We start from the raw sequence: 88,209 nt of genomic DNA, 5'->3' as shown, positions 1-88,209 counted from the left end.
ACTAGTTCCGGTGGGGCTTTCACGGTCCGTCGGCCCCGGGCCCCGGCGTCTTGAGGTGGGGGTGCCGGCCGCGTCGGACCGACGGCACGGGCACCCCCGGAGTGTCAGGCCTTGCCCAGCAACTCGCGTACGTGCTGGACGATTTCGTCGTTGGTGTAGGCGCGCCCCCCGATGCCCCAGCCGCCCGGAACCGCCTCGGTCAGGGCGACCCAGGTGCGCTCGGCGAGGGAGGGGTCGCCCGCGGCGGCGGCCACCAGTTCCGAGAGCTCCTTGACCAGGCCGAGCTGCTGCTCCCTGTCGAGCGCGCCCGCGTTGGTGGTGACGGTGACGCGCACGTGGTCGTTGCCGCCGCCCGCGGTGGAGAACCCGTCGGCGTCCAGCTCGTGGACGAACGCCGCGGTGTTGTCCGAGAAGAACGGGATGGCCGGAACCTTCTCCCAGCGCATGATCGCCTGAGCGAGATCCTGGGCGAGAGCCTTGCGGTCCTTGATGAGCCCCTTGGCGGCGTACACGTCGATCATGGGCATGCGATGGATCCTCGCTTTGTCTCGCGTCGAACTCTTCACCTCGATCGTGTCCGGCACGGGAGCGCGGGAGATCCCGTGATGTGCGTAGTCCGGGCGCGTGGGACGCGTAGGCCCGGGGTGCCTGGGCGGCCCGTCAGAGGTTGATCATGTGTCCGGCGAGCCCGTGCAGGGCGTCCTGGACCGCCTCGCTCAGCGTCGGGTGGGCGTGCACGTTCCGGGCGAGCTCGTGCACCGTGAGGTCCCATTTCTGGGCGAGCGTCAGCTCGGGCAGGAGCTCGGTCACGTCCGGTCCGATCAGGTGGCCGCCGATGAGTTCGCCGTACCGGGCGTCGCTCACGAGTTTCACGAACCCGGCCGTGTCACCGAGGCCGTGCGCCTTCGCGTTGGCCGTGAAGGGGAACTTCGCCACCCGCACGTCGAAGCCCTGGGCGCGGGCCTCGGCCTCGGTCCAGCCGAAACTGGCGATCTGGGGCTGGCAGAACGTCGCGCGCGGGATCATGCGGTAGTCCAGTTCCATGGTCTCCGCGCCGGCGATGCTCTCCGCGGCGACGATGCCCATCGCCTCGGCGGTGTGCGCGAGCATCAGCTTCGCCGTGACGTCACCGATGGCGTAGATGTGCGGCTGGCTGGTGCGGCAGTACCCGTCGACGTCGATCGCGCCGCGCTCGGTGAGCCGTACCCCGGTGCTGTTCAGCCCGTAGCCGGCCGTCCGCGGCTGGAAGCCGGTGGCCTGCAGGACCTTCTCCGCCTCCAGAACCTGCTCCGAGTCGCCGGACCTGACCGTCACGCGGACGTTGTCCGCCGTCTCCTCGATGGACTGCACGGCGGTGGAGGTCAGGACCCGGATGCCCTGCCGCTTGAAGCGCCTGGTCAGCTCGGCCGAGACCTCCTCGTCCTCCAGCGGGGCGATCCGGTCCAGGAACTCCACCAGGGTGACCTCGACGCCGTACGACCGCAGCAGATAGGCGAACTCGACGCCGATGGCCCCGGCACCCGCGATGACCATGCTCGACGGAAGGCTGTCGGAGAGGATCTGCTCCTCGTAGGTGACGACGCGCCTGCCCAGCGACGTACCGGGCAGCAGCTTCACGGTCGAGCCGGTGGCGATGATGCAGGAGCGGAAGGAGAGCCTCGTCTCGCCGTCCGTCAGGCGGACCTGCAGGGTGTGGGGGTCGAGGAAGGTGCTCTGCCCCTCGAACTGCTCGATCTTGTTCTTGCGCATGAGGTAGCCGACGCCCTTGACGCGGCCGTCGGCCACCACCCGGCTGCGCTCGTAGGCGGCGCGGTAGTCCAGGCCCACCTCCCCGCTGATCTTCACGCCGAACTTGTCCGCGTCGTGCAGGATCAGCTGGGCGACCTCGGCGTTGCGCAGCAGCGCCTTCGCCGGGATGCAGCCGATGTTCAGACAGACGCCACCCCAGAAGCGGCCTTCCACGATGGCCGTGCGCAGGCCCAGCTGGGCGGCGCGGATCGCGGCCACGTAGCCGCCGGGCCCGGCTCCCAGGACGACGACGTCGAAGTCGGTCTGCATGGCTCCACCTCACCGTTGTGTCAGTCGATCTGCTGACTCCACCGTCGCACGATCAGGCGGTCGGGTAGAGGAGATCGAGCGGGCCGGACAAGGCTGCGCGCACCCGGCGGGCCGTCTCGTCCACCAGGACCTCGGGCTCGTCGCGGGCGATCGCGTCCATCGTCTGCGCGGCCACCTCGGCCGCATCCGTCTTCGGCTCGTCGACCGCCACCGTGGCGTCGGTGTCCACCCAGCCGACGTGCACGCCGACGACCAGTGTCCCCTGCTCCCGCAGGGCGACCCGCAGCGCGTTGGTCACCGACCACTGCGCGGCCTTCGACGCGGCGTAGCTGGGGAACCGCTTGGTCGAGCGCCACGACGCCACCGACAGCATGTTCACCAGGGCGCCGCCGCCGTTGGCTGCGAGCACCGGCGCGAAGGCCCGCGAGACGGCCCAGGTGCCCAGATAGTTCACCTCAAGCTCCTGCCGGGCGCCGTCCAGGGAGCCCTCCAGCAGGCCCGGTCCGGCCTGGATGCCCGCATTGTTGATCACGATGGTCGCGTCGGACGCCGTCCGCGCGGCGGCCGCGATCTGCTCGGGGTCGGTGACGTCGAGGCGGAGAGGTTCGATACCCGGTCCGGTGAAGTCCTCCGGCCGTCGTACACCCGCGTACACCTTCGCCGCGCCCCGGGCCAGCAGGGCGCGGCAGAAGGCCAGCCCGATCCCCCGGTTCGCTCCGGTCACCAGCGCGACCGATCCCTCGATCTTCATGGTCGGACACCTCGATTCACGGTTCACGGCCACCCGGCGGACGGCCCGCCCCCCGCTTCATGCTGCGGCCTGCGCGGGCCGCTCACATCCCGTGGGGTTCGTGGTGCGGGCGGGCCGATGACTACGCGCCGGAACCACGCCCAGTCGTTCACTCCCCGCAAAACGCAACAGTCAGCTGGGTTTCGTCATGAGACTCGCTATCGTGGAGGCATGAAACGGACGTCGTTCGCCAAGTGGCCGTGCTCCATCGCGCGGACCGCCGATCTGCTGGGAGACCGCTGGACGCCGCTGGTGGTGCGGGAGGCGTTCTACGGGATCCGCCGCTTCGACGAGTTCCAGCAGGAACTGGGCATCGCCCGCAACACGTTGACCGACCGGCTGCGTCACCTGGTGGACGAGCGGATCCTGGAGAAGCGGCTGTACGAGGCCGAGCCGCCGCGCTACGACTACGTCCTCACGGAGAAGGGGCGCGACCTGTTCGCGGTGCTCGCGGCGATGTCCGCGTGGGGCGACCGGTGGCTGGCCGGGGAGCGGGGCGTGCCCGTGGTCTTCCACCACGAGGCCTGCGACCACGACACCACCGCCGAGGTCGTCTGCTCCCAGTGCCGTACGCCGCTCAGGTCCGAGGAGACCTCGATGCGGATGGGGCCCGGCTATCCCGAGCGGCTCAGGCAGCGGCCGGACATCCGACGGCGGTTCGGCACCGGCTGAGCTCCGCACGGCCCCGAGAGCGCGCCACCTCTTGACATGGAGAGTCTCATCTAGCAACCCTGGAGGTCAGACCCCTGGACGGCAAGGAGGCCGACGGTCTTGGAGTGGACGGGCGCGCGCTACGCGGACAGACCCACGATCGAGGTGCGGACCTGGATCGACGCCCCGCCGGCCACGGTGTGGGCCCTGGTCAGCGACATCGAGCTGATGCCGGACATGAGCGAGGAGCTCCGGTCCGTCACCTGGCTGGACGGGGCCGCCGCTCCGGCGGTGGGGGCCAGGTTCGTCGGCCGCAGTGAGCACGAGGCGCTCGGGAAATGGGAGACCACCTCCCATGTGATCGAGTGCGAGCCGGAGTCGGTGTTCGCCTGGGCGGTGCAGGATCCCGCCGACCCCTCGGCGGTCTGGCGGTTCCGGCTCAGCCCGAAGGACGGCGGGACCGAACTGTCGCAGTGGATGCAGCTGGGTCCGGGGCGTTCCGGGCTGTCCATCGCCATCGACCGGATGCCGGACAAGGAGCAGAAGATCGTGTTCGTACGGCTGCGGGAGTTCGAGCGTGGCATCACCGCCACCCTCGCGCAGATCAAGAAGCGGGCGGAGGCGTGATGCGGACGGCCACCACGATCGAGGCCTCGGGCGGCGAACACTGGTCACAGCAGAGCGACTTCGTCGTCGAGGCCGAGAAGCTGGGCCTGGATGTCTGCTGGGTCGCCGAGGCCTGGGGCTCCGACGCGCCCTCCGCGCTCGGCTACTACGCGGCGCTCACCGACCGGATGCTGCTCGGCTCCGGCGTCATGCAGCTCGGCACCCGGACCCCGACGGCCGTGGCCCAGACGGCCATCACCCTCTCCAACCTGTCCGGCGGGCGTTTCCTGCTCGGCCTCGGCGCCTCCGGCCCGCAGGTGATCGAGGGACTGCACGGCGTTTCCTTCGCCCGGCCGCTGCGGCGGATGCGCGAGACGGTGGAGATCGTACGGGCGGTGGTCGGCGGCGGCCGGCTCTCCTACTCCGGCACGGAGTTCACACTGCCGCTGCCGGGCGGCGAGGCCGTCCCGATGCGGCTCTCGATGCGCGCCGAGCACGAGATCCCGGTCTACCTCGCGGCCCTCTCCCCGGCCATGCTGCGGCTGACCGGCGAGGCCGCCGACGGCTGGCTGGGCACCAGCTTCGTGCCCGAGGGCGCCGCCGACGCCTACTTCGCCCACCTCGACGAGGGCCTGGCCCGCAGCGGCCGTACCCGCGCGGACCTGGACGTCTGCCAGGGCGCCGAGGTCGCCTTCGCGTCCGACGAGGAGGCACTGGTCGCGATGGTCGCAGGGCGCAAGAAGGAACTGGCCTTCAGCCTCGGCGGGATGGGCTCGTCGTCCACCAACTTCTACAACAGCGCCTACAGCCGCCAGGGCTGGGCCGAGGTCGCCGCCGAGGTACGCGAACGCTGGCAGGCCGGCGACCGGGAGGGCGCGGCCGGTCTGGTGACCGACGAGATGGTGCTCGGTACGACGCTGATCGGCACAACGGCCATGGTGCGCGAGCGTCTGGCGGTCTGGCGCGACGCCGGCGTCGACACCGTCCGTCTCTACCCGGCCGGCGAGACCCTGGAGGACCGGCTCACCACGCTGGGGCGGGCGATCGAGCTGGTCCACGAGGTCGACCGGGCCGGCTGAACCCGGGTGACCGGGTGTCGGGTCACTTGAGGGCGTCGCTTCGCACCGGCTCCTGACGCTGCTGTGCGTGCCGCTCGTTCCAGAGGTCGGCGAGCTCGCCCAGTGCGCTGCTGACGCGGCCCAGCTCCCAGAGCAGGTAGCCGCCGGCCACGGCGAACGGAATCCACTCACCCCAGTGGAAGACCAGAACCGGCATGTACACCAGGCCGACCAGGACGAGGAACTTCACCAGGATCTCGGCCGCGTACGCCTGCTTGCGTGCGACGACGGCGTGCTCCCCGCGGCCGTGGATCCACTGGAGGCGCGATCTCATGACTGCTCCCTCGGGCTCTGGGCGCACACGCTGCTCGAACAGGCCGCCACCGACTGACAGTTGACAGTTTCGGGGTGCCTGGAGCCCGAAGCCAGGTTCGCCCGAGGACTTCGGCATATCTCCATATGATCATCGCGAACGGTGGGCGTGATTCCGGGGCTACGCCGAGGTGAGCCGGTCGCGGTGAACGGCCAGCTCCCGGCGGGAGTGGACGTCGAGTTTCCGGAACACCTTGCGCAGGTGGTAGTCGACCGTGTGCACGCTCAGGAAGAGCTGGGCGGCGATCTCCCCGTTGGTGGCACCGCCCGCCGCGAGCCGGGCGACCCGGGCCTCCTGCGGGGTGAGTTCGCCGCCGCTCGGTGTGTGCGCACCGGCCGGGAGGGAGTCGCCGGCCGCGGAGAGCTCCTGTGCCGTCCTGGCGGCGAAGCCCTGGGCGCCCATGGCGTCGAAGAGCTCGTGGGCGGTGCGCAGTTGGTGCCGGGCGTCCCTGGTCCGGCGCTCCCGGCGCAGCCACTCGCCGTAGAGCTGGTGGCTCCGGGCCCGGCGCAGGGGGCCGCGGACGTCCTCGTGGTGCCGGATGGCCTGGACGTACAGTTTCTCGGCCGCCGACGGGTCCGCGGTGGTCAGGGCCCGGGCGCGGGCGAGGTCGCCGAGCAGTCCCGGGACGGGGGTGCGCTCGGCGAGCCGGGTCAGGAGTTCCAGCAGGCCCAGCGCCTCGTCCTGCCGGCCGCTGCGGGTCGCCGCCTCGACCATGTCGACGAGGGCGAACTTCGCCTGGCAGAGTTCCCCGATCTGGCCCGCCAGGCTCAGGTACGCCTCCTCGTACCGGCTCTGGCTCAGCTCGACCACGCACCGGGCGTAGTCGAGGAAGACCAGCTGGTACCCCTGCCCGGTGCGCGCGGCGTGCTCGCGTACCGCCTCGAACAGCCCGCGGGCTTCCTCGCACCGTCCGCGCCAGGCGGCGATCAGCAGGGCGCCGAGATACAGCTGGGAGCCACGGGCCTCCTCCAGCGCCGCCCGTTGGTCGAAGAGGCGCTCGGACTCGTCGAGGCGGCCGGCGATCAGCTCCGAGAGGGCGGTGTGGCTCAGGGCCAGGGCCATCGGGATGGCGGCGCCCTGCCGGCCGGCTTCGGCGTGCAGCCGCCAGGCGAGTTCGTGCAGGGTGATGTCGTCGCCGAGGACGGTGGCGTGCGAGCAGGCCGCGGCCAGCAGCTGGAACAGCTCCGGGGCGGTCGACTCCTCCTGCCGTACCGCCGCCACGGCCTGGCGGAGCCGCGGGCTCGCACCGGCCAGTCCTTCGAGGTGTACGGCGGTGTCGGCCTCCAGCACGACGTCGCCCGTGGTGGCCCGCATCCCGGCGGGCAGCGGCAGCGAGCGGACCGTCTCGGCGACGCTCCGGCGCGTCGCCCCCTGTGGTGCCAGTGAGCCGCTGATCTGCGCCTGGACGAGCGCCTCCACGAGGATGTCGCGGGCGAGCCTGATGTCGACGGGGCCCAGTTCCCGGGCGGCGGTCAGCAGGGCGTACGTCGCGGCCGCCGGTGCGCCCGTGAGCCGGTGGATCCGTGCCTGGACGCGCTGGACCAGGCCGTTGTAGCGCCGGTCGGCTCGGTAGGCGGCCGCTTCGTCGAGCAGCGCCTGTGCCCGGCCCGGGGAGCCAGCCACGGCACTCGCCTCGGCCGCCGCCAGCAGGCGCCGGGCCCGGGCGGGCGGGTCCGAGGTCAGGGCCGCGGAGCGGGCAAGCAACGACGAGCTGCCGGTCCAGTCACCGCGGTCGCGGGTGCGTACGGCGGCGCGGTCGAGCTCCGCCGCGACGACGTCGTCGGGATCGGTGGCGGCCGCCGCGAGGTGCCAGGCACGCAGGTCGACCTCGCCGAGATCCGCCGCGACCTCGGCGAGGGCGGCGTGCACCCGGGCGCGCTGGGCGAGGGGGGCGCCGTAGTAGACGGCCGAACGGATCAGCGGGTGACGGAATCTGACGGTCTCGCGGATGGAGAGGAGGTTGCGCTCCTCGGCAGCCGCAGCGGCGCCGGCGTCGAAGCCGAGCTCGGGGCCGGCCCGCCACAGCACGTTCGGGTCGCTGGTGGGGTCGGCGGCCGAGGTGAGCAGGAGGGTGCGGGTCTGCGGCGGCAGCGCCAGCGCCTCGCGCAGGTAGACGCGTTCCAGGGCGCTGCCGAGCGGGATCGGTTCGGGCAGCGGTGTCTCGCCGCTGAGCTGGTCGGCGCTCAGTTCCCGGGCCGCTTCGATGAGGGCGAGGGGGTTGCCGCCGGTCGAGGTGACGACCCGGTCGCGGACGCCGGGATCGAGGGCGCCGGGGACCATCGATTCCAGCAGCCGTCCGGCCGCGTCCGTGTCGAGGCCGGTCACGGCCAGCTCGGGGAGCCCGGCCAGGTGGTCGACCCGGTCGGGGCGGCTACGGGCGGCGAAGACCATGGTGATCGCGTCGGCGTGCAGCCGCCGGGCCACGAAGGCGAGCACCGCGGCGGACTCCTCGTCCAGCCAGTGGGCGTCGTCCACCAGGCACAGCAGGGGCCGGTCGTCGGCGCGGGCGTCGAGCAGCCCCAGCGACGCGAGGGCGACCAGGAACCGGTCCGGCGGGCTGGTCCGCTCCGCGAGTCCGAAGACCTGGCCGAGGGCGGCGCGTTGCGGGTCGGGCAGCTTGGGCAGCTGGGAGAGATGCGGCCTGAGCAGCTGGTGCAGGGCGGCGAAGCCCAGTTCTGCCTCGGACTCCACGGCGTCGAAACGCATGATCTCGAAGTCGGCGGCCGCGCCTGCCTGGAGGTGGTCGAGCAGCGTGCTCTTACCGCTCCCGGGTCCGCCCTTCAGGACCAGGACGCCGCTCATCCCGCGCCGGGCGTCGTCGAGCGCCGCCGTCAGCCGGCCGCGTTCCTCGTCCCGCCCGAACAGCTCGTCCAATGGTCAACCCCGGGATGCTCGAAAGGGGCGGCTTCCGCTGCTCTCTGCCACGGATGGGTCCAGTCACCGGATCCGTGTGGCCCATACTGGCCAGCGCCTGGGCCCTTTGTCCAGTTGCCCCCACAGCCCGTAGCGCCGGGATCACCGTACGGCTCCGGCCACGTGATGCCGCCTCCGCGGTCCGGTGTCAGGCTGGAAGGCGATGTCGCCCGCCCGGCCTCGCCGCCGACGCACCCGCGGTGTCCCGCTCAACAGGTGTGACCTGCGGAGACGAGCGGCCGGCCGAACCCCACCGCCGCGGCATCGGCACTGTCTGGAGGTTCGTCATGAAGGATCTGCCCCCGCCGCCCACCCCCTACCTGGAGCCCGCGGCCCGCGAACTCGCCGACGCCACCGCACCCCACCCGCGGATCTACGAGGTACCGCCCCCGCAGGGGCGTGACATCCTCGCCGGTCTGCAGACGGGCAAGGGCGTGGCCAAGCCGCCCGCCGACGAGAGCCGGATCGACGTCGACGCCGGCGAGTGGGGCACCGTACGCGCCCACGTCATCAAGCCCGAGGGCATCAACGGGCAGCTTCCGGTGATCTTCTACATCCATGGCGCCGGGTGGGTCTTCGGTGACGAGAACACCCACGACCGTCTCGTCCGGGAGCTGGCCGCCGGGGCGCAGGCGGCGGTCGTGTTCCCCGTGTACGACCGGGCGCCCGAGGCCAAGTACCCGACCCAGATCGAGCAGAACTACGCCGTCGCCCGGTGGGTCGTGGCGCACGGCGCCGAGTACGGCCTCGACCCGTCGCGGATGGTCGTCTGCGGTGACTCCGTCGGGGGCAACATGTCGGCGGTCCTCGCCCAGATGGCCAAGGACCGCGGCGACATCGATCTCGCCGCGCAGATCCTGCTCTACCCGGTCACGAACGCCGACTTCGACACGCCGTCCTACCGGCAGTTCGCCGACGGCTACTACCTCACCCGGGACGGCATGATCTGGTTCTGGGACCAGTACACGACCGACGAGGCCCAACGCCACGAGCGATACGCGGCCCCGCTGCAGGCCTCCGTCGAGGATCTCAGGGGGCTGCCGCCGGCCCTGGTGATCACCGACGAGGCCGATGTGCTGCGCGACGAGGGCGAGGCCTACGCGTCGCATCTGCGGGAGGCCGACGTCCCGGTCACCGCCGTGCGGGTCCAGGGCATGGTGCACGACTTCATGATGCTCGACAGCCTGCGCGACACGAACGCCACGAACGTCGCACGGCACCTCGCCGTCGACTCCATCAGGGAGGCCCTGCACACCGGTTGAGGCTCCGCAGCCGAGGGCCGGCGGGCTCTTCCACGAGTCCGCCGGCCCGGTGGCGGGGCCTTTCGTCACTGCATGTCGGTGTGGCGGGCCCGCATCTCCTCGTGGGTGTCGCCGCGCTCGGCGGCCAGGGCCATGACGACGGCGTCCAGGTTTGAGCAGGGCGCCCTGTTCGAAGAGGCTGCCGCCGCAACCACCGGGCCGCCGGGCCCGCTCCGGGTCACGGCGGAACCGGAGCAGGCCCTTCGATCGCGTGCCTCAGTGGTGGTGCGGTGACGTCAGATAGTGCTGGCGGAGCAGTTCCCTGCCGTAGTCGTTGCCGTTGGGGGTGCGGATGACGGAGTGGATGTGCAGCTGGGTGGGGCCGTCACCGCGGGTCTTGCCGTACGCGCCGCCCAGCGGGCCCGCCGCCTGGCAGTCGACCTCGATCCAGACGACCGGGCTGTGTACGCGCATGTAGAAGGGGTCGTCGTCGCCGGTACCGCCCATCCAGGCCGCGTAGGTGTCCGCGAGGTGGCTGCGGATCTCGGCCATGCGTACCTTCGCCACGTCGGCCTTGGCCCGGTTCACGAACGCCTCGGCGACCGCGAGGAGCTTGCGCTGCTGGGCCGGGGTGAGTTCGGTGGCACGGATGCCGGCGTAGGCGACGACCGCGTTGTCGGCGAAGGCGCCCGCCTTCATGTCCTCGTCCGCCTTCGTGGCCTTGATGATCGCGGTCGCCTGCTGGGCCTCGGTGAGCGACTGGATGAACGCGAGGCTCGCCTCGACCTCCTCCTGGCAGACCGAGACGGTCTGGCCGTCGATCTCCATCCTCGTCGGCTCGGAGCCCCAGAAGCAGGGGCTCATCACGACCTGGTCGCCGAGCACGAAGTAGTTGACGACCAGGTGGTGGCCGTCGAACTGGAAGCCCCAGGGCTCGGTGGCCGAGGGCGTGCCCATCACGGTCCAGTAGAAGAGTTCGTCGTTGAAGACGTCGGCCTTGCCGAGCATGACGCCGGCCGCGTTGTTGAGACGGCGGATCTTCTCGGTGGTCTCCAGTCCGTCGGCGCTCAGCGCCGCCGTCATCAGGGCGGAGCCCTGCGCGTTCTGGTCGTCCGTCAGGTCGGCCAGCGACACGCCCTGCCGCTTGAACTCCCCCGGGTCGAGATTGCTCCAGGTCCGCCACTCGGTGGAGCGCAGCGAGAACTGCGTCTTCGCCTTCTGGGTGTCGGTGAGCCCTGCCAGGAACGCCTGGGCGGCCGCGACGACGGGTGCGGTGTCGACGCCCTTGGAGTGGAGCGTGAAGAGGTCGTCGATCTGCCTGCCGTCGGTGGTCAGGCCGTAGAAGTCCTCGGTGATGGTCTGCGTGGCGAGGACGCCGCCGCCTCCGCCCCCGCGGGTGGGGCTCGCGCTGGGCGACGGGCCGGCGCTGTCCTCGGCCGCGGCCGAGGGGTCGGCCGTGGAGCCGTCGTCGGCGAACGCCACCGCGCCGGCTCCGCCCATGGCGGCGAACGCGGTGGCACCGCCGGCCAGGAAGACCCTGCGCATGAAGCTACGCCGGTCCGCTTCCGCCGACCCGGCCTCCGCCGCGTGTCCTTCTCGTGCCGTGCTTTCACCCATGCCGGTTTCGGACACTAGGTTGCACCTCGCATTTCTCGAATCCTCGGGTTTTCTGGTCAGCGGCTGCGATGACTATCACCGAGAAGAATGAGAAATCCATGAAAGCGCTCTCACTGCGATTTCCGAGGGATCAGAAGTCGGCCACCAGCGAAATTCGGCCACAGTCGAACGGTGCCGATCTCACCAAAGGAAGACCTTACCTCCACTTTGCGAAAACCGCCCGGACGAACCCGATATGACGCACCATACGGTACTGCTCGCGGCCATCCCTGGTCGGTTTCCCGCCCTTTCTCTGAATTACCTCAGAGTTTCAGGTACGGCGCGCACTCCGGCCCAAAGGATCCGCATTTCCTGTAGGCGGATGGAGGCACGGCGTCTGCGGTGCAGTATCAGCGAGGACGTCTCTTCCGAGGTCATGCGGGCACATTGAGCGAGTCGCCGACGCGGACGGTCGCCCCGCCTCGGGATCGTCTTCCTCATGACGAGGGTGCCGACACGGTGGACGCACCTGGCCGGTTCGGGTCCGGTTCGCCGTCGCCGAGTTCGTCAGCCGACCAGCACGCGAGTGCATCACTGTTCCTGGAGAAACCATGACCATCAATCGTCGTACCGCCACCACCGGTTGACGGCGGTCGCCGTCGCCTGGGCGGCCGCGTGGAACGGCAACGACCCGCAGCGCTTCGCCGCCCTGTTCGTCGAGGACGGCTGCCGAGACACCGACCACGCCCTTGTCGTCGCCGAGTACTTCATCATCCACAGGACACTCGCACCGCTGGTGCGCCGGCGGTCGAACAAGCCGGGTATCCCCGCGTACGGCTCCTGATCACCAGGTCGTGGGACGTTCCCGGCCGGACTCGGGTGCCGGGCGGGCGCGGTTCCGGCACAACGCGCCCACAACGGCTGACGCAAAGAGGCGTGACCGCCAACACCGATCGCTGTCCCCCGCGTTAGAGGTCTCGCAGGGAGCCTGTCGCAGAAGTCTCGCGGAATTGTCCGTGATCGGTAACAGATGGATCCGGTGCCCGCCGTCTTCCGTCCTGACGGGTGCACGAGGTCGACTCAACGACAGGGAACGGGGCGGACATGGCGCGGCACGGCGGACGGGGATGGTACGGCCAGGTGGTCGCGGCGGCGCTCGGGGTCACGGCCGTGACCGTGGCCGCCTCGCTGTGGACCGCGCAGGCAGGTCCCGTCAACGGGCGTGCGCAAGCCGGGACTCCGGCGCACCACCCGGCTCCGAAGGCGGCCCCGGTGTCGATGGGGATCGCGCACGCCTCGGACCGGGGCGCCAGGGGCGTGAACATCACGATCGACGACGGACCGGACCCGGTCTGGACCCCCGAGGTGCTCCAGGTGCTCAAGGAGTACGGCGTGAAGGCCACGTTCTGCATGATCGGACCGCAGGCGAAGGCGCACCCGGACCTGGTCAAGACGGTGGTGGCGGCCGGGCACCGGCTGTGCGACCACACGGTCTCCCACGACGTCACCATGGACACCAAGTCCGAGGCCTACCAGTCCCAGCAGATCCTCGACGCCGAGCACATGATCACCGAGGCGTCCGGGGGTGTACGACCGCTCTACTACCGCGCCCCGGGCGGCGCCTTCACCCCGTACAGCCGCAAGCTCGCCGCCTCCCACGGCATGCGCCCGCTGGGCTGGAACGTCGACTCGAAGGACTTCGAACGCCCCGGCACGACCGCCATCGTCACCACCGTCAAGGAGGAGATGCCCAACGGGCCGACCATCCTCTTCCACGACGCCGGCGGCGACCGCTCCGAGACGGTTGCCGCTCTGCGCGAGGTGCTGCCGTGGCTGAAGGAACAGGGGTACTCGTTCGGCTTCCCGGTGCGCTGAGCGGTCCGGGAAGGTCCCCCCGGGCGTCGTGCGGGCCCGGCAAATGTTGCGGGCGGGGCGGTGGTGGCCGCATATGGGTGGTGTGGGCGGCACGGCGGCGGGGCCGGCTGCTCCGGGGCCGGCGGGAGGTGGACATGTCGGGGCGGCCGCCACGCTGGGTGACATGGTTGCGCGGCAGGGACCCGGACCTCGCGGCGACCCGGCGGGCCGGGCGTACGGCGCTGGTGATGCCCGCCCTGTTCGCGCTGTGCACCGAGGTGCTGCACGCGCCGGCGATGGCGAGCTACGCCGCGTTCGGCTCGTTCTCGATGCTGCTGCTGGTCGACTACTCCGGGCCGATGGTGGAGCGGCTGCGCGCACAGGCGGCGCTCGCGGTGGCATGGCTGGTGCTGATCTGCGCCGGGACGCTGGCGGGGCGGGACATCCGGCTCGCCGTGGCGGCCACGGTCGTGATCGGGTTCGTGGTCCTCTTCGCCGGCGTGGTCAGCTCGGTCCTGGCCGGCAGCTCGACGGCGCTCCTGCTGGCCTTCGTGCTGCCGGTCAGCGCCCCGGTGCCGCTGTCGCAGCTGCCCGGGCGGCTCGCCGGTGCGGGCCTGGCGGCGGCGGTGGCGCTGCCGGCCGTCGCCCTGCTCTGGCCGCGTCCCGTCGCCGACCCGCTCAGCGCCCCGGCGGCCGCCGTGTGCCGTGCCGCCGCCGGGTATCTGCGTATCCGCGCGGCCCTGCCAAGCCCGGACGGGCCGGGGGCCGACGCCGAGCACTGCCGGGTGGGGGCGGAGCGGACCGCGCGGACCGGCGCGGAGCTGCGCGGGGTCTTCGACGCCACGACGTCCCGCCCGACCGGCCTGTCCGCGACCTCACGTGCCCTGGTCCGGCTGGTGGACGAGCTGACCTGGCTGTGCGCGGTCCTCGTCGACCGGTCCGACTACACCGACGAGCCTCCGACCTGCGATCCGGCCGCGTACACCGTGCGCCGCGCCGCCGCCCACGTCCTGGAGGGAGCCTGCGACCTGCTCACGGATCTGAACGGGGACACCGGTCCGCTGCGGGCCCGCGAGACGGAGCTGCGGGCGGTCCTGGCCGGGATGGAGCACAGCTCCGCCGTCCGGGTGCCCGCCGAGCATCCCGGCGGGAACAGTCCGGCGGAGGTCTTCGGGTTCATCGCCACGCTGGACGTGTCCTTCCGTGCCCAGGAGCTCGGCTTCGCCGTGCTGCAGATCGCCGACAACGTCGACATGGCGGCCACCGCCTGGCAGCGCAGCTGGCCCGAGCGGCTCCTCGGCCGTGAGCCGGGCGCACTGGCCGCGCCCCTCGCCGCCGCCCGGGAGCGCGCCGTCGCCCATCTCAGGCCCGACTCGGTGTGGCTGCACAACAGCCTGCGCGGCGCCGTAGGCCTCGGCATCGCCGTGTTCCTGGCCGGGGTGACCGGCGTGGGGCACTCCTTCTGGGTGCTGCTCGGCACCCTGTCCGTGCTCCGTTCCAACGCGCTCAGCACCGGGCAGAACGCCGTCCGCGCCGTCCTCGGCACGGTGGCCGGGTCCGTGGTCGGCGCCGCGCTGCTGCATCTGATCGGACACCACGGCACCGCGCTGTGGTTCGTGCTCCCCGTGGCCGTCCTGCTCGCCGGTATCGCGCCCGCCGCCATCTCCTTCGCCGCCGGGCAGGCCGCGTTCACCATCACGCTCGTGGTGCTGTTCAACATCGGCCACGACCCCAACTGGCACATCGCACTGCTGCGTGTCCAGGACATCGCGCTGGGGTGCGCGGTCAGCATTCTCGTCGCCGTGTTCTTCTGGCCGCGCGGCGCCCGGGCCGCCGTCCACAAGGCGCTCGCCGAGGCGTACGACGACAGCGCCCGTTACCTCGGGGACGCCGTGCACCACGCCCTCGGCCACCGCCATCCCGTGGACCCCGATCCGCAGGGCCGGGTGGCGGCGGCCGCCGCCCGCCGCCTCGACGACGCGTTCCGCAACTACCTCGCCGAACGCGGCGCCAAGCCGCTGTCGCTGTCCTGCGCCAACACCCTCGTCACCGGGGTCGTCGGGCTGCGGCTGGCCGCCGACGCCGTCGTCTCCCTGTGGCAGGGCGAGGACGTGGCCCGCGTCCAGGCCGTCCGGGCCGACGCCCACCGCGCCGTCCTCGGGTCGGCAGCCCAGGTCACCGACTGGTACCACGACTTCGCCGCGAGCCTCGGGGGCCGTTCGCCCGTCCCGGACGCCGTCCCGCTCCGGCCCGAGGGGGCCACGCGGCTCGTGGAGTCCGTCCGCACCGAACTCAGCGACGGCCAGGGCCGGGCCACCCCGGTCGCGGTCCGGATCATCTGGACCGACGACCACGTGGACGCCGCCCGCCGCCTCCAGCCCGGTCTCGCCGAGGCGGCGCGGGCACAGGCAAGAGCACGCCGCAACTGGACCCGGAAGACGGCCACCGGCTGAGGCGGCGCCGGGTGGACCGGTGGTGCACGGCGCGTCCGGGGAACCGGTCCGCGGTCCGGGGAGCCCCGGGCGCGGTCACCGGGTCAGCGCCCGGCGGCTGCTCGGAGCGGTGTTCCCGACAGATACCCGGGCAGGGCCCAGGCCACGTCGTCGACCGCGAGCCACGGCGCCGCGGACACCGCCGCGGGCGTCACCCCGGCGAAGGCCCTGACGTCCCGGTGGAGGTGGGACTGGTCGGCGTACCCGATCTCCGCGGCCACCAGTGCGGCGCTGTGTCCCGAGGCGAGGCGGTGGGCCGCGTGGTCGAAGCGGATCAGCTGGGCCGCGCGCTTGGGGGTGAGGCCGGTCTGGGAGCGGAAGCGGGACCAGAGCCGCTTGCGGCTCCAGCCGATCTCGGCCGCCAGCGGTTCGACCCGGACCCCGCCCAGGTGCGTCACCATCTGCCGCCAGACGAAGGCGACTTCCGCGTCGACGGGCCGGCCGACCTCGTGCCGGCGGGCGAGCGCGGCCGCGGCGATCGCGAACCGGTCCTGCCAGGCTCCGGCCGCCCGTACCTGTTCCTGGATGCGCGTGCCGTCGCGGCCCCAGAGGTCGTCGAGGGAGACCACCGCGCCGCCCAGCTCCGCGGAGGCGCCGAACACCGTGTGGGCGACGAGCGGTGAGAGCCGGATCTGGAGGCACTCGATGGCACGGCCGCGTCCGCGCAGGCCGTCCGCCGCGAGGCCGGCGACGATGCTGCCCTGGTGACGTCGGCCGTCGGGGGCTTCCACGGCGAGCGGCCGGTCGCCGAGGTCGACGGCCACCGTGACGGCCGGATACGGGACCACGCTCAGGTCGACGGGGTCCGTGGTCCGCGCGCGGAACCCGGCCATGCCGACCCCGGGCAGCAGACCGGGCCGCGCCGGGGTGGCGATGTCCCAGATCTGCGCGGCGCTCCGAGCCGCCCGGGCGGATCGCATGCCGCCAGCGTACGGAACATTCGTCCAATACGGAGGGGTACGGGCGCGCCGAGACTGACGACGTTCCCGCAAGCGCCCCGGACCGGAAAGGACCGCTCGTGATGCGCTCGCCGATTGAGCCGATTGAGCCGATTGAGCCCGTCGATGCGTTCGACTCGTTCACGCCGGCCGTCGAACTCGCCGCCGCCGTACGACGGAAGGAGGTGAGCCCGGTCGAGCTGGCCGAGGTCTGTCTGCGGCGGATGGACGAGCTGGATCCCCGGCTGAACGCCTTCTGCCACCGGGCCGACGACGACGTCCGCAAGGCCGCCGCAGTGGCCGCCGACCAGGTGGTGCGCGCCGCGTCGCCCGACGACCTGCCGCCCTTCCACGGTGTCCCGCTGCCGGTCAAGGACCTGGTGGACGTGGCCGGTTGGCCGACCACCTACGGATCCGCCGGCGCCGGGCGGGCGCCGGCCGCGGCCTCGGACCCGGTCGTACGGCGGTTCGTGGACGCGGGGTTCGTGCTGCTCGGCAAGACCACCACCTCGGAGTTCGGCGCCCTGCCCTTCACCGAGAGCGCGGCCCTGGGCATCTCGCGGAATCCGTGGGACCCGGACCGTACGCCGGGCGGGTCGTCCAGCGGGGCGGGCGTGGCCGTCGCCGCCGGGATGGCGCCGATCGCGCACGCCGAGGACGGCGGCGGGTCGATCCGTATCCCCGCCTCCTGCACCGGACTTGTGGGCCTCAAGCCCACCCGTGGCCTGGTCGGCAACGCGACCGTCGTCGTGGAGGGCCTCGGTGTCAGCGGGGTGGTCACCCGGACGGTGGCGGACACCGCGGCCGCCCTCGACGTGCTCGTCCGCCACGATCCGGGCGTCTGGTGGTCGCCCCCGTCCCCGCGCGGCTCGTTCACCGCGACGGCGGCGGCCGGGCCGCCGGCCGGGCTGCGGATCGGGGTGCTCACCGAATCGCCCGTCGGCGGGATCGGCGTGGACCCGGCGTGTGTGACGGCCGTCGAGGTCACGCTCCGGGCGCTCGAAGCGGCGGGGCACCACGTGGTCGACACCGCCCTGCCACTGCCGCCGACGGACGAGTTGATCGCCGCGTTCACGACCATCTGGAACATCGGCGCCGCCGGGATCGACCTCGCGGACCCGGAGCGGGTCGAGCCGCACAACCGTGCGCTGCGCGAGGCGGCGCGGTCGGTGGACTCATGGGCCTATGCGGAAGCCGTGCAGCGGGCCCAGCACCTGTCGCGGCGCATCGTCGAGGGCTTCGTCGGCAGTTTCGACCTCCTGGTCACGCCGACGATGGCCTGTCTCCCGCCGCGCGTCGGCGCCTGGCGGGCGGGTACCGAGGACCATCCCCTGGCCGCTCTGCTGAACAGCTATCCGATGGGGGTGTTCACCTCGGTGTTCAACGTGACCGGCCAGCCGGCGGTCTCGCTCCCCGTCCACCAGGACGAGGCCACGGGGCTGCCGGTCGGCGTCCAGCTCGTCGCCGCGCCCTGGCGGGAGGACCTGCTGCTCCAGGTGTCCCGCACCCTGGAGGTCGCGCTGCCCTGGAACGGCCGTCGCCCGCCGCTCGGCTGACGCCTGCTCAGCTCGCGGTGCGCCGGATCCGTCCGGCGTACCGCTTCTCCAGTTCCAGGTTGCCCTCGAAGCCGCCGGGCACGTTGGCCGAGACGTAGACCGGGGGGCGGTCGCCGGAGGCGAGCAGGAGGCCGGCCGCCTCGGCCACCGCCATCTGTACGAGCATGACCCCGGTCAGCGTGGACAGCGCGCAGACCGCGCCGCCGCCGGGGAGTTCGAGGAGGGCGTCGCCGCGCGGGGCCGCGTTGTCGAGGACCACGTCGGCCAGGTCGGCGAGCTTCCTGCCGCTGGGGTGGCCGGCGGGGACCGCCCGGGTGTGGGCGAGGGAGGTGAGGGCGAGGAGGCGGTGTCCGTGTTCCTTGGCGTGCAGGGCCATCTCGACGATCACGTTGTTCACCCCGGAGTTGGAGATGACGACGAAGAGGTCCTGGGGGTGCGGGGCGGCGAGGTCGTAGAGGCGCGCGGCGACACCGGGCTCGCGTTCCAGGAGCGGGTCGTCGAGGACGCTCGGGTGCTCGCCGCCGTAGAGGACGAGGTCGGCGATGCTGATCCGGTTGGTGGGCACCAACCCGCCGGCGCGTCCGGCCACTTCGAGGACCATCGCCTGGGAGTGGCCGGTGCCGAAGGCCTGGACGACTCCGTCGGCGCGGACGCAGTCGGCGATCAGTGCGGCGGCCCGGGTGACGTCGGCGCGGGCGGACTCGGTGAGGCGGTGGAGGGCGTCGAGGCCCTCGCGGGCGAAGCGTTCGGCGCTCACCGGGCCGGTCCCGGACTCGTTGGCGGACTCGACGGACACGTGCGCACTCCCCACTGCCGGGACCAACCGGATGGATTGAACCACCCCAACTACATCTCTATCGATGAATCAATAAATCACGCGCGCCATATGCTGTGCAATGCCGCGTCCTTCCGGTCCTGGTATTCATCTGACCGCTCAAAGGGTGGCTGATACCTTCTCCTCATGCCCTCGACCGACGTCACCACACTCATCCGGACCGAGCTGCCGCGCCTGGCCGGCTCCCTGCGGAAGGTCGGCGAGCTGATCCTGGAGGATCCGGCCGCCGTCACCCACTGCTCGGCCGCGGAGCTGGGTCGCCGCACCGGCACCTCCCAGGCGACCGTGACCCGGTTCTGCCGGGCCGTGGGCCTCGACTCCTACCAGCACCTGCTGATCGCGCTCGCCCAGGAGCGGGGCCGCGGCGAGGTCTCCGACTGGGGCACGGCCGAGATCGGTCCGGACATCTCCCCGGACGACAGCCTGGAACGGGTCGTGAAGGTGGTCGGCACCGCGGACCTGCGGGCCGTCCAGCAGACCCTGGACCGGATCGACCTGGACGCGGTCGAGCGGGCCGCGCAGGCCATGGCGCGCGCCCGCAGGATCGACGTCTACGGCGTGGGCGGCAGCGGCGCGGTGGCGCAGGAGACCGAGACCCGGCTGTTCCGGATCGGCTGTTCGGTGCGCGGCTGGACCGAGGTGCATGCCGCGGCCACCTCGGCCGCCCTGCTCACCCCCGCCGACGTCGCGATCGGCATCTCCCACTCCGGGGCGACACGCGAGACGACCGAACCGTTCGAGACGGCCAAGGAGCGCGGCGCGACGACGATCGCCCTCACCGCCGACCCCCGTTCCCCGCTCGCCCGCGCCGCCGACATCCGGCTCATCTCCTCGACCTCGGAGACCAGCTTCCCCACCGGCATCATCGGCGCCCGCCACTCGGTACTGGTCCTCATCGACTGCCTGTACGTCCGGGTCGCCCAGCTCTCCTACCAACGGGCCAGCGCCTCACTGGCGTTGACCGACCACATCGCCGGGCAGCACACGGCGAAGTCCCGGCGGTCGCGCTGAACCACCATTCGTTCTGCATGGATGAACCATCAATGAATCACATGCGTGGTTGATTGAACCACCCCTCGATGCCAGGATGGGGCTCCGCCGAGCACTCGTAGGAGCCCCATGCGTGTGACCTCTGTCGAGTCGACCGAGCTCTTCACCGGCACCCCTGAGAAACCGCTGCAGGTGGTCGTCGTCCGGGCCGAGCACATCCCGGGCCGCCCGGTGCTGCTGACCGTCGAGGGGCCGGGGGTGCGCAGCGTCGGCGAGCACCGGGCCACCGCCGGCGAGGACGGAACCGTACGCGCGGAGGTCTCCGTGTCCGCCGACCGGCTCGCGCCCGGCGACCGGCGCACCATCACGGTGACCGTCGAGGACGCGGGTGCGGGCCGACTCCTGCACCACGCGGCCGAGTTCACGGCCGCCGAGCCCGGCTGGACCATGTTCATGGTCAGCCACTTCCACTACGACCCGGTCTGGTGGAACACCCAGGCCGCCTACACCGAGACCTGGGACACCGCCGACGACCCGGCCTCCAGCGGTCTGCCCGCCCGTACCTTCGACTCACGCCGTCAGTCCGGGATGAGCCTGGTGCGCGCCCACTGCGACCTGGCCCGGCGCGACCCCCTGTACACCTTCGTGCTCGCGGAGGTCGACTATCTCAAGCCCTACTGGGACGCCTTCCCCGAGGAACGGGCCTTCCTGCGCCAGCTGATCCGCTCCGGACGCGTCGAGGTCATGGGCGGCACCTACAACGAGCCCAACACCAACCTCACCGGCGCCGAGGCCACCGTACGCAACGCCCTGTACGGGGACGGCTTCCAGCGCCGGATCATGGGCGCGGCGCCCGAAACCGCCTGGCAGCTGGACGCGTTCGGGCACGATCCGCAGTTCCCCGGGCTGATGGCGGACGCCGGGATCACCTCCAGTTCCTGGGCGCGCGGGCCGTTCCACCAGTGGGGGCCGACGCTCTCCGTCTTCGGCGAGGAGCCGCGCGATCCCGGACGGATGCAGTTCCCGGCGGAGTTCAACTGGATCGCACCGTCGGGCCGCGGGCTGCTCACCGCCTACATGGTCAACCACTACGGCGCCGGCTGGGCGATCGACAACGCGCCCAGCCTGCCCGAGGCGGAGGCGGCCGCGTTCAAGCTGTTCCAGGGGCTGAAGAAGGCCGCGCTCACCAGGAACGTACTGCTGCCGGTCGGCGGTGACTACGCGCCGCCGTGCCGCTGGGTGACGGCCATCCACCGCGACTGGAACGACCGGTACGTCTGGCCGCGGTTCGTCAGCGGCATCCCCCGTGACTTCTTCGCCGCCGTGCGCGCCGAGCTGGCGGCGGAGGGCCGCACGGCCTCGCCGCAGACCCGGGACATGAACCCGGTCTACACCGGCAAGGACGTCTCCTACATCGACACCAAGCAGGCCCAGCGGTACGGCGAGACGCTGCTCGCGGACGCCGAGGCCTGGGCGACCCTCGCCTCCCTCGTCACCGGACACCCCTACCCGGACGCGGCCCTCGACAAGGCCTGGCGGCAGCTGGTCTACGGCGCCCATCACGACGCCATCACCGGCTCCGAGTCGGACCAGGTGTACATCGATCTCCTCACCGGCTGGCGGGAGTTGCACGACCTGGCCCGGACGGTGCACGCCGACGCCACCGACGCGCTGGCCCGCGAGGTGGTCCCGCTGCCCGGCGGCGCCCCGGATCTGGTCGTGTTCAACGCGGCCACCTGGCGACGCCGGGACGTGCTGACGGTCGAGGACCCGGGCGGCCTGGTCCCGCTGGACCTCACCGGCCTGCCGCTGCCCGCCGTCCGGGAGTACGGCCGGCTCCGGGTCGTCGTACCGGACGTACCGGGGACGGGCCTCAAGGCCCTTTCGCTCGCGGAGGGTTCGGTGCCCGGGTGGGCGCCGGGCGAAGGGCTCGCCGTCCGCAACGAGTTCTACGAGGTCACGGTCGATCCGGCGCGCGGTGGCGGGGTCCGCAGTCTGCGCCGACTCGCCGAGGGCGGGCGGGAGTTGCTGCGCTCCGGTGACATCGGCAACGAGCTGGTCGTGCAGCAGGAGTATCCCCGGCATCCGCGGTTCGGCGAAGGGCCCTGGCATCTCACCCCGACCGGCACGACCGCCGCCCGGAGCCGGGACGTCACCGCGGACGTCGAGGTCGAGCACTCCCCCGCCGGGTCGCGCATCACCGTCCGCGGTGACCTCGGACTCTTCCGGTACACGCAGCGGCTGACCCTCTGGGCGGGCGTCGACCGGCTCGACATGACGACGAGTATCGACGGGTACGACGGCGCCGACCGGCTGATCCGGGTGCGCTGGCCCTCGGACGTGCAGGGCGGGCTGCCGGTGCACGAGGTCGCGGACGCGGTGATCGGGCGTGGCCTCGGGTTCGTGGAGGTGGACAGCGAGCGGTTCCCGTGGACCCTCGACAATCCGGCCAACACCTGGTTCGGGCTGGGCTCGACGGCCCGGATCGCCGTGCACGACGACACCGGCCGGCTGCTCGGGCAGCGGGCGGTCGGGGTCGCCGAACTCATCCACGCCGACTGGGACGCCGCCGGCGAGCTGGGCACCCCGCTCGCGGCGGCCCTGGTGCGAGCGGGGGTCACGGCCACGTCGACGGTCGCGGGCGGTCCGCGCTACGGCGACCTGGAAGTGGACTCCAACCTGCCCGACCTCCGGATCGCCGTGGGCACCCCGGACCGCAACCCCGTAGTCGCCGAGGCGCTGAGCTGGGATCCGGCGGCGGCCCGGGAGATGAACCGGCAGCTGGCCGAGGGCGGCCTCGCGACCGTCTGGGTGGCCCCGCGGGCGTCGTTGCGCGAGGAGTGGGTGCCCGGCGCCGATCTCCGTGAACTGGAGCAGCTCCCCCTGCTGATCGTGGCCGGCGCCGAGGACGACGCGAAGGCGGTCGACGCGCTGGTCGCCGACCTGGACGACGCGGTCGTACGGGCCACGGCGGCGGGGCGCGGCGAGGCACTCCCGCCGGGCGACGCCTGGGACGGGCGCAGCTTCGCCGTCCTCAACCGGGGCACGCCCGGCTGCGTGGTCACCGCCTCCGGCGACCTGTACATGTCCCTGATGCGGTCCTGCACCGGCTGGCCCTCCGGCATCTGGGTGGATCCGCCCCGCCGCACCGCACCCGACGGATCCGGCTTTCAACTCCAGCGCTGGTCGCACACGTTCGAGTACGCCGTGGTCGCGGGTGCGGGCGACTGGCGGGAGTTGGGGCTGCCGCAGGCAGGGCATGCCTTCAACCACCCGCTCACGGCCCGGATCCGACCGCCCGCCGAGGCGCCGGGCAGCCTGCCGCGCACCGTGACGCTCCTCTCCCTGGAGCCCGAGGGCCGGGTGCTCCTTGACGCGTTGAAGCCGAGCGGTGCGCCCCTCGCGCGGGGCAGCGGGGCGGCCGCGGATCCGGCGAGCGGGGTCGTCGTACGGCTGCACGAGGTGGACGGGCGGCCGGTGCGGGCCCGGGTCACCGGGCCCCGGCCGTGGACGGCGGGCGCCCGGACGGACGTGCTGGAGACGCCCGGGGAGCCGCTGGTCCCCGACCGTGGTGCGCTGGACCTCGACCTCACCGGCTTCGAGGTGGCCACCGTACGGGCGACTCCCGGGGACGCACGGCCCGCGCCGGGTCCCGGGGTCGCCGGGTACGAGCCCGCCCAGCCGGTCGCCACCCGCTACTGGCTGCACAACTCCGGTCCCGCGCCCCGCGGCAACCTCCCGGTCGCCGTCCATCTCTCGCCGGCCGCGCTCACCGCCCCGGGACCGGTCACCGCGACGCTGCGGATCTCCTCCGAGCTCACCGACGCCTCGGCCGCGGGCACGGTCGACCTCGGACACCCGCCCGGCTGGACGGCCGAACCCGCCCGCCTGCCCTACGCGTTGGGCCCCGGCGGCTTCACCCTCACCGAGGTCACCCTCACCCCGCCGCCGGACACCCCGCCCGGCCGGTACTGGCTGGGGGCACGACTGGTCCGCGACGGGCAGGCGTACGAGGACGTGATCGCCGTCGATGTGCCGGGGGCCGTGCCCGGGGGCGAGCCGGACGGGCGGACCGGGCCGACTCTCCTGGCCCGCCTGGGAGTTGAGCAGATCCACGTCCGCAGGGGTGAGCGGGTGACGGTCCCGGTCGTGCTGCGGAACCCGACCCGGGGGCCGGTCGCCGGCACCCTGTGGGCGGTGTCGTCGTGGGGGACCTGGGCCGGGGTCGCCCCGGGCTGCCAGGGGTTCACGGTGGCCGCCGGGGAGTCGCTGGAGTGCGGGATCGAGGTGGACGGCTCGGCGGTCGAGCCGGGGTCGTACTGGCTGCTGGCGAAGGCCGCCTGGCACGGGTGTGTCGCCTACACGGAGGCGGTCGTACTGGAGGTGACGCCGTGAGCGAGCACGCGGCTGTGGTGGACGGGGAATCCGTGCCGGTGCAACGGGTGGAGACGCTGCTGGCGGCCGTTCCCGCCCGGGACCCGGCCAGAACCCGTCCGGAGGCGCTCGACCGGGCCGAGCGGCAGCGCAGGCGATGGGCGACGCAGGTCGTCGTCACCGACGAACTCGCCCGGCGGGCCTGCCTGGAGCGCGGCCTGGAACCGCCCCGGGAGGTCTCCCCCGAGCGCGTCCTGGCCGTGTCCGGAACGGATGTCGCCGACCTGGGCAGCATCGTCGCGGTGGCCCTCGCCCACTCCCCGGCCGCCCGTGCCCTGCTGGCCGCCCTGGAGGCCGAACAGCGGGTGCCGGAGGAGGCGGTGCGGGACTACTACGTCCGCAACCGGGACCGGTTCCTCACCAAGGACGTGCTGCGGCGCGGTGTCGACGCCTTCACGACGGCGGTGGCCGCGGACTTCCAGCCGTACGAGCGCGTACGGGAGGACGTGGCAAGGGAGTTGCGGCGGGGGCGGGGACGCCAGGCCTTCTTCGACTGGCTGGACCGGGCCCGGGCCGGCGTCGCGTACCCGGCCGGGCACGAGCACCCCGGCGATCCGGCGCATCCGGACCACGAGCACCGGCACTGAGCCCGTCCGCCGGCGCACGGAACCGAAACGAAACACGCGAACCATTGACCTCCGATGAATTCTGGTCCACCTTTTCATCAACCAGACTCCAAGTTGGTGATTTGAACCATCCGGAAGCTGCCGCAGGAGGGCACCCATGCGTGCGAAGAGACTGACCGGATCCCTGGCGGGCGTTCTCGTCCTCGCCCTGACCGCCGCGGGCTGCGGCCTGTCGGGCGGCTCCGGCGGCGGGGGCGCGACGGCCGGCGGCTGCAAGGTGGACGAGGGGAACGTCGGGTCCGGGAAGCTGACCGGCGAGGTGAAGGGTCAGATCACCTTCCAGACGACGAACCTGAAGAAGGACTTCGGGTCGTTCTTCACTGGGGTGATCAGGGACTTCGAGAAGGCCCACCCCGGTGCCACGGTCAAGTGGATCGACGACCCGGGCGACAACACGTTCACCACCCGCACGGTCGCCGACGCCCAGGCCTGCACCCTGCCGGACGTCATCAACCTCAACTCCGAGACGGCGACGGCCCTCACGAAGGCGGGGTACCTGCTGAACCTGGGCGTCAAGGACCCTGACGTGGCAAAGCCGTTCGTGCCCGCGTTCTGGCAGTCCAGCACCATGACGGACTCCTCGGGGGCGACCGTGCACACCGTGCTCCCCTGGTACACCGGCGGCATCGTGCTGACCTACAACACGGGCCTTCTCAAGAAGGCAGGCGTCGACACCTCGAAGGCGCCGAGCAGCGTCTTCGGCCTGTTCGCCGACTACGAGAAGGTCGCCAAGGCGGCCAAGGGCGCGTACTTCGCGACGATGGCGAACCCGGTGTGGCGGATCCCGGCCGACTGGGACCAGATGAACATCAAGACGCTTTCAGGCGACGGAAAGTCCGCGGTCTTCGCGAATGATCCGAGGACTGTGCAGTGGGTCGCCTGGATGGCGAAGCTGTACAAGGAGGGCGCGATGCCCAAGGACTCGCTGTCCTCCAGCAACGACCCGTCCACGCTGTACAGCCAGGGCAAGGTGGCGTACGGCTCGACGAACCCGAGCTTCGTGCGCTTCGTGAAGCAGAACAGCCCGTCGGTGTACGCGAAGACGGGCGTCGGCCAGCAGCCCTTCGACGCGCTCGGCCACACCACCGGCGCCCCGCAGTACATATCGGTCGCCGCGACCAGCAAGCACGCCCCCGCGGCACTCGCGTTCGCCGAGTTCCTGACCGACGCGGAGAACCAGACCGCCTGGTGCAAGGACCCGGACGTGGTCGTCTTCCCGACGACCACGGCGTCGCTGGATGATCCGTTCTTCCAGAAGGTCACCGGGAACGACCCGTTCTCCGAGGCCCGCAAGCTGGTCGCCGAGCAGCTGAAGACAGCCACCGCGTACCAGACCAACCTGTCGCCCGCCGTGCAGAACGCGATCGTGGCCCAGGTGCAGCTGGCCATGCAGGGCAAGAAGAGCGCCGCGCAGGCCGTCGAGGACGCCCAGGCGAAGGCCAACGAGCTGCTGAAGCAGGCGGGTTGAGCGTGGTGGCGACCGAGACAGCTCGTCCGGTGCCGGTGCCCGGGGCGGAGCGGACCGCCGCCCCTCCGGGCCCGGTCCCCGCCCGCCTGCGCCGGCTGCTGCCCGGCCCCGCACCGGGCGCCAACGGGGCTGCGCTGTACCGCCGTTGGTGGCTGCCGTGGCTGTGGACGGCGCCCGCGATCGGCTGTGCCGTCGTCTTCGGCGTGTTCCCCTTCTTCAACACCCTGCTGCTCTCGTTCACCGACGCCAAGCCGCTCGGCGGCGCCGCGGGCTTCGTCGGCCTGGACAACTACACCCGGATGCTGGGCGATTCCGACTTCTGGCTGGCGACCCGCAACAGCGTCCTGTACGCGCTGGTCGTCGTCCCGCTGATGGTGCTGCTCCCGCTGATGCTGGCGGTCCTGGTGGAGAAGAACCTTCCCGGCATCGGATTCTTCCGGTCCGCCTTCTACACCCCGGTGCTCGCCTCCAGCGTGGTCGTGGGGCTGAGCTGGCAGTGGCTGCTCGCCGACGACGGACTGGTCAACACCTGGCTGCGGAAAGCCCACTTGATCCGGTCGGCGATCCCGTTCCTGTCCGACTCCTGGCTGATCCTGCTGTGCGCGATGGGCCTGACCCTGTGGAAGGGCCTCGGCTGGTACATGGTCTTCTACCTGGCGGCCCTCGGGAACGTGCCGAAAGAGCTGCACGAGGCCGCCGCGATGGACGGCGCCGGCGCGGTGCGCCGCTTCTGGCACATCACCGTGCCGGGGGTACGGCAGGCCATGATGCTGGTCGGCACCCTCACCGGCATCGGCTCGCTGCGCGTCTTCACCGAGATCTACATGCTGGGCAGCTCCACCGGCGGCCCGGGCGGCGCCGACCGCACCCTGCCGTTCTACATCCGGGACGTCGGCCTGGACCCGCTCACCGGCAACGCCGGGTACGGCTCGGCGGTCAGTGTCGCCCTGTTCGCACTGACGCTCGGCCTGACCCTGCTGGCGCAGCGCCTGACCAAGGAGGACGAGGCATGACGACCGCCGTCGACCGGCCCCGGCGCCTGCTGCCCCGCTGGCGGGAGTACGGCCGCCCCCGTGAACTCGTCGTCCGCTACCTGCTGTTGCTGCTCGTCCTCGGCCTCACCGTGGGCCCCCTGCTCTGGCAGCTCCTGGCCTCCCTCAAGGGCACGGGCGAGGACGTCTTCGGCGCGGACGCGAGCCTGCTCCCGCACCACCCGACGCTGCGCGCCTACCGGGAGGTCTTCGAACAGGTGCCGGTCGCCACGTACATCAGGAACAGCCTGATCGTGGTCGCCCTCTCCGTCACCAGCCAGCTGCTGTTCTCCACCACCGCGGGCTACATGCTCTCCAAGCCGGGCTGGAAGGGCCGCAAGGCGGTCTGGGTGGTGCTGGTCGCCTCGATGATGTTCCCCTTCGAGTCGATCATGGTGTCGCTGTTCCTGAGCATCCGCGACCTGGGCCTGGTCGACAACCTGGCGGGCGTGTGGCTCCCGGGGTTCGTGGGCGCCATCAACGTCCTGCTGATGCGCGGCGCGTTCCTCGCCGTCCCGCGCGAGATCGAGGACTCGGCGATGCTCGACGGCGCGAACGAGTGGCAGCGCTTCCGGCACCTGTATCTCCCCTCCGCCTGGGGCGCGATCATGGTGGTCGTCGTCAACACGTTCATCAGCGCCTGGGACGACTTCCTCTGGCCGCTGATCGTGCTGCGCTCCGAGAACCACATGACGCTGACGCTGGGCCTGTCGCGACTGCAGAGCTCGTCCTTCGGCTACGACCAGCGGGTGGTGATGGCCGGGTCGGTGATCTCCATCGTCCCCGTGCTGGTGCTGTTCGTGATCACGCAGAGGTGGTTCTACAAGGGGGTCTCGGCCGGGGCCGTGAAGCTCTGATCCACGACGAGCGGGGTCGCGCTGAGCGCGTCGCGCGCGCAGGCGCCGACCCTGATCTCGACGGCTTCGTCGACCGCCGGGGCGAGGACGACCGTACGGCACTCCCCCGGGGCCAGCTCGACACCCTCGAACGCGCACAGTTCGAGGGTGCGCGGCCAGGTGGCCGGGCGCAGCCTGCGGACGTACAGCTGGACGACGGTACGCCCGTGCCGCTGCCCGGTGTTGGTGACGTCGACCTCGACGGTCCGCCCGGACAGGCGGGGTTCGGCGAACGCGAAGCGTGTGTACGACAGGCCGTGCCCGAAGGAGTAGAGCGGTTCGGCGCTCTCGTCGACGTAGCCGCCATACTCGGTGTCCTTGTGGTTGTAGTAGACGGGGAGTTGGGCGGCCGACCGGGGGACGGAGACGGGGAGGCGGCCGGCGGGTTCGGTGCGGCCGAGCAGGACCTCGGCGATCGCGTCGCCGCCCCAGGTCCCCGGGTACCAGGCGGTGAGCAGTGCCCCGGCCCGGTCGGCCGTCTCGGGGACGGCGTGCGGGCGGCCCTGCACCAGGACCACGGCGGTGGGCGTGCCGGTCGCGGTGACCGCCTCGAACAGGGCCCGCTGGTCGGCCGGCAGCCGCAGTCCGGCGAGGTCGACGCCCTCACCGCAGGTCGTCTGCGGCCCGGCGGAGCGCGCCGCTCCGTTGGCGTCGAACTCGGTGCCGGGCGTACGGGCGCTGCTGCCGCCGAGCACCAGGACGGCGAGGTCGGCCGGGCCCTCCCCCTGGTGGATCTCGAAGCCGGGCGGGGCGAGTCGGCGCAGCGCGTCGAACACCGTGCTTCCCGCGCCCGGGCGTTGCGGCGCGGTGTAGTCGCCGAGCTGGTGGGCGGTGGTCGAGGCATGGGCGCCGAGGACGGCGATACGGCGGACCTCCGGTCCTGCCGGCAGGATCCCCGCCTTGTTGTGCAGCAGGGTGACGCAGCGCCGCGCGAGTGCGGTGCTCAGCTCCCGGCCGCCGTCCGGCAGCGGGACCCGCCGGGTGTACGGCTGCTCGAAGAGCCCGAGGCGGAACTTCAGCCGCAGCACCCGGGCAACGGCGGCATCGAGGACGGACTCCTCGACCAGCCCCCTTTCAACCGCCTCCTCCAGATGCGTGAACCCCTCGTCCCAGAGGCTCAGGTCCACGCCGGCGTTGAGGGCGAGGGCTCCCGCGGAGACCGTGTCGCCGGTGATCCGGGCCAGCCGGTCCACGGCGAGGCCGTCGGCCATCACCAGCCCGTCGAAGCCCCAGCTCTCCCGCAGGATCCCGGTGAGGAGCGCGCGGTTGCCCGAGCAGGGCATCCCGTCGACCTCGTTGTACGCGGCCATGACGGCGGCGGCCCCGGCGCGGACGCCGGCGCGGGCGGCGGGGAGATGGATCTCGTGGAGTTCGCGGAGGCCCAGTTCGGACTCGGCGGAGTTGCGGCCGCCGACGGTGGCGCCCTGCCCGGCGAAGTGCTTGAGGACGACGGGCGCCTTGTCTGCGGCGAACAGCTCGGTCCGGTCGCCCTGCATGCCGTGGACGAGGGCTTCCGTGAGCCGCGCGGCGAGGTACGGGTCCTCGGCGAAGCACTCCTCGGTGCGGCCCCAGCGCGGGTCGCGGGCGATGTCGAGGGCCGGGACGAGGGCCAGGTGGCCGCCGCGGGCGCGGAGTTCGGCGGCGGCAAGGGCGGCGGCCCGCTCGTACAGGCCGGGGTCCCAGGTCGCGCCGACGGCCAGGTTGACCGGCAGGACCGTGCCGTCGAGGGCCATGTGTCCGTGCGGGACCTCCTCGACGAACAGGGCGGGGATGCCGAGGCGGCTGCTGTCCAGGACGTGCCGCTGGACCAGGTCGGCGAGTTCGGCGCTGTCGTCGGCGCCGGGACCGGTGCCGTGGTCGACGCCGGACCAGGCGTCGGCGCGCATCAGGCCGTAGAGGGCGCCGAGTCCGGCGCAGCGGCCGGTCTCGGCGCGCAGGGCGTCGGTGAGTTCGAAGCGGCCGTCGGAGGTGCGGCGGTAGGCGTCCCAGCCGTACATGCGCTGGTTGAGCTGGCCGGTCTTCTCCCGCAGGGTCATCCGGGAGAGGAGGTCGGCGACGCGGTCGTCGAGGGGGGCGGTGGGGATGCGGTAGGTGGGGGTGGTCACGGGGCCTCCGCGGGTCAGCGGCCGGTGGCGAGGAGCCGCGCCAGCGCCACGGCGCCCGTGCGGCCGTCCGTCACCGGGGTGATCATGAGGTCGAGGTGGGAGAGCCCTTCGGTGAGCGGGGCGAGCAACGGGCCGTCCGGAGCCACCAGTCCGCCCGTGACGGCGAGGGATTCACCCGGACGCGGCCCCAACGCGGCGACGGTTGCGGCCAGATGAGCGGCCGCCTCCCGGAGAATGGTCACGGCGACCGCGTCCTTCTCCGCCGCCGCACGCGCCACCAGTGGCGCGAGATCGGCCAGCCGTACCGGTGGGCGGTCCATCACGGCCGGCAGGAGACACGCCCGGTAGGCCGCGCGCGACTCCGGCCTCCAGAGCACGCCCTCGGCCGGGGGCACGGCGCTCGCCGGAATCCCCAGGGCCCGCCCGACCGCCGCCGTCAGTGCCGTCGGTTCGCCCCTGCCGTCCGCGGCGCGCAGGGCCGCCCGTGCCGCCTCGCGCCCGATCCAGAACCCGCCGCCGTCGTCCCCGAGCAGCCAGCCGTCCCCGCCGGAGGTGGCGACCAGCGCACGCCCCTCGATCCGGGCGGCGACGGCACCGGTACCGGCCACCAGGGCGAGTCCGTCGGCCGGCTGCCCGGGCGCCCCGGCGAAGGCCGCCTCGATGTCGCTGTAGACCTCGACCGCCTGGGTTCCGATGCCCAGCCGGGTCAGCGCGGTGCTGAGGGCGGCCCGCGCCCGCACCCGGCCCGGCTCCTCCTCGGGAGCACGGGCGGCGCCCGCGAAGCCGCCGGCCACCGCGGCCACTCGCTCGCGTCCCGCCTCCGGCACGGCCGACGCGACCGCCTCGGCCAGGTGATCGGCGAGTTCCGGCCCGGGGACGGTCAGCGCGTTGCCCGGCCCGGCTACGCCCTCCCCTATGTTCCGTCCGTCCCGCGCGTCGGCGAGGACCGCCCGGGTGCGGGTACCGCCGGCGTCGATTCCGACGACCCAGGCCGAGTCTTGGTTCAAATCACTATTCATTGATCTCCATGGTGGTTGATACATTCGCCGCAGGCAAGGTTCCGAGGAGGATCCGAGGCCCCCGAGGAGGACGCCATCAGCACGCCCCCGCCCGTTCCCGAACTCCGCTTCGGCGTCAACTACACCCCGCGTCGGGGCTGGTTCCACGCATGGCACGACTTCGATCCGGACCAGGCCCGCGAGGACCTCGCACAGATCGCCGGGCTCGGCCTCGACCACGTCCGGGTCTTCCACCTGTGGCCGCTGCTCCAGCCCAACCGCGCCCTGGTCCGCTCCGCCGCCGTGGACCAGCTCGTCCAACTGGTCGACCTGGCCGCCGGGTTCGGCCTCGACGTCCTCCTGGACGGCGTCCAGGGCCACCTGTCGAGCTTCGACTTCTACCCGGAGTGGACCCGCAGCTGGCACCACCGCAACGTCTTCACCGACCCGGAGACCGTCGCGGCCCAGGCCACCCTGCTCCGCACCCTCGGCCGTGCCCTGTCCGACCGCCCGAACCTCATCGGCCTCCAGCTCGGCAACGAGCTCAACAACCTGGTCGAGCACAACCCGGTGACGGTCGCCGAGGTGGACCACTACCTGGACACGCTGCTGGCGGCGGCCCGGGAGGGGCTGGGCGACGGCGTCGGGCTGGTCACCCACTCCGCGTACGACGCGGCCTGGTACGGCGACGACCACCCGTTCACCCCGGCGGCGTCGGCCCGCAAGGGCGACCTGACCACGGTGCACCCCTGGGTGTTCTCCGGCGACTGCGCCCGCCGCTACGGCCCCCGCTCCCCCCAGGTGCGGCACCTCGCCGAGTACGGCACCGAACTGGCCAAGGCCTACGCCGTCGACCCCGCCCGCCCGGTCTGGGTCCAGGAGACCGGCGCGCCCGAGCCGCACATCCCCGCCGCCGACGCGCCGGACTTCGCCCGTGCGACCCTGCTGAACGCGGCGGACTGCGCGCAGCTGTGGGGTGTCACCTGGTGGTGCTCCCACGACGTGGACCGGAGCCTCGCCGATTTCCCCGAACTCGAATACACCCTGGGCCTGTTCGACTCGACGGGCCGACCGAAGCCGATCGCCCACGCGCTCGCGGAGACCGTGGCGGAGCTGCGCGGCCGGCGCTCGACGACGACCCGGGAGACCGCGCTCGTCCTGGACTGCACCCCGGCCACCCGTGCGGTCTCGGGTCCGGGCGGCGCCTTCTTCGAGGCGTGGACGAGCCTGCGCGCGGAAGGCGCCAGACCGGCGATCGTCCTGGCGGAGCAGGCCGCGGACGACCACTGCCTGGCGACCCGGGGCATCAGCGAGCTGATCCGGCCGTAGGACCGGCGCCCGACAGCACCTCCGCCACCGCACGCAGGTTGACCCGCCCCCTTCCGTACGCGCACAGCGCCTCGCCCTCCGGGAGCCCGGTCGAGACCGTCACCGCGTCCGGGCGGTCGGCCAGCAGGGCCTCGCGCAGCCGCCGCTGCCAGGGATACAGCCCGGCGTCGCAGACGGCGACCACCAGCGGCCGCCCCTGCGCCGCCCCCAGCAGTTCGGCCACGACGGCCTCGCCGGGCTCGCTTGTCAGCGCTGTCCCGATGGCCGCCGGGTCCAGGGCCCGCACCTCGGTGAGCAGGTCCTCCCCGCCCCAGTTCAGGGCGGGATGCGGCGGCGGGAACAGGTCGACGACGTACGCGCCCGGCACGGGCGGGGGCAGCGCACCCCGGCTCCGGACGGCCCGCCGTGCGGCCGCCGATCCGGCGCCCTCGTCCCAGGGGGCCACCGCGGCGGGCGCGGGCGGGGTGGCGTACCGGCGCGCGAGCCGTCGTACCCGGGCCGCCGCCGCCTCGACCCGCTCCCGGGCCAGTTCCCCGGAGCACAACCCGTCCAGGACGGCGTCGCGGCAGGCGAGGGTGGTCTCCAGGTGCGGTACGGCGACGATGACCTGGTCGGCTCCGGCGGCGAGGGCGATCCGGGCGGCGGCGGCCTCGCCGTAGCGGCCGGCGATGGCCTTCATCTCCAGCGCGTCGCTCACCAGCACGCCGTCGAAGCCGAGTTCGCCGCGCAGCAGGTCGCCGAGGATGCGGGGGCTGAGGGTGGCGGGGCGGTCGGGGTCGAGGGCCGGGAAGACCACATGGGCACTCATCAGCATCGGCACGCCGGCGTCGATCGCGGCCCGGAAGGGGGCGAGGTCGAGGTCGCCGTACGGTCGTGGGTCGACCGCGGTCTCGTGGTGGCTGTCGGTGACCGTGCCGCCGTGGCCGGGGAAGTGCTTGGCGCAGGAGGCGACGGAGCGCGCCTCGGTGGCGGCGATCCAGGCGCACAGGTGGCGGGAGACCAGGTCGGGGTCGGCGCCGAAGGCGCGGGTGCGGACGATCGGGTTCTCGGGGCGGTGCTGGCGGTCGGCGACCGGTGCGTAGGAGACGGTGATGCCGAGCGTGGCCAGGTGACCGGCGAGGGCGTCTGCGCAGGCGGCCGTGAGGGCGGGGTCGTCGACGGCGCCCAGGGCCCGGGAGCCGGGCACCTCGGGGGCGCCGGCGCCGACCAGGTGGCCTATGCCGCCGCCCTCGTTGTCGATGCCCACCAGTAGATCGGGGCGCAACTCCCGTAGTGTGTCCGTGAGTTCACGGACCTGGTCGGCGTCGCGGATATTGCGGGTGAAGAGGATGACGCCACCCAGGCCGCGGTCGACGAGCCGTTTCAGGGTGTCGGGGACGGCCGTCGTACCTTCGAATCCCGCGACCAGACAGCGGTGTGCGGCCTCGTCCAGGGTCTCGGACAGGTCACCGGGGCCGTACGCGTGGTGGGTCACCCCGCGAATCCTCTGGCTCACTCAACCAAAAGTCAACGACCTCTCGGATCATCCATTCACACTTGCGTGCGTCTCGGCGGGGTGTGAGGATCCGCACGCCCTACGGCATTGCGTCGGGCGGGCCGGCACGCAAGAGTGTTCCAACCGCCTTACCCAACCAGCGAGATGCTTCCGTCGACCGCCGCACACGGTGGCCCGGGCGAAGAGGAAGAGAAGCGCGTGAGCCGCATATCGGTCCGGGGAATCGCGGTGGCGTCGGCCACCGCGGTCACCGCTGTCGGAAGTGTCGTCGGTGTCGCCTCGGGCAGCAGCGCGCAGAACAACGACGCGGACGCGACCGCGACCGATGCCACCCTCCTCGCGGACCTGCCGACGGGTCAGCAGGCGCATGTTCAGACCGCGTCGCTGACGCAGCAGGCCGACGCCATGGCCGTGCAGGCGGACGCGAGCGCCCGCAAGGACGCCGAGCAGGCCGCGCGGGCGGCGGCGGCCAAGGCCGCGGAGGCGAAGAAGGCCGAGGCCAAGGAGCGCGAAGAGGCCAAGGCCGCGGCCGGCGACCCCGCTGCCGGTTTCCCCGTGCAGAGCTCCTACACCGTGGCGCAGATCAAGGCGATGGCCGCGCAGATCGTGGGCAGCAGCCAGTTCCAGTGCTTCAGCAACATCGTGGACCACGAGTCCACCTGGAACTACCTCGCGGTCAACCCCTCCTCCGGCGCCTACGGCCTCGTCCAGGCCCTGCCCGGCAACAAGATGGCCTCCGTCGCCTCCGACTGGCAGACCAACCCGGCCACCCAGATCAAGTGGGGCCTCAACTACATGAACACCACCTACGGCAGCCCCTGCCAGGCCTGGGCGTTCTGGCAGGTACACCACGCGTACTGAGCGGCCCTGACGCGGCAGGTCCGGCCCGCTTCGGGCGAGGACCGCAGCAGGCGAACGCCGACGAGCCCCCGTGCGTCGTAGGTGTGGACACGGGGTCGGCGCCGGGAATCGTGCGGCCTCTGCGCGCCGTGCCCCGGTAGGGATCGCGGAGATCCCTCGTCGGACGCCTTCCGGGGGAACATCATGACCACACGAGCGAAGCACCTCGTCAGCCTGCTTCTCGCGCCCTTGCTGGGTGCCTGTCTGCTGGCCGGCTGCGACAGCGGCCCACGAGCCGACGACGACACGTCCCAGTCGCCGCGGCAGCGGGAGCGGGCCCGTCAAGTGGCCGACGCCTGGCGGGGATCCGCGGCGGCCACCGCATGGAGCCAGGGGTACTACCCCATGGCCGACGCGGTACAGGCACCGGAGTCCGGTTGGCACAGCCAGGCGGACGAACATGCCTACGAGAACAGGAACTTCGCGCTGCGGGGCAAGCTGCCCGCAGGCACCGCCGCGCAGGGGAAGGTCGGCTGGCCCAGCGGGGACACACTGACCCGGCCACTGTGGGCAGCGGAGCAGGCTTACCGCTCGTTCGCCCTCGACGACGGCGCGGGCCCCCGGCTGACCGTGACGGGAGCGAAGCTCGGCACGACGACCATCGCCACGAGCCGGGGAACGGCCACCGTTCCCGCCTGGCTGTTCGCACTGGACGGCTACGGCACCCCGCTCAAACGGGTCGCCGTCACCCCGTCGAAGCTCCCCCGGTCGCCGATCGCATCGACTTCGCAGGGGTCTGCCGGCGGCCTCTGGAGCATCCCCGAGATGACCGGGAGCGCCGCGGACGGCCGGTCCGTCACCGTGGAGGCCGCACACGGAGCCTGCGACGACGGCCCCGTCGTCAGGGCGCTGGAGACGGACGAGAGCGTGGTGCTGTACGCCTCCGTCGCGGGAGCCAGGAGCGGCCCCTGCACCGCCCAGATGCTCATGCAGGACGTCGAGGTGGAGCTGCACAAGCCGCTCGGGGATCGCGTTCTCCTCGACGCCGTCGCCGGCCGGCCCGTGCCCTACGGAGAGCCCGGGGGGCCGTCGCCGAGCTGGTCCTAGCGCGGCAGCGAGGCGACGGGGATCGAACCCGCTGCTGATCCCCGTCCAGGGCGATCACCCGGTGGACCGGCCCGGCCTCCGGGTGAAACGCCGCAGCCCCCGTCGCGTGGGCCTGAGGGGCTCGTCCTCGGGGGCGACCGGCCCCTGACCCGCCGTCAGGGCCGGTGCCGCGGCCGGAGCCGGTACCACACGGTCGCCCCGTGCGAGCCGGGTCCGTACGGCCTGGGCCATCGCCTGGTGGGCCGGTTCCCGCAGGTGGCCCTCCGCGGACAGGTGCTCCCACATGTGCAGCAGCTCCTGCCCTCGGGTGGCCACCTGGCCCTCGTCCATCAGCCGCTGCCACGCCGCGGTGGCGCGAGCCACCTCGGGCGCCGCCCGGCTCAGGTCGGTGCGGCAGCGGATGCGCGCGACGGTCAGCGCGAGGACGGTGGAGAGCATGTAGTCACCGCGCAGATACGCCAGGTACGCCTCGATCGCCCGTGCCTCCAGAGCCAGTTCGTCCTCCGCGCCCCTGCGCAGTGTCAGGTGCTCCCGCAGCGCACTGGCGAGGACGGAGGCGGCGTGCAGCTCGCCGCGCTGCGCGTGCTGGGTGATGCGTTCGACGCGGGCGAGCGGAGGGAACGCCTCCTCCTCCGCGGCGGTACGCTCGCGCCCGGGCGGCAGGTCCTCCTCGTCGGCGATGGTCCGGCTGGAGCCGTCGGGATACACCCGCAGGCGTGCCACCTGCAGCACGGTGCGGTCGATGACGGTGGCCGCCACCGGGGCCCGCAGGGTGCGGGCGAACATGGCGATCGCGTCCAGGATCGCCTCGTTGGGGGGCCGCGTGCCGCCCATCTCCAGCAGATGACCGTTGACCACCGTCGACCCGTCCTCGGCCACGTAGGCGTCGAGCCGGATCAGCGGCGGTGCGCTCACCGCGGGCAGGTTTCCCTGATTACGGGGGGTCAGTGAGTAGGTCATCCGCTCAGACTCCGGGTCGGACGACACCGAGAACGGGCATGGAGGCGGCCGGAGCGGTCGTGACCGTGCGTCCGGGCCGCGGGGCGTGGACGATCTGTCCGTCCCCTATGTACATGCCCACGTGCGTGGCGTCGTAGTAGATGATCAGGTCTCCGGGCTGCACGGAGGCCAGGCCGACCCGGGTCAGTCCCTGCCACTGCGCCTGTGAGGTGCGGGGTATGGGGTGCCCGGCCGCCGCCCACGCCGTGGAGGTCAGTCCCGAGCAGTCGTACGACGAGGGGCCCACGGCGCCCCACACGTACGGTTTTCCGATCTGTGCCAGCGCGAAGGCGACGGCCTTGGCGGCCGCTCCGCTCGCCTTCACCCGGCTGCCCGAGCCGGTACCGGCGGAGGTGTCGTCGCCGGAACCGGGGCCCGTCCACCTGGACTTGGCCTGCTGCGCCTCTTCCTTCTCCAACTGGGCCAGCTGGCGGGTCTGTTCCTTCTTGAGCCCCGCTTCGATCCGCTCGGCCTCGGCGATCTTCTTCTCGATCTTCCGTTTCGCCTCGGCCTTTTCCGCGCGGGTGGTCTTCAGCTCCCGCAGCTTCTCGGCGGCGGCGTCCGTCTGCCGGCTCAGCTCCGCGCGGGCGTTCTTCTGGGTCGCGGACACCGTGACCAGGTTGCGCAATGCCTGGCGGGCCTGGGACGCGTCGTCCAGGGCGTGGTCCGGGTGGTCGCCGAGCAGCAACTGGATGCCTGTGGAGTCGAGATTGCCCCCGCGGTACTGCGTGCGGGCGGCCGCACCGGCGAGGTCGTGCAGATCGTCCAGCCTGTCCTCGGTGCGGGCCAGGTCCTTGTGGAGCGACGCCAGCCGCTTCTCCTGCCCGGCCGCCTTCACGTCGGCGGTGTCGTACGCCTCGGTCGCCACCTCCGCCTGGCGGTAGAGGCCGTTCAACTCGTCGTGGATGTCCTCGATCGACTTGCCGTTCCGCGGATCGGGTTCGCGCGGGGTCGCGTAACTCGGGCCCGGTAACAGGACGATCGCGCAGACGAAGGCTGCTGTGGCGGCTCGGCTCCGCAGCCGTCTGCCGCGAGTCGACACATTCACTCGATCACAGTACCCCCCATGAACGACCCGCCCCTTGTGTCTCCGGACGCGTCAACCTCCCCCCGCGCAACCCGTCCACCGCTGCCGCGGCCGGACACGGCCGGCGGAAGGAGGGAGATCATCCGCATCGTCCTTTCCCGGGGTTCCCCGGCCCCGGGGCACAGCGGGGAAGAAAGAACGGCTGGTCACAGCAGTACTCACCGAGGTTCACCGAGCAGGACGGTCCCGTGCGGAAGCCGCCACCTCGCCACCGCCGGCCCCGCTCTCCACCATCCGGTCGATGTCGCGTCTTCGCAGTGCACAACCGTCCGCCACCCGCTCCGTTCCGAAACGGTCGGTTCGGCCAGGAGAGCGGGCACGGCCAAGTGCCCTCAAACCCGCGAACATTGCACTCGAAGCCGTCATCCGGCTAGCCGCACGTCAGTGTCGGTACCGCCCAGTCGCCGTGGTCGTTGCCGTTGCCGTCGCCCGCGTCGCCGACCTTGAGGTCGAGCACCTGGGCGCCGCTGACGTCGACGTCGATCGGCACCGCGGCCTGCTTGCCGCGGATCGTCGACGTCGCCACCAACGTCCTGCCGTCGGCGATCACGGAGAACGTCACCGATCCGGCACCGCCGGTCTCGTCGTCGACACCGACCTGCGCCGTCAGCCGCGAGCAGTTTCCGGCGAGGTAGAGCTGGACGTCGCTGACCGAGTTGGTGCCCAGGCCCTTGGCGTGACCGACACCGGCGATGGTGATCGGACGGCCGTCCCCCGCCGCCTGTTCGCCGACGCTGGTGTCGCGCTCCACCGGCCCCCACCCGTTGGTGGACGACAGGAACGGCAGGTCGCTGACCGCGCTCTCGCCGGCCGGCGGAGCCGGCGGGATCCCGCCGACGATGCGCTCGTCACCGCCGGTGGCCTGCCGTCCGCTCTGCACGTAGTCGACCGTGGCGGTGAGTGCCGAGGCGGACGGCAGGGTCCCGTCCGGTGGCTGGACCTTCCAGGTGAAGGTGGCCGATCCGCCCGGTCGTACGCGCTGGACCGTGGCAGGGCTCGTGGCGGTCACGCTCCAGCCGTCGGGGGCGGAGAGCGAGGCCGTCAGGCGGGAGGCGGACGGCCGGTCCTTCGGCACCCGTACCGTGGCCTCGGCCGTGAAGGCCTGGGCGGACTGTGCGGTGTCCGGCACGTCCAGGTTGACGTCCGCTCCCGGGCGCTTCGGCATCGCGTACTTCACTGGGTCGTAGCGGGGGCTGTCGTTCTGTGCGACGCGCAGGGAGGAGGCGTAGCTGCCGTAGTCGGTGAGGGAGACCTTGCCGAGCCCGCCGGTGCTGCCGTCCAGGTTCCACACGGCGATGGCGATGCTGTTGTGGCCGTTGGGGTTGAGGATGCCGTTGGGCACGGGGAAGGTGTGCTGCGGGCCCAGGTAGTTGACGTAGTTGCCGACCTGCCAGCCGTTCACGAAGATCGTGGCACGGTACTTGCGGGACGGGTCGTCGGTGAAGGTCAGCCCGAGCGAGGTGTCCTGACCGTGCGGGAGGTCGAGGTCGGCGTCGGTGCGGTACCAGGAGACGCCGGGACGGGTGTCGGTGGCCGGCAGGGACACCTGGTCCCAGTTCCTGTCCGGGTAGCCCGGCAGGGACCAGCCGGCCCGTTCGCCGTAGAGGCCGCCCGTCGAGAGCGGGCCGCGCACCGTGTCCTGGAGGTCCTCGCCGCCACGTACGCCCTGCACCCGCCAGGTGACGGAGGTCAGCGGCGCTCCGACGAGGGAGGCGCTGGTGAGGCCGCGTGCGGTCTTGTTGCCGTTGGTCGAGTTGTAGTCCTCCTCGTGTCCCATGTTCACGGTGAGCACGGAGATGACGTTGTCGCCCGTGGAGTTCACCGAACCGGCGGGGAAGGTGAAGTCGGCGCTGCCGGTGGTGGAACTGCCCAGGAAGGTGCCGTTGAGCCAGGCGGAGAACGCCTGCGCGTCTCCGCCGGAGTCCGAGACCAGGTGGATGCCGGTCTCCCTGCCGGTCGCGCGGAAGCGGCCGCGGTACCAGGTGTTGCCGGTGTGGAAGCCGTAGTCGTCGGCGTAGAGCACCGGCTGCGAGTCGCTGCCGGAGACGCTGTTGGTGGTCGTCCTGTCGGCCACCTGCCAGCCGGAGTCGTCGAAGCCCGGGGCCGACTCGGGGGATTCTTCGGCGTGCTTCCAGTTCGTGAGTGCAGGCAGGTCGACCGGGGCGGCCACCGGGATCGTCCCGGTGCGGCTCGCCGTGTCGGTGGCCTGGGTGTGAACCGTCCTGCCGTTCCAGGTGACGCGGTCGGCGGCGGTGAACACCTCGAAGTTCTTGTCGTCCGCGTTGTCGCCGCTGAGGGCCACGGTGTGGCCGTCGTCGAGGCTGGTCGCCGTGCGCAGGAGGTGGGTGCCGCGCACGAGCACCGGGCCGGTGGCGGTGTCCTGGCGCCAGAAGGTCTCCGCCGTGGCCTTGTCGCCGACGAGCAGCAGGAGCGGGCGCTTCCCGTCGCCGCTGATGCTGATGCGGATCAGGCCCTGGTGGCTGTAGTTCAGCCGCAGGTCCCCGGTGGTCGCGTCCCAGGTGGTGGTGACGGTGCCGCCGGTGGCGGTCACGGTGGGCTCGGTGGCGTAGCGGAGGACGGTCTCGCCGTCGCTGCCCTTGTCGCCGTAGAGCACGGCGACGTCCCGGTTCCCGATCGTCGCGCTGGTCATGATCTCCGACGTCGAGTACTGCAACTGCGAGTCCCCGAGCCGGTAGTTGGCGACGATCACGTGCGAGTCGCGGCCGTCGAGGGTGATCGCGGTGCCGGGCTGCTGGGGTACGACCGGGTAGGTCGGCTCCGAGGCGGAGTCGCCCGTCGGCACGTCGATGGCGTCGACGGCCACGTAGTTGTCCGTCGAGGCCGAGCTGTGGTTGCCGTCGACGACGATCTTCAGGGTGTGGGCACCCGGCGTCAGGCCGGTCTTCTGGAAGAGCACTGCCTGGTTCTCGCTGCCGGAGTCGTCGACCGTCGCCGCCTTGGTGCCGTCGAGGTAGACGTCGGCGTAGCCGTGGTTGCTCGTCTTCGAGCCGATCCAGCGGATCGCCGTGCCGTCGAAGGGCACGGTGAGCGAGTCTCCGGCCTTGTTCGAGAACGACTCGGTGTGCTTGTAGTCGCCGCCGGTGTAGCTGGTGTTGGCCACGTGCGACCACGAACCGGTGTACTGGAGCGCGGAGTCGGGGTCGTCCCAGGTGTAGGTGGTGTCCGCGGCCGGCTGGGCGTTGAAGTCCAGTGCGATGTGGGTCCTGTCGACCGCGGTGGACGTGGAGTTGCCGTGCCGCAGGACGTGGAACTGGGTCCTGGTGTCGGGGTTCATCCGGGCGGTGTCGACGACGGCGGAGTCGTCCGGCGGGGTGGCCCTGATCGCCTCGGTCTCGGTCAGCGGGGCGACGGACTGGGTGAAGTACCCGATCAGCTTGTCCTCGTAGTACTTCGGGTCGAGCTGGCGGGTCTCCCGGATCGCGGCCCCGTAGTCGTAGGACGTGTAGTTCTCCGGCATGCCCAGCCAGCCCCAGCTGGTGCCGCCGTAGGTCATGTAGAAGCTCTGCGCGGTCGCCCCGACGGCGATGTTCTGCTTGTAGAAGACGTCGGCGAACTGATCGTTGATCAGCTGGGCGCACTTGTCGTAGCCCGGTCCGCCCCAGGGGTCGAAGGCGCCGCCCTGGAACTCCGGTGAGTACAGCGGCTTTCCGGCCGGGTGGTCGTAGCTGATGTCGGGGACGCCGTTCCACTTCGAGGGGTTCGAGCAGTCGAAGCCCTGCGGGTAGGAGTCGGGGCCGTCGACGTCCAGCGCTCCGGTACCGGAGTTGAAGGTGCCGTTGTTGTTGCCGGTCAGCGGCACCGTGATGCCGTCGGCGCGGGCCTTGTCCTCCAGGTGCTGCATGTAGGAGCGGCCGGCGGCCGAGCCGTTGTAGTACTCGTTCTCGACCTGGTAGGCGATGACCGACCCGGTGCCGTTGGTCAGCTGATGGCGGGCGATGATCCGGTCGATCTGCGTCAGCCACTCGTCGGCGTACTTCAGGAACCGCGGGTCGTCGCTGCGGTTGTTCCCGGCCTTGGTGGTCAGCCAGCCGGGCAGGCCGCCGCTGTCGACCTCCGCGTTGATGTACGGCGCCGGGCGGGCGATGACGTAGAGCCCGGCCTCCTGGGCCATGTCGAGCAGCTTGTCGACGTCACGGACCCCGGTGAAGTCGTACACACCCGGCTTGGGCGAGTGGTAGCCCCAGTCGAAGTACAGCGAGGTGGAGTTGAAGCCGGCGGCCTTCATCTTCTGGAAGATGTCGCGCCACAGGTCCTGGCTCGGCAGCCGGAAGTAGTGGAACTCGCCGGACCAGAGATAGGTGCGCTTGCCGTCGACGAGGAACGAGTAGCCGTCGAGACTCACCGTGTGCGCCTGCGGGGCGGCGACGGGCGCCGCGGCAGGCGCCTGCTCGCCGGCGTCCTGCGCCGCGGCGGGCGCGATCATGCCCGCGGCCAGGGCGATGGTCGCCGCCGCCGCGAGGACGGGCCGCCACCATCGACGGCCAGCGGGTCTCGCTGCCTCTGAACCGATCCGATCACTCCGCACCGCGGCCTCCAGAGCGACTGAGCAATCAACACCAAACAGACTCGGGCAAAGTCGAACAGTAAGGGTGCGCAAGGCTCAACACAATGGGGCGGGAGAACACGGCCGAGGTGGCAGAGGCGGCTCATAACACCCGCCAGGCGGGCGGTCACTGACATCACGTCAGACGGTGCCGCCGCCCGCCGCACTGTGGCTGGTGCAGCGGCATACGCATCGCTCCGGCCGAGGCGTTAGGTTCGGTCCATGGCTACTTCTGGGCGTAAAGACGGCGGAATGCACACTTCCGCCGCGGTGGAGTCCGTGCTGCGGGAGCAGTTGGCGAACGGGACGTACCGGGTGGGTCAGCAGCTCCCGACACAGCGAGAACTGGCCGGGGAGTTCGGGGTGAGCAGGGACACCGTCCAGCGGGTACTGCGGAGGCTGGCCGACGAGGGCTGGATCGCCACCCGGCAGGGCAGCGGCATGCGTGTGCTGCGGGTGCCCCGGGCGGAACCGGCCGGCCCGTCCCTCGGACGCCCGGGCACAGCAGCGCTCGGACCACTGCTCCATCGCGCTTTCGAGCAGCCCGAAGTCCTCGTCGACACCTTCACGTTGACGTCCGAGACTCTCTGGAGCCATCTGAGGGCCCAAACCGAACGGGTGCTCATGGGGGAGGTCGGGCCGGCACGTCTGCGGCTGCGCGTCCTCCTGCCCGCGGAGACGGTGCGGCCGGCGTACCCCGCGGCCAAGGACCCGGACGACGAGCGGGTATGGCTTCGCTGGAAGGCCATGACCCGACGGCACGCGACCGGGATCACCGACCTCATGGCGCACCTGCGCGAACTGGGCGTCGATGCCGGTGCGGAGTTCCGCCGGGTCGCCGTGACCCCCCAGTGCAAGCTGTACTTCATCAACGACGACCTGCTGTTCGGCCTGTACGAGCCGGTCCCCCGCACGATCGTCGTCGACGACGGAACGCCGGTGCCCGCCGTGGATGTACTCGGCCTCGGTTCCGTACTCCGGCACTACCGTGGCGACGAGGAACCGGAGTGCCCGGACGGCCGTGTGTTCGCCGCCGCACGGGCAGGCTTCGACGCGTACTGGGAGCATTTGAGCGTTTCCGACACCGGACGCTGAGTTCGACGCGAGGCGGACGCGCGGATGTGGGGGCGCTGTCCGCCTCGCGAAGCCGGCCATGTTCCGCTCCAGGTCGAACACGTGGATCCCGGGCTCGGGTTGGGTCACCTCGTTCGGCGTCAGCTCCCGTTCCCGGCGTACCGGCCCGTCCCCCGTCCACCTGCCCGACGATCAGCCCAGGGGCAGGTTGACGCCGGGAGAACAGCCGATCTACGGTGTGCGCGAGCTACGAGTTCCGGTGATCAAGCCCTGGCTGGCCGGACGGCAACCCTCGACGCAGTGGGGTGCCCCAGGTGACGGCTCGGCGGATCTCTTCTTTCTGCAAGTGCGCTCACATCGGCCCCGAGGCGGGCCAGAACCCGGGAGGACGGCATGGCGAGAGCGCTGGTGCTGTGCTCCCGGCTCCATGTCGACCTGCTGCTGGTGTCCAGCTGTCTGTGTCGGGGCTGATCCCGCCCACCGCGGGTCGGCAGAGCTGCCGCCGCCCGTCGCCGTAACCCTCGCTCCCCCTTCGCTCACCTGATCTCCCTCACCTGACCTCGCACGCCGTGGCGCGCCCTGCGCCTCGGCCGTCCAGCGCACCCTCGATGCGGAAGCAGAGACCACTGATGGCATTCCACACCGGCCCGGCGCCGTACAGACCCCTTCGCCCCGGCCTCGGCGCGATCTCCCTCGGCACGGCGTTCCTGGTGGCCCTGACCGGCTGCACCAGCAGCAAGGACGGCAGCACCGCGAGCTCCGCCACGGCGCTCACCGTCGGTACGACCGACCAGGTCACCAGCCTCGACCCGGCGGGCGCCTGGGACGCGGGCTCGGGCACCGTCGAGAGCGAGGTCTACGCGACCCTGCTCAGCCAGAAGAACGGCTCCGCGGCCGTCTCCCCGGACCTGGCCACCGGGATCAGGCTGACCGGGCCCAAGGAGTACACGGTCACCCTCCAGAAGGGCCTCAAGTTCGCCAACGGCCACGAACTCACCGCCTCGGACGTCAAGTTCAGCTTCGACCGAGACCTGAAGATCGCCGACGAGAACGGCCCGTCGTCACTGCTGTACAACCTCGCCTCGGTCGCCGCCCCGGACCCGACCACGGTCGTCTTCACCCTCAAGTCGGCCAACGACACGCTGTTCCCGCAGGTGCTGTCCACGGCCGCCGGCTACGTCGTGGACGAGCAGGTGTTCCCCGCGGACAAGATCCTCGACGACAGGTCGATCGTCGCGGCCAAGCCGTGGAACGGGCCGTACGGAGTCAAGAGCTACGACAAGAACTCGCTGGTCTCCTTCACCGCCAACGCGGAGTACAAGGGGCAACTCGGCACGCCGAAGACCAAGAACGTCCAGCTGAAGTACTACACGGACGCCGGAAATCTGAAGCTCGACGTCCAGCAGGGCACCATCGACGCGGTCTACCGCACGCTCACCACCACCGACCTGGACGACCTCGCCAAGCAGAAGGACATCAAGGTCCACACCGGCTCCGGCAACGGCATCCGCTACATCGTCTTCGACCTGGCGAGCCAGCCCTACGGCACCAAGGCGAAGAACGCCGACGCGAAGAAGGCCCTCGCCGTCCGGCAGGCGGTCGCGGACTCCGTCGACCGGTCCCAACTCGCCCAGCAGGTCTACAAGAACACCTACCAGCCGCTCTACAGCTCCGTCCCGGACGGCCTGACCGGCGCCACCCCCTCCTTCAAGTCGCTCTACGGCGACAAGAAGGGCGGCCCCGACAAGGCCGCAGCCGCGGCCCGGCTGAAGGCGGCGCAGGTCAGCACCCCGGTCACGCTCAACCTCCAGTACAACAGCGACCACTACGGCTCGTCCTCGGCCGACGAGTACGCGCTGATCAAGTCCCAGCTGGAGGCCACCGGGCTGTTCAAGGTGAACCTGCAGTCCACCGAGTGGACCCAGTACGGCAAGGACCGCGTCAAGCACCTCTACCCGCTCTACCAGCTCGGCTGGTACGCCGACTACCTCGACGCCGACAACTACCTCTCGCCCTTCTACTCGGCCAACAGCTGGGTCGCCAACGGCTACGACGACTCCGCCGTGCGCGCGCTGATCCAGAAGGAGGAGACCCAGACGGACGCCACGAAGCGGACCGAGCTGCTGAAGCAGGCGCAGGACAGGGCCGCCGCGCAGGTCCCGCTGCTGCCGCTGCTCCAGGGCTCCACCGCCATCGTCACCCGCACCGACGTCAGCGGTGTGCCGGTCGAGCTGGACGCGACGTACCAGTTCCGCTGGGCGGGGCTCTCGAAGAAGTGAGCACTCTGACGCAGGAGACCCCCGGCGCCGTCGCCACCCCGGCCGACGGCGCCGCCGGGCACGGGTTCGCCCGCTACCTGGTGGTCCGCTTCCTCCTCATCATCCCGACCGTGCTGATCCTGGTCAGTCTGGTCTTCTTCCTGATGCGGCTGACCGGCGACCCGATCACCGCCGCCTTCGGCGACCGCCTCACCCCGGACCAGCTCCAGGCCAAGCTGCACCAGGCGGGCTACGACCGGCCGTTGCTCACCCAGTACCTGGACTACCTGCGCTCGCTGGCAACCGGCGACTTCGGCCGCACGGTCACCGACAACCAGCCGGTCACGCACGTCCTCGGCACGTACGGCGCCGCGACCGTCGAACTCGCCTGCTACGCACTCCTGGTGGCCCTGGTGATCGGCGTCCCGCTGGGCATGGTGGCGGCCTCCTACCGTGACCGGGCACCAGACGCGGCGCTGCGCCTGTTCGCGATCCTGACCTACGCCACGCCCGTGTTCTTCGTGGGCCTGCTGCTGAAACTGGTCTTCGCGATCTGGCTCGGCTGGCTGCCCGCGTCCGGCCGGGCGAGCACCGGCGTCCAGCTCTTCCTCCAGGACCAGACGAGCACGACCGGCGTGTACCTGATCGACGCCCTGCGCAGCGGGGACGGCACGGCGATCGCCGACGTGCTCCGGCACGCCGTGCTGCCCGGACTGGCCCTGGGTCTGCTGGTGGCCGGGGTGCTGCTGCGGCTGGTGCGCACGAACCTGATCGGGACGCTCTCCGCCGAGTACGTGGAGGCCGCCCGCTCACGGGGCGTGGCCCCGCTCCGCCTGGTCACCCGGCACGCCACCCGGCCCGCGCTGATCCCCGTCGTCACCGTGCTCGGACTCCAGGTCGCCGGGCTGCTCGGCGGGGCCGTGCTCACCGAGACGACATTCGAGTGGAAGGGCCTCGGCTACGAGCTCGCCCACTACCTGACGGTGCGTGACTTCCCGGCGGTGCAGGGCATCGTGGCCCTGTTCGCCGTCGTCGTGGCGATGACGAACTTCCTCGTCGACGTAGTGGCCGCACTGATCGATCCGCGAGTGAGGTACTGAGAGATGGCGCTGGTTCTGGCACGACGGCTGCCGCTGCGGCTGCGGACGGGCGCGGGAGTACAGCGTGCCATGCTGCTCACCGGCCTGGTCCTGACGGGGCTGTTCGTCCTCACCGCACTGCTGGGGCCACTGATCGCCCCGCACGGCTACGCCCAACTCCGCGACAGCAACGGCCTGTTCGGCTCCCAGCAGCATCCGGGCGGCGGCCATCCGCTGGGCACGACCATCGCCGGGTACGACGTCCTGTCCCGGACGGTCTGGGGCGCCCGGACCGCACTGCTGATCATTGTCGCCGCACTGTTGCTGTCGGTGGTGCCGGGCACCGTGCTCGGACTGGTCTCCGGCTACCTCGGGGGTCGGCTGGACCGGCTCCTTGTGGGGCTGGCGGACGCGCTGTACGCGTTTCCTCCGCTGCTGCTCGCCATCCTCATGTCGATCGTGATCAGCAGTGGCCGGTCGAGCCTCGTCGGCGGTCTCGGCGCGGCCGCCTGCTCGGTCGCGGTGTCCTTCGTCCCGCAGTACTTCCGGGTGGTACGGGCCGAGGTGATCCGGGTGAAGGCCGAGCCGTTCGTCGACGCGGCCCGGGTGATCGGCACCGGACCCTGGCGCATCATGACCCGGCACGTGCTGCGCAACTCGGTGCGCACCCTTCCGCTGATCTTCACGATCAACGCGTCGGAGGCCATCCTCACCCTCGCCGGCCTCGGCTTCCTGGGCTTCGGGATCGAACCCAACTCCGCCGCCGAGTGGGGCTACGACCTCAACCGCGCGGTGGCCGACGTCACTTCGGGCATCTGGTGGACGGCGATCCCGCCCGGCCTGGGCATCGTGCTCACGGTCCTGGGCACGACCCTGCTCGGAGAGGGCCTCACCGACCTGGCCGACCCGCGGCTGCGGCGCCGGACCGGTGCCCCCGCCCTTCCATCGGCCCTTCCCCCAGCCCTTCCCACGGACGGAGGCGGGGACGATGACTGACCTGCTGCGCATCGAGGACCTGCACGTCGGATTCGCCACCGACGCCGGCCCGGCGCCCGCCGTCCGCGGGGTCAGCCTCTCCGTCGCCGCCGGCGAGGTGCTGGCCCTGGTCGGCGAGAGCGGCAGCGGCAAGACCGTCACCGCCCGGTCGGTCCTCGGCCTGCTGCCCGGCACCGCGACCGCCCGCGGCCGGGTGCTGCTCGGCGACGGCACCTCGGAGCCCGCGGAGGACGTGCTCACCGCGTCCCCGGCCCGGCTGCGCGCCCTGCGCGGCACGCACGCCGCGATGGTCTTCCAGGAGCCCTCCACCGCGCTCAACCCCGTCTTCACCATCGGCTGGCAGCTCACCGAGGGCCTGCGCGCCCACGGGCGCGGCGGCAGCAGGGCCGAGCGGCGGGCGCTCGCCGTGGAGTGGCTCGACAAGGTCGGCATCCCCGACCCGGCCACCCGCGTCGACCACTATCCGCACCAACTGTCCGGCGGCCAGAAACAGCGCGCGGTCATCGCCATGGCCCTCGCGCTGGGCACCCGGCTCATCGTCGCCGACGAACCGACCACCGCCCTGGACGTCACGGTCCAGGCGGAGATCCTGGAACTGCTCCACCGCTGCCGCACCGACTTCGGTACCGCCGTGCTGCTCATCACCCACAACATGGGCGTCGTCGCCGACCTCGCCGACCGGGTGGCGGTCATGCGCGCGGGACAGGTGGTGGAACAGGCGCCGGTACGCGATCTGTTCGCGGCGCCCAAACACCCGTACACCCGGGAACTCCTGGCCGCCGTACCGGACTTCGGTACCGGCGGACGCACCGGGCCGGAGCCGGCGGACGGCGGGGAGCAGCCGGTCGTGCGCGCCTGCGGACTGGTCGTCGACTACCCGGGACGGCTGGGGAGCAGGGGCTTCCGGGCGGTGGACGGGGTGAGTTTCGAGATCCGGCCGGGTGAGGTGCTCGGGCTGGTCGGCGAGAGCGGCAGCGGCAAGACCACCATCGGCCGGGCCATCGCCGGGCTCACTCCGGTGACGGGCGGACAACTGGAGCTGTTCGGCGAACCGTCGACCCGGAAGCGGAAGAAGGCGGCCGGGCGGATCGGCTACGTCTTCCAGGACCCCGCCACCAGCTTCAACCCCCTGCTGACGGTCGCCGAGAGCGTCGCGGAACCCCTCGTCGTGCACCGGCGGGAGCTGGGCGCGAAGGAGATACGGGCGCAGGCCGAGTCGCTGCTCGAAGCGGTGCGCCTGCCCCGCGCCTACGCGTCCCGCTACCCGCACGAGCTCAGCGGAGGCCAGCGCCAGCGCGCCGGCCTCGCCCGGGCGCTCGCGCTGCGGCCCGGGCTGCTGATCGCCGACGAGCCGACCTCCGCGCTGGACGTGTCCGTGCAGGCCAAGGTGCTGGACCTGTTCGGCGAGCTGCAGCGGGAACTGGGCTTCGCGGCGCTGTTCGTCAGCCACGACCTGGCCGTGGTCGAACAGGTCGCCGACCGGGTCGTGGTACTGCACCGGGGCCGGATCGCCGAGGAGGGGCCCACCCGCCGGGTACTCGGCAGCCCACAGGACGACTACACCCGCCGGCTCGTCGCCGCCCTGCCCGTGCCCGACCCGGCCCGGCAGGCGAGACGTCAGCGGCACCCCCTCACGGAAGGAGCGGTCGGCTCATGACCGACGGCACACTGATCGACGAAGTACTGCGCGGCACACCCGTCTTCGACGGGCACAACGACCTGCCGGTGGCGCTGCGCGCGCGGGCCGGCTACAGCGTCGAAGGCCTCGACGAGGGCCGCCCCGACCTGCACACCGATCTGCCCCGGCTGCGCGCCGGCGGGGTCGGTGCGCAGTTCTGGTCGGTGTACGTCTCCTCCCGGCTGCCCGAGCCCGAGGCCGTGGTGGCCACCCTGGAGCAGATCGACGCCGTCTACCGGCTCGCCGCCCGCTACCCCGACGCCCTGCGGATCGCCTACACGGCGGCCGACGTCGAGCGGGCGTTCGCCGAGGGGCGCATCGCCTCCCTGCTCGGCGTCGAGGGCGGGCACAGCCTCGCGGAGTCGTCCGGTGTGCTGCGCTCGTACGCCCGGCTCGGCGTGCGGTACGTGACCCTCACGCACAACGACAACACCTCCTGGGCCGACTCGGCCACCGACGAGCCGGTGGTGGGCGGTCTCAACGGCACCGGCCGGGCGATCGTCGCGGAACTGAACCGCACCGGCGTCCTCGTGGACCTCTCCCATGTCGCCGAGTCGACACAGCGCGCGGCCCTCGCCGTGTCCACCGCACCGGTCCTGTTCAGCCACTCCTCGGCACGCGCGCTCAACGACCACCCCCGCAACGTGAGCGACGGGGTGCTGGAGCTGCTCCCCGGCAACGGGGGCGTCATCCAGCTGACCTTCGTGCCGTACTTCGTCTCCGCCGACGTCGCCGCCTGGGGCCGGGCGCTCCAGGACGAACGCGCGCGGCTCGGTCTGTCCGCCGTGCCCTGGAGCTGGCCGCGCGCACCCCGGCCCGGCGAGGACCCGGCGGGGGTCGCCGAGGAGCACGCGGAGGTCTACGGCGCGGCACCCGACGACCGGTTGAAGAAGTGGCTGGATGCCCACCCCCGTCCCGAGGTGACCGTCGCCCACGTCGCCGACCACGTGGAGCATGCCCGTGAGGTGGCCGGGGTGGACCACATCGGTCTCGGCGGCGACTACGACGGGGTGGACCACCAGCCGACCGGGCTCGCCGATGTCTCCGGCTATCCGGTCCTGCTGCGCGAACTCGCCGACCGGGGCTGGTCCCGGCCCGAGCTGGAGGCCCTGACCGGTCGGAACGTCCTACGGGTCCTGCGCGCGGCGGAGGAGCGGGCCACCGAGCCGCTGTGGCCCACGGCCCCGCTACGCTGACGCGGCGGTGAGCCCCGGTGTGGTCCGCGTCGCTCGTTCTTGACACCCGGCGGGGCGGGCGACGTACGGTGAACCGATCGGTTTCTGACGGGTGGAGGCCCTTGATGCACGTATCCGGCGCGACACCCCGGGGTGGGCGCTGTGGCGTGCGACTGATCACGCGCCGGCATGTCGACTACTGCCGCACCTGCTCCGCCGTCTGTCCTTGCGGCCACCGCCTCTGACCCCTGCCGGCCCGTCCCGCCGGTCGTCGCCGCGCGCCGTGGCCGCAACCGGTCCTTCGCGGCGTAGTCACGCCCGGCTCACGCGCCGTCGCCCAGCCCAGCCCCGCCCAGTCCCGCCCCGCTCTCGTCCTGCGCCGTCGCCCGGTCCCTCGTCGTGACCGCGTGGCCGCACGGCCACGAGTTCCCGCGTGTTTCCCGGAAGGAACGTCCATTGTCCGGCCCCGCCCTGCACCTCGCCGTCGAGATCGACGGTGACGGCGCCCACCCCGCGGCCTGGCGCCGCGCCGCTCACGCACCCGACCAGTTGCTCACCCCGCGCCGCGCGGCCGGGCTCGCCGCCGTGGCCGAGAACGCCGGGTTCGCCCTGGTCACCCTGGCCGACGGGGTGCTGCCGCCCGGTGCCGCGCCGGATCCCGTCGGCCGTATCGGCGCGGTGGAGCGGGCGGCCTTCGTCGCGGCGTCCACGAGCGCCATCGGCATCGCGCCCGTCGTACCGGTCACGTATGCCGAACCCTTTCATGTCTCCAGCCAGTTGGCGTCCCTGGACCACGTCTCGGCGGGCCGCGCCGGGTGGGTGGTGACGGAGGAGGACCGCCTGGGGGCGGCGCGTGTCTGGGGGCGGCCGCCGGTCGCCGACGCGGCCGGGCGGGCCCTGGAGACCCGGGACGGGGTGGAGGTGGCCCGTGCGCTGTGGGACTCGTGGGAGGACGACGCGGTCATCAGGTCCGTGGCCACGAGCCGCTACCTCGACCGCGACCGGCTGCACTACATCGACTTCACCGGCGAGACCTACGCCGTCAAGGGCCCGGCGATCGTGCCGCGCCCGCCGCAGGGACAGCTCGTCGTCCTGGGCCGCCCGGACCTGGTGCCCGCCGCGCTGCTCGACGTCGCCCTGGTCGAGGGCCGCGACCCGGCGTCGGTCGCCGCGGCCGCCGCGGGCGCCGGTACGCCCCGCGTCTTCGCCGAGGTCGAGGTGGCGCTGGACACGCCGGACGCGACCGGCGCCGAGCGCGTCGCCGACCTGGCGCGGTACGCGCCCTGGACCGACCGCGGACGGCTGCGGCACGTCGGTTCCGCGGACGGACTGGTCTCTCTTCTCGACGAGTTGAGCCGTCACGTCCACGGGGTGCGGCTGCATCCGCTGGTGCTGGACGAGGATCTCGCCGTCCTCTCCCGCCTCGTCCTGCCGGCCCTGTCCGAGCGGCGCCTCGTCGCCCGCCCGCTGCCCGGCACGTCCCTGCGCTCGGCCCTCGGCCTGGAGCGCCCCGCCAACCGGTTCGCCGCCGCGGCCGTCCAGGAGGAAGCCCGATGACCCGCACCGACCCCCTCGACGTCCCGCGGCCGCACGCCCAGCTGCATTTCGGGGTGTTCTTCCAGGGTGTGAACCACTGGACCATCTGGTCCGCCCCGGACAGCGGTTCGCAGATCGACCCCGCCTCCTTCCGGCGGGTCGCCCAGACCGCCGAGCGGGGCCTGTTCGACGCGTTCTTCCTCGGCGAGGGCCTCAGGCTGCGCGAGGTCGACGGCAGGATCCACGATCTCGACGTGGCCGGACGGCCGGACGCCATCACCCAGCTCGCCGCGCTGGCCGCGGTCACCCGCCGGATCGGCCTGGTCTCCACCTCCAACTCCACCTTCAACGAACCCGCGGACCTGGCCCGCCGCCTCTCCGGCCTCGACCTGCTCTCCGAAGGCCGGGCCGGCTGGAACGTGGTGACCACGGACAACGCCTGGACCGGCGCCAACTTCCGCCGGGGCGGCTATCTCGACCACGCCGACCGCTACCGGCGCGCCGAGGAGTTCCTCACCGTCGCCCGTGCCCTGTGGGACGGCTGGGACGACAAGGCGGTCGCCGACTCCGTGGACGCGCCCGCCTGGTCGGTGCCCGGCGCGGTACGCCGAGTACGGCACCGGGGACCGCAGTTCGACGTCGATCTCGCCCCCACCCTGCCGCGCAGTGCCCAGGGCCACCCGGTGATCTTCCAGGCGGGTGACTCCGGTGACGGGCGCGACTTCGCCGCCCGCAACGCCGACGTCATCTTCTCCGCGCACGGCAACGACTTCGACGACGCGCTGGCCTTCGCCGAGGACATCCGGCGCCGGCTGCGGACGGTCGGGCGGCCCGACGACGATCTGCGGATCCTGCCCGGCACCGAGATCATCATCGGCGCCACCGAGGAGGAGGCGGAGGAGAAGAAGCGCTGGATCCGGCTCCAGCAGGTCACTCCCGCGACGGCCCTGGGGATCGCCGGGCTGCTGTGGGGCATCGACCTGTCCGGCCGCGACGCCGACGGGCCGCTGCCCGCGGAGGACCCGGTCGTCGCCGAGAACGACGGCTCCTTCGGGGCCCGGCGGATCGCCGACCCGCGCACGGTGGTGGCCGAGTGGCGGGCGAAGGCTGAGGCGCACGGCTGGTCGCTGCGTGAGACGGTCATCGCGCTCGGTCCGCAGCGCGGCCACGTCGGCACCCCGTCCGGCCTGGCCGACAAGTTCGCCCGCTTCGTCCGGCACGGCGCGGTCGACGGCTTCAACGTCACGCCGTACCTCATCCCCGGCGGCCTCGACGACATCGTGGACCTGCTCGTCCCGCAACTGCAGGAGCGCGGGGTCTACCGCACCGAGTACACCGGCAGCACGCTGCGCGAACACCTCGGCCTGCGCGCGCCCCTCACCCACCGCTCCGCCCCCGAGCGACGGGAGGCGGGCTGACCGGCACGGCGAAGGGGCACGGGCCGGCCGGCTCAGCCGGCCCTGTGTCCCGCGAAGGCGAGCACGGTCTTCCCGTGGGTTCGCCCGGCCTCGTGGCGCCGGTGGACCTCGACGAGGTCCGCCGCCGGGACGACGGCCGGAGGGGCGGAGGCCAGTGCTCCGGAGGCGAGCGCCGAGAGCGCCCTGGACAGGTGCTCGCCGATGGTGGCGGGGGAACGGCGGGCGACGTCACCGATGTTGTAGCCGGCGACGGTCCTGTTGTTCTTCCACAGATCCCGGACGTCCGCCGTCCAGTCCGCGTGACGTCCGAGGTCCCCGTAGGTGACCACCCGGCCGAAGGGAGCCAGTACCCGCAGGCCGGCCCGGCGTACCGGCCCGCCGACGGGGTCCAGCACCAGGTCCGCCCCGCGGCCCGCGGTGGCCTCCAGGACCGCCTCCTCGAACGCGTCCCGGACGAACAGGGCGTCGTAGCCCAGCTCTTCGGCCAGCTGTGTCTTGGTCACGGAGCCGACCGTGCCGAAGACCCGGGAGGCACCGAGGGTCCGTGCGATGCGCGCCGCGGCCGAACCGACTCCGCCGGCCGCCGCGTGGATCAGGACCGTCTCGCCCGGGTGCAGCCGCCCCGCGTCCGTCAGCACCCCGTAGGCCGTGGGATAGACGCACGGCACCCCGGCCGCGTGCGCGAGCGGGAGCCGGCCCACCGGCCGGACGAAGTCGGTGTCGGCCACGGCGAACTCCGCGTATCCGCCGAAGGCCGGAAGGTAGGCCGCGACCTGCTCGCCGACAGCCGGTCCCGTCGCCCCGTCGCCGAGCGCCGCGACCGTGCCGGAGACTTCCAGCCCCGGCACGTCGTAGCCGCCGGGGCCGCCGGGCTCGCCGAACTCGCCCCGCCGGTGCTGCACCTCGGCGAAGTTCACCCCGGCGTACGCGACCTCGATCAGCACCTGTCCCGGGCCCGGCCGCGGGGCCGGCACCTGGATCTCCTCCAGGACTTCCGGTCCGCCGTTCGACTTGAATCCGTATGCACGCACGTGGCGTCCTTCTCCGTTCGATCGACGCACAGGCCCGAGGCCACCTCGCGGGGGCGCGGAGGAGACCCGTCGCCCCGCCCCACAGGCTCCACAGGCGACCTGGCGACCTGGCGACCCTCCCGCGGCAACAGCACTCAGCGCCACGCCATTCCGCTCCGGGTCATCGCCGGGCGCGGCGTCGTACGGGCGTGTCGCGGTCGCGCTGCCGGTCGAGCACGTCGTCGGCCGGGCAGCGGCCGCGGCGGACGTAGCGGTCGGCGTGGGCCGCGACGGCGTCCGTGACCCTGGCGCTCGCGCCCAGCCGGGGCAGGGCGTCCAGCGCCGCGGCGAAACAGGTCACGGCGGCGCGCTTCAGTTGCGGGTCGGCCAGCCCGTGGCGGGCCGCGTCGGTCCACAGCGGATTGTGCGGTGCCGGGGCCCCGGCGGCTCGCTCCACCAGGGGCTCCACCGCCCGGTGCGCGATCGCGGCGGCGCCCGGGTCGTCGAACAGGGCCGTGATCACCGCCAGCGGCACGAGCCACCCGTCGTCGCCGGGCTGGGCGTCGATCATGCGCAGTTCCAGGTGGCCGCGCGGCCTGACGGGCGGAAACAGTGTGCTGATGTGATAGTCGAGGTCCGCGTGGGTGGGCGGGCGCATGGTGTGCGAGCGGGTCCAGTCGCGGAAGCTCACTCCGTCCGGCACCTCCCAGGGGCCGTCCCGCCGTACGCACATCACCGGTGCGTCCAGGACCCGCCGGACCCAGGCGCGGCGCGGGTCGTGGGCGAGGGAGGGTCCGCCGGCCCGTCCCGGATCGAGTTCCGCCCACATCAGTTGCCGCGTGGACAGCCAGCCCGTGGTGCGGCCCCCGGCCATGGGGGAGTTGGCGAACGCCGCGACCAGGACCGCTCCCAGGTGGTGTGCGAGCCACCAGCGGCGCGCGAATCCCATGACACCGGGTTCCTCCCGTCCGGCGTCGAGGCACACCTGGACGGAGGCCGACGTGCACATCAGGATCCGCCCTGCCGGACCCGTACGGTCGAGGCAGGCTTCCATGGCGTCGTAGCGCCGCTCCCGCAGGAACCGGCGAGGCGGTTGCCAGGGATCGACGCCCAGCCCGGCCAGTGCCAGGCCGTGTTCGCCGAGTGCGGTGCGCACGGCCGCCAGATCGGCGGAGACCTCCGAGACGCACTGGGCCAGCGACGGGGCCGGCCGGGAACTCAGCTCCACCTGACCGCCGGGCTCGACGCTCAGCCCGGACGTCAGCGGCAGGGTTCGCAGTGCGGCGTGGGCCGCTTCCAGGTCTTCGCGGCTCACGGAGTCGTGCGGCACACGCCTCCTGTGGACCAGCCACTCCACTTCGACCCCCACGCTGCGCGGTGGGCCCGTCTTGAAGCAGATTCCCTCCACCAGCGCCTCCGCCTCGTGCTCGGTGACAGCAGGACCATCAACACCGCACTCCGGTGAAACCGACATCCGCGGGCCTCCTGAGCCGCCTCAGGGCCGTCGGGGATCCGACGTCCGCTACGCGTACCGCCGTGCCTGCTGCCAGAGTCCGCCGTCCCGCCCTGTCATGACAAGGGCGCACTTTCCAGACGACTGGGCATTCGGCAACCCGCAACGGGCAACTCGGAAGGTCCCGGGCCACGCTCATCCCGCCGAACGCCTCTCGTCAGGGTTCTGCGGAGCCGACGAGATGGTCCGGTGTGGTGGTCAGCCGTGGGAAGTTCCTCCGGTGCACCGTCCGTGTCCTGCCGGGTGACCGGGGGACGGCGAGCGGCCGGTCGGCGCCGTTGCAGAAGCCGAGGCGGACCGGGAGACGGGCTGCGCGGCGGGGTCGGACGGTGTGGTGCGGGCAGGCGGCGGGGCCGAAGCGGGTGGCGCAGCCGGGGCGGGCGCCGAGCGTGTCGTCCGTGCCAGCCACAGCGCCACGCCGAGCGCGGCCAGGACGGCCGTGGCGGCGCCCACGGCCAGCCCCCGGCGCACGCCCGCGTGCTGGGAGACCCAGCCGATGACGGGGGCGCCGACCGGGCTGCCGCCCATGGAGATCACCGTGTAGACCGCCATCACCCGGCCCCGCATGGCGTCGCTCACCTCCGACTGGACGAAGGCGCTCACCGCCGTGTTCAACGTCATCAGTGTGAAGCCCATCGGCAGCAGCAGGGCGAGGAAGGCCGGGTAGGTGGGCATGACCGCCGCCAGTGCCTCGAAGCCGCCGAACAGCAGGGCGCCGGCGACGACCGTCCGTACCCGGGGCGAGACACCGCGCGTCGCGGCGATCGTCCCGGCGACGGTGCCGACGGCCAGTGCGGTGTTCATGAGGCCGAGTCCCCGGGAGCCGACGTCGAAGACGCGCCCGGCGAACAGGGTCAGCGTGGTCGGGAAGTTGACCGCGAAGGTGGCGACCAGGCCGAAGATGGTGAACACGCCGACGAGTTCGGGCCGGGCCGCCACATAGCGCAGCCCCTCGGCGCCCGCCCCTGTCCACGGCGGCCGGGAGACGGCGCGCGTCTCCCCCGCCCTCGGCCGGATCGACAGCAGCCCCGCGAGGACCACGGTGAAGGACACGGCGTTCAGGGCGAAGACCCACCCGGTTCCGATCGCCCCGATCAGCACACCGGCGATCGCCGGACCGATCAGGCGCGCGGCGTTCAGGGACAGGATGTTCAGGCCCGCCGCCTTCGGGATCAGAGCCCGGCCGACCAGTTCCGTGACGAAGGACAGGCGTGCCGGGTTCTCCACCGTGAACACGCAGCCCAACGCGAAGGACAGGACGTACAGCAGCCACAGCGCGGCATGGCCGGAGAACACGATGCCCGTCAGGAGCAGCGCCTGGACCGCGTACAGCGTCTGGGTCCACAGCAGCAGGGTCCGGCGGTCGTACCGGTCGGCGACGACCCCGCCCCACAGGCCGAACAGCAGCACGGGGGCGAACTGGAGCCCGGCGACCCAGCCGAGCGCGGTTCCGCTGTGGGTGAGCGTCAGGACGAACCAGTCCAGCGCGACACCCTGCATGGCGCTGCCGATGTTGGACACCAGGCCCGTGCTCCAGTAGATCCGGTAGTCACGGACCCGCAGCGCGGCGAACACCCCTGTCGAAGTAGTGCTGTTGACGTCCATGCCTCTCTTTCCGACCGGGCGGTACGGGGGGGCCGGGGGTACGCGGCGGCGCGTGGGCGCGGCGGTACGCGGGCTGGGAAAGGGCTGAAGGAAGCCGAAGAGAGCTGAAAGGAGCTGAAAGGAGCGAGTGGTCAGCGACAGGTCTGGTCGAACTGGTCGGCGCGGCGGCCCGCCCAGAACGGGTCGAGCAGCATGCTCCGTGCCTGACCTGCGGTCTCCATGGCCGGATCAAAGCACACGGCACAGGGTGCGTCCACCAGGCGTCCCGGCACGTGAGACGGCTCCCTGTTCTCAAAAGGGGCGCCAGGCTGGGGCATTGACGTACGACAAAACCGATCCGTACGATCGCCAACGGCATTGAGTGTCAGCGTCAAGCCCTGGCTCGCTGACCGGCAACCCTCCACGCGGTGGGGTGCTCCAGGTGAAAGCCCGGCGGGATCACCGACGACTCCCGCAAGCGCGCGGCCCCGTGACGGGGCCGGAGACGGGGAGGAGCGGCATGCGGCACAGCGATGACCCGGCTGTCTCCCCCACCGACGCCACGGCGTACTCCAGGCTCTCGCGCCGGCGCCACATCGATCTGAAGCGCTCGACCAGCAGCTTCTGTCGGGCCTGACGAGCCCGCCCGCCGCCGGCTGACCTCCGTCACCGGCGCAGGCCCCTTCGCGCCGTCCTTCCCCTCGGCACCACTTCTCGGTGCCGTCCGCCAGCCACCCCTCGTCTCTGCACAGCGCTTCCCCGGCCGGGGCAGATCCGGCCGGGGCCGCACGCCCCTGCGCGGCCGTGCCTCGCGCCCGTAGCCCGGCACCCCGTGCCTTGGTGACACGAGTAGGAGAACTCCCTCCGTGACAGCACTTCCGGATTTCAGACCCTCCCGATGGGCGCCCCTGGCCGCGCTCCTGACCACCAGCGTCCTGCTGACCGCGTGCGGTTCGGGCGACGACGCCTCCGGCGGCGGAAGCGGCCCGGCGAAGTCCGGCGGCACCCTGACCTTCGCGGTGGGCTCCGACGCCGGCTGCGTGGATCCGCAGCAGGTCGCCAGCAACGACACCATCTACTCGGTGCGCCAGATCGTGGACTCCCTGACCGACCAGGACCCCAGGACCGGCAAGATCGTGCCGTGGCTCGCCAAGAGCTGGGACATCAGCGCCGACGCGACGACGTTCACGTTCCACCTGCGGTCCGGCGTCACCTTCAGCGACGGCTCGAAGCTGACCGCGCAGGTGGTCAAGGACAACTTCGACGCGGTGCCGGAGCTCGGCGCCCTGGGCACCCTCGCCGAGGGCTATCTGAGCGGCGTCAAGAGCACCACCGTGGTCGACCCGCTCACCGTCAAGGTGGCCTTCAAGCAGCCCAACGCACAGTTCCTGCAGGCGACTTCGACCCACTCGCTGGGCATCGAGTCCTCGGCGAGCGTCAAGCGGAGCCCGCAGCAGAAGTGCAGCGACGGAGTGGTCGGGTCCGGGCCGTTCGTGCTCAAGCAGTACGTGCAGAACCAGTCGATCGCCCTGGACAAGCGGACCGGGTACGACTGGGGCTCCTCGCTCTGGTCGAAGAAGGGCGAGGCCTACCTGGACAAGCTGGTGTTCAAGGTGGTGCCCGAGGCGGGGGTGCGGGCCGGCAGTCTCCAGTCCGGGCAGGTGGACGCCATCAGCAGCGTCGGCAAGGCGAACGAGGCGGCGCTCAAGGGCGGCCAGGTCACCCTCCAGAGCCGGGCCAACCCCGGTGTGGTGTTCGGCCTGGGGCTCAACAACTCGCGGCCCCTGCTGAAGGACGCGAAGGTACGCCAGGCGATCCTGGCCGCCGTCGACCGGAAGCAGATCGCCGACACCGTCTTCCCGACCGGCACCCAGCCGGCGACCAGCGTCCTGGCGCACACCACCCCCGACTACACCGACCTCTCCACGGACCTCGCCTTCGACGCGGCCAAGGCCAAGTCCCTGCTGGACGAGGCGGGTTGGAAGGACGGCAGTGACGGCGTCCGCGCCAAGGACGGCAAGAAGCTGAGCCTGACCATCAGCTGGTTCCCCAACGCGGCCACCAACCAGCCCGCCCTGGAGCTGGTCCAGCAGCAGCTGAAGGCCGTCGGGATCGACGTGGTGCTCAAGCAGCTCCCGGTCACCCAGTTCGCCACCACCCTCCAGTCCGGCGACTTCGACGTGGTGTGGGCGAACACGACCCGCGCCGACCCGGACATCCTGCGCAGCTCCTTCTCCACCCAGTTGGCCAACTTCTACCACCTGCCCGCCAGTTCGCTGGACACGGCGCTGTCCGCGCAGGCCGCGACCACGGACACCGCGAAGCGCAGGCAGTTGGTCACCGAGGCGCAGCAGCTGATCGTGCGGAACGCGTACAACGTGCCGGTGGTGGAGCTCCAGACCCAGCTGGGTGTCTCGAACAAGGTGCACGACCTCACGTTCGACTCCGGCAGCCGCATCCAGCTGCACGACACCTGGATCGGCTAGCGGATGCGCCGCTATGTGATCAAACGGCTGGCACAGGCGGTCGGGGTGCTGTGGGCGGCGTACACGGTGTCGTTCCTGGTGCTGGACTTCCTGCCCGGTGACCCGGTCTCCGCGATGGCCGGTGCCGGGTTGGACACGGGGCAGGTCGATCCGGCCCAACTCGCAAAGCTGCGGCACGAGTACGGCTTCGACAAGCCGGTGCTGGTGCAGTACGCCGAGTATCTGGGCCGGGCGGTGCGCGGGGACTTCGGCGACGCGGTCTCCACCGGCCGCCCGGTGACCTCCACCCTGGCCGACGCGCTGCCGCAGACCCTCCAGCTGACCGGTGCCGCGCTGCTCCTTGCCGTGGTCCTCGGTGGCGGGCTCGCGGTGGTGGCGACGTACACCTCTCGGCGGTGGTTGCGGCAACTGCTGCTGTCGCTGCCCCCGTTGGGGGTGTCGGTCCCGACGTTCTGGGTGGGGCTGCTGCTCGTCGAGGCGTTCTCGTTCAAGCTGCACTGGTTCCCTGCGTTCGGCAACGACGGACTGCGCGGGCTGGTGCTGCCGGCCCTCACGCTGGCGATACCGACCGGCGCGCAGGTCGCCCAGGTGCTGGCCAAGAGCCTGCTGACCGCGCTGGACCAGGCCTATGCGGAGACCGCGCGGGCCAAGGGCGCCGGCCGGTGGCGGGTGCATCTGCGGCATGCGCTGCGCAACGCCTCGCTGCCGGCGCTGACGGTCGTGGGGCTGCTGGTCGGGCAGCTGATCGCCGGTTCGGTGGTCGTGGAGACGGTGTTCTCCCGAGACGGTCTGGGCCGGGTGACCGCGGCGGCGGTCACCGTGCAGGACATCCCTCTGGTCCAGGGGGTGGTGGTGTTCGGCGCGCTGATCTTCGTGGTGACGAACCTGCTCGTCGACCTCGTCTATCCGCTGCTGGACCCGCGGATCGTGGTGGCCTCGGAGAGAAAGGCGGGCTTCGCGTGAGTCAGAGCCTTGTCGACGACCAGTCCGAGGCGGCCCTGGGCGTCGCCCGGCCGGTCGGGAACGGGTCCCCGGCGGATCCCGTCCCGCCCGCCGGGATCCGCCGGGTGCTCCGCTTCCTGCTGCGCCGTCCCGGTCTGCTGCTGTCCGCCGTCGTCATCGTGCTGGTGGTGCTGGCCGCCTTCTGGCCGGATCTGTTCACCTCGCAGGACCCGCTGAAGGGGGTGCCGTCCGACAACTTCCGCGGTCCGAGCGGCAGTCACTGGTTCGGCACGGACGAACTCGGCCGCGACGTCTTCTCCCGCGTGGTCCACGGCGCCCAGCTCTCCCTCAAGGCCACGCTGATCGCGGTCCTGGTCGCGTTCGTGGTCGGTGGTCTGCTCGGCGTGGTCGCCGGGTTCGTGGGCCGCTGGGTGGACGACGTGCTGATGCGCTTCGTCGACGTCCTGCTCTCCATCCCCGCGCTGTTCCTGTCGCTGGCCCTGGTCACCGCGCTCGGGTACGGGACGGTGAAGGTGGCCGTCGCGGTCGGCATCGCCAGCGTCGCCTCGTTCGCCCGGGTGGCCCGGGCCGAGGTGCTGCGGGTGCGGCAGGCGGTGTTCGTCGAGGCGTCCCGCTCCTGCGGGGCCCGCTGGTACTCGGTGCTCGGCCGGCACGTCCTGCCCAATGCCGCCGGACCGGTGATCGTCCTCGCCACCCTGGACTTCGGCTCCTCGATCCTGGCCGTGTCGGCGCTGAGCTTTCTCGGCTACGGCGCGCCGCCGCCCGCCCCGGAGTGGGGGACGTTGATCTCCGACGGCCGCAACTACCTGGCCAACGCCTGGTGGCTGACCGCGCTGCCCGGGCTGGCGATCGCCGCGACCGTACTGGCCGCCAACCGCGTCGCGCGGGCGCTGGACGGCGAATGGGCGCGGCAGCGATGACCCACCACGTCCACGACGTCCACGACGTCCACGACGTCCACGACGTCCACGACGTCCACGACGTCCACGAGAACGGTGACACACGCGAGAACGGTGAGAACGTGACCACACCACTCCTGGAGATCCGCGGCCTGTCCGTGTCGTACCGCACCCGAGGTGGCACCGTGTCGGCCGTACGGGGCGTGGACCTCGACGTATGGCCCGGCCAGGTGACGGCCGTGGTCGGCGAGTCCGGCTCCGGCAAGAGCACCACCGCACACGCCGTCACCCGGCTGCTGGCGGCGAACGGCACCATCGACGCGGGCACGGTCCGTTTCGGCCGGCACGATCTGTCCACCCTTTCCGAGGCGGAGCTGCGTACCGTGCGCGGCGCGCGGATCGGGCTGGTCCCGCAGGATCCGACGGTCTCGCTCAACCCGGTCAAGCGGATCGGCGAACAGGTCGCCGAGGTGCTGCGCATCCACGGCCTGGCGACCCGCCGGGCGGCGGCGGCCGAGGCGGTCGCCGTCCTCGACCGGGCCGGGCTGCCCGACGCGGCCGTCCGGGCCCGGCAGTACCCGCACGAGCTGTCCGGCGGCATGCGGCAGCGGGCCCTGATCGCCGTCGCGATCGCCGCGAAGCCCGAGCTGATCATCGCCGACGAGCCGACCAGCGCGCTCGACGTCACCGTCCAGCGGGTGATCCTCGACCATCTCCAGCAGCTCACCGAGGAGTCGGGCACCGCGATCCTGCTCGTCACCCACGACCTCGGGGTGGCCGCCGACCGGGCCCAGCGGCTGGTGGTCATGTCACAGGGCAAGGTGGTCGAGGCCGGCGAGACCCGTGCCGTCCTGGCCGACCCCCGGCACGAGTACACCAGGCGGCTGCTGGCCAGCGCCCCGAGCCTGACCAGGGCCCGCCCCCGTACCCCGGTCCCGGCCGCCCGGGTCTCCGCCGCCCCGGCCGATACGGCGCCTCCCCTGGTCGAGGCACGCAACCTGGTCAAGGAGTTCAGGCTGCCGCGCGCCGGCGGCGAGGCCCGGACGCTGCGCGCGGTCGACGACGTCAGCCTCACCGTGCGGCGCGGCCGGACCCTCGCCCTCGTCGGGGAGTCCGGCTCGGGCAAGTCCACCACCGCCCGCCTGGTGCTGCGGCTGGCCGAGGCGACCTCCGGACAGGTGCTGTTCGACGGCACCGACGTCACCACCGCCAAGGGCGCCGAGGTCAGACAGCTGCGCCGACGCGCCCAGCTCGTCTACCAGAACCCGTACGCCTCGCTCGACCCGCGCCTCTCCATCGGCGAGGTGATCACCGAGCCGCTGCGGGCGTTCAAGGTCGGCGACCGCGCCTCCCGGCTGGACCGCGCCCGCGAACTCCTCGACCGGGTGGCCCTGCCCGCAGCGACCCTGGAACGCCGCCCCGCGGAACTGTCCGGCGGACAGCGCCAGCGCGTGGCCATCGCGCGTGCTCTCGCCCTCTCCCCCGACCTCGTGGTGTGCGACGAACCCGTCTCCGCGCTCGACGTGTCCGTGCAGGCCCAAGTCCTCGACCTGCTCGCCGAGTTGCAGGCGGACACCGGCGTGGCGTACCTGTTCATCTCCCACGACCTGGCCGTCGTACGGCAGATCGCGCACCAGGTCGCCGTCATGAAAGCCGGACGGATCGTCGAGTCGGGCCCGCCCGAGGAGCTGTTCTCCGAGCCCCGCCACGCGTACACCCGCGAGCTGCTGGCGGCGATCCCGGGCGGGCGTGTCCCCTCTCCCGCCACGGCAACCACAACCGGTCAAGGACCAGCATGAGCACTCCCGCCATCACCTCTCTGGCCTTTCTCACGCCCGGCAACTTCGCGGACGACGACCCCTATCCGGGCCTGGAGGAGACCCTCCGGCTGTTCGAGTACGGCGAGCGGCTCGGCTACGACGGTGCCTGGATCCGGCAGCGCCATCTCGAACACGGCGTCGGCTCGGCGGCCGTGTTCCTCGCGGCGGCCGGGCAGCGGACCGAGCGGATCGAGCTCGGTACCGCGGTCATCCCGATCGGCTACGAGAGCCCGTTCCGGCTCGCCGAGGACCTGGCGCTGGCCGACGTGCTGTCCCGGGGTCGGCTCCAGATCGGTTTCAGCACCGGCATGCCACACGCCGACCTGCTCGGCGACCTCGTGTACGACGGCGACTGGCGCGGCTTCGACCTGTCGTACGGCAGGATCGCCCGGGTGGTGGAGAACCTGCGCGGCGACTACCTCGGCGGCCCGGACACGGTCATCCACTCGCCGGGCAACGTCCAGCGCCCTCGTCTGCAACCGCACGACCCGGGCCTTGCACACCGTATCTGGTACGGCGGCGGAAGCCTGCGCTCGGTCCGCTGGGCCGCCGGTCAGGGCCTCGGTCTGCTGTCCGGGAACATCGTCACCGGCGAGGGCACCGACGACTTCACCACGGCCCAGCTGAACCTGCTGTCGGAGTACCGGCGTGCGCTGCCGGACGGCCGTAGGCCGCGCGTGGCCCTGGGCCGGGTGATCGTGCCCCTCGACAGCGCCGACGCGGCCACCCGCGCCCGCTACCGGGCGTACGCGGCGAGCCGCCACGAGCGCACCCTCGCGCCCCAGGGCCCGAAGCACATCCTGTTCGCGCCGGACGTCGTCGGGACCGCCGAGCAGATCCTGGAACAGCTGACGGCCGATCCGGTGCTCGCCGAAGTGGCCGAGCTGCGCCTGGAGTTGCCGTACGAGTTCCATCGGGAGGAGTACGAACAGATCCTGTACGACGTACGGCACCTCGTCGCACCCGAGCTGGGCTGGCGCCGCGACGGTGCCGGGGCCGGAGCGGGGCGGGCCCCGGGTGTCACGCCCTGTCTGCCGGAAGGGCGTACAAGCCGGGCAGGTTGACCACGATGGCCTCCTGGGTGCTGCGGGCGATGACGACCACGGCCTCCTCGGCGGGGTCCGGGTTCTCCTCGCGGTGCGGCACGAACGGGGGGACGAAGACGTAGTCGCCGGGCGAGGTGCGCAGCCGTACCTCCGCCGGCCGTTCGCCCGTGCCGTCCAGGAAGACGAACTCGGGGTGTCCGCTCACCACGTAGATCGCGGTCTCGGACTCGCCGTGGTGGTGGTCGGAGCTGGCGGTCGCGGGGGCCACATGCGTCTGGCCCATCCAGAGCTTCTCGGAGCCGACGCTCCGTCCGCTGACGGCGGCGAACCGCCGCATGCCGCCGGACTGTGCGGTGTCGCCGTCCAGCGCGTCGGCGCGGATGTGGTGCAGCCGACTGCGCAGGGGCGTCGCCGCGTGGTCCCGGGTGTCGTGGAGATGGGGGTGGAAGCCTTCACCGGGGGTCGTCAGCGCCTCGCTCATGGCGGGGACGCTAGGACCGCCCCAGAATCGATGTCAAGAGGTGTCTTCTGCGGTTCACCTGCGGCAATGTTCCCGCAACGAGCGGGCCCGCGGCTCGAATCCGACGCTCCGTCAGGTCGCCCGGCCGGCCGAGGAGTTCCGCCGCCCGGCGTTCGTCGGGGCGCCGGCTCGCCTTCCGCACCGAGGACGACCTCGGCCCACGCCCTGCGGTGAACCCGGCCCGGGTGCCGCGTAGACCGAACCCTGATCGAAACGAGGAACATGTCCGGACTGTGGAATCACAGCCACGCGGCCAGGCGCGACGGGGAACGGCACGCGGGTGGGTCGGTGCGGGGCGGGGCGAGCCGTGGCCTGGATCGGAAGCGGCCCGGAGCGCCCCGGAAGGTGCGGCACGGATCCGCAGGTCACAGCCTGTGCGTCGGAAGAGCGGCACCCGGTCGGGGCGTGCCGCAGAGGACCGTGCGCCGTCCTGCGCACAGTCCGCGCGGTCCGCGGACAGGTCGCCTCATCAACCGATCGGCGCACGCGATCGGCCTTGATCGCAAATCGGCATTGGACGCAGCGTGGTCCGGTCCTGCATTCTCAGTGACATGTTCGGGCCTGTGACCGCGAGGAAGTTCGGCCGGCGTCCGGCCGACGGTGTCCGCCATGGGCGCAGCGATCATCTGACGCCCCGTCTGACGCAGTGCCGCGTCGTGGACTTCGGCAGGGTCAAGTCGACCGGCTGTCGTTGACACCACCCGTCCGCCCCGCCACCGCTCTCCGGTGAGCAACTGCGCGCAGGCCGGATCGCGGGCGACCGCCCGCACTCTCTGACACGGTTCTCCGCCCCTCCCCCGCCTCGGCGTACGACGAGGTCCGCCGCGGCCTGCCGGGGCTTCCTCATGCCGAGAGGGCCGTGCCGCCCGCCCCGCTCCGCTCACCCCACGTGGCCGGAACCTCACCCGACCCCTGGACACGGGCATGCCCATGGCCCCTGCCCTGTCCCCTTCCGTCCCGGAGAACGCCTCATGAGCTTCGCCACCGAGAGCCGGCCCTTAGCCGCGGACCTCGACCGTCTGGACGAGGTGACCGCATCGCTCGCGGCGACCGCCGCCGAGTACGACCGCACCGGCGCCTTCCCGCACGCGCCGGTCCAACTGGTCCATGAAGCGGGGCTGTTGACCGCCGGAGTGGATCCCCGGTACGGCGGGCCGGGGGCGAGCTTCACCGATGTCACCAGGATCCTGCTGGCGCTCGGCCGGGGTGACCCGTCGACGGCGCTGATCTCCGGGATGACCATCGTCCCGCACCTGCTGCAGTCCCGCAGTCCCTGGCCGCAGGAGCTGTACACGCGCGTGCTGGCCGAGTCGGCGGTACGACCCACCTTGCTCAACCACGCGCGTGCGGAACCGGAGTTGGGCTCGTCGACCCGGGGCCCGCTGCCGGCGACCACGGCCCGGCGGACCGCCGACGGCTGGTCGATCCGCGGCCGGAAGCGGTATGTCACCGGAGCCGAGGGGCTGAGCTACTTCCTGGTGTGGGCGGCGACGGACGAACCGGAGCCGCGCGTCGGCAACTTCATCGTCCCGGCCGACAGCCCCGGCATCGACATCGTGCCCACCTGGCACCAGTTGGGCATGCGGGCGACCGGGAGCCACGAGGTGGCGTTCACCGACGTCGAGATCCCCGCGGAGTACGTGCACGAACTGGCCGCGCCCGGCGCCGATCCGGCTCCCGGCACGCTGCCCGGCAGCGTCATGCTGCTGCTGTCGTCCTCGATCTACCTGGGCGTGGCGCGCGCCGCGCAGAGCTTCGTGCACACCTTCGCCCATCGGCGGGTGCCCTCCCAACTGGGCCGGCCCCTGGCCACGACGGGACGCTTCGAGCGTGCGGCGGGCGAGATCGAGACGCTGCTCACCAGTGCAGAGGAGCTGATCTTCGCCGTGGCCGGGCGGGTGGACCGGGGCGATCCGGTCCGCGGTGTCGACGCGCTGGCCGCGAAGGTCGTGGTCGTACGGCATGTCACCACCGCCGTCCACGAGGGGTTGCGGCTGCTCGGCAATCCGGGCCTCGCCCAAGAGAACCCGCTGGAGCGGCACTTCCGTGACATCCAGTCGGTGGGCGTCCACGCGCCCGGCGAGGACGCCATCCTGCCGATCGTCGGTGCGACGGCCCTCGCGGCGGAGGCACCCGATGCCTGAGCAGACCTCGACCGACAGCGTTCCGAGACCCACTCACGCCGGGGGTTCCCACATGCGTCCATCCCTGTCCGGACCCGGTCGGCAGCTCGCGGCGGCGGTGGCCGGGCTGCTGCTCCTCACCGCCTGCTCGTCCGGCGGCGACGGCACCGGCGCGTCCGGCGCCGGCAAGCCGGTCCAGGGCGGCACGCTCACCGCCGCCGTCGACACCGAGCCGGTCTCCTGGGACATCCACGCCAGCACCCAGGACATCACCGCCGAGATCCAGCGCCAGGTCTTCGACTCGCTGGTCTCCCAGGACGCCGCCGGGAAGTTCCACCCCTGGCTGGCCACCAAGTGGGAGATCTCCGACGACTACAGGACGTACACCTTCCACCTGCGCAAGGACGTGAGGTTCAGCGACGGCACCCGGTTCGACGCCGCCGCGGTGAAGGCCAACTTCGACCACATCGTGGCCAAGTCGACCAAGTCGCTGTACGCGATCAGTCTTCTGGGCCCGTACACCGGCACGCAGGTGGTCGACGCCTACACGGCGAAGGTCACCTTCTCCAAGCCGTTCGCGCCGTTCCTGCAGGCCGCCAGTACTACCTATCTGGGCTTCTACTCCCCCAAGGCGCTCAAGGCGAACGCCGGGAAGCTCGCCGCGGGCGGTGCCGCCGACGTCGGCAGCGGCCCCTTCGTCTTCAGCGGGTACACCAAGGGCCAGTCGGCGGTGCTGACCCGCAACCCGAAGTACGCCTGGGGTCCCGCGACCGCAGCGCACACCGGGCCCGCCCACCTCGACAAACTGGTCTTCCGGTTCCTGCCCACGGCCTCGGTACGCGCCGGAGCGCTGACCAGCGGTCAGGTCCAGGTGGCGAAGGCGATTCCGCCGCAGAACGTGACGACGGTCAAGGCGACCCCCGGGCTCTCGCTGATCTCCCGGCGCAACCCCGGCGGCAACTACAACCTCTGGCTCAACGGCTCGCTGGCCCCGCTCGACGACCAGCGGGTCCGCAAGGCGGTCCAGCGGGGCATCGACATCGACCAGGACGTCAAGACGGTCACCTTCGGGCAGTATCCACGGGCCTGGAGCCCGATCAGCCCCACCACCCCGGACTACGACAAGTCCCTTGAAGGCAGCTGGCCCTACGATCCGAAGCTGTCCGCACAGCTCCTGGACGAGGCCGGCTGGACCGGACGGGACGCGCAGGGCTACCGGACGAGGAACGGCAAGCGGCTCACGATCACCTGGCCGCAGCTGTCGATCCAGGCCACCCGTGAGGGCCGTGACGTGCTCGGCCAGGCCATCCAGGCCGACCTGAACAAGATCGGCGTCGAGGTCAAACGCCCGAACCTCGACCTCGGCAGCTACAACACCGAGGTCTACGGCGGCAAGGCGAACGTCATCGACCTGAGCTGGCCCCGGTTCAGCCCGGACGTGCTGTGGCTGTTCCTGAACTCCGGCAGCGCACCGGCGAAGGGCGGCATCAACGCCACCTTCATCAAGGACACCGACTTCGACAAGTGGACGGACGAGGGCCGGGCCACGCTGGACGAGAAGGTCCACGCGGACGTCTACCCGAAAGTGCAGCAGCGGGCGATCGACCTGGCCGTCGTCGTGCCCCTGTACACCCAGGTCTCCCTCGTCGGGGAGTCGAGCACCGTGAAGGGGCTCACCTTCAGCCCGAGCAACTGGCTGACGTACTACGACGCCTGGCTGGTCGCGAAGTGACGGCGGCCTCGGCGGCGAGCGGGGCCGGGCGGCCGGGCCCGTGGGGACCGGTGCGTGCGGTGCTGCGGCGTCTGGGCTCGGCGGTGGCGGTGCTGGCGGGGGCCGCCACCCTGGCCTTCGTGGCGCTCCAGCTGATCCCGGGCGATCCGGTGTCCGTCCTGCTGGGGCCCTCGAACGCCGGCTCCCCCGCCGTACGGGCCGAGATCCGCCGGGAGTACGGCTTCGACCGGCCCGTCGCCGACCAGTACCTGCACTACCTGGGCCGGCTGGTGCGCGGCGACCTCGGGCAGTCGTACCAGCTCCAGCGGCCGGTGTGGTCGCTGATCGGCGACCAGCTGTGGCCGACCGTGCAGCTCGCCGCGGCCGGGCTGGTCCTGGCCGTCGTCCTCGCGGTGCTGTCCGCGGTGGCGACGGCCGGGCGCCGGCCCGCGCTGCGCGCCCTCGCCTCGCTGTGGGAGCTGGTCGCCGCGTCCACCCCGTCCTACTGGGTGGGGATCGTGCTGCTGACGGTCTTCTCGTTCCGGTTCCGGCTGTTCCCGGTGGCCGGTGCCGACGGCTTCGCAGCACTGGTCCTGCCGGCCGTCACGCTGGCGCTGCCGCTGGCCGGTGTGCTGGCCCAGGTGCTGCGCGAGGGCCTGGAGGCCGCGCTGGAACAGCCGTTCGTGGTCACCGCACGCTCCCGGGGCGTCGGCCGGACGGCGGTTCGGCTGCGGCACGCGCTGCGGCACGCGGCGATCCCGCTGCTCACCCTGGCCGGATGGCTCACCGGCTCGCTGCTCGGCGGGGCGGTCCTGGTGGAGGCGGTGTTCGGGCGGCCGGGGCTCGGCTCGCTGGTGCTCCAGGCGGTGACCGCCAAGGACATGCCGGTGGTGATCGGTGTCGTCCTGCTGTCGGCGTTCGTCTTCGTCGTGATCTCCACCGTGGTGGATCTGCTCTACCCCGTCATCGACCCACGGCTCAGGAGTGCCTGACAGATGGCCAGTTCCCTGCTCCCCGAGGCCGGACCCGGCACTGCCGTCGCCGCGCCCGCGCCACGGGCGCGGCGACGGTGGGCCCGGCCGCTGTCGTCCATGCCGCCGGCGGTCGCGCTCGCGGGCGCGGTACTGCTGCTCGTGGTTCTGGTCGCGGTGGTACCGGGGCTGTTCACCGGCGCCTCGCCCACCGCGACCGACCCGCCGGCGGCGCTGCGCGGGCCCGGTGCCCACCACTGGCTGGGCACCGACCAGTTGGGCCGCGACCTGTTCACCCGGATCCTCTACGGCGCCCGGCCCTCGCTGCTGCTGGGCTTCGGCGCCACCGTCGTCTCGGTCGTCCTGGGGGCCGCCTACGGGCTGGCCGCCGCGCTCGGCGGGCGGCTCGCCGACCGGGTCCTGATGCGGCTCGCGGACATCCTGCTGGCGCTGCCCGCGCTGCTGCTGGCGCTCCTGGTGGTGACCGTCCTGGGCTCGGGCACGGTGAACGTGATGGCCGCCATCGGCATCGCCTTCGTGCCCGGCTACGCCCGGCTGGTACGTGCGGAGGCCATGGTGGTGCGGCGTTCCGGATACATCGAGTCGGCGGTGGCACTGGGTCTGCCACGCCGGCAGGTCGTCCTGCGGCACGTCCTGCCGAACGCCCTCGCCCCACTGCTGACCCTGGCCACCGTCGGCTTCGGCACGGCGCTGATCTCGGCATCGGGGCTGAGTTTCCTGGGCCTCGGCCCCGCCGCACCCTCGCCCGAGTGGGGGGCGCTGCTCGCCTCCGGCCGGGACTTCCTGCAGACGGCGTGGTGGATCGGGGTGTTCCCGGGAGCCGCCGTCACCGTCACCGTCATCGCCGTGAACGTGGTCGGCCGCCACGCCCAGCAGCGCTTCACCCGGAGGACCAGCCGATGACCCGCACCCCGGCGCCGCTGCTGAGCGTGCAGAACCTCGACGTCACCTTCGGCGCCTTCCGGCGCGGCGGGCCGGTCCGGGCCGTACGGGACGTGTCGTTCACCCTCGACCGGGGTGAATGCCTGGCCGTGGTCGGCGAGTCCGGGTCGGGCAAGAGCGTCACGGCCCGCACCCTGCTGGGGCTGGCCGGGACGCACGCCACGGTGGCGGCCCGGCGGCTCGACTTCGACGGCGTCGACCTGACCGCCCTCTCCGAACGCGAGTGGCGTGCCCTGCGCGGGCGCCGCATCGGGCTGGTCCTCCAGGACGCCCTGGTCTCCCTGGACCCGCTGCGCACCGTGGGTGCCGAGGTCCGGGAGACGCTGGGCGCGCACGGCCTCGCCCGGGGTGCCGAGGCGCGCGAGCGAGCCCTTGCCCTGCTGTCCGACGCGGGTATCCCGGATCCGGAGCGCCGGGCCGCCGAGTATCCGCACCAGCTCTCGGGCGGTCTGCGGCAGCGCGCGCTGATCGCCTCCGCGCTGTCCGGCGCACCGGAGCTGCTGGTGGCCGACGAGCCGACGACCGCCCTGGACGTGACCGTGCAGGCACAGATCCTCGACCTGCTGGGGCGTCTGGTCGCCGACGGGACGGCCCTGCTGCTGATCAGCCACGACCTGACCGTGGTGAGCCGGCTCGCCGACCGGATCGCGGTGATGTACGGCGGTCTGGTCGTCGAACAGGGGCCGGCCCGGGACGTGCTCAAGGATCCCCGGCATCCGTACACCAGGGCCCTGCTGACGGCGGCGCCCACGTTCGCGTCCAAGGGGAGCCCGCTGTCCGTACCGGCCCCCGGGCGGCAGGAGGCGGCAGGGCCCGGCGGCTGCCCGTACGCGGCCCGGTGCGCGGCGGCGGACACCCGCTGCCGTACCGAACTGCCGGACACCGCGGCCGGTGCGGACGGGCGTCTCACTCTGTGCTGGCACCCCGACACGCCGCCACCGGCGCCGGCCGTGCGCTGCACGGCGACCGCCCCCGTCGACCGGGACCGCCAAGTCGCCCAGGAGCAGCCGTTGTTGGAGGTTCGGGAGGTCTCCAAGCGGTTCCGGGCGCCGGGCGGCGGCTCCCATGCGGCGGTGCGCGAGGTGTCGTTCGGGATCGCGCCCGGCGAGACGCTCGGCCTGGTCGGCGAGTCCGGGTCGGGCAAGACGACCACCGCCAGGATCGTGCTGGGTCTGGTGGAGCCGGACGAGGGGACCGTACGGTTCGAGGGCGAGGCCTGGAGCGGGCTGCCCGAGCGGGAGCGCCGGGCCAGGCGGCCCCGCCTCCAGGTCGTCCACCAGGACCCGCTCGGTTCCTTCGACCCCCGGCACAGTGTGCGGCGCGTCGTCGGGGAGGCGGCGGCCAGGGCCGGGATCCCGCGCGGCCGGGCCCGCGCCGCGCGGGTCACCGAACTCCTCGGCCAGGTCGGCCTGTCCGCCCGGCTGCTGGACCGGCGGCCCGCGGAACTGTCCGGCGGGCAGCGGCAGCGCGTCGCGATCGCCCGGGCCCTGGCCACCCGGCCCCGGCTGATCGTCTGCGACGAACCGGTGTCCGCGCTGGACGTGTCGGTCCAGGCCCAGGTGCTCGACCTGCTGGCCGAGCTCCAGCGCGAACTGGGAGTCGCCCTGCTGTTCATCTCGCACGATCTCGGCGTCGTCCACCATGTCAGTGACCGGGTGATCGTGATGAAGGACGGACTGCTCGTCGAGGCCGGGCCGGTGGGTCGGATCTTCGACCGGCCCGCCCATCCGTACACGCGGGAACTGGTGGCCGCGCTGCCGCGGCCCGACCGCGACCAGGAAGGACAGGGATCACACGCATGACCGCCCACCTCGACACCGATCTGTGGATCCGGCGTTTCCATCCCGCCCCGAAGGCGGGTGCCCGTCTGGTGTGCTTCCCGCACGCCGGCGGGTCGGCCGGGTTCTACTTCGGGCTCTCCGCACTGCTCCACCCGCGGGTGGAGGTGCTGGCCGTGCAGTACCCGGGACGCCAGGAACGCCGGGCGGAGCCGCAGATCACGGACATCGAGAGCGTGGCCGCGGCGCTCGCCGGTGTGCTGGCGCCCTCCTGGGGCTCCCCGGCCGCCTTCTTCGGTCACAGCATGGGGGCGGTGATCGCGTACGAGACGGCCCGGCGGCTGGAGCGTACGACGGGCTCCGGGCCGCTCGCCCTCTTCGCCTCCGGCAGACGGGCACCGTCCACCGTCCGGCCCGCCGAGCGGCTGCACCTCGCCGACGACCGGGAGCTGGTGGCGGAGATCGTCCGCCAGGGCGGCACCCCGGCCGAGCTGTTCGACGATCCCGAACTGGTCGCGCTGGTCCTGCCCGCGGTGCGCGGCGACTACCGGGCCGTCGAGAGCCACCGGCACCGCCCGGGGCCCCCGATCACGGCCCCGGTCACCGTGCTGACCGGTCGCGACGACCCCAAGGTGACGGCCGAGGAGGCGCGCGCCTGGGATCGCCACACCACGGGCCGCACCGAGGTGCTGACCTTCGGCGGCGGGCACTTCTTCCTCCTCGAACACCAGGAACGGATCGCCGAGTCGATCCTGGCCCGGCTGTTCCCGCACGCCCCGGCCGGACCCGGACCGGCCTGACATCCGGGCCGCCACCCGGACCTCCATGGATGTCACCGACGGCGTTGACGTCCCCGGCACAGACAACGCCACCGCGACGTGGGAGATGTGGAGCCTGCTGTGGTCCTACTGGAACGTGAGAGCCAGGTGACGCGACTGCGAGAGATGCTGGCCGACTGTCTGGCGGGCAGAGGCGGCGTGGCCGCGATCAACGGGCCGGTCGCCAGCGGCAAGACGGAGCTCCTGCACGTCCTCGGCGAACACGCGGACGCGGCCGGTGCCGTGGTGCTGCACGCGACGGCCCGGTGCTCGGAACAGCAGATCGCGCTGGGCGTGGTCGGCCAGCTCTTCCGCCACCAGCACTTCTCGCCCGCCGACCAGGAGCGGGCGCTGCGCGTGCGCGCCGAGGCGACCGCGATCGCGCCGTGCGACGCGGACCTCCAGACCCACGGCCCCGCCCCCGCCCAGGTCTGCCAGGTCCAGTGGCAGTTGCTGCGCGGACTGTCGCTGCGCAGGCCGGTGGTGGTGATCGTCGACGATCTGCACTTCGCCGACTCGGCGTCCCTGGACACCCTGACCTATGTCGGGCGCCTGCTGCGCACCGACCGGCTGCTGCTCGTGGTGGCCGAACGGGACACCGTGTCCGGGTCGACGACCACGGAGCTGTCCTGGCGTACCTCCCTGGTCCGGCAACGGCACTTCACCCGGCTCCGGGTGCCGCCGCTGTCCCCCGCGGGCACCCGGGAACTGCTGACACAGCTGATCGGCCCGGTCCCCGCGGGCGGTGGCGCGGCCACGGCCTGGCACCGGCTGAGCGGCGGCAACCCACTGCTGCTTCGGGCTCTCGCGGAGGACCATCACGAGTACGCCGCCCGCCGCCCGTCCGGGACCGGGCCCGATCCCTCGGAGCCGGTCGCGGGCGAGGAGTACGGCCGGGCGGTGGACGCCTGCGTCCGCCGCGCCGGAGAGCGGTTCCGGGACACCGCCCGGGCGCTCGCGGTGCTGGAGGCCTCGGGGTCGCACCAACGGCTGGCCCAGCTCCTCGGCCGGCCGCGGGCGTCCGTGGACGAGACACTGGCCGCGATGGACGTCTTCGGCGTCCTGGACGGCGGGCGCTTCCGGCATCCGGCCGCCCGCGCGGCCGTCCTGGCTGGCATGCCCGCCGCCGAACGGGCGGAACTGCACCGCACCACGGCCCGGCTGCTGCACACGGCCGGGGAGCCCGCCTCGGCGATCGCCGTCCACCTGGCGGCGGCCCGGCACGGGCGGGAACCGTGGGCGTTCGCGGTGGCACTGGAGGCGGCACAGGACGCGCTGCGCCGCGACGACACCTCCTTCGCCGAGTCCTGCCTGGACGTGGCAGAGGAGGCCTGCGCGGACGACGACCAAAGGGTGACGGTGACCATGCTGCGCAGCCTCGTCGACTTCCGGACCGACCCCGACACCGCCTGCCGGCGGCTGCGTCCGCTGGTCGCCGCGCTGCGGGAGGGACGGCTGACAGGCTGCCAGGTCGTGGCACTGCTGGGACGGCTGCTGTGGCACGGCGGCGGCGACGAGATCACCCTCGCGCTGCGCAGCCTGGAGCAGTCCGCGGAGGGACTGGACTCGCGTTTCACCGCGGACTACCACGCGGCCCGGCAGTGGCTGCACGCCTCCCGACCACCGCTGCTGCCCCGGCCCACCGCCCGGGTCCGCCCGCGCCGGCCGGCCCCGTGGAGCACCGAGGCGCCCCGGCGGATGGCCGACGCCCTGAACCGGCTGCTGCGTTCGGGACCCGACGCGGAGACCGTGCGCGGCGCCGAACTGACGCTGCAGACCACACTGCTGGACGACACCAGCTTCGACACGATCCACCAGGCCCTGTCCGTGCTGGTCTACGCCGACCGCTGCGATCTCGCGGTGACCTGGTGCGATCTGCTGCTGCGCGAGGCCACCCGGCGCGATGTGCCCACATGGCAGGCGCTGTTCGCCGCGCTGCGGGCGGAGATCGCGATCCGCCAGGGCGACGCCCGGCTCGCCGAACAGCGGTCCCGGCAGGCCCTGGGGCTGCTGTCGCTGCGCGGCTGGGGCGTCCTGGTCGGCTCCCCGCTGGCCAGTCTCCAGCTGGCCGCCACCGCGACCGGCGCGCTCACGGACACCGGGAGCCCCGCGGTGTCGGCCCTGCCCGAGCAGCTGTTCCAGACCCGGTTCGGGGTCCAGTACCTGCATGCGCGCGGCCGCTGGCGGCTGTCGGTCAACCTGCTGCACGGCGCGCTCGACGACCTGGCCCGGTGCGGGCGGCTGATGCGGGAATGGGACATCGATCTCCCCGCGTTCGTGCCGTGGCGCGGCGACGCGGTGACGGCCCTGCTGCGCCTCGGCCGCACCGACGAGGCCCGGCGACTGGCGGTGGAGCAACTCGCCATGGTGCCGGCCACCCAGCCCCGGGCCCGTGGCATGGCGCTGCACACGGCGGCCGCCGTGGCCGACGCACGGCACCGCGCGACCGTACTGCGGGAGGCCGTGGACCTGCTGGAGGTCGCCGGCGACCGGCTGGAACTCGCCGGTGTGCTGGCCGATCTGAGCGAGGTGCACACCCGGGCCGGCCAGAGCGGCCGGGCCCGGATGGTCTCCCGGCAGGCCCTGGACATCGCCGAGGAACACGGTTTCGCCCCGCTGACCCGACGGCTGACGGCCCGGGAGTCGCCGCCCTCCGAACCCGAGCGCGGTGCGGGCCGGGTCGGTGTGCTGAGCAGTTCGGAGGCGCAGGTGGCGTCGCTCGCGGTGGCCGGACTCTCCAACCGGGAGATCGCCGAACGGCTGTTCATCACCGTCAGCACCGTGGAACAGCATCTGACGCACACCTATCGCAAGCTGCGCGTCAAGGGCCGGGCGGACCTGCCGCTCGGCCTGCTCGGCCCCGACCGGCAGGAGGCGGCAGGCGCGGTTTGACAGCGCCCCTTCGGGGCGCTGGGGGTACCCCCAGCCGAAGGCTGGGGGAGGAACTGCGCGAGCGGCCACGACGAACCCGCGGCCGCCCGACGGCAGGTCACGGCACCTCCGGCGGAGCCACCAGCGGCAGCCCGAGCAGCTCACGCAGGGTGCCTGCCTCGTAGGCGGTCCTGAACACGCCCCGGGACTGGAGTTCGGGTACCAGCTCGCGGGTGATCGCGGTCAGGTCGTGGGGCAGCGCGCCCGGCCGCAGCCGGAACCCGGACAGGCCTGCTCCCTGCCACTCCAGGAGCAGGTCGGCGAGTTCGGCGGGGGTGCCGACGGCGATGTGGGCGTCGGAGGCGTACGCGTCGCCGTGTGCCGCGTCCAGGCGTGCCTTGCGCTCGGCGGCCCGGCCCGGGGCGCCGTCGAGGAAGACCACCACGTCCGCGAAGACGTGCACCTCCTCGACCGCGCGTCCGGCGGCGGCCTGCGCGGCCCTGATCTCCTCGACGGTCGCCCGCGCCTCCTCGGTGCTGTGCGGGGTCACCGAGACCACGTCGGCGGCGCGGGCCCCGTACCGGTACGGCAGGCTGATGTGCGCGAGGGTGAAGACCAGCGGGTGGCCCTGCGGGGCGCGGGGGGCCAGTGCGGGTGAGTCGACGGTGAGCCAGTCGCCGGCCGTTCCGCCGAGCGGCTCGATGTCGGTGAAGCTGCCGGCCGGGTCGGGATCGGCCGGCGCGAACCGGTCGGGCGCGAGGTCGCGCAGTGCCTTCTCGTCGTCGACGCCGTCCCACAGGGCGCGTACGACGCGCACCAGGTCGGCGGCGCGTTCGAAGAGTTCGGCCATCGGCCCCTGCACCTCTGGGGTGAAGATGTCGGCGATGACGATGGGGCGCGCGGGCGTCACCTGCGTCCGCCACCCGGCCCGGCCGGCGCTGAGCCGGTCCAGGGTGGCGATGGCCCGCGCGATGTGGGCGGGCTGGGCGTGGTCGACGACGCCGGTCGGCACCAGACCGATGTGTTCGGTGCTCCCGGCGAGGGCCGCGGCGACCAGCAGCGCGTCCAGCCGGTGCGCGACATGCCCGGTGGGGCGCTTCGGCGGGTCCTCCAGGGTCACGAAGTCCAGCAGTCCGCGTTCAGCCTCCCTGACCAGGCCGGCCCAGTGCGCCAGACCGTAGAGGTCACCGTCCGGGGCCTCGGGCCCGGCGCCCGCCGCGGGGTGCCAGCCGACGGTGTCCAGGGCGACGGCCAGGTGCAGCGGCTCAGGTGGGGTCATCGTGATCCTTCTCTTCTCTCAGGTGCGGATGGTGCGGTGCAGAGAGCGGGGCGGTTCAGGAGGCGAGGCGGTTCAGGAGGTGGGGCGGCCGAGGGTGCCGAGCCACTTCTCGACGGCGGCGGCGGTGGTCGCCGAGTGCTCCTCCAGGACGGAGAAGTGGTCGCCGGGCACGTCCGCCGTGGTGTGCGGCAGCCGCCAGAAGGCACGAGTGTCGAGCGAGGGGTCGGCCGGCGTCCCGGACAGCGGCTCCTCGGCCCGCAGCAGCAGGGTCGGGGCGGCGACCGGGCGGGGCTGCCAGGGGCCGAAGGTGCGCAGGTAACTCCCCATCGTGGTGAGGCCGTTGTCGCTCAGTCCCAGTTCGAACGCGTCGAAGCGGTCGACCATGCCGTTGATCATGGCGGGCATCCACCACTCCATGCCCGGGAGGGCGGCGGTGTCCATCGGATAGGTGTCGACCATGGCCAGCCCCACCGGAGGTGTGCCGCGCCGCTCCAGTTCGACGGTCACGGCGTGCGCGACACAGCCGCCCAGCGAACGGCCCAGCACCGCGAACGGCCGCTCCCCCACGAGCCGTTGGACCGCGTCGGCCTGCATCGCGACGAAGGTGTCCGCGGTGTCCGGCAGAGCGCTGTCCTCCCCGTACCCGGGCGCGGGCACCGCGAACACGTCCCGTAGTCCGTGCAGAGCCTGCCCGAACCGGGCGTACTCGTGCGGCCCGGACAGCGCGGTGAGCGCCGGGAAGCAGACCAGTGCGACCGGGGCGGCACCGTCGGCCAGGACGACCGGCTCGACGGCGTTGCGGGCGCTGTCCGCCGTGCCGAAGGTGTCGCGCAGCCGGGAGGCGGCCACGATCACCTCGGTGGCCGCGGTGATCTGCTGGGCGGTGCACAGCCGCAGGTACAGGGTGGTGAGCGAGCCCTCGTGCCCCGCCTCTGTCGCGTCGGGTTCCGGCCGTGCGCGCAGCAGTTCGCCGAGGTGCCCGGCCAGGGCGGCCGGGGTCGGGAAACGGATGGTGAGGGCACCGCCGAGCGGCAGCCCGGTCGTACCGGCCAGCCGGGCGCGCAGTTCGACGGCGGAGAGCGAGTCGAGTCCGGCTTCGACGAACGGCCGCTCCGCCGCGACCGCCTCGGCCGTCGTATGCCCGAGGGCACCCGCCGCGTGGGTCCGTACGAGGTCGAGCAGTCGGGCGCCGAGCGCGGGCCCGGACAGCCGCGCGTGCCGCTCGGCCCAGCCGGGGCCGGGTTCTGCGGGCGGCGGACCGGGCAGCACCGGGGCGTCGGTCGTGCTGCGGGTCACGGTGGTGTCGAGCCAGTGGCGCTGCCGCTGGAAGGCGTAGGTGGGCAGTTCGACCTGGCGCGGGTCGAGGCCCTCGAAGGCGGCCCGCCAGTCCACCCGCACACCGTCGGCGTGCAGCTGTCCCAGCGCGGTCAGCAGCGTCGCCGCCTCGGGGCGGCCCGCGCGCAGCACGGGCGCGAGGACGGTCGGCGGAGCCGTGCCGGGACCCTCCTCGGCGAGGACGTCACCGACCATCGCGGTGAGGATCCCGTCGGGCCCCACCTCCAGGAAGCGGGTCACGCCCTGGGCCCGCAACTCCCGTACGACGTCGAGGAACCGGACCGGGCTGCGGGCGTGGTCCGTCCACTGGTCGGCGGACCAGGTCTCCCCGTCCCGCACCGGGGCGCCGGTCAGGTCGGAGACGATCGGCAGGGCCGGGTCGCGGTGGTGGACCGCCTTGGCCGTGCGGCGGAACTCCTCCAGCATGCCGTCCATGCGGTGCGAGTGGAAGGCGTGGCCGACCCTCAGCCGGGCCGTTCTGCGCCCCTGCGCGCGGAAGCGGGCCGCGAGGGCGAGGACCGGCTCCTCGTCGCCGGAGACGACCACGGAGCGGGGGCCGTTGACCGCGGCGAGCGCGACGGTCGCGGCCGCCTCGCCGCCCAGTGCCGCGGCGGCCTCCTCCTCCGTCGCCTCCACCGCGGCCATCGCGCCGCCGGCCGGCAGCGCCTGCATCAGCCGGCCGCGGGCCACGACCAGGTGGGCGGCGTCGGACAGCGTGAGCACACCGGCGGCATGCGCGGCGGCCAGGCTCCCGACCGAGTGTCCGGCGACGACGTCGGGCCGTACGCCCCAGGACGCCAGCAGCCGCAGCAGTGCGACCTCCACGGCGAAGAGGGCGGGCTGTGCGTACTCCGTACGGCCGAGCAGCTCGCCGTGTGCCTCCGACAGGACGGCCTCCCGCACGGCGGGGGCGGGCCGGTCGGCGCGGTGCCGCTCGAGTTCGGCGGTCACCTCGTCGAACGCCCGGGCGTAGGCGGGGAACCGCTCGTACAGCTCCCGGCCCATGCCGGTCCGCTGGCTGCCCTGCCCGGTGAACAGGAAAGCCGTCCGTCCCGCCGCCCTCGGCGGTCCCCCGGCTGCGGTCCGCGGCACGCCGGGCGAAAGGGTGCCCTCGGCCAGGGTCTGGAGTTCGGCGAGAGCCTCGTCGCGGTCACCGGCGACGACGACCGCGCGATGGTCGTGCGTGGCCCGTGTGGTGGCCAGTGACCAGGTCACGTCGACCGGGTCGAGCTCCGGACGCTCCCGCAACAGCTCGGCCAGCCGGGCCGCCTGCTTCCGCAGTGCCGCCGCCGAGCGGGCGGAGACGAGCCAGGGCAGCGCACCCGGCGAGGCCGTGTGGCTCTCGGTGTCGTCGGCTGCCGGTGCCTGTTCGACGATCACGTGGGCGTTGGTGCCGCTCACCCCGAACGCGGAGACGCCGGCCCGGCGGGGACGGTCGGCGTCCGGCCATGGGCGGGCCTCGTCGAGCAGTCGTACGCCGCCGCCCGCCCAGTCGACGTGCGGGGTGGGCTCTTCGGCGTGCAGGGACCTGGGCAGGACGCCGTGGCGGATCGACTGCACCGCCTTGATCACCCCCGCCACCCCGGCTGCCGCCGCCGTGTGCCCGATGTTGGACTTGAGGGAGCCGAGCCACAGCGGCCGGTCCGCGGGCCGGTCGCTGCCGTACGCCTCCTGGAGGGCCTGGACCTCGATAGGGTCGCCGAGGGTGGTGCCGGTGCCGTGTCCCTCGACCAGGTCGACGTCGTGCGGGGACAGGCCGGCGTCCGCGAGCGCCCGCCGGATCACCCGTTGCTGAGCAGGGCCGTTCGGGGCGGTCAACCCGTTGGAGGCACCGTCCTGGTTCACCGCCGTACCGCGCACCACCGCCAGCACCGGATGCCCCAGCCGCCGCGCGTCCGACAACCGCTCCACCAGCAGCAGCCCCACGCCCTCCGCCCAGCCGGTGCCGTCGGCCGAGGCGGCGAAGGCGCGGCAGCGGCCGTCCGGCGACAGTCCGCGCTGCCGGGAGAACGCCACGAAACCCGCCGGGGTGGACATCACCGTCGCGCCGCCCGCGAGCGCGAGGTCGCACTCCCGGGACCGCAGCGCGCGAACGGCCAGATGCAGGGCCACCAGCGACGACGAGCAGGCCGTGTCCACGGTCACCGCCGGACCCTCGAACCCGTACGTGTACGACAACCGGCCCGACGCCACACTGGCGAGGTTGCCGATGCCCAGATACCCCTCCAGCTCGGCCGGCACCTGGTCGAGACGGGTGTGGTAGTCCTGTCCCGCCAGGCCCACGAACACGCCCGTGCCGCTGCCGCGCAGCGTGCCGGGAGCGATCCCGGCACGCTCGAAGGCCTCCCAGGAGGTTTCGAGCAACAGGCGTTGCTGCGGGTCCATGGCCAGCGCCTCGCGCGGCGAGACGCCGAAGAACTCCGCGTCGAAGTCGGCCGCGTCGTACAGGAAGCCGCCGTGCCGGGCGTAACTGGTGCCCGGCCGGTCGGGGTCGGGGTCGTAGAGGGCTTCGAGGTCCCAGCCGCGGTCGTCGGGCCAGGGCGCGACGGCGTCGCCGCCGGCGGACACCAGGTCCCACAGGGCGTCGGGCGAGGCGACCCCGCCCGGCAGCCGGCAGCTCATGCCGACCACGGCGACCGGCTCGCGCAGGGCCGACTCGACCTCGTGCAGCCGGCGTTGTGCCTCGCGGCTCTCGCCGAGCGCGCGCTTGAGATAGCGGCGCAGCTTCTCCTCATCGGCCACGGACGGCCACCTTTCGCATCGCCTGCTCGTCGTGCATCACGCCTCGCTGTCCATCAGCTCGAAGAGTTCGTCGTCGGTGGCCGAGTCCAGGTCGAGGTCGCCGTCCTCCTGCCGCGGCCGGGCGTCGGCGCCCCAGCGCGCGGCCAGCGCACGGATCCGGGCGACGAGTTCGAGCCCGTCGGGGTCGGTGGGCGGGGCGCCGGGCACGAGCCGCTCCAGCAGGGCGAGCGCGTCCCGCGCCGGCCCCTGGTCCGCCGCGCCGGCGGCGGGGAGCAGGGTGGCCAGGTGGGCGGCGAGCGCCGCGGGCGTCGGGTGGTCGAAGACCAGGGTCGCCGGCAGTCGGCGGCCGAGGGCCGTGGCCAGCCGGTTGCGCAGGTCCACGGCGGTCAGGGACTCCAGGCCGAGCTCCTTGAACGCCCGGTCCGCGCCCACCTCTTCGAGGCCGTCGTGCCCGAGCACGTCGGCGGTCTGCCGGCGCACCAGGTCGAGCAGTGCCCCGATCCGCCCGGCGGGGGCGAGGGCGGTGAGCCGGACCGTCAGGTCGGCCCCGGCCCCGGTCCCGATCTCGGTCTCGGGATCCGTCTTGTCCTCGGCGAGTGCGCTCGTACCGGTGAGCCGTGCGGTGGGGGCCGGTCCCGCGTCGAGCCAGAAACGCCGTCGCTGGAAGGCGTAGGTGGGCAGTTCCACCCGGCGCGGCGCGAGCCCGGCGAACGCCGGCGACCAGTCCACCGGTACGCCACGGGCGTGCACGACGGCGGCCGAGGCGAGGAAGCGGTCGAGGCCGCCTTGGTCCCGGCGCAGGGTCTCGGTCACCACCGCGTCCGGGGCGGCTTCGGCGTCGAAGGTGTCCTGGATGCTCGCGGCCAGTACGGGGTGCGGGCTGACCTCGACGAAGACGGTGTGGCCCGCCGCCACCAGATCGCGGACGACGGGGGCGAACCGCACGGTCTGCCGGATGTTGCGGTACCAGTAACTCCCGTCCAGCTGCAGGGGGTCGGCGAGTTCGGCGGTGACCGTGGAGTAGAGGGGTACGCGGCCCGCGCGCGGGGTGACGAAGGCGAGCCTGTCGAGGAGTTCCGTCTTCGCCTCGTCGATCACCGGGGAGTGTCCTGCGACGGTGGCCGCCCTGATCCGCCGGGCGCGTTCACCGTGCTCCTCGCAGACGGCGAGGAGTTCCTCCAGGGCCGCCTCGTCGCCCGCGACCACGGTGGCGGACGGCCCGTTGACCGTCGCCACCGCGAGCCGGCCGGGCCAGGCCGCGAGGCGCCGTTCGGCCTCGTCGAGGGGCAGGGCCAGCGAGACCATGCCGCCCTTGCCGACGAGACCGGCCAGGATCCGGCTGCGCTCCACGACGATCCGCGCCGCGTCGTCGAGGGTGAGGATCCCGGCCACGCAGGCGGCGGCGACCTCGCCCTGGCTGTGCCCGACCACCGCGTCCGGCCGTACCCCGTACGACTCCCACTGCGCGGCGAGGGCCACGAGTACGGCCCACAGGGTGGGCTGGGCCACGTCGACGCGGTCCAGGGTGGGCGCGCCCGGCAACTCGCGCAGGACGTCGGCCAGCTCCCAGTCGACGAGGGGGGACAGGGCCCGCGCGCAGTGGTGGATCCGTTCGGCGAAGACGGGAGAGGAGTCCAGCAGGCCCTGTGCCATGCCGGCCCACTGGGATCCGTGCCCGGGGAAGACGAAGACCGTCCGGACGCCGTCGGCGGCGGCGCCCGTCACGACGTTCCCGGCCGGTTCGCCGCGGACCAGGGCGCCGAGGCCCTGGACGGCGGCGTCGCGGCCGACGGCGACCACGACCGCGCGGTGCTCGAAGTGCGACCGCTCGGTGCGGAGGGCGTGCGCGATGCCGGGGTGGTCCGCCGGTTCCGCCGCCTCCGCCAGGGCGAGCAACCGTCCGGCCTGGGCCGCGAGGGCGGCCGGAGTCCGTCCGGAGAGCACCCAGGGCAGCGGCGGGGTCCGGCCGGCTGCGGCCTGCTCCGCCAACCGGGTCTCTTCGACGGGCTGTTCGAGGATGACGTGCGCGTTGGTGCCGCTCACCCCGAACGACGAGACACCGGCCCGGCGCGGTCGTCCGGTTGCCTCCCAGGCCTGTTGCTCGGTCAGGAGCCGTACCCCGCCCGCGGCCCAGTCGACGTCCGGTGACGGTTCGTCGACGTTCAGGGTCTTGGGCAGTACGCCGTGCCGCATGGCCTGGACCGTCTTGATGACCCCGGCGACCCCGGCGGCTGCCTGGGTGTGCCCGATGTTGGACTTGAGGGAGCCGAGCCACAGCGGCCGGTCGGCGGGGCGCCCTCGGCCGTAGGCGGCGACGAGTGCTTCGGCCTCGATGGGGTCGCCGAGGGTGGTGCCCGTGCCGTGTCCCTCCACCACGTCGACGTCGTGCGGGGACAGGCCCGCGGCGGCCAGCGCCTGCCGGATGACGCGCTGCTGGGCAGGGCCGTTCGGAGCGGTCAGCCCGTTGGAGGCACCGTCCTGGTTCACCGCCGTACCGCGCACCACCGCCAGCACCGGATGCCCCAGCCGCCGCGCGTCCGAGAGGCGCTCGACGACCAGCAGCCCGACGCCCTCCGCCCAGCTGGTGCCGTCTGCTGCGGCGGCGTAGGCCTTGACCCGGCCGTCGGGGGCGAAGGCGCGGTGCCGCGAGGTGGCGACCATGCCCGACGGCGAGGCCATCACCGCGACGCCGCCGGCGAGCGCGAGGTCGCACTCGCCGGACTGCAGGGCCCGTACGGCCAGGTGGAGTGCGACCAGCGACGACGAGCAGGCCGTGTCCACGGTCACCGCCGGGCCCTCGAACCCGTACGTGTACGACAGACGGCCCGACGCCACGCTGGCGGCGCTGCCGTTGTGGAGGTAGCCCTCCAGCTCCGGCGGGAGTTCGTGCAGGCGGGAGGCGTAGTCGTTGTACATGACGCCGACGAAGACGCCGGTGCCGCTGCCGCGCAGCGTGCCGGGGGCGATCCCGGCCCGTTCGAAGGCCTCCCAGGAGGTTTCGAGCAGCAGACGTTGCTGGGGGTCGGTGGCGAGCGCCTCGCGCGGCGAGATGCCGAAGAAGCCCGCGTCGAAGTCGGCCGCGTCGTGCAGGAAGCCGCCGTGCTGGGTGTAGGTGCGGCCGGGTCGGTCGGGGTCGGCGTCGAAGAGTGCCTCGTTGTCCCAGCCGCGGTCGGTGGGCCAGGGGGTGATGGCGTCACCGCCGGCGGAGACCAGGTTCCACAGGTCGTCGGGGGAGGCCACCCCGCCGGGCAGCCGGCAGCTCATGCCGACGATCACGACCGGGTCGTCGGCCGCCCGGACCGGATCGGCCGCGGCGGCCGGTGCGGCGGCCGCCGCGACGGTCTCCCGCCGCTCTCCGGCGAGTTCGGCGATCTCGGTGAGCAGGAAGCGGGCCAGGGACCGTGGGGTGGGATGGTCGAAGACCACGGCGGGTGACAGGCGCAGGCCGCTCGCCGTGCCCAGCCGGTTGCGCAGTTCCACGGCCGTCAGCGAGTCGAGGCCGAGGTCCTTGAACGCCCGGTCGGCGGCGATGCCGCTGCGGTCGTCGCGGCCGAGGACCGTGGCCGCCTCCGCGCGGACCAGCTCGACCAGGAACTCCTCGCGGGCCGCCGGGTCGAGGGCGAGCAGCCGTACGGCGAGGTTGGTGTCGGACTCCTCCGGCGCGGTGCGCGCGGCGGGCCGCCGGGTGCGCACCAAGTCACGTAGGACAGGTGGGAGTTGGGTCGGGTCGGCGCCCTGGCGCAGGGTGACGGGGACCAGCAGCGGGTGGTCCGTGGCGCCGGCGGCGTCGAAGAGGGCCAGACCCTCGGGGGTGGTGATCGGGCGAGCTCCGTGGCGGGCGTTGCGGCGATGGTCCGTTCCGGCCAGATGGCCGGTCAGGTCGCTGCTCTCCGCCCACAGTCCCCAGGCCAGGGAGGTGGCGGGCAGGCCGAGGGCGCGGCGGTGTGCCGCCAGGGCGTCGAGGAAGGTGTTGGCGGCGGCGTAGTTGGCCTGGCCGGGGACGCCGAGGACGCCCGCGGCCGAGGAGAACACGACGAACTCGGTGAGGTCCGCGTCGCGGGTGAGTTCGTGCAGGTTCCAGGCCGCGTCGGCCTTGGGGCGCAGTACGGTGTCCAGCCGGCCGGCGGTCAGGGCGGCCAGGACGCCGTCGTCCAGGGTGCCGGCCGCGTGCACGACACCGGTCAGCGGACGGTCCGCGGGGATGGCATCGAGAATGGTCCGCAGGGCGTCCCGGTCGGCCGCGTCGGCGGCGGCCACGGTGACGGTGGCACCCAGGCTGGTGAGTTCGGCGGCGAACTCCCGTGCACCGGGCGTACCCAGGCCCCGGCGGCCGGTCAGCAGCAGGTGCCGTACGCCCAGGTCGGTGACGAGGTGCCGGGCCACCAGCCGGCCGAGCAGGCCGAGGCCGCCGGTCACCAGGACGGTCCCGTCGGAGGAGGCGAACCGCCAGGTCCGGGTGGCGGACGCGGTGGCGGGCAGCAGGCGCGGGACCAGGGCGCGGCCGTCCCGGAGGGCGAGTTGCGGCTCCCCGGCGGTGTCGGCCGCGGAGACGGCGGCGGCGAGCGGGCCGGCATCCCGGTCGGGATCGTCCGTGTCCACCAGGAGCAGGCGGCCGGGGTGTTCGGACTGTGCCGAGCGCAGCAGGCCCCAGATCCCGGCGGTGGTCAGGTCCGGTGCCTCGCCGTCGACGGACACCGCGCCGGTGGTCAGCACGGCCAGCCGGGTGCCGTCCAGTTCGGGGCGGGCGAGCCAGTCCTGGACGAGGGCGCGGACCCGGTCAAGGGTGGCCCGGGCGCGGGTGGGCAGGGAGGCGTCCGGTTCGGTGCCGGGTGCGCCGGCCGGTACCGCGTACCAGACGGTGTCCGGCACCTCCCGTCCGGCGCGGACCGCTGCCGCGAGGGTGTCGGGACCGCCGAGGTCCGCCAGCGACGGCAGCGGCTCGGCGCCCCGCGCGCGGTCGTGGTCGGGCTGCGGCTCCGTGCCCCGGGGCTCCGTGCCCCGCTCGCCGGCCCTCTCCGGCAGCGCGAGCGGGCGCCACCCGAGCCGGTACAGCGGGGCGGCGGTACCGGCCCCCGCGGCGAGTTGTCCTGCCGACACCGGCCGGTACACCAATGAGCCGACCGACACGACCGGGGCGCCGCCGGGGTCGAAGGCGTCCAGGGAGAGCCCGCCGTCGGCGGTGGGGGTGAGCCGGACCCGCAGGGTCGTGGCGCCCGAGGCATGCAGCCGGATCCCGCTCCAGGCGAACGGCAGCAGGGCCTGCCCCGGCTCCGGGCCGGCCGCCGGGTCGAGCCCGGTGGCGTGGAAGGCGGCGTCGAGCAGCGCCGGGTGCACCCCGAACTCGCCCGCCGCCGCTCGCTCTTCGGGGTCGAGGCCGACCTCGGCGAAGAGTTCGGCGCCGCGTCGCCAGGCGGCCCGCAGGCCCTGGAAGCGGGGCCCGTAGCGGACGCCGGACGCGGCGAGCCGGTCGTAGAGGCCGTCCGGGGCGAGCCCGGTCGCCCCGGACGGCGGCCAGTCGCCGAGCGGGCGCGGGGCTGTGGCCGAGCGGGTGAGGAAGCCCGTGGCGTGCCGGGTCCAGTCGGTGCCGTCCGGTGCGTCCTGCGGCCGGGAGTGGTCGGTCAGCGCGCGCCGGC

At 72.7% G+C, this 88,209-nt stretch carries 59 protein-coding genes and 2 riboswitches; of the genes, 37 read left to right on the top strand and 22 right to left on the bottom strand.

The annotated features are described in order from the left end of the window. Window positions 1-104: 104 nt before the first annotated feature. From ACFWPS_RS30645 to ACFWPS_RS30635, 3 genes are all read right to left on the bottom strand, one after another. Window positions 105-527: a 4-oxalocrotonate tautomerase family protein gene (locus tag ACFWPS_RS30645; protein WP_383710642.1), complete on the bottom strand. Its 423-nt coding sequence runs from the start codon at window positions 525-527 to the stop codon at window positions 105-107. 133 nt (window positions 528-660) lie between these two features. After that, window positions 661-2,058: a dihydrolipoyl dehydrogenase gene (lpdA, locus tag ACFWPS_RS30640; RefSeq protein WP_383710639.1), complete on the bottom strand. Its 1,398-nt coding sequence runs from the start codon at window positions 2,056-2,058 to the stop codon at window positions 661-663. A gap of 52 nt (window positions 2,059-2,110) precedes the next feature. Further along, window positions 2,111-2,809 carry an SDR family oxidoreductase gene (locus ACFWPS_RS30635; RefSeq protein WP_383710636.1) on the bottom strand — a complete coding sequence of 233 codons (699 nt, stop codon included), beginning with the start codon at window positions 2,807-2,809 and terminating at the stop codon, window positions 2,111-2,113. 210 nt (window positions 2,810-3,019) lie between these two features. On the opposite strand from ACFWPS_RS30635, the gene ACFWPS_RS30630 reads away from it, so the two are divergent. From ACFWPS_RS30630 to ACFWPS_RS30620, 3 genes are all read left to right on the top strand, one after another. Next, window positions 3,020-3,520: a winged helix-turn-helix transcriptional regulator gene (locus ACFWPS_RS30630; RefSeq protein ID WP_383710633.1), complete on the top strand. Its 501-nt coding sequence runs from the start codon at window positions 3,020-3,022 to the stop codon at window positions 3,518-3,520. Between the two features lie 99 nt (window positions 3,521-3,619). Further along, window positions 3,620-4,126 (top strand): SRPBCC family protein, encoded by a 507-nt coding sequence (locus ACFWPS_RS30625; RefSeq protein WP_383710630.1) that lies wholly within the window; start codon window positions 3,620-3,622, stop codon window positions 4,124-4,126. Further along, window positions 4,126-5,184, top strand: coding sequence for an LLM class flavin-dependent oxidoreductase (locus ACFWPS_RS30620; RefSeq protein WP_383710627.1), 1,059 nt, complete (start codon window positions 4,126-4,128; stop codon window positions 5,182-5,184). The genes ACFWPS_RS30625 and ACFWPS_RS30620 overlap by 1 nt, the downstream gene beginning before the upstream one ends. 22 nt (window positions 5,185-5,206) lie before the next feature. Here ACFWPS_RS30620 and ACFWPS_RS30615 read toward each other — a convergent pair whose 3' ends face one another. Then, window positions 5,207-5,497: a hypothetical protein gene (locus tag ACFWPS_RS30615; RefSeq protein ID WP_383710624.1), complete on the bottom strand. Its 291-nt coding sequence runs from the start codon at window positions 5,495-5,497 to the stop codon at window positions 5,207-5,209. Window positions 5,498-5,656: 159 nt separating this feature from the next. Next, window positions 5,657-8,410 carry an ATP-binding protein gene (locus ACFWPS_RS30610; RefSeq protein ID WP_383710622.1) on the bottom strand — a complete coding sequence of 918 codons (2,754 nt, stop codon included), beginning with the start codon at window positions 8,408-8,410 and terminating at the stop codon, window positions 5,657-5,659. Between the two features lie 326 nt (window positions 8,411-8,736). On the opposite strand from ACFWPS_RS30610, the gene ACFWPS_RS30605 reads away from it, so the two are divergent. After that, window positions 8,737-9,711, top strand: a complete 975-nt coding sequence (locus ACFWPS_RS30605) for an alpha/beta hydrolase (protein WP_383710618.1) — start codon at window positions 8,737-8,739, stop codon at window positions 9,709-9,711. Window positions 9,712-9,776: 65 nt separating this feature from the next. On the opposite strand, the gene ACFWPS_RS30600 is transcribed toward ACFWPS_RS30605, so the two are convergent. Together ACFWPS_RS30600 and ACFWPS_RS30595 are read right to left on the bottom strand one after the other, a co-directional pair. Next, window positions 9,777-9,932, bottom strand: coding sequence for a hypothetical protein (locus ACFWPS_RS30600; RefSeq protein ID WP_383710615.1), 156 nt, complete (start codon window positions 9,930-9,932; stop codon window positions 9,777-9,779). 34 nt (window positions 9,933-9,966) lie between these two features. Further along, the gene (locus ACFWPS_RS30595) at window positions 9,967-11,235 is read right to left on the bottom strand and encodes a DUF3500 domain-containing protein (protein WP_383710613.1); all 1,269 of its coding nucleotides are present in this window, start codon (window positions 11,233-11,235) and stop codon (window positions 9,967-9,969) included. A gap of 694 nt (window positions 11,236-11,929) precedes the next feature. On the opposite strand from ACFWPS_RS30595, the gene ACFWPS_RS30590 reads away from it, so the two are divergent. The 3 genes from ACFWPS_RS30590 (at window position 11,930) to ACFWPS_RS30580 (ending at window position 15,593) form a co-directional block, all read left to right on the top strand. Beyond that, a complete protein-coding gene (locus tag ACFWPS_RS30590) occupies window positions 11,930-12,130 on the top strand; it encodes a hypothetical protein (protein WP_383710610.1) in 201 nt (66 codons plus the stop codon). 260 nt (window positions 12,131-12,390) lie between these two features. Continuing rightward, a complete protein-coding gene (locus ACFWPS_RS30585) occupies window positions 12,391-13,161 on the top strand; it encodes a polysaccharide deacetylase family protein (protein WP_383710608.1) in 771 nt (256 codons plus the stop codon). Window positions 13,162-13,319: 158 nt separating this feature from the next. Next, entirely contained in the window at window positions 13,320-15,593 is a 2,274-nt protein-coding gene (locus tag ACFWPS_RS30580) for an FUSC family protein (RefSeq protein WP_383710649.1), read from the top strand. Window positions 15,594-15,676: 83 nt separating this feature from the next. On the opposite strand, the gene ACFWPS_RS30575 is transcribed toward ACFWPS_RS30580, so the two are convergent. Then, window positions 15,677-16,552, bottom strand: coding sequence for a helix-turn-helix domain-containing protein (locus ACFWPS_RS30575; protein WP_383710606.1), 876 nt, complete (start codon window positions 16,550-16,552; stop codon window positions 15,677-15,679). 101 nt (window positions 16,553-16,653) lie between these two features. Here ACFWPS_RS30575 and ACFWPS_RS30570 point away from each other — a divergent pair, with 101 nt between their 5' ends. Further along, window positions 16,654-18,126, top strand: coding sequence for an amidase (locus ACFWPS_RS30570; RefSeq protein ID WP_383710604.1), 1,473 nt, complete (start codon window positions 16,654-16,656; stop codon window positions 18,124-18,126). Between the two features lie 7 nt (window positions 18,127-18,133). On the opposite strand, the gene ACFWPS_RS30565 is transcribed toward ACFWPS_RS30570, so the two are convergent. Beyond that, window positions 18,134-18,922, bottom strand: coding sequence for a sugar isomerase domain-containing protein (locus tag ACFWPS_RS30565; RefSeq protein WP_383710602.1), 789 nt, complete (start codon window positions 18,920-18,922; stop codon window positions 18,134-18,136). Between the two features lie 165 nt (window positions 18,923-19,087). On the opposite strand from ACFWPS_RS30565, the gene ACFWPS_RS30560 reads away from it, so the two are divergent. From ACFWPS_RS30560 to ACFWPS_RS30535, 6 genes are all read left to right on the top strand, one after another. Then, on the top strand, window positions 19,088-19,972 hold the full coding sequence (locus ACFWPS_RS30560) for a MurR/RpiR family transcriptional regulator (RefSeq protein WP_383710601.1): 885 nt from the start codon (window positions 19,088-19,090) through the stop codon (window positions 19,970-19,972). A gap of 108 nt (window positions 19,973-20,080) precedes the next feature. Then, window positions 20,081-24,346 (top strand): NEW3 domain-containing protein, encoded by a 4,266-nt coding sequence (locus ACFWPS_RS30555; RefSeq protein WP_383710598.1) that lies wholly within the window; start codon window positions 20,081-20,083, stop codon window positions 24,344-24,346. Continuing rightward, the gene (locus tag ACFWPS_RS30550; protein WP_383710596.1) at window positions 24,343-24,972 is read left to right on the top strand and encodes a peptidyl-prolyl cis-trans isomerase; all 630 of its coding nucleotides are present in this window, start codon (window positions 24,343-24,345) and stop codon (window positions 24,970-24,972) included. Before ACFWPS_RS30555 ends, ACFWPS_RS30550 begins: the two co-directional genes overlap by 4 nt. Window positions 24,973-25,108: 136 nt before the next feature. Then, complete coding sequence (locus ACFWPS_RS30545) at window positions 25,109-26,479, top strand: extracellular solute-binding protein (RefSeq protein ID WP_383710594.1); 1,371 nt, start codon at window positions 25,109-25,111, stop codon at window positions 26,477-26,479. Window positions 26,480-26,481: 2 nt separating this feature from the next. Further along, window positions 26,482-27,492 (top strand): carbohydrate ABC transporter permease, encoded by a 1,011-nt coding sequence (locus tag ACFWPS_RS30540; protein WP_383710647.1) that lies wholly within the window; start codon window positions 26,482-26,484, stop codon window positions 27,490-27,492. Further along, entirely contained in the window at window positions 27,489-28,367 is an 879-nt protein-coding gene (locus ACFWPS_RS30535; protein WP_383710591.1) for a carbohydrate ABC transporter permease, read from the top strand. The genes ACFWPS_RS30540 and ACFWPS_RS30535 overlap by 4 nt, the downstream gene beginning before the upstream one ends. Here ACFWPS_RS30535 and ACFWPS_RS30530 read toward each other — a convergent pair. Together ACFWPS_RS30530 and ACFWPS_RS30525 are read right to left on the bottom strand one after the other, a co-directional pair. Beyond that, on the bottom strand, window positions 28,331-30,442 hold the full coding sequence (locus ACFWPS_RS30530) for a glycoside hydrolase family 3 N-terminal domain-containing protein (protein WP_383710645.1): 2,112 nt from the start codon (window positions 30,440-30,442) through the stop codon (window positions 28,331-28,333). The genes ACFWPS_RS30535 and ACFWPS_RS30530 overlap by 37 nt on opposite strands. 83 nt (window positions 30,443-30,525) lie before the next feature. Further along, on the bottom strand, window positions 30,526-31,530 hold the full coding sequence (locus ACFWPS_RS30525) for a BadF/BadG/BcrA/BcrD ATPase family protein (protein ID WP_383710588.1): 1,005 nt from the start codon (window positions 31,528-31,530) through the stop codon (window positions 30,526-30,528). A gap of 15 nt (window positions 31,531-31,545) precedes the next feature. Here ACFWPS_RS30525 and ACFWPS_RS30520 point away from each other — a divergent pair, with 15 nt between their 5' ends. Beyond that, window positions 31,546-32,838 (top strand): glycosyl hydrolase, encoded by a 1,293-nt coding sequence (locus ACFWPS_RS30520; protein WP_383710585.1) that lies wholly within the window; start codon window positions 31,546-31,548, stop codon window positions 32,836-32,838. Here the strand turns inward: ACFWPS_RS30520 and ACFWPS_RS30515 are convergent. Next, window positions 32,816-34,312 carry a glycoside hydrolase family 3 N-terminal domain-containing protein gene (locus ACFWPS_RS30515; RefSeq protein ID WP_383710582.1) on the bottom strand — a complete coding sequence of 499 codons (1,497 nt, stop codon included), beginning with the start codon at window positions 34,310-34,312 and terminating at the stop codon, window positions 32,816-32,818. The two genes, ACFWPS_RS30520 and ACFWPS_RS30515, sit on opposite strands and share 23 nt — an antisense overlap. Before the next feature lie 219 nt (window positions 34,313-34,531). Here ACFWPS_RS30515 and ACFWPS_RS30510 point away from each other — a divergent pair, with 219 nt between their 5' ends. Then, window positions 34,532-35,194 carry a transglycosylase SLT domain-containing protein gene (locus ACFWPS_RS30510; protein ID WP_383710579.1) on the top strand — a complete coding sequence of 221 codons (663 nt, stop codon included), beginning with the start codon at window positions 34,532-34,534 and terminating at the stop codon, window positions 35,192-35,194. A gap of 183 nt (window positions 35,195-35,377) precedes the next feature. Continuing rightward, on the top strand, window positions 35,378-36,280 hold the full coding sequence (locus tag ACFWPS_RS30505; protein ID WP_383710576.1) for a hypothetical protein: 903 nt from the start codon (window positions 35,378-35,380) through the stop codon (window positions 36,278-36,280). Window positions 36,281-36,334: 54 nt separating this feature from the next. On the opposite strand, the gene ACFWPS_RS30500 is transcribed toward ACFWPS_RS30505, so the two are convergent. The 3 genes from ACFWPS_RS30500 to ACFWPS_RS30490 all read right to left on the bottom strand — a co-directional run bounded on the left by ACFWPS_RS30500 (window position 36,335) and on the right by ACFWPS_RS30490 (window position 42,810). Beyond that, window positions 36,335-37,240, bottom strand: coding sequence for a hypothetical protein (locus ACFWPS_RS30500; protein WP_383710573.1), 906 nt, complete (start codon window positions 37,238-37,240; stop codon window positions 36,335-36,337). Between the two features lie 4 nt (window positions 37,241-37,244). After that, window positions 37,245-38,327 carry an NlpC/P60 family protein gene (locus tag ACFWPS_RS30495; RefSeq protein ID WP_383710570.1) on the bottom strand — a complete coding sequence of 361 codons (1,083 nt, stop codon included), beginning with the start codon at window positions 38,325-38,327 and terminating at the stop codon, window positions 37,245-37,247. A gap of 409 nt (window positions 38,328-38,736) precedes the next feature. Further along, window positions 38,737-42,810: a beta-galactosidase gene (locus ACFWPS_RS30490; RefSeq protein WP_383710569.1), complete on the bottom strand. Its 4,074-nt coding sequence runs from the start codon at window positions 42,808-42,810 to the stop codon at window positions 38,737-38,739. A 372-nt stretch (window positions 42,811-43,182) separates the two neighbouring features. On the opposite strand from ACFWPS_RS30490, the gene ACFWPS_RS30485 reads away from it, so the two are divergent. The 8 genes from ACFWPS_RS30485 (at window position 43,183) to ACFWPS_RS30450 (ending at window position 54,144) form a co-directional block, all read left to right on the top strand. Next, the gene (locus ACFWPS_RS30485) at window positions 43,183-44,025 is read left to right on the top strand and encodes a GntR family transcriptional regulator (protein ID WP_383710565.1); all 843 of its coding nucleotides are present in this window, start codon (window positions 43,183-43,185) and stop codon (window positions 44,023-44,025) included. A gap of 224 nt (window positions 44,026-44,249) precedes the next feature. Further along, window positions 44,250-44,359: riboswitch (SAM riboswitch) on the top strand. A 274-nt stretch (window positions 44,360-44,633) separates the two neighbouring features. Then, window positions 44,634-46,283: an ABC transporter substrate-binding protein gene (locus ACFWPS_RS30480; protein ID WP_383710563.1), complete on the top strand. Its 1,650-nt coding sequence runs from the start codon at window positions 44,634-44,636 to the stop codon at window positions 46,281-46,283. Beyond that, the gene (locus ACFWPS_RS30475) at window positions 46,280-47,362 is read left to right on the top strand and encodes an ABC transporter permease (protein WP_383710561.1); all 1,083 of its coding nucleotides are present in this window, start codon (window positions 46,280-46,282) and stop codon (window positions 47,360-47,362) included. The genes ACFWPS_RS30480 and ACFWPS_RS30475 overlap by 4 nt, the downstream gene beginning before the upstream one ends. Before the next feature lie 3 nt (window positions 47,363-47,365). Further along, window positions 47,366-48,337, top strand: coding sequence for an ABC transporter permease (locus tag ACFWPS_RS30470; protein WP_383710558.1), 972 nt, complete (start codon window positions 47,366-47,368; stop codon window positions 48,335-48,337). Next, window positions 48,330-49,994 (top strand): dipeptide ABC transporter ATP-binding protein, encoded by a 1,665-nt coding sequence (locus ACFWPS_RS30465; protein WP_383710554.1) that lies wholly within the window; start codon window positions 48,330-48,332, stop codon window positions 49,992-49,994. Before ACFWPS_RS30470 ends, ACFWPS_RS30465 begins: the two co-directional genes overlap by 8 nt. After that, the gene (locus ACFWPS_RS30460; RefSeq protein WP_383710552.1) at window positions 49,991-51,211 is read left to right on the top strand and encodes a dipeptidase; all 1,221 of its coding nucleotides are present in this window, start codon (window positions 49,991-49,993) and stop codon (window positions 51,209-51,211) included. The genes ACFWPS_RS30465 and ACFWPS_RS30460 overlap by 4 nt, the downstream gene beginning before the upstream one ends. A 435-nt stretch (window positions 51,212-51,646) precedes the next feature. Then, a complete protein-coding gene (locus ACFWPS_RS30455; protein WP_383710549.1) occupies window positions 51,647-52,747 on the top strand; it encodes an LLM class flavin-dependent oxidoreductase in 1,101 nt (366 codons plus the stop codon). Continuing rightward, window positions 52,744-54,144, top strand: coding sequence for an NtaA/DmoA family FMN-dependent monooxygenase (locus ACFWPS_RS30450; RefSeq protein WP_383710547.1), 1,401 nt, complete (start codon window positions 52,744-52,746; stop codon window positions 54,142-54,144). The genes ACFWPS_RS30455 and ACFWPS_RS30450 overlap by 4 nt, the downstream gene beginning before the upstream one ends. A gap of 32 nt (window positions 54,145-54,176) precedes the next feature. Here the strand turns inward: ACFWPS_RS30450 and ACFWPS_RS30445 are convergent, their stop codons facing one another. The 3 genes from ACFWPS_RS30445 to ACFWPS_RS30435 all read right to left on the bottom strand — a co-directional run bounded on the left by ACFWPS_RS30445 (window position 54,177) and on the right by ACFWPS_RS30435 (window position 58,272). Continuing rightward, a complete protein-coding gene (locus ACFWPS_RS30445; RefSeq protein WP_383710545.1) occupies window positions 54,177-55,175 on the bottom strand; it encodes a zinc-binding alcohol dehydrogenase family protein in 999 nt (332 codons plus the stop codon). 160 nt (window positions 55,176-55,335) lie between these two features. Further along, window positions 55,336-56,628 (bottom strand): ergothioneine biosynthesis glutamate--cysteine ligase EgtA, encoded by a 1,293-nt coding sequence (egtA, locus tag ACFWPS_RS30440; RefSeq protein WP_383710542.1) that lies wholly within the window; start codon window positions 56,626-56,628, stop codon window positions 55,336-55,338. Window positions 56,629-56,865: 237 nt separating this feature from the next. After that, the gene (locus tag ACFWPS_RS30435; protein ID WP_383710540.1) at window positions 56,866-58,272 is read right to left on the bottom strand and encodes an MFS transporter; all 1,407 of its coding nucleotides are present in this window, start codon (window positions 58,270-58,272) and stop codon (window positions 56,866-56,868) included. A gap of 353 nt (window positions 58,273-58,625) precedes the next feature. Then, window positions 58,626-58,738, top strand: a riboswitch (SAM riboswitch). Between the two features lie 379 nt (window positions 58,739-59,117). Between ACFWPS_RS30435 and ACFWPS_RS30430 the strand changes: the two genes are divergently transcribed. Genes ACFWPS_RS30430 through ACFWPS_RS30410 form a run of 5 tightly spaced genes read left to right on the top strand, consistent with a single transcriptional unit; the run spans window position 59,118 to window position 65,483 of the window. Then, window positions 59,118-60,737, top strand: coding sequence for an ABC transporter substrate-binding protein (locus tag ACFWPS_RS30430; RefSeq protein ID WP_383710538.1), 1,620 nt, complete (start codon window positions 59,118-59,120; stop codon window positions 60,735-60,737). Window positions 60,738-60,740: 3 nt separating this feature from the next. Then, window positions 60,741-61,700, top strand: coding sequence for an ABC transporter permease (locus tag ACFWPS_RS30425; RefSeq protein ID WP_383710536.1), 960 nt, complete (start codon window positions 60,741-60,743; stop codon window positions 61,698-61,700). Beyond that, window positions 61,697-62,620 carry an ABC transporter permease gene (locus ACFWPS_RS30420; RefSeq protein ID WP_383710533.1) on the top strand — a complete coding sequence of 308 codons (924 nt, stop codon included), beginning with the start codon at window positions 61,697-61,699 and terminating at the stop codon, window positions 62,618-62,620. Before ACFWPS_RS30425 ends, ACFWPS_RS30420 begins: the two co-directional genes overlap by 4 nt. After that, on the top strand, window positions 62,617-64,398 hold the full coding sequence (locus ACFWPS_RS30415) for a dipeptide ABC transporter ATP-binding protein (RefSeq protein ID WP_383710530.1): 1,782 nt from the start codon (window positions 62,617-62,619) through the stop codon (window positions 64,396-64,398). The genes ACFWPS_RS30420 and ACFWPS_RS30415 overlap by 4 nt, the downstream gene beginning before the upstream one ends. Next, entirely contained in the window at window positions 64,395-65,483 is a 1,089-nt protein-coding gene (locus tag ACFWPS_RS30410) for an LLM class flavin-dependent oxidoreductase (RefSeq protein WP_383710528.1), read from the top strand. The genes ACFWPS_RS30415 and ACFWPS_RS30410 overlap by 4 nt, the downstream gene beginning before the upstream one ends. Here the strand turns inward: ACFWPS_RS30410 and ACFWPS_RS30405 are convergent. Further along, on the bottom strand, window positions 65,440-65,946 hold the full coding sequence (locus ACFWPS_RS30405) for a cupin domain-containing protein (RefSeq protein ID WP_383710525.1): 507 nt from the start codon (window positions 65,944-65,946) through the stop codon (window positions 65,440-65,442). The two genes, ACFWPS_RS30410 and ACFWPS_RS30405, sit on opposite strands and share 44 nt — an antisense overlap. A 1,010-nt stretch (window positions 65,947-66,956) precedes the next feature. Between ACFWPS_RS30405 and ACFWPS_RS30400 the strand changes: the two genes are divergently transcribed. The 7 genes from ACFWPS_RS30400 (at window position 66,957) to ACFWPS_RS30370 (ending at window position 77,241) form a co-directional block, all read left to right on the top strand. Next, on the top strand, window positions 66,957-68,129 hold the full coding sequence (locus tag ACFWPS_RS30400; protein ID WP_383710521.1) for an acyl-CoA dehydrogenase family protein: 1,173 nt from the start codon (window positions 66,957-66,959) through the stop codon (window positions 68,127-68,129). 52 nt (window positions 68,130-68,181) lie between these two features. Continuing rightward, window positions 68,182-69,840, top strand: coding sequence for an ABC transporter substrate-binding protein (locus tag ACFWPS_RS30395; RefSeq protein WP_383710518.1), 1,659 nt, complete (start codon window positions 68,182-68,184; stop codon window positions 69,838-69,840). A gap of 59 nt (window positions 69,841-69,899) precedes the next feature. After that, window positions 69,900-70,811, top strand: coding sequence for an ABC transporter permease (locus tag ACFWPS_RS30390; RefSeq protein WP_383710516.1), 912 nt, complete (start codon window positions 69,900-69,902; stop codon window positions 70,809-70,811). 3 nt (window positions 70,812-70,814) lie between these two features. Then, entirely contained in the window at window positions 70,815-71,714 is a 900-nt protein-coding gene (locus tag ACFWPS_RS30385; protein WP_383710513.1) for an ABC transporter permease, read from the top strand. Then, window positions 71,711-73,555, top strand: a complete 1,845-nt coding sequence (locus ACFWPS_RS30380) for a dipeptide ABC transporter ATP-binding protein (RefSeq protein ID WP_383710511.1) — start codon at window positions 71,711-71,713, stop codon at window positions 73,553-73,555. The genes ACFWPS_RS30385 and ACFWPS_RS30380 overlap by 4 nt, the downstream gene beginning before the upstream one ends. Further along, window positions 73,552-74,331: a thioesterase II family protein gene (locus tag ACFWPS_RS30375; protein ID WP_383710509.1), complete on the top strand. Its 780-nt coding sequence runs from the start codon at window positions 73,552-73,554 to the stop codon at window positions 74,329-74,331. The genes ACFWPS_RS30380 and ACFWPS_RS30375 overlap by 4 nt, the downstream gene beginning before the upstream one ends. A gap of 78 nt (window positions 74,332-74,409) precedes the next feature. Then, on the top strand, window positions 74,410-77,241 hold the full coding sequence (locus tag ACFWPS_RS30370) for an ATP-binding protein (RefSeq protein WP_383710506.1): 2,832 nt from the start codon (window positions 74,410-74,412) through the stop codon (window positions 77,239-77,241). A 97-nt stretch (window positions 77,242-77,338) separates the two neighbouring features. On the opposite strand, the gene ACFWPS_RS30365 is transcribed toward ACFWPS_RS30370, so the two are convergent. The 3 genes from ACFWPS_RS30365 to ACFWPS_RS30355 form a co-directional block, all read right to left on the bottom strand. After that, a complete protein-coding gene (locus ACFWPS_RS30365) occupies window positions 77,339-78,499 on the bottom strand; it encodes an LLM class flavin-dependent oxidoreductase (protein WP_383710503.1) in 1,161 nt (386 codons plus the stop codon). Window positions 78,500-78,571: 72 nt separating this feature from the next. After that, window positions 78,572-82,576, bottom strand: coding sequence for a type I polyketide synthase (locus ACFWPS_RS30360; protein ID WP_383710501.1), 4,005 nt, complete (start codon window positions 82,574-82,576; stop codon window positions 78,572-78,574). 36 nt (window positions 82,577-82,612) lie between these two features. Next, on the bottom strand, window positions 82,613-88,209 hold a 5,597-nt coding region (locus tag ACFWPS_RS30355; protein WP_383710499.1), incomplete at its 5' end, for an SDR family NAD(P)-dependent oxidoreductase.

This window comes from Streptomyces sp. NPDC058457, from assembly GCF_042720695.1.
In the GTDB taxonomy this organism is placed as follows: Bacteria; Actinomycetota; Actinomycetes; order Streptomycetales; family Streptomycetaceae; genus Streptomyces.
The sequence above is the reverse complement of the archived record's forward strand: the minus strand, read 5'-3'. Positions and strand labels throughout refer to the sequence as shown.

Coding starts and splice junctions, on each gene's coding strand:
- ACFWPS_RS30645 (WP_383710642.1), bottom strand. CDS start 527: ATGCCCATGATCGACGTGTACGCCGCCAAGGGGCTCATCAAGGACCGC.
- lpdA (WP_383710639.1), bottom strand. CDS start 2,058: ATGCAGACCGACTTCGACGTCGTCGTCCTGGGAGCCGGGCCCGGCGGC.
- ACFWPS_RS30635 (WP_383710636.1), bottom strand. CDS start 2,809: ATGAAGATCGAGGGATCGGTCGCGCTGGTGACCGGAGCGAACCGGGGG.
- ACFWPS_RS30630 (WP_383710633.1), top strand. CDS start 3,020: ATGAAACGGACGTCGTTCGCCAAGTGGCCGTGCTCCATCGCGCGGACC.
- ACFWPS_RS30620 (WP_383710627.1), top strand. CDS start 4,126: ATGCGGACGGCCACCACGATCGAGGCCTCGGGCGGCGAACACTGGTCA.
- ACFWPS_RS30615 (WP_383710624.1), bottom strand. CDS start 5,497: ATGAGATCGCGCCTCCAGTGGATCCACGGCCGCGGGGAGCACGCCGTC.
- ACFWPS_RS30605 (WP_383710618.1), top strand. CDS start 8,737: ATGAAGGATCTGCCCCCGCCGCCCACCCCCTACCTGGAGCCCGCGGCC.
- ACFWPS_RS30595 (WP_383710613.1), bottom strand. CDS start 11,235: ATGCGCAGGGTCTTCCTGGCCGGCGGTGCCACCGCGTTCGCCGCCATG.
- ACFWPS_RS30585 (WP_383710608.1), top strand. CDS start 12,391: ATGGCGCGGCACGGCGGACGGGGATGGTACGGCCAGGTGGTCGCGGCG.
- ACFWPS_RS30575 (WP_383710606.1), bottom strand. CDS start 16,552: ATGCGATCCGCCCGGGCGGCTCGGAGCGCCGCGCAGATCTGGGACATC.
- ACFWPS_RS30570 (WP_383710604.1), top strand. CDS start 16,654: ATGCGCTCGCCGATTGAGCCGATTGAGCCGATTGAGCCCGTCGATGCG.
- ACFWPS_RS30560 (WP_383710601.1), top strand. CDS start 19,088: ATGCCCTCGACCGACGTCACCACACTCATCCGGACCGAGCTGCCGCGC.
- ACFWPS_RS30555 (WP_383710598.1), top strand. CDS start 20,081: ATGCGTGTGACCTCTGTCGAGTCGACCGAGCTCTTCACCGGCACCCCT.
- ACFWPS_RS30545 (WP_383710594.1), top strand. CDS start 25,109: ATGCGTGCGAAGAGACTGACCGGATCCCTGGCGGGCGTTCTCGTCCTC.
- ACFWPS_RS30535 (WP_383710591.1), top strand. CDS start 27,489: ATGACGACCGCCGTCGACCGGCCCCGGCGCCTGCTGCCCCGCTGGCGG.
- ACFWPS_RS30530 (WP_383710645.1), bottom strand. CDS start 30,442: ATGACCCTGCGGGAGAAGACCGGCCAGCTCAACCAGCGCATGTACGGC.
- ACFWPS_RS30525 (WP_383710588.1), bottom strand. CDS start 31,530: ATGAATAGTGATTTGAACCAAGACTCGGCCTGGGTCGTCGGAATCGAC.
- ACFWPS_RS30505 (WP_383710576.1), top strand. CDS start 35,378: ATGACCACACGAGCGAAGCACCTCGTCAGCCTGCTTCTCGCGCCCTTG.
- ACFWPS_RS30500 (WP_383710573.1), bottom strand. CDS start 37,240: ATGACCTACTCACTGACCCCCCGTAATCAGGGAAACCTGCCCGCGGTG.
- ACFWPS_RS30490 (WP_383710569.1), bottom strand. CDS start 42,810: ATGATCGCGCCCGCCGCGGCGCAGGACGCCGGCGAGCAGGCGCCTGCC.
- ACFWPS_RS30485 (WP_383710565.1), top strand. CDS start 43,183: ATGCACACTTCCGCCGCGGTGGAGTCCGTGCTGCGGGAGCAGTTGGCG.
- ACFWPS_RS30480 (WP_383710563.1), top strand. CDS start 44,634: ATGGCATTCCACACCGGCCCGGCGCCGTACAGACCCCTTCGCCCCGGC.
- ACFWPS_RS30470 (WP_383710558.1), top strand. CDS start 47,366: ATGGCGCTGGTTCTGGCACGACGGCTGCCGCTGCGGCTGCGGACGGGC.
- ACFWPS_RS30465 (WP_383710554.1), top strand. CDS start 48,330: ATGACTGACCTGCTGCGCATCGAGGACCTGCACGTCGGATTCGCCACC.
- ACFWPS_RS30460 (WP_383710552.1), top strand. CDS start 49,991: ATGACCGACGGCACACTGATCGACGAAGTACTGCGCGGCACACCCGTC.
- ACFWPS_RS30450 (WP_383710547.1), top strand. CDS start 52,744: ATGACCCGCACCGACCCCCTCGACGTCCCGCGGCCGCACGCCCAGCTG.
- egtA (WP_383710542.1), bottom strand. CDS start 56,628: ATGTCGGTTTCACCGGAGTGCGGTGTTGATGGTCCTGCTGTCACCGAG.
- ACFWPS_RS30435 (WP_383710540.1), bottom strand. CDS start 58,272: ATGGACGTCAACAGCACTACTTCGACAGGGGTGTTCGCCGCGCTGCGG.
- ACFWPS_RS30425 (WP_383710536.1), top strand. CDS start 60,741: ATGCGCCGCTATGTGATCAAACGGCTGGCACAGGCGGTCGGGGTGCTG.
- ACFWPS_RS30415 (WP_383710530.1), top strand. CDS start 62,617: ATGACCCACCACGTCCACGACGTCCACGACGTCCACGACGTCCACGAC.
- ACFWPS_RS30410 (WP_383710528.1), top strand. CDS start 64,395: ATGAGCACTCCCGCCATCACCTCTCTGGCCTTTCTCACGCCCGGCAAC.
- ACFWPS_RS30405 (WP_383710525.1), bottom strand. CDS start 65,946: ATGAGCGAGGCGCTGACGACCCCCGGTGAAGGCTTCCACCCCCATCTC.
- ACFWPS_RS30400 (WP_383710521.1), top strand. CDS start 66,957: ATGAGCTTCGCCACCGAGAGCCGGCCCTTAGCCGCGGACCTCGACCGT.
- ACFWPS_RS30395 (WP_383710518.1), top strand. CDS start 68,182: ATGCGTCCATCCCTGTCCGGACCCGGTCGGCAGCTCGCGGCGGCGGTG.
- ACFWPS_RS30385 (WP_383710513.1), top strand. CDS start 70,815: ATGGCCAGTTCCCTGCTCCCCGAGGCCGGACCCGGCACTGCCGTCGCC.
- ACFWPS_RS30380 (WP_383710511.1), top strand. CDS start 71,711: ATGACCCGCACCCCGGCGCCGCTGCTGAGCGTGCAGAACCTCGACGTC.
- ACFWPS_RS30375 (WP_383710509.1), top strand. CDS start 73,552: ATGACCGCCCACCTCGACACCGATCTGTGGATCCGGCGTTTCCATCCC.
- ACFWPS_RS30365 (WP_383710503.1), bottom strand. CDS start 78,499: ATGACCCCACCTGAGCCGCTGCACCTGGCCGTCGCCCTGGACACCGTC.